This window comes from Hymenobacter duratus, assembly GCF_014698995.1.
GTDB classification, from domain to species: domain Bacteria; phylum Bacteroidota; class Bacteroidia; order Cytophagales; family Hymenobacteraceae; genus Hymenobacter; species Hymenobacter duratus.
Genome location: NZ_JACWZZ010000005.1, coordinates 1 through 104,596 on the forward strand (window position 1 = coordinate 1; position 104,596 = coordinate 104,596).

The window sequence follows — 104,596 nt, forward strand, 5'->3', positions numbered from 1 at the left end:
GGGCAACAACTATTTTGTCTGACCCGCCGTAGCAGGGCGCCGTAGCTGCGAACCGGACGCTGGCAGACAACCACTTACACCCTCCAGTTAGTTCACAAACACCTGGAAAATATTTCACAATCTGGTGCAGCTACTTCAGAATGGCTTTTTTGAGCACTGATACCTATACAAGTCGACCTCCTCTACTCTGCTAAGCGACAAGCAAAGCGTGTAGAGGAGGTCGAGTATGAGCGGGCTTTGACGGCTCCTATATGTATCGTGAGAGGTTAGGCTTCGACGGCCAAGCGCTGTTCTATGGGGGCGCCAGTGGTTTTGAGCGTTGGCACTACGGTCACTACTACGTACTTAGAGGTGGGAGTATTGCTGGTTTTGGCCACGCTAGATATCGGTACGAGCGGGTTGGCTTCGGGGAAGTAAGCGGAAACGTTGCCTTTCGGGATGTCATAGGGGACGGCTACGAACTTCTCGACGGTGCGGGTTTCGCCTTTGTAGTGGCTGGTAATGTCGATGAGGTCTTTGGCGCTAATGCCCCGCTCGGCCATATCCTGCGGATTCATGAACAGCACGCGCCGCTCGTTGAAGACGCCGCGGTACCGGTCGTTGTAGTCGTATATAGTAGTGTTGAACTGGTCGTGGCTGCGCACGGTCATCAGGATGAGCTGGTCGGGCTCCAGTTCGCGCTGGTAGTGCTGCAGCTCGGTGGTGGTAAAGTTGGCCTTGCCGTTGGGCGTGGTGAACTTCCGGTCGCGGGGGCCATTGGGCAGGTAGAAGCCGCCGGGACGGCGCAGCTTCTCGTTGAAATTCTCGAAGCCGGGAATCACGCGGCTGATATGGTCGCGGATGACGTCGTAGTTTTCGGTCATGGCTACCCAGTCGGCAATGTTGGTACGGCTGCCGAGGGTGGCAATGGCGACGCCGCTGATAATGGCCACTTCGCTCATCATCTGGCCTTCCAGCGGAATCAGTACGCCTTTGTTCTGGCTGACGACGCCCATGGAGTTTTCGCAGGAGGTCATCTGGTGGCCGGACTTCTGCATATCTACGTCGGCGTGGGTGAAGCAGGGCAGCAGCAGGCTAGTTTCCCCGGTAATAAGGTGGCCGCGGTTGAGCTTGGTGCCGACAAATACCGTCAGCTTCTGCTTGCGCATGCCCTCGGCAATGACTTCGGTGTCGGGGCCGGCGGCCAGCAGGTTGCCGCCCAAGCCGAAATACACTTTGGTTTTACCCTTGTACATGGCTTTGATGGCTTCTACGGTGTCGTAGCCATGCTCATAGGGGGCCTGGAAGTTGAATTCCTTGCCCAGCGCATCCTGAAACGCTTTGGTCGGCTGCTCCCAGATGCCCATGGTTCGGTCGCCCTGCACGTTGGAGTGGCCGCGCACGGGGCAGGTGCCCGCGCCAGGCTTGCCGATGGCACCCTTCATCAACTGCAGGTTCACGATTTCCTGGATGGTCTGCACGCCCTGGCGCTGCTGCGTGACGCCCATGGCCCAGCAGGTGATGATCTTCTTTTTAGTGGCCAGCATATTGGCGGCTTCCAGCAGCTGGGCGCGGCTGATACCATTCAACTCCTCAATGTCTTCCCAGGAAGTGTTGCGGATGTTCTGCTCGAACGACTCGAAGCCGGTAGTGTATTCGGCAATGAAGGCACGGTCGACTACCTGACCAGGGTTGAGGTCTTCGGCTTCGAACAGGTGCTTCATGATGCCGCGCAGCAGGGCCATGTCGCCGTCTACCCGTACCTGCAAGTACAGGTCGGTGATGGGTGTGCCGTCGCCCATCAGCGCGCCCAGCGCCTTGAGCGGGTTCATGAAATCCTGCGGGTTCTTGAAGTGGTTGAGGCCGGCCTCAATAAGCGGGTTGATGCTGATGATTTTGGCGCCGTTGCGCTTGGCCTTCTGCAGGGCTGACAGCATGCGCGGATGGTTGGTACCCGGGTTCTGCCCTATAATAAGGATGACTTCGGCCTCGTAGATGTCGTTGAGCGTGACGGAGCCTTTGCCCAGGCCGAGCGTGGGACTCAGGGCCGCGCCGCTGCTTTCGTGGCACATATTGGAGCAGTCGGGCAGGTTGTTGGTGCCGAACTGCTTGGCGAAGAGCTGGAACAGGAAGGCCGGCTCGTTGGGCACTTTGCCCGATGTATAGAACACTGCCTCGTTGGGCGAATCCAGCGCGTTCAGATGGTCGGCAATAACCTGAAACGCATCGGGCCAGGTGATGGGCGAGTAGTGGTTGTCGCCGGGGCGCTTCACCATCGGGTGCGTGAGGCGACCGGCATTGTTCTGGTCCCGGTCGGTCATCTTAGACAACTGAGCCAGGCTATGCCGTGCGAAAAACTCCGGGCCGGCGGCCTTATCGTCGGCGTCGGAAGCGGTGGCTTTGGCGCCGTTTTCGCAGAACTCGGCAACTGAGCGGTGGTCGTCGGGGTCGGGCCAGGCGCAGCTGGAGCAGTCGAACCCGTCCTTCTGGTTCATTTTGAGCAGGCCACGGGTGCCGCGGTTCAGGCCGCCTTCACTCCAGCTGAACTCCATGGACTTGATAACGGCCGTGACGCCGGCCGCTACTTTGGCGCGCTCTTCGAGCCGGATGCCGGTGAGGGCTTCGGGCGGCTGAGCCAGGATGGGATGGGTATACTTTGCGTTGGCCACGTCCGGAGGGGTTATGTTGCTCTCGTCACGCGCCGCCTGCGGGTCGGGACGATAATGGTCGGGAGCCGGCGCTTCGCCTTGGTCGGGCCGCTCCCCGCTTTTGGGTGCATTGCTGGCTTTTTGCTCGTGCTGCTTGCCTGCTTTGTTCGGATCGGCGACGGGAGACTCTTCCATGGTATGAGGGGGCTTCGGTGGGAGCAGAAAAGGCGGCTAGTGTTTGCAGCCCAAGTCCTTCTCTACCAATATATGTAGCACTTGGTTGCCGGCTACCGGATAACTGCCCCGCAGGCTGATGGTTTCGGTGGTCATCCACTCATCGGCCAACGCAGCCGGCACCAGTACCGTGATGTGCCCCGGAGTATAAGCCAGCTGCAGCTCCGGACCGGCAGCGGTAGTACGCTCCAATATATAGGTCAGCGTATCCTCCGGAACCGGCCCGAGCGGCACTGCAGTATGGAGTCGGCCGGCGTGGCCGAACTCCATTACCTCTTCCGGAGAAAGACGCAGGCGCAAAGTGTTGTCTTCGAGGCGGAGTTTCATGGAGTGAGAAGTGGGAAACGGCAGAAATAGCGAATCAAAGCCAGAGAGGAGCCTTAGCTTGTCGGCTCCGCCTCACCGGTGATGCGCCAGCTGTGGCTGTAGACGTTGAAGCGGTTCTGGCGCACGAAGCCGCAGAGCGTCATGCCGAAGTTATGAGCAGCTGATACGGCCAGGGAACTGGGAGCTCCCACTGCAGCCAGCACCGGAATACCGGCTACGGCTGCTTTCTGCACCAGCTCGAAGCTGGCGCGGCCACTTACCAGCAGCACCGCGCCATGCAGCGGCAGTTGCCCGGCCAGCAGCACCGCCCCGATTACTTTGTCCAGCGCATTGTGGCGGCCGACGTCTTCGCGCAGCAGCAGCAACTCGCCGGCCGGCGAAAACAGCGCGGCCGCATGCAGGCCGCCGGTTTGCTCGAACAATGCCTGAGCCGCGCGCTGCTGTGCGGGAAGCTGATGAATAACGGCCGTTGCTACATAAGGCCCCTGAGTAGGCAACACCGGGCAGCTGGCCGCGTGCACCGCCTCGATGCTAGTTTTGCCGCACACACCGCAGCTGCTGCTGGTATAGAAATGGCGCTCCAGCCGGGGCAAATCGGGTACGGACGCGGGACTGAGTTCGGCCCGCACTACGTTTTCGCGCTCCTCTTCCTTCGCCACATCGGGGCAGTAGAGGATGCCCTGCAGATCTTCGCGGCCGCGAATAATACCTTCAGTGAGCAGGAATCCGGCCGTCAGTTCAAAATCGTGACCAGGAGTACGCATCGTGACGGACAGTGTGCGGTGCTGACGCCGGCTTTCGGGGCCGTAGCCGACGCGAATTTCCAGCGGCTCTTCGGCGGCCAGCACGTCGGAGGCTTCCGTGGTTTCCGAGCCCTGCACTTTCTGCACGGTCACGTAGTCGTAGCTGGTGGGAGGCAGAAAAACGGGAGTTGCCACTGAGAATCCGGATAACCGATGAGGAGAAACCGCGCAGATGCAGCCGGCACGTAGTATCTTAACCTTACGGGGTAGTTGTAAGTTTAACCGAGTCACCGCCACAATAACCAGACGTTTATCCGGTCGTCTAATTTTTCCAGTTATGCTTACCACTGAAGAACGCCAACGGTACCGCCGCCACCTGCAGCTACCCGAGATAGGAGAAGCCGGCCAGCTACGCCTGAAAAATGCCCGCGTGCTGGTGGTGGGGGCTGGCGGCCTGGGCTGCCCGGTGCTGCAATACTTAGCCGCTGCCGGCGTAGGCACGCTGGGTATTGTGGATGCCGACAAGATAGACATGAGCAACCTGCAGCGCCAGATTCTGTACGGCCCGGCCGATGTGGGCCAGCCCAAAGCCGCTACGGCCGCCCGTGTCCTTCAACAGCTCAACCCACTGGTGCACACGGAGGTGCACAGCTGCCGGCTGATGCTGGGCAATGTGCGCGAGCTGGTGGCGCAGTACGACGTAGTAGTGGATGGCTCCGACAACTTCCCGACCCGCTACCTGCTCAACGATGCCTGCGTGAGCCTGAACCGGCCGCTGGTTTCGGGGGCCATCTACAAGTTTGAAGGGCAGGTATCGGTGTTCAACTACCAGGGCGGGCCCACGTACCGCTGCCTGTTTCCGCAGCCGCCCGCTGCCAGCGAAGCCCCAAATTGTGAAGATACCGGCGTACTGGGCGTGCTGCCAGGGCTGGTAGGCATGGCGCAGGCCACCGAAACGCTGAAGGTGGTGCTGGGAATCGGGGAGCTGCTGGTGGGGCGGCTCTGGATGCTGGATGCGCTGTCGTTTCAGACCCGGATTCTGAAGTTTCCGCGCAAGCCGGAGCAGGCCGTCATCAACCTGGATACCGCCAACCGTGCCGATTACGCCGACTTGTGCGGTGTCGGCATCAGTGCGGTATCGGCGGTGGAGCTGCACGAATTGCTGGAATCGGGCCACCCGCCGTTTCTGCTGGATGTGCGTGAGCCGGAGGAATTTGTCCTGACGCATCTACCGGGCGCTACGCTGCTGCCGCTGAGTAGCCTGGAAAAAGGAACGGCCTCTATTCCGCGGCACCATCCGGTGGTGGTGTACTGCCGGTCCGGGCGCCGCAGTGCGCAGGCCATCGAGCTGCTGCAGAATACGTATGGCTTCACCAATCTGCAGAACCTGACCGGCGGTATGCTGGCCTGGCAGGATACCGTGGAAAAAGCGGTTTAAGCCATATTACTCCTGGTTTTTAGGGTGCCGGCTTTAGGCTGCGCCGGAAGCCAAACAGAGCCACTTTTCCCTGCCCGAAACATCCTTTATGCCGCTTACTGCCACCCGTTCTGCCCGCCCACGCATCCGATTCGACAGAAATGAGCTGGCCGGGGCCTTTGGGGATTTAGGGACGGATCTGCCGCTGCTCATCGGTATCATTGCCGCCTCAGGCATGGATAGCGCCGGGGTGCTGATCATGTTTGGGCTGATGCAGGTGTTTTCGGGCCTCTGGTACGGTATGCCAATGCCGGTACAGCCGCTGAAGGCGTTTGCCGCGCTGGTTATTGCGCAGAAGATTCCGGGGCGCCTCATTTTCGGGGGCGGACTGGCTATTGGCGTCAGCATGCTGCTGCTGTCGGTCACAGGACTGATTGACGCGCTGGCCCGGCTCGTGCCCAAACCCGTGGTGCGCGGAATCCAGTTTGGGCTGGCCCTGCAACTGGCTACGCTGGCCCTGAAAGAGTACGTGCCCGCCGATGGCCTGCCGGGCTACGCGCTGGCCGCCGCCGGCTTTCTGGTGACGGTAGTGCTGCTGGGCAACCGTCGCTGGCCGGCGGCGCTGGTGGTACTGGCACTCGGGGTGGCATATGGCCTGGTTTTCAAGCTCGATCTGGCCACCGCCCAACGCGCTATTGGGCTGCACCTGCCGGCTTGGCACGTGCCCGCTACCACCGATATTTTGACGGGCGCCGTGCTATTGGCGCTGCCCCAGATTCCGTTGTCGCTCGGCAACTCGGTGCTGGCTACGCGGCAGGTGGTGCAGGATTACTTTCCGGAGCGGAGCCTTACAGTGCGGCAAATCAGCTTTACGTATGCCCTCATGAACCTCGTGAATCCACTTCTGGGTGGCTTCCCGGTGTGCCACGGCTCGGGCGGCATGGTGGGGCACTATACGTTTGGCGGCCGCACCGGCGGTTCCGTTTTGATTTACGGCGGACTATTCCTGGTGCTGGGACTGTTCTTCAGCCAGGGTTTCCAGCAAATCGTGCAGATTTTTCCGTTGCCAGTGCTGGGCGTATTGCTGCTGTTTGAGGCCCTTACACTGGCCACGCTGCTCCGCGACATCACCACGCACCGCTCCGATTTGCTGGTGGCACTGCTGGTAGGGCTACTCTGCGCCGGCCTGCCGTACGGCTACTTGGTGGGCTTGGTGGTCGGCACGACGGTATATTACGCTATGCGGCGCGGCTGGGTAGGGCTGGGAAAATAAGCCAACGGGCAAACCGGTCGTAGCATCCGCAGTTACCCGCCAATCGTGCTCATCGACTCAAAGCTGAGCTGATGCACGGGGCGGCGCTGCTCGGCCTCGAAGCCATTGGCGGCGCGGTAGCGGAAGGCGCTTTTCAGGGCCTCGGCCACTTCTTCATCCGTAGAGCCGCCGCGCAGCAACGCCCGCACATCCAATACGCCCTGGTCGTAGAGGCAGGTCTTGAGGCCGCCTTCGGCCGTGAGGCGGATTCGGTTGCAGGTGCCGCAGAACGTGCGCGAATACGCCGCAATGATACCGATGCGCCCCTGATGACCGGCAATGCTGTACTCGGAAGCCGTGGCGCCGGCGGGCGTAGCCACGGGCACAAACTCGCCTAAGTGCGCTTCCAGATGCTGCCGAATGCGGCAGTGGTCCCAGGGCAGCGTGGCGGCGTGGCTGCCGCCGTTGAAGGGCATTTCCTCAATGAAGCGTACTTCTACGGGCAGTTCCCGCGTCAGCTCGGCCAGCGGCACCAGGTCTTCGATGTTCTGCCCGTCCATCACCACCGCGTTGATTTTCACCTGAATCCCGGAGGCCAGCAACGCGTAGAACGTGTCCAGCACCCGCGGTAGCTCGTCGCGGCGCGTGATGCTGGCGAACCGGGCACGGTCCAGGGTATCGAGGCTGAGGTTGACGGCTTTCACGCCCAGGCGGGCCAGCTCGGGCACATACGGGGCCGTGAGCACGCCGTTGGTGGTCAGGCTCAGGTCGTCGAGGCCGGGAATAGCGGTGAGGCGGGCCATAAACGGCACCAAGTCGCGGCGCACGAATGGTTCGCCGCCCGTCAGGCGGACTTTGCGTACTCCCAGGCCCGTGAGCAGGCCAACCAGCCGCTCCATCTCCTCGTAGGTCAGGAGTTCCTGCTTGGGCATGTACTTGATGCCTTCTTCGGGCATACAGTAGAAGCAGCGCAGGTTGCACCGGTCCGTCACGGCCAGCCGCAGGTATTCCAGCGGACGGCCATGATTATCAAACAAAACAGACGGAGCGGCACCAGCCATAGCAGCAATAAAAAAGAGAGTAGCCCGGTAAGGGCCGGAATCTGTCAACCAAAACGTAACACGCGCGTTGTGGTTCGGGTTTGAAGTGCGTACTGTTACTATATTTTGCTCCCCGACCCTATGAACCTAAAAATAGCGCTTTTTGGCATTGCCAAGGAAATTGTGGGCCAACCAGAGCTAGCTCTGAACTTCCCCGAAGGCCAGCCCGTGCACCAGCTCCTAGAGCAGCTTCGCACCGACTACCCGGCCCTGCGCCAGCTCAGCAGCTTAGCCGTAGCCGTGAACAACGAGTACGCCGAAGACACACAGCTACTGCAGGAACGCGACGAAATAGCCCTGATTCCGCCGGTATCCGGCGGGTAGCGGGCGCACCTCAACGTTGCTGATGCTGCTTCGTTGGCGCGGTTCCGGTCGTTCAACGACGAAACGCGACTACGCGTCTCTACACCGTTCAGGTTTCCCTGAATGCCAGCACTCTGGGTTCCTCACAGGCCCTGAACGACTTTCCGTTTACCTGTCACTATTTTCTTCCTCACCGCATCACTCCCTTGATTCACATCGACCTGACCGACCAGCCCATTGACGTAGCCGCTGCCCTGCGTAGCGTGGAAGCCGACGGGGCAGGCGCTATCAATACCTTTATCGGCACGGTGCGCAACCAGAGCACCGGCCGCCCCGTGGTACGCCTCGAGTACGAAGCCTACGACAGCATGGCCCTGCACCAGCTGCGCAAAGTGACTGAGCAGGCGGCTGAGCGGTGGCCGATGGTGCAGAAAATAACCGTCGTGCACCGCAAAGGCACCCTGTATATCGGCGACGTGGCCGTAGTCGTGGCCGTATCCACGCCGCACCGCGCCGAGAGCTTCGCCGCCTGCCAGTACATCATTGACACGCTAAAACAGGTGGTGACTATCTGGAAAAAGGAGTTCTACCAGGACGGCGACGTGTGGGTGGCGGCGCACCCGTAGCGGCTACGAATCCAGCTCCTGCCGCACCTGCGCCGCTTCTTCGGGCGTATTGATGTTGCGCAATTCCTGCGGGGCCGGAGCGGCCAGCAGCTCTATATCGGAGTTGATGAGCGTTTTGCGCGGACAGCTATAACTCAGGCTCAAAAAGCGCAGCAGCTGCGGGTAGCTGGCCGGCTCCCAGATAGTGATAAGCGGCTCGGGCCATTCATTCTCCGGGCTTTGGAAAGCCGTAGCCATGCGAGCCGGCTGGCGGTGCTGCACCAGATGCGCCAGCGTAACTTCCGACAGCAGCGGCAGGTCACAGGCCACCACCAGCCAGGCCGCGTTAGGGTCGAGGCGAAAAGCCGAGAGGATGCCGCTGAGGGGGCCCAGGTCGGCGAAAGTGTCGGGCAGAGGGCGCAGGCCGGCGTATTCCAGCTCAGTTATCTGGTCGGGGCGGCAGGAAACGTGCACGTCCTGGCAGAAAGGGGCCAGCAGCTCGGCGGCGTATGCGCGCTGCTCCTGGCCGTGGTAGGCCAGCTTGCCCTTGTCCTGGCCCATGCGCTGGCTGCGGCCCCCGGCCAGCACCAGGCCCCGTAGCGGCGGCGCGGCCGCGTGCCATTCCTGCAGAATAAGGTCGGCAATGGCAGCCGTGTCGTGAAGGGACAACACGGGCACCTGCGCTTCCGCTAAATGCGCCCGCAGATACGCCGGCACCTCCGTTACGCCTTCGGGCAGCAGCAGGGCCCGCACGTCGGTGAGTCGGTCTAGCTTCTTCTCCACGGGTTTGGCGGGGTCAAGAATCACGAGCTGCTGGCGGGCCCGGAAATGGTTGCCATTCACGAGTACTAAGTTTTGGTGTTGCAGCAGCTCCTGTTGGCTGAACTTGTCCAACGGGCGCTTCACATCAAGACGCGTAAAGGTGATTTTGTCGGTCAGCTCGGCGGCGGCACCGGCCTGTAGAATAGCATCTTGGCCCCCGCTGCCACCTTGCGCCGCGTCGTCACCGGCGGCGTGGTCGGCATCCACGTAGGCCGCGCGCAACGTGGGTTGCAGCAGAGGCAGCAGTCGGGCCGCCAGCTCCTTGATTCTACCACAGGGCGCACCCAGAATAGCCAACTCGTACCGGCCGAATTCGCCAGCGTGCGGGCGGGCCAGTTGGGCGTGCTTGCTGCGAGGCGCGTCGTTGGGGGTTGGCTGGTTATCCGGCATGATGAAAATCCTGTTTGCCGCCGGTTTTACTCAGCAGGCGCGTTTCCTGAATCACGATGTCGTGCGACAACGCTTTGCACATATCATAAATGGTGAGGGCCGCCACTGAAGCACCGGTCAGAGCCTCCATTTCGACGCCGGTTTTGCCCGTGACGCTGGCCGTGCACTCAATCAGCACGGCATCAGGCCCATCTACTTCAATGCGCACCTGGCAGTCATCAAGGCCCAGCGGGTGGCACAGCGGAATCAGCTCGGAGGTGCGTTTGGCCCCCATAATGCCGGCCAGAATGGCGGTCTGGAAAACCGGTCCTTTGCGGGTGGGCAGGTCGCCCTGCTGCACCAACGCTATAATTTCGGGGCCGAGCACCACGCGGCTGCGGGCGCGGGCCACACGGCGGGTGGCAGTTTTGGAGCCCACATCGACCATAGCGGGCTGGCCGGCGGCGTTGAGGTGCGTGAGTTTAGGAGAATCGGACATAACTAGGAGACGAAAACGGAGGGACGCATCTTTGCGTCGTGTTGTTGCCGGCAGCACCTTACGGCGCACCAAAAGGCGGTATCAGCACAACCTGTAGCACCGCGCAGAGTTTCTTATACGGCAACGGTCGGCCGACAACGGTCGACGGCAAAGATGCGCCTCACTTCTGACTTCCGAGTATGATTTCTGCTGAACAGGCTACCCAGCTTATTGCCGCCACCATTCGGCCGCTTTCCATCGAACTGCTGTCGTTGCCGCTGGCCGCCGGGCGCGTGCTGCGCGAAGACCTGCGCGCCGACCGAGACTTTCCGCCCTTCAACCGGGTGGCTATGGATGGCATTGTGGTACAGTATGCGGCCATTGAGGCTGGTCAGACGGAGTTTCTGGTGGAGCGGACGCAGTTCGCCGGCCAGCCACCGGAGACCCTCCAAAATCCGCAGGCGGCCATCGAAATCATGACGGGCGCCTCGCTGCCTGATGGTGCCGACACTAGCATCCGCTACGAAGACCTAACTTTCCGGACCGAAGAAGCCACCGGCCAGCGCTACGCGCAGGTGCAGGTGCCGCCGCCCCGCGCAGGCCACAACATCCACCCGCGCGCCGCTGACCGCCGCCAAGGCGACCTGCTGCTGCCGGCCGGTACCGTGCTGGGTCCCACGGAACTAGCCGTGGCGGCCACTATTGGGGCGGCTACGGTGGCCGTTACGCGCCGCCCGCGGGTAGCAGTGGTCAGTACCGGCGACGAGCTGGTGCCCATCACGGCCACTCCCCTGCCCCATCAGATCCGGCGCTCCAACGGCCTGATGTTGCAAGCTGCCGCCAATACTGCTGGGGCCGTTACGGCGCTGTTCCATTTCAACGACGACGTAGCTGCACTACAGCAGGGCCTGCCGGCACTGCTACACGACTTTGACGCGGTGGTGCTGAGCGGCGGCGTATCCAAAGGCAAGGCTGATTTTTTGCCGGAGGTGCTGCGTGGGTTGGGGGTGGAGCAACGGTTTCATGAGGTGCAGCAGCGGCCAGGCAAGCCGTTTTGGTTTGGGCAGCACCCGAGCGGAGCGGTAGTGTTTGCGCTGCCCGGCAATCCGGTGTCGTCGTTCGTGAATTTTTACCGCTACGTGCACCCGTGGCTGCAGGCGGTGCAGCATCCTGCTGGCTTATCCAGTGTCCCCGTGCCCTCCGTGCTGGCCACCGACATCAGCTTCCGGCCGGTTCTCACGCATTTTCTGCTGGTGCGGCTGGAAGATGCGCCCGACGGCCGGCGCCTCGCGCACCCCGAGCGGGCCGGCGGCTCCGGCGACCAGGCCAGCCTGCTGACCAGCAATGCTTTTCTGGAGCTTCCTGCTGAGCAGGAGCATTTCCCGGCTGGCACCGTGCTCCCGGCGTGGCGGTTCCGGTGAAATAGTGATGAGTTGATTCCCGCACCTCTGAAAGCCTGGAAAGCAGCTACCGATTGTTTATCCCTCAAAATCCAGCCCGCAGTGGAAGCAGTGGCACTGCGGTTTCTCGGGGTCTAGGAGCCAGAGGCGCAAGCGGGTAAGCAGGGTGTGGGTGGGCTGTGGCGTCTGCTGGCAGACCACGTCGGTATGGTGGCAGCGGGGGCAGCGGGCAGCATCGGCGGTGGTTTCCTCTTCGGAGTGCGCCAGCGCATGCATGCTCGTGCGGCTGGCTTCTAATATTTCCTGTGCCTCTGTTAAGTCCTGCTCCCGCACGTGCAGCCGCACGCCGCCCGAAATAGGGCCATACGGGCGGTTTTCGTTGCTCAGGAAGCTGGGAATACCGGCCGCGTCCAGTTGGTTTTTGGCCAAGTGCGCTGAAATAACATTGGCGAAGGATGCCAGCAGCACAATCGGGGTATCAGGAGACTCGTCGTACATGGGCCGCTGGTTTTCAGATAAAACAAAAGAAGCACCCTTTCGGGTGCTTCTTTCATTAGCCGCAGCTTTTTTCTGCAGAGCGCCTTATTGAAACAAGGCCAAGGCTTTGATAAAGGTCTGGGAAACGCCCCACGCCAATGGAACGCCCACGAAGAGCCAGGCGAAAGCCACAGCTCCGGTAGAACTGGGCGTGGCATCAGAAGTAGGATAAGAGGTTTTCTGGTCCATGAGTTCAGGATATGTAGGATGATGGCAGCGGATTAGGCCGCTGCTTTTTTAGCAGCTTCCTTCTCGAAGTATTGCTCCGCCACAGGCCGCACCAGGAAGTTGGCTATCAACCCCACGACCAGCAGGCCCGCCATGGTGTAGAACACTGACTGATACGCGGCCGCCCCTACCAAGCCATTGGCCTTGGCATTGGTATGCAGGTAGTTCACGATGACAGGGCCCAGCACGCCGGCCGTACTCCAGGCCGTGAGCAGGCGGCCATGAATGGCACCTACCTGCAGCTTGCCGAACAAATCGGAGAGGTAGGCCGGAATGGTGGCGAAACCGCCGCCGTACATGCTCAGAATCACGCAGGTTACTACCACAAATAGCGTAAGCTGCGCCCCGGCTCCCAGTGTGGGCACCAGTGCGTAGAGCAGAATTCCCAGCCCGAAGTAGATGGCGTAGGTGGTTTTGCGGCCCATCTTATCCGAAGCCGACGACCAGAAGAAGCGCCCTAACAGATTGAACAGACTCAGCAGGCCCACAAACCCGGCCGCCGCCGCCGCCGTCACGCCCCGGCCCGCGCCCATCACTCCATCTGAGAAAGATTCCTGGATGAGTGGCGAGGCCGTTTCGAGCACGCCGATACCGGCCGTCACATTCATACACAGCACCACCCACAGCAGCCAGAATTGCGGCGTCTTAATGGCGTTGTCGGCCGTGACGTTGCCGGTCGTAATCAGGGCGTTGTGCTCGTTGGAAGGCACGTAGCCTTCGGGCTTCCAGTCATCGGCCGGCACCCGAATGGTCCAGACCCCGAACTGCATGAACAGCAGGTAAATCAGGCCCATGGCCAGGAACGTGGCGGCTACGCCCAGCGTGCCGGTACCGGCCGCCTTGAAGTGGTCCATGAGGGTTACGGCCAGCGGCGAGCCAATCATGGCGCCGCCGCCAAACCCCATGATGGCCATGCCTGTAGCCACGCCCCGGCGGTCCGGAAACCACTTGATGAGCGTGCTTACGGGCGAGATATAGCCAATGCCCAGCCCGATGCCGCCCACAAAGCCATAGCCGAAATACACCAGCCAGATACTGTGCAGATGTACCCCCAATGCCGCAATAAAGAAGCCGCCGCCAAAGCACAGCGACGACGCCAGCATGGCCTTGCGGGGCCCTACCCGCTCCAGCCACTTCCCGAAAATAGCCGCTGAAAGACCCAGCAGTACAATAGCAATGGAAAAGATAACTCCCAGCTGCCCGGGCGTCCAGTCAGCAGGTGCGGGGGCGTCGGGGTTGCCGCTGATGAGGGCACCGAGGGGCTTTTTGAATACGCTGAATGCATACGCCTGCCCAATGGCCAGGTGAATGGCCAGGGCGGCGGGGGGCACCAGCCAACGATTGTAGCCGGGCCCGGCTACGGTGCGGCTGCGGTCCAGTAAGGAGTCTTCTGCCATGTGCATGGTGGGTTTGGTTGGGAAAAAGAGCATCGGCATTCGCAGTATCTGCTTGGTAAGCAGAGCTGAGAATGAGGAAGATATCGGCTTTGTACGCCGATAATCCCCAAACACACAACTATTTTTTGCTAAAAAACTATAGCAACCCCTGTAGCAACATCATTTTGTCTGCTACTAAAGCCATTGCGACGTCCTCGGCCCTGCTTCACGCTCTATTCTGTAGCTGCCTGCTTACTCAGCCACCCGCGCAGCCCTTTCTTCCGTGCAGCCTTCAAAAAGTCGTCGATTCCGGCCGACATAGCCTTGGCCATCTGCTCCTGCCGGATAGGGTCAGTCAGCAGTTTCTCGTCTTCCGGATTTGATATAAAAGCTGTTTCCACCAGCGCGTTGGGATATTCAGTGGGTCCGTTGAGGCCAAAATTGAAATTACCGACCAAGCCCCATCCCGGTAAGCCGGTTTCCTGCATGCGCCCATACAGCGCCTCGGCCAGCGGCCGGAAAGCGGTGTAGCGGTAGAAGGCACTGGTACCACGCGCCGTAGTGCCACCGGTAGAGTTGACGTGGATACTGACCAACAGGGCCGGCCGGCGGCGGCGTAATAGGGCTACCCGTTCTGCTATTTCCAGGCTTGCGTCGGTTTCGCGGGTCATAAGTACGCGGGCTCCCCGGCGCTCCAATTCCTGCCGCAGCTGTTGGGCTATAGCCAGTGTAAGGTCTTTCTCACGAGCTCCGCTGGCGCCAATAGCTCCTACATTGGTGCCGCCGTGCCCGGCATCAATAGCCACCAGCAGCCCCTTCAGGCGTAGTTTGGCGGGTGGGCGCGCCACCTGCACAACAAGGGTATTCTGCTCGTAGCCAATGTGGTAGCCCCAGCTTTGGCGGTGGCGCAGAGGCAGTACCATCCTGAATACATCGGGTTGCGGCTGCTCGTAGTAGATGGCACCCAACTCACGCAGCCCGTCCCGCTGCGTTATCCAGTTGGTGTTAGACGTGGCGCCAAAAACATCTATCACTAGCCGCGTGGGGTTCTGAAGCACCTGCGAACGGTAAGGCAGCCGCTGGGTGAGCGGCACACGCACATAGTCGTAGAGGGAGTCGCCGCGCACGCTCCAGGAACCGGTGAGGGAAGCAGGCACAAAGCCGCCGGGCGGAAGCAGCCGGACGCCTGTTACCGGCGACCAGGCATAGTGCCCTTCCGCCAGCCGCACGCGGTACTGGTCTGCCACCCGGCCCGTCACATGTAGCAGCACCAACGAATCGAGGTAACCTATCTTGGCCCCACCCAGTCGGTCATCGCCGAGGCCGTAATTGAGGTGGGACAGCGCGCCTTTGGTCACGGCCAGCAGGGGCTGGTTTGGGTTGAGCAACCGCACCGGAAAAGCCGTTTGCAGCGAATCATGGCGGCCATCGGGCAGGCGCAGGTGCAGCCACAGCGGCTGGCCTTCGCTCAGCGTATCGGTGGGGCGCAACTGGTAGGTACCCTGGTACACTCCTCGCACCCCCTGGGCCTGTTCAGGACTCAGTTCCGTCAGGGGCTGGCCGTTCAGGAAAGAGGCCTGGCCGCCCGGCTCTCCCAACACGCGGACCTGCAGCGCATCGCCGGGACTTAGCCACAGCTCGCCAACTGGTATGGTTTCCGCTTTGCGAATAAGACGCTGCGCCTGTGCCGCCTGCCCTAGCAGCAGCAGGGCTGCCACGCAGGCTATCCAGTTGCTACTCTTTGCCGTGCTAGTTTTCTGCGCCATTACCGGAAAAAGAAAGCCCCGCACTGCGGCGGGGCTCATTACACATTCAGTTGAGGACATTTACTTCTCCTTCACGGCATCCCCAAGGTCTTTCATGTCGCGGCCGGTTTCAAGCGCTGTAAACTCGGTCTGCAGCGCCCGGATGTGCAGCTCGTCTCGGCCTCTGATATCAAGGCGAATGGTACGAAACCGCGCATTGAGGCGGCGGCTGAGCGCGGTGGCATAGTCCCAGTCGCGCTGGGTCCACTGCTTGCGGTTGGTGCGCACCTGCTGCATAAACTGCACGAATGCCGGCTCAATAGTGGTCGGCGTCAGCTGCTCGATATTGCCGTAGCTGCCCAGCAGCTGGCCGGCAAAGGCGCGGGCCGCTACCGTATCGAGCGGCTGGCGGCTGCGCTCCCGCGACACCGAATCGAATCGGGCGGCGCGGCGGCCAACAGTGCGGAGCTTATCGGCGGCCCGGTTGGCCAGCGTGTCGAGGTTGCGGGCTTCTTCGCGCACTGCTTCCTGCCGCTCGCGCGGAGTAGAGTCGCAGGCAGTGAGCAGAACGGCCGCCACACTCGTGGCTGTCAGGAGGCGGAAGGTTAGGAACGGGTTCATGGAGCCAATGTACGCAAGCAGGGCCGGTTGAGGTTAGGCTCGGCTCGGCACTATGCCCGGCTAGCGCGGCGTCTGCAGCCGAAACGTAAACGGCAGTTCATATACTACCGGCACGGCACGGCCATTCAGGCGGGCCGGAATCCACTGCGCCGGAATGGTACGGCTGAGGCGCAGCGCCTCTTCGTCGCAGCCACCCCCAATGCCCATCAGAACTTTGTGGGAGGTAGCACGGCCCAGCGTATCAATGGCAAAAGACACCAGCACGCGGCCCTGAATATTGCGGCTTTGGGCCAGCTGCGGATAGTTTAGGCGGGCCATGTAGGCTGCCAGCGCCGCCTCGCCGCCAATGAACAACGGGGGCTGTTGCACACGCGTCCGGGTCCATTGGCCGGGCGTCACTTCCGTTTCATACGGAATGTCCTCAATGGGCCGGTAAAAGAGGAGCTTATTGGCAGTATGGTCGTAGCGCTGCACCAGTACCTGGCGGCCGTCGCGGGTGAGGCTGAAATATTCCCAGACGCCTACCTTCTGGCCCTTCACCATTTCGCCGGATTCCAGGTCGTTTTTGCGGCGCTGCGCCTGAGTATCGGGACTTACCAACAGGAATGCGAGGGCACAGAGTGCCCCCAAAGCGTAAGCGTGTTTCATGCGTGGGTGGGAAGAGGTACGGCCAGCCTGGGGGGAGTAGGCTAACCGTTGTCAGATCAAAAAAATAGCATTTAAATCCAATATCTATTCTTCTGCATTTTCCATCCTCAACCGGGTGTTTTATGGCTCAATACACGTCAGACGATGCTTTAGAGAACCTAACAACCCAGTGAGGCGCTGAAAGGCAGCAGGTTAGATTCCGGAAATTTACAAACGTCCACACACAAATACAAACCGGGGCACTTAGCTTTCTGCCTCTCCTAGTCGGTTGCGCAGGTCATGCAGCTGGGCCTGAAGGCCGGGCCAGTAGCGGCAGATGCGTTGCAGCCGCAACAGCACGCGCAGGGCGCCGGCATCGTCGCCGAGCATGCGGATCATGGTGGCCCAGCCACTCAGCGCCCCGAAATGGCGGGGCTCCAGGCGCAGGGTCTGCTGAATGTCGCGGATGGAGGCCCGGTATTCTCCCCGCAGGTAATGGGCGGTAGCACGCTTGTTCCAGCCTTCCGCGTACGAGGGGCACTCTTCTATCAATACCGTGAAATCGGCAATGGCGTGGCTGTAGTCGCCGGCCGCCATGGCCCGCATACCGGCTTCCAGGTGCTTATCCAGCCGCCGATTTCCCGTAGACAGCCACAACTGCCAGATACCGTTCTGCAGGGCTTCTATCTCGGTAGGAGTAGTAGCCACGCGCAAACGCTCAAATAGCTCATCCAGCGTGTCCAAAAGCAAAATCCTGAGAGGTAAGACAGAGAATGAAAAGGAATACGCAGGCAGCAATGCCACGGCTGGTGCGCTTACCGTATTGGCTAAAATAAAGCCGCCGCCACCCGCCGGATGCTCTCCGACTTGCCCATGCTGTAGTAGTGCAGGCAGGGCACGCCGTGGGCCATCAGCTCGCGGCTCTGGTTGATGCACCACTCAATGCCGATTTCGCGGGCTGCCGTGTTGTCGGGGGCCAAGTGCACGGCATCGGCCAGTTCTTCCGGAATGTTGAGGTAGAAGGCCCGGGGCAGCATCGTGAGCTGGCTTTTGGTGGTGAGCGGCTTGAGGCCGGGGATGATGGGCACGGTGATACCGGCCTCGCGGCAACGCTTCTCGAAGGCAAAGAACTGCTCGTTGTCGAAAAACATCTGCGTCACGATGTAGTCGGCGCCGCGGTCCACCTTGTGCTTGAGGTAGCGCAAATCGGCCCCGTAGTTCGGCGACTCGAAGTGCTTCTCAGGATAACCGGCCGTACCGATGCAGAAGTCGGTAGCCCAGGTGTCGTCCTGCTTTTCATCCAAATAGGCACCCTTGTTCAAGTCTGACACCTGCCCGATCAGGTCGCAGGCGTAGGCGTGGCCGTCGGGGTCGGGCTTGAAGCTGCCTTCCGATTTAATAGGGTCGCCGCGCAGCGCCAGCACGTTGTCGATGCCCAGAAAGTGCAGGTCGATGAGGGCGTTTTCGGTTTCCTCCTTCGAGAAGCCACCACAGATCAGGTGGGGCACGGTGTCGACGTCGAAGCGGTTTTTGATGGCCGCGCAGATGCCCACGGTGCCGGGCCGCTTGCGCACGGTTTTCTTTTCCAGCAGGCCGTTGGGGTGCTGGCGGTACACGTACTCCTCGCGGTGGTAGGTCACGTCAATAAACGGCGGCTTGAACTCCATCAGGGGCTCGATGTTGGAGAACAGGTTCTTGATGTTCTCGCCCTTTTTGGGGGGCAGGACCTCGAAGGAAAACAGCGTTTTGCCGTTGGCGCGGGTCAGGTGTTCGGTTACTTTCATCAGAAGCGCCAACTGGCAGGTGGCGAGGTATTGGATGTAGCGCGAAGCTTTTGCTTCGCGTTTCGTTGATAAAAACAGATGCCGTGGCTGCGTTACAACACCATCAGCAACGGTACGCGAAGCAAATGCTTCGCGCTACTGGCTACCCTGCCGTTACGGGCACCGCCGCCGGCTCGTAGTTCAGGTTCGGCATCAGCCAGCGCTCCAGCTCCGGCAGCGGCATGTGTTTGCGCGCGGCTATGTCCGCCACCTGGTCCTGGCCGATGCGGCCGAGGCCGAAGTAGCGGCTGTCGGGGTGGGCGTAGTAGAGGCCGCTCACGGAGGAGGCGGGGTACATGGCCAGGTTTTCGGTGAGGCGGATGCCGGTGGCGGTTTCGGCGTCGAGTAGGTTGAACAGGGTGATTTTCTCGGTGTGGTCGGGGCAGCCGGGGTAGCCGGGCGCGGGGCGCACACCTTTATATTTCTCCTGAATCAGGTCCTCGTTCGACAGGTTTTCGGCCGGGTCGTAGCCCCAAAACTCTTCGCGCACACGCTGGTGCAGGCGCTCGGCAAAGGCCTCGGCGAGGCGGTCGGCCAAGGCCTTCATCAGGATGCTGCTGTAGTCATCGTGCTCGGCCTCGAACCGCTCCAGGTGCTTCTCGATGCCGATACCAGCCGTGACGGCAAAGCCGCCGATGTAGTCGGCCCGGCCGGTTTCCAGCGGGGCCACGAAGTCGGAGAAGGCCAGGTTGGGGACGCCCTCGGCCTTTTCGCTCTGCTGGCGCAGAGTGAAAAACTCGGTGGCAACTTCCTGGCGCGTGTCGTCGGTGAACACCTGCACGGTGTCGTGGCCGACGGTGTTGGCGGGCCAGAAGCCGATGACGGCGCGGGCCGTGAGCAGCTTTTCGTCGATGATCTGGCGCAGCATCTTCTGGGCGTCGTGGAAAAGCTGGGTGGCGGCCTCGCCCACGTTCGGGTCTTCCAGGATGCGCGGGTAGCGGCCCTTCAGTTCCCAGGTCTGGAAGAACGGCGTCCAGTCGATGTACTCGGCCAGCTCCGCCAGGTCGTAGTCTTCCAGCGTTCTGGTGCCGAGGAAAGTGGGCTTCACGATGGGCGTGGCGGCCCAGTCGGCCTTGAAGCCGTTTTCGCGGGCGGCCTCAATGGTCAGGTAGTTTTTCTCGCGCTGGCGGCCGGCGTAGTCCTCGCGCAGCTGGCGGTATTCCTCGCGCACGGTGCGGGCGTACTCCGCATCGGCCGAGCCGAGCAGGGCGGCGGCCACGCCCACCGAGCGGGAGGCGTCGTTGACGTGCACGATGGGGCCGCTGTAGTTGGGCGCGATTTTCACGGCGGCGTGCAGGCGCGAAGTGGTGGCACCGCCGATGAGCAGCGGGGTTTTCAGGCCGCGCTTTTCCATCTCCTGGGCCACGTACACCATCTCATCCAGGCTCGGCGTAATCAGGCCGCTGAGGCCGATAACGTCCACCTGCTGCTTCTGAGCTTCGTCGAGGATGCGCTCCAGCGGCACCATCACGCCCAAGTCCACGATGTCGAAGTTGTTGCAGGCCAGCACCACGCCCACGATGTTCTTGCCGATGTCGTGCACGTCGCCTTTCACCGTGGCCAGCAGAATTTTACCGGCCGTCTGCCGGTCGCCGCTCTGCTTGTCGGCCAGCAGGTAAGGCTCCAGGTAGGCCACCGCCTTCTTCATCACCCGGGCCGATTTCACCACCTGGGGCAGGAACATCTTGCCGGCCCCGAACAGGTCGCCCACCACGTTCATGCCGGCCATCAGCGGGCCTTCAATCACCTCCAGCGGGCGGCCTACCAGCTGCCGCACTTCCTCGGTATCCTGGTCGATGAACTCGGTAATGCCCTTCACCAGCGCGTGCTGCAAACGCTCCTTCACCGGGAGGCTGCGCCAGGCGTCGGCTACCACTTCCACCTTGTCCTTCTGCTTCACCGTGTCGGCGAAGTCCACGAGGCGCTCGGTGGCGTCGGGGCGGCGGTTGAGCAGCACGTCTTCCACCAATTCCAGCAAGTCCTGGGGCACCTCGTCGTACACGGCCAACTGGCTGGGGTTCACGATGCCCATGTCCAGGCCGGCGCGGATGGCGTGGTAGAGGAAGGCCGAGTGCATGGCCTCGCGCACCACGTCGTTGCCGCGGAACGAGAAGCTGATGTTCGAGACGCCGCCGCTGGTGAGGGCGCCGGGCAGGTTGGCCTTAATCCAGCGGACGGCCTCGATGAAGTCCAGCGCGTAGTTGCGGTGTTCCTCCATGCCGGTGCCCACCGTCAGGATGTTGGGGTCGAAGATGATGTCCTCGGCCGGGAAACCGACTTCGTTCACCAGAATGTCGTAGCTGCGGCGGCAGATTTCGATGCGCTTCTCGTAGTTGTCGGCCTGGCCGTTCTCGTCGAAGGCCATGACCACCACGGCCGCGCCGTACTGGCGCACGGTGCGGGCCCGCTGCCGGAACACGTCCTCGCCTTCCTTGAGCGAAATGGAGTTGACGATGCTTTTGCCCTGCACGCACTTGAGGCCGGCTTCCAGCACGCTCCACTTCGAGGAGTCAATCATGACGGGCACCCGCGAAATGTCGGGCTCCGAGGCAATCAGGTTCAGGAACGTGGTCATGGCCTGCTCCGAGTCGAGCATGCCTTCGTCCATGTTCACGTCAATCACCTGCGCGCCACCTTCCACCTGGTCGCGTGCCACTTGCAGGGCCTGCTCGTAGTTGCCGGTCCGGATGAGGCGGGCAAAGGCGCGGCTACCCGTCACATTGCACCGCTCGCCCACGTTCACGAACAGGCTGTCGGGGTACACGCCAAACGGCTCCAGACCGCTCAGACGGGTGGCTCTGGGCACTTCCGGTAAGAGGCGCGGCGCGTACTTTTCGGCCAGGCGGGCCAGCTCGCCGATGTGCTGGGGCGTAGTGCCGCAGCAGCCGCCCACCACCGTCACGAGGCCGTCGGCCAGGTAGCCTTCCACCACGCCCGCAAATTCCTGGGCCGACTCATCGTAGCCACCAAACGCGTTGGGCAAACCGGCGTTGGGGTAGGCCGAAATGTGCACGTCGGCAATGCGGCTCAGCTCCTTGATGTACACCTTGAGCTGGTCGGCGCCGAGGGCGCAGTTCAGGCCCACGCTCAGCAGCGGCAGGTGGCGGATGGAGTTCCAGAAGGCCTCCACGGTCTGCCCGCTCAGGGTGCGGCCCGAGGCGTCGGTAATCGTGCCCGAAATCATGACGGGCACCACTTTGCCGCCTTCATCAAAGAACTTCTGCACCGCGTACAAAGCGGCCTTGGCGTTGAGCGTGTCGAAGATGGTTTCGATGAGCAGCGCGTCGGAGCCGCCGTCCACGAGGCCGCGCACCTGCTCCAGGTAGGCGGTGGCCAGCTCGTCGAAGGTTACGGCCCGGAAGCCGGGGCGGTTCACGTCGGGCGAGAGGCTGGCGGTGCGGTTGGTGGGCCCCACGGCCCCGGCTACGAAGCGCGGCTTGTCGGGCGTGCGGGCCGTGAAGGCATCCGCCGACTCCCGCGCCAGCCGCGCCGACTCGTAGTTCAGCTCATACACAATGTGCTCCAGCGCGTAGTCGGCCTGGGCGATGGTGGTGCCGCTGAAGGTGTTGGTTTCCACCATGTCGGCCCCGGCGGCAAAGTACTCGTCGTGGATGCCCCGGATGATGTCGGGGCGGGTGAGGCTGAGCAGGTCGTTGTTGCCGCGCAGGGGCTTGGGGTGGTCGGCGAAGCGCGTGCCCCGGAAATCCTCCTCCGTGAGCGTGTGGCGCTGGATCATGGTGCCCATGGCGCCGTCGAGAATCAGCACGCGCTGACGCAGGATGTCGTGGAGGGGGGACGTAGTGGCGGGGGCAGGGAGGACGGTCGGCATATCGGCTCTTCTAAAGAAAATCAGCGGCAAAAAGGGCCTATCCAGAAAGAGCCGGGCGCGAAGGCCGGTTCCGTACTTATCTTCTTCCAATGCTCGCAAAAGCATCGGAAAGGGAGTTAGCACCTTGTTTTATTTCAGGTTGCTAAGACGTCGTCGGGCCCAATCCCTCGGTCTTTCTGGATAAGTAACACAGCGAAGATACAACCGGAATCTTCAAATTTCAATTCGGAGAAAAGAGGCCTAGCAAGCCAGGAGCCAGCCGGAAGAGCAAAGAAGTTTTGAGCTGAATTAATATAATTGCTAGCATATAGTATCGTTTCCTAGTTGGTCGTTTCTGTTTCCTATTAGTGATTGACTATGCTACTTCGTTTCTACACTGTTGTGCTGCCGGGGCTGCTCCTATGGGCCGAAAATAGCCTGGCGCAGAGAATGCCCGCCGGTGCTGGCCTGCAGGGTACGTATTACAACGGGATGAACTTTGAGCAGAAGGTGCTTACCCGCGCCGATGCGGCCATTGATTTCAACTGGAACAAGCAGCCGCCCGCCACCGGCGTGGGGGCCGAATATTTCTCGGTGCGCTGGGAAGGCTGGCTCCTGGTGCCTGAAACCGGCGAGTATGAGTTCGGTACCGTGATGGATGACGGGCTGCGTTTCTGGCTGGGCAGGAAGCGCCTCATTGATTCCTGGCGCGACCAGGACCACGTGCCGGCTTCCGTGCGCATCCGGCTGGAAGGTGGCCGCTACTATCCGCTGCGGGTCGAATATTTTCAGAACCGCTGGGAGTCGCGGGCGCTGCTACAGTGGCGCCGCACCGACCAGCCAACAGCCGAATTCCAGCCCGTCAGCCAGCAACAGCTTTTTGCCGCTCTTCCGGCCACGGCCAAACCGATTCCTGAACCCACTCGCCCGCCCACCAGACCCGCACCCGCGCCACCTGTTGCGGTGCAGCCGGCGCCCCGGCCCGTCGCCGCCGCGCGCCAAACACGCCAGTCGGTGGCGGCAGCGCAGCCCAAAGCAACGGCGGATGCGGCCCCACCCCGTGCCAACCCTACCACGGATACGGCTGCCACGCTACCTGACTTAGGTGCATTACGGGCTGGTTCCGCTGTTACGCTGCCTAACTTGTATTTCACGCAGAGTACAGCTGCACTGCTGCCCTCGTCGCGGCCGGTGCTGAATGAACTGGCCCGTACGTTGCGGGCTCAGCCTACACTGCGCCTCGAAATAGGAGGCCACACGGATAATGTGGGAGATGCTGCTCTCAACCTGCGCCTGTCCGAGCAGCGGGCCCGCGTGGTGCGGCAGTACCTGGTGCAGCAGGGCATCGACTCGGTGCGGCTAACGGCCCGTGGCTACGGCGGCACCCACCCCGTGGTGGACAACCGCGACCCGCAGCAAAGGCCTCGCAACCGCCGCGTGGAAGTGGTGGTGCAATAAACAGTACCAAGTCCTGTGTTCGGCCAGGTAGATTATAGGGAACTGCGGGACATTGTTTAGCAGCAAGCTGTACGTTGTACCTGCTGCTCGCACCTGCTCAAAAAATTGACAGAAAAAATAGGAAGTCGAAAACATATATGTAGCAACATCAGTTACAGTTTGCGAATCGGCACACAGCTGATTCCTGAAACCGTTTCTATACATGAGCCAGACTCGCCATCTTTTTACGCCCGTGCAAGTGGGCGCGCTTACCCTGCCCAACCGCTTCGCCATGGCTCCCATGACGCGCAGCCGCGCCACCAATGAGGCCACTGCCCCCACCGAATCTGTAGTGAAATACTACGTGCAGCGCGCTTCGGCAGGCCTTATCATCACGGAAGGCTCGCAGGTGTCCGCTCAGGGCGTGGGCTATATCAACACACCCGGTATCTACACCGCAGAGCAGGTAGCAGCCTGGAAGAAAGTAACGGATGCCGTGCATGCGGCAGGGGGCCGCATGTTCATTCAGCTTTGGCACGTGGGCCGCGTGTCGCACCCTTTTTTCCATAACGGCGAACTGCCCGTAGGCCCCTCGGCCATCAAGCCGGAAGGCGCCAAGGCTTTCACCGGCCAAGGCTTCGAGGATGTTCCCGCACCACGCGCACTGGAACTGAGCGAAATTCCAGGGGTGATAGACCAGTTCCGCCAGGCTGCCCGCAACGCCAAACTAGCCGGCTTCGATGGGGCTGAGATTCACGGAGCCAATGGCTACCTGCTCGACCAGTTTATTCAGGATGGCTCGAACCAGCGCACCGATGCGTACGGCGGCAGCCTGGAAAACCGCGCCCGCTTTACTCTGGAAGTGGTGCAGGCTGTAGTAGACGAACTGGGTGCCGACCGGGTGGGCATCCGCCTCTCGCCGCAAGGCAGCGCCAGTATCCAGGACTCCGACCCGGTGAAAACGTTTAGCTACCTCACCGAACAGCTCAACCAGTTCAACCTAGCCTACCTGCACGTTATCGAGGCCCTGCCCGGCCACCCGATGGCGCAACCGCAGGCGCCGACCGTAGCCGCGCACCTGCGCAAGATTTTCAACGGCACCTTTATCCTGAACGGTGGCTACACCCAGGAAACCGCGGAAGAAGCGTTGGAAAACAACGAGGCCGACGTAATTGCCTTCGGCGTGCCGTTTATTGCCAACCCCGACCTAGTGGAGCGCTTCTGCATCGGGGCCGCCCTCAACAACCCCGACCCCGCCACATTCTACGTGCCCGGCGATAAAGGCTACATCGACTACCCGTCGTTGCAGGAGCAAGGAATCCACACAAAAGAACCTGTTGATTATCAGAATAATTAAGCTCCGTTCTTCGGCTGCTCCGATAAAAACCCGTCCTGGCGTAAGCTGGGGCGGGTTTTTTCATGTATTGTGCGGCTCATCAGCAGATATTTCCCCAATAGTAGCAAGAAGTTGCTGGCCATAACTTCAGCATAGGAAGAGCACCAGAAATTTGCCGGATATGTTGAAAATTTCTGGCGCATGAGCAGCTGGATTCTGTATCTTACGCCTGCTCTGTCCTTCGCTCTCAGGTTCTTATCGGCCTATCTACTTGCTTCTATTGTACTCGCGCATCAGCTATTTTACCCTGCTTTTGGCACTGCTGCTGGCAGGAGCGCCAGCAGGCTGGGCGCAACAACTGCAGGTAACAGGCCGCATTACGGAGGCTGCTACTGGCAAGCCGGTTCCGTTTGCGTCCGTATTCGTGCCCGGCACTACAACCGGCGCTACCGCCGACGAAAACGGCCGCTACCAGCTCAGCACGGCGCCTGCCGATACGCTGGTGGCTTCAGCAATGGGTTTTGCTCCGCTCCGAAAAGCGCTAAAACGCCAGGCGGCCCGCCAAACCATTGATTTTGCGCTGGGCTCAGGAGCTGTATCGCTGGGGGAAGTGGTAGTACGCCCCCACGAAAACCCGGCCTACGTGATTATGCGCCGCGTGCAGCAGCACAAGGCCCGCAACAACAAGCAGCAGCTGGATGCCTTCGAGTTCGACTCCTACAACCGCACCGAAATCAGCCTCAACAACCTGCCTGACCAAGTAAGCCGGCGCAAAGTGCTGCGCCAGATGACTGCCGTAGCCGACAGCCTGGGGCTGGAGCGCGGAGCCGATGGCAAGCCGGTGGTTCCCATTTTCGCCTCTGAGATGCTTTCCCGCTACTATGTGCTGCGCCAGCCAGTGCGGCGGCGCGAGGAAATCCGGCATACCCAGATGCGCGGCATGGCCCCGCGTGAAGGCTCAGTGGTTTCGCAGGTTACAGGCTCGTCGTTTCAGGACTGGGACTTCTACCGCAACTGGCAGCAGATAATGGGCAAGGATTTCGTGTCGCCGATTGCTGACGGCTGGAAGTTCTCCTACGAGTATGAGCTGCAGGACTCGCTGTTCATCGGCCAGGACTACTGCTACCAGCTGGCCGTGGCACCGCGCCGGCCGCAGGATCTGGCCTTCACCGGCACCATCTGGATTACGGCCGACACCTATGCTCTGCGCCGCATCGATGTGCATGTGAGCCCGGAGGCCAACCTCAACTTCATTGATCAGATTCGGGTGTGGCAGGAGCTGACCCCAACGGCTGCCGGGCCATGGCTGCCATTGCGTACCCGCGTGGTGGTCGGCATCCGGCCTACCAAGCAGAGCACCGGCGTAGTGGCTCGCTTCGTCACCGTCAATTCGGCTTTTGAGGCGCAGAAGCCGCACCCGCTGGCCTTCTACGACCGGCCGCTGGAAACCGTGACCAACGCCCCGAAGCTGCCCGCCGACTTTTTTGAGAAGAACCGGCCCGATACCCTTTCAGTGCAGGAGCAACGCACGCTGATGGTATTGGACTCGGTGCGCAAACTGCCGGCGGTCCGCTCGCTGCTGGAAGTGGCCGATGTGGTGGTGAACGGCTACTACCGGGTGGGCAAATTCGATGTAGGACCGGTACTGGCCACGCTCGGCTACAACAACATTGAAGGGCTGCGGCCCCGCATTGGGTTCCGCACTACCCCTGAAATAAGCCGCGACTGGACACTACGCGCCTATTTGGCCTACGGCACCCGCGACGGCCGCTTCAAGTACGGCGCCCGGGCCACCCACGTCCTCGACCGCCGTACCTGGACTACCATCGGCTTCGAATACCGCCACGACCTGGACCAGGTAGCGTTGCTTGATAACGACTACGCCCTTGAAAATCCACTGTTTGAGGCCTCGGCTCGCCTCGGCAACATTGATCGGGGCCGTCCCGTCCTGCGCGACCTGTCTTCCCTGTCGCTGCAGTCGGATTTGTTCCGGGGCTTCACCCAGAAAGTAACCTTCCGCCACCAGCAGTTCCGCCCGCTCTACCGCTTCGCCTACTACACCGGCGACTCGCGGCTGGGAGCTCCCACCGAAGATCAGTTCGGCGTTTCGGAGATTGTATTGGAGTCGCGCTACGGGCCCGACGAAGTGCTGGTACAGAACGAAAATCAGAACCGCCGCACATCCATTGGACTGAAGCGGCTGCCTGTCACGACACTACGCTACACGCTGGGCCTCAACCGGTTTTTGGGCGGCGACTTCCGCTACCATAAGCTCAATCTACTCATCACGCAAAGCGTGCGGCTGGGCCAGTTGGGGCGGAGCACTTACACGCTCGATGCGGGCTACATCCCGAGCACCGTGCCGTATCCGGTGCTGAAAGCACACCTCGGCAACCAGTCGCCGTTCTACAATGCCGGTGCCTATAACCTGATGCGCTACTTTGAGTTCGTGAGTGACCGGTACGTGGCCCTGCGTCTCGACCATCATTTTGAAGGCTTCCTGCTCAACTCGGTACCTGCTATCAAGAAACTCAACTGGCGCTTGGTAGCTACCGGCAACATACTGTATGGGGCCGTAGCCCGCGCCAACGATGCCATTATTCCGCGCCTCGACCCCGAAAGTGGCGAGCCGCTGCCCCGGTTTCAGCCACTAGGGCGCCTACCTTATGCTGAAGTGGGCTATGGCGTGGAAAATATCTTTCGGGTAGCCCGCGTTGACTTGCTTCACCGCCTTACCTATCGTAACTCGCCCGGGGCTCGTAACTTTGGGGTGAAATTCAGCTTACAGTTCCGGCTGTGAGGCAAATAAGCCGCGCTGCTTTGCGGAAATCTGCTGCACAGATGGTTATCCATTACTGAATGCAACCCCGGAGCTGGTTTCAGGCTCCTTAATGAATCAAACTTCTCCGCTTTTTGTAAGAGAACTTATGGCATACGAAGTAGACAACCTGACCCTGGCCGAAGCCACCCGCCACGCTCCCTTTGTGGACTATGCCCGTTGCATCGACGCCAGCCAACGCCCTTATAACCACGTAGGTGACTGGCCCGAGGAAGGCGGCTTGTACCCGGTACGCGTGGTAGACTCCCGCACCGAAGGCATGGGCCTGATCCATGTGCTCGGCTTTCAGGGCGAGGCTCCCTTTTACAACGCCTTTGCCCCGCACCGCTTTGAGGTTATCCTGACGGTGTGGCTGAACTAGCCTGACACTTCCCTAAACAGAACGGGCCGGTCTACAGATGTAGGCCGGCCCGTTCTGTTTTATGCTTCAGATATCAGATACTAGAGAGCAAACTAGGCTAAAAAAGAACGACCCGGCTGCCGAATGGCAACCGGGTCGTCGGAGGTAGCGGGGACTGGACTCCCCAACAATAACATGAATTCCACTAATGTTAATCAAAAACTCAATCAGGGCTTATCTTAAGGTATTTTGGTTTGTTGTTTACATAGCTATTCACTAGATTTACTGTGTAACAACTGTGTAAATCAGTAGGACATGAAGCCCCAGCCCCGCAAACCTCAGACCCGTAACGCCGCCTCAACTAAACTCAGGCTGGTTAACATCAGCCAGAAATCTGGATTGGGTTCTATCGTGGTGCAATACAGCCACAGCGGCAAAGTCAAGTGGTTTACCACGGGCCAACGGGTCACAAGTGGACAATGGCAGGAAGCAAAGCAAGAGATTAAGGCCGGTGCCCTAGATGACAACACACGGCCCAAAGCAGAGCAAAACCAGACTGCTAAAGCCAACGCACATATCCGCACTGTGAAGGCTAACCTAGACGGAATTATAACCGCCTACATCCAAGCCCACGGCGAAAAGCCCAGCCTTGTCACCTTAGAGGCTCAATACAATCTGCTAAAAGCTCCTGAGGCCCCAGCTATCCCAGACCGTACAAACGTTTTGGAGGCACTAGAATCCTTCATTCAGAACAAAGACGTAAAGCCCAACAGCCTCAAAGCATACACGTCCCTGCGGCAGAACCTTCGACTCTATGCCCCGGCAGCCGCTTGGGAAGTGGAAACGCTTACCATTGCCGATTTTGAGGCTTTTCAAAAATGGTTAGTTGGGAGGGAGTTTCACAATACCACGGTAGAACGCCGAGTCATTGCTATGAAGAAATTTCTAGAATCACATACTGATAAACTTACCTTCCACCACCGGGATCTGAAGCCAATATATAAGGTAAAAGCTCCAAAGAACTTGATAGTTGTAACACTAGATACTGACGAATTGAAGGCGTTAGAAGCTCTCGACCTAAGCACCCAGCCTAGGCTAGAGCGAATTAAAACCTTGTTCTTGTTGCAGTGCTGGACTGGCTTGCGCTTCTCAGATGTTATCTATCTGAACTCAACTCATGTGCATAACGGCGTGGTGAATACTGACATCGACAAAACCGGGGATTTTTCGTCGGTACCGTTATTTCCGGCTTCAAAGCGGATACTGGATAGCATTGGACCGAATCCCATCACGGTAACCAACCAAGAGTACAACCGGGTCATCAAAGACGTTATCCGCATTCTTTCTGAGCAAGTTCCCAATCTTCAAAGGGAAATAACTCAATTTCACCAAGTTGGTAATGTAAGAGTAAAGGAAACAAAAGCGAAATGGCAATGGATAACGACCCATACGGCCCGCCGCACCTTTATTACTATGTGCATAGAAAAGGGTGTTGCACAGCACTTTGTAATGAAGTGGTCAAATCACTCAGATGCCCGCAGCTTCCGGAAGTATCAGAACGTAGTGCAAGGTGAAACGGCAGCAGCACAACAGTTGATAGAAGCCTTTGAAGCCAGTTAATACCACTGGCTATTTTGACTTTGCATCATAGATATTTCCTTCTTGTAAGGAGCTGTTACGTATAGATATGTAGTTTTTTATATGCTTTATAGACTCCGATAAAGGGCGTTATGAGGGAAAAAACAACGATAACAATAGAATGATTGATTATGCAAAGCTTTGGTGTACAGACTCATGCGGTGCAGGAGTCCAGTATCCCCCCCGCCCTATAGGAGGAGGAGGCCCCTCCCCTTTAAAAAGTAGGAGGTACGCGCACAGAATTTTTGGGAAGAAGTATTCTGTAAATCAGGATTATAATAAAATATAAAGGGTTAGACTTTAGAAGTTGAAATTCTAAGGCTACGTTGAGGGTGTAGCTTAATATCATCGCTACTTCTGCCTCACTTTTGAGGAACTACCCAATCCGCATTGAGACAGGGTGGCAAGAATAATACCCAAAGCCAATCCCTTATTTCTTATGTGGTAGGGGACGGCCTTTGGCACAAGGGAGAGAATGCAGCGAAGCGGAATGAAAAACCGCAGTAGTCACCGCTACTCTCCTGCCTATTAACCTTCACCATTATATGATTGAGTATGACATGCTCAAATTACAATTACCACTCCATTACGTTGACGTTAACACTAGTTCTAACGAATGGAAGGAAAGCGGATCTATGGGAGCCGTTTGCAAGCTTAGGGTTGGCAGCCTGAAAGAAAAGAAAGCCCGGCACTACCCGCACAATTCAATTTCTGCTGTACGTCCGGGAATCAACTACATAGAAGTTGATTACACTCAACGAGTGGTCACAATTCGCATAACCGGCAAAATACTCCCTAGCTCAAACAAACTTATCAACCGAGAAACCATCTGGGAAGCATTTGAAGCCGTGAATAATACCGGCCTTATACGAATTGACTTAGTAGAAGCGTACCGCGAAGCTCTTGTACTGGCCTCTGATGCGACGCAAGACCACCGCATGAAGTATGCCCCGGCTCACTATACCCGGTGCGTCAGTAGGTATAATACTGGCCGCCAATACATCGAAGCTCGCAGCTATGCTCCCAACTTCCAGCTACAGCGCACGGTGAAAACAGCCCGAAACGCCCGGACATTAACGGCTTATGACAAGCACAGAGAGGCTCCGCAAGCGGGTTATCATCCCAATACATTACGATTAGAATTGCGGCTCACTTCGTTTGAAATGATGCGCAAATACTTTGGGTTGGGTAAAGGGCATATTCTACTATCTGCAGCCCTAGAATCATCTGCTAATCCCATTGCACAGGTATTTGATGAAGTATTGAAAGGCATTCAGTTGCCCGTATTACATAGTATACAAGCCCCTGATGCTTCTCCACTCACACCCCGCGAGGCCGCATTTAGCTCTCAATTGACGTTTGACGACAAAGCACTATTTGCCCGCTTGAAAGAGTTGTCATTCAACCTTGCTCCACTACAGCACGAATTAACGGGTAATAAGAATGCAGCCCGTAAGCTCAAGCCATATCAAGAATTACTTACCTGCTGGCAAGCCTTTACCTCTGATTCAAGCCACGATATGGAACTGATCCGGGAATTGATGGAAAGAATTAGAAACCCCAATGCTCGTAACCTGCTGAGCGTTCGCTAAAAATATTGTCATCCCTGTCAAGGTATCAAGGTAAACTAAGTATCTTAGCTACAGGTCTTCTTGATAACAAGCATGCGCATTATACTATGTATTGCTACCTCACTACTATTAACTGTAGGGATGTATGATGTGAAAGGACAGGCTGCAGTACCTGTAAGTCCTTCACAAGGGCAAGTTGCCGAACTAAAACGAGAGAACATCAGACTCAAAGAAGATTTAGCTCAACTGAGAGAGGACGTTGATAGGCTAAAGCAGATTCACAGCGAGGACAACGCTAGAGCCAAGGAACAGCAAAAGGAAATCTCTGATGACGTTAAGGACATAAAGCCATTTGCTGAGTACTGGAAGCTTTTCCTTTTGTCGATAGTAGGAGTTGGTAGCCTGTGGGGCCTTTGGATTTACTTCAAAACTATTCCTGCAATAGCAAAGAAGGAGTTCGAGGCCCGTATGTCGTCTATTTTTCAAGACAAAGCTGATGACTTGTATGCTTTGATGAGTGGCTATGATTTAGATCAAGCAATAAAGAAAAAGTACAAGATTGTATTGTTGAGTCACATGGATGATGGTTATCACCGTACTCTGTTAACGGAAAATGGATTTGAAGTCGAATACCATCCTAGGATTGCATCACTGTCTGAAGCAAATACATTTGCCTCAATACAACCTGAAAACGTTGTAATAATTAACAACGAAGATGGACACTGGGACCCTGAGCAGGTACAGACGTTTATCAATGGGGTCCCTAACCATTGCTTTTATATCGGTAAGCACCACGTGCCAATACAAGGGGAAGCACTTCATCGCTTTGCTGCTGTCAATTTTCGGGCACAATTCATTGGGAACTTGATGAATGTGCTCAGGTACAGATCGTAACGAAAAATAAATCAAAGCCAATGCCACTACCTGCCTCTTACTTTAACGATTTCTTAAGAGAAATTCGTCTTACGAGTAGCCAACGTGACGACCTGATAACTGGGCATAAAACCCTCCGAAAGCGTCTGGAGCAAGACGCAGAACTAAGCAAAATAATCGTCAGCACCTTCTTGCAAGGGAGCTACCGTCGTGCTACAGCTCTACGACCACTTGGTGAGAAGCGGGCAGATGTTGACGTGATAGTTGTAACCAACCTAGATAGAAATACACACACACCAGCTGAGGTAATAGCCTTATTCGAGCCATTCTGCGAAAAGCATTATAAGGGCAAATACGAGGTACAAGGTAGGTCAATAGGAATAGAGCTTTCCTATGTTGACCTAGACATTGTAGTTACTTCTGCTCCGTCTCAGGTGGATCAAACTAAGCTGAGGGCTGCCAGCGTCGTTACGAATGAAAGCTTAGAAGATGCCATTGATTGGCGCTTAGTACCTCAGTGGGTGGAGTTTAGCCAGAGAACGGGAGCGGTTGCCCTGTTGACAGAACAGATACGGGCCCAAGCAGAATGGCAGCTAGAGCCATTGTGGATTCCAGATCAGGACGCTCAAAATTGGGCAGAAACGGATCCTTTAGAACAAATACGTTGGACAAGAGATAAGAATAAGGAGACCAACAAACACTTTGTTAATGTCGTCAAGGCTATCAAATGGTGGAGAACCCTCCGTTTGACGGATTTGAGATATCCCAAAGGTTATCCTATTGAGCACATGGTAGGCGACTGCTGCCCTGATGGGATTACCTCGGTTGGAGAAGGTGTCGCAAGGACGTTAGAGGGCATTGTTAGCGCATACAAACTCAACCGATTACTGAAAAGTACACCTTCGTTATCTGACCGTGGAGTTCCTGCGCACAACGTGTGGAAGCGAGTGTCCAATGATGATTTCGTGGCTTTTTATGACCGTGTGCAGGCCGCAGCAGTTATTGCCAAGGAGGCTCTAGACGCGAAAACCAACAAAGTGGAAGCCACTAAATGGCGGGAGCTATTTGGCAATAAGTTTCCCGATGCACCCGATGACGAAGGTGATGATCACGGCAGCGGCCCTGATAAAACAGGAGGCTTCACTGCGAGAAACAGTAGTTCTAATCCTGCCGGAACCAGATTTGCTTAGGATTGACCTCGAATGGAGCCTACAGCCGAGTTGCTTCTTGGTCGGAGACATATTGAAGGCGTTTCTGGCTACGAACTCGTAGATGATTTTGAATGGAGTAGCAAGAACCAGCGGTGGGTTTTGCAGTTCCAGCTTACTCTTCCTTTAAATGAGGAAGGAGTAAACGGGATTATACCCAATACAACACGTTGGTATTTGCTAGTTAGCTCGTCTTATCCGCAAGGCGAAATTGATATCTATCCTGCAAAGGAGGACGGAATAACCGTCACTTTTCAGCATCAAAACTATAATCACGCTGGTGGTAGCGCCCCTTGGCGTAAAGGGAATCTATGCGTGAACACGGGTCTGCGTAGCTTCTCTAGACGCGGGTATGATTCTGAGCCATATGATCCCGCCAAGCGTCTCAGATGGCATATTCAGCGTTGTAAGTTGTGGCTGGAATTAGCCAATATAGGGCAGTTAAGCGTCATAGGTGAACCGCTGGAATTGCCTCACTACCCAACTAAGACACTTAAGACAATTGCTTTCTCAGAGAATGCAAAGAGCTTCGCTAACTGGCAGCTTCTGCCTGACCGAGCGGGACTAGTGCGATTGAAGCAGTTGAACGCGAAGCTCGGTGTTTTTTATACTGAAAGCTTTCAAGGCAAAGCCAACAAGACAATTGTAGATATGACCTGGGGTACTTTCCTCACCGAATCTAATTTCAGTGAGACGTCAGGTATATGGATTATGCTGAAAGATATCGTAGTGCTAGAGCCTTGGCAAGCACCTGCCACATGGGAGGAATTAGCAAAAATTGCTGAAAATCAAAATATTGATATAATAAAATTAGCTAGAGAGACTTACTGTAAAGCTTGGAAATTTCAGCCTTCAATACTCCTCTTGGGATTTCCTATTCCGGAGAAGGTAGGCGAGGATCCAATACAGTTACACTGGCTGGCGGTTCAACTTGACAAGCCTCCAACTTTCAAGGGCTTTCGTCCAAAATCTGCTGAACTACCTAAAGCTTGCGCTAGCTACATCTTTCGTAAAACAAGTACAATAGAGTGGTTGACAACAGAGAATTGGGATCGTGCTCAGGTCAGTTCTAGAGGAAAGTTGCCCTCTTCGATAATTGGCCATAACATCTTAGTGATTGGTGCAGGCTCCCTAGGCTCTGCTTTAGTAGAGTTGTTAGCACGCGCTGGCTGCATCCACATAACAGTGCTTGACAATGATATCTTAGAAGTTGGGAACATGGCTAGGCATGTTTTGACTCTAGATGATCTGAAAAAGAGTAAATCAGAGTCTCTAGTTCGACGAGTAAATAAGATTTTCCCTTCAATCAACGCGGTAAGTAATACAAAGAGTATTCGCGAGGCTTTGCGGATCAATAATGATTTCCTATTGGGCTTTTCATTAATAATAGACGCAACTGCTAGCGACCAAGTGCTCTATGAGTTAGCAAGAGCTAATTTTTTAAATGGAAGCATATTCGCCTCTTTCTCATTGGGGCTGTATGCTCACCGCGTATTTTGCTATACAGCTCCTTTTCATAGTGATATAGATTCGGACTTCAACAACAATATGGATAAGTGGATGGAGAAGGAACAGGCTGCCTATCATGAGGCGGAAGAGTTGCCTCGCGATGGCCTAGGGTGCTGGCATCCATTGTTTCCGGCAAGGAGTGATGACGTCTGGATGCTAACTGCAGTTGCTCTTAAGACCCTAGAATCTTTTATCATCAATGAGGTAAAATCAACATCATTTTCTGTTTTTGAACAGAGTTATATTGATGGGGCTTTTGCTGGCATAATAAAAGCCAAGCTCTAGATATGACTCACTTCATATCTGCAAATAAGGACTTCAATTTGTTCCTTAGCAAGAAGTTGCTTGAAGAGGTGGTTAATTATTGCCGTATAGCTCATCGCAACGAAACAGGGGGCATTATCATAGGAAGCTATTCAGCTGACCTTAGTGGTGCAACAGTGAGTAAAATAATGGGGCCACCTGTAGATTCACGCAGTGGATTCAGTTGGTTTGAAAGAGGTACAGAAGGCGTAAAAAAAGCCATGGATGACCTTTGGCAGAAGCAACAGCAGTTCTACCTAGGTGAGTGGCACTACCATCCATACTCATCGCCCAATCCTAGCCGTAGGGACTTACTGCAGATGCGCGAAGTTGCTGAAGATCCGAATTTCGCCTGCCCTGAACCTATCATGCTGATAGCAGGGGGGAACCCTAAGAAGTCTATGCTTTTTAGAGCCTTTGTCTTTCCGGCAGGAAAGATGGTAGAATTGTTACCTACAGGCGAAGAACATGAGGGTTAGCTTGGCCCGCACACTGGGCGTCGAGCCTCACGAAGGGAATAAATTCTAGCGTAGGCGCTTCAAGTAATGCGCAACGTCAGTTTCCCGCACTCGCCACGAGGCCCGCACCCCTGACACTCCTTTGTTGGAGTTATCCGCCCCCAACCGCCCACGGGCAATTTCATCCCGTACAAACTTCTCAGAGCGTCTTAACCGCTTAGCTACCTCCCTGACGGTCAGAACTGTATCAGCATAAGAAGCAACAGGGGTAGCCGTGTGTTGTTTCAATGCTTCAAGTGCAGCCAAAGTCAAAAGCTCTTGTAGTTCTTGAGGAGTAAGTAAGGCAAGTTTCGTATTGATTTCCATTGATCTTATACCAGCGTCCGAACTGAATTGTTACAATTTGACGCCTCTTGGGTACACCGTTCTAATGGAAAGCTTGAGAAATTAATCGAATTATTCACCCTCAACGAGTGTAACTGTGTATTAGCTGTGTAAATGCGAAACAAAAAACCCGGAAGCTTCTCATTATGAGAGACTTCCGGGTTATCTAGGTAGCGGGGACTGGACTCGAACCAGTGACCTTTGGGTTATGAGCCCAACGAGCTACCAACTGCTCCACCCCGCACTGTTTGGTAATGCAAATGTAAGAGGATTTTTTGGGGAAACGCTATCCAAGGTTATAATAAGCCCCAACTTGTTGCTTGCAGCCTGATTGTCAGTCGGAAAAATTTACTCCCGCAGCTGTGCTAGAAGCGGCTGGTGATGCCAAAATGAATTTTACCGGCGCCCAACGCCAGCTTTTGCTGCTGGTCGCGGCCGAGGGCGTACACGAACTGAAACTGCCCGGCCCCGGTGCGGAAGCTCAGGCCCACTCCCAAGCCGGTAGGAGTATTCTTATTGGAAGCCGTTTCGATGTCGAGGCGCAGGTAGCCCTGGTCGGCGAAGGCGAAAACGTAGGCATCGGGCCCGGTGAACTGCCGGTATTCTAGCGTGCCGATGGCGTATTGGCTGGCGTAGAAATTCAGCTCATTGAAGCCGCGCAGCGTGGCCAGCCCGCCTACCCTGAACATGTCGTTCAGAAACAGGCGGCGGTTGAACAGTGCCTCTCCCCGCACCCGGACCAGCAGCACCCCGCCCCGCCCGATACGGTTGTAGCGTTCCAGCCGCGTGCTCACGCTTACCTGGGTAGTGCGCAGCGGCAGGCTGGAATAGAGTTCCTCTTTGAGCTGAGCGTTCTTGCTGATGATTTTGCTGCCCACGGCCGCCTGCCCGCCGGCCAGCACGCCGGTGCGCGGGAAATAGGGGTCGTCGAGGGTGGTCCAGGTGTAGTCGAGGCCGTAGGAGGTGAAGCGGGTGTCGATGTTGGGCGGCAGGGCCGTAGCGAGGCTATCGACGAACAGCAGGCGGGAGCTGCGCCACTCCGTGAAAAAGCCGATGCGCCCGGCCCGCGCCGTAGGGTACGTCACCTGCAGGCGCGGCCGCAGCGTCTGAAAGGCGTTGATGGGGTCGGTCTGGCGGTAGAGGTTGAAGGTGCCGCCCAGCTCCAGCGGCGTCCCGAAGAAGGTGGGGTGGCTGTACTGCGCGTCTAGCTGCTGGGAGTTGGCATCTACCTTGCGCCACTGCAGCCCCAAGCCCTTGCCCCCGCCCTTGATGTTGCGCAGCGCAATCGTGACGTCGCCGGTGAGCTGCACGCGCTTCTGGCCGAGTGTAGGCGTAGGATTGGGCAGCACACCCACAATGGCATCGAACTGGTTGGCAGTGCGGTCTTCGAGCAGCAGGTAGACCCGCGCCCGGCCTTTGGCGAAGCGCACTTCGGGCTCGGCTTTGAGCTGCAGATACGGCAACTGGCGCAGCCGGCGGGCGGCTTCGTCGATGCGCTGCTGGCTGAAGGGCTGGTTGGGAAAAATCTGCAGGTACTTGGTCAGGAACCGTTTCTTGGTTTTGGTATTGCCCACAATCTGCAGCGAGTCGAAGACAATGGCCGGACCACGCTCCAGCAACACGCGGCCCTCAATGTCGGCACCGCGCAGCTGCACCGAGTCGAGGCGGACGGTAGCGAAAGGGAAGCCCTGGTTTTCAGCCTCTGTGAGTACACGCTGCTGCAGCCGGCTCCACTCCTGCGGCTGAAACGGCTGCTCGCGGTAGAGCTTTTCGCGGTAGCCGGCCCGCGTCAGCAGCCCGTCGCCGAGGTTGCCGTTGCGCAGCCGCGCCCACCGAAACTGCTCCCCGATGTAGAGCCGCACCCGCACTGTGTCGCGCCGCCAACTGATATCGTCGGCGGAGGCCGTGAGGTAGGACTGGCTTTGCAGCGCCAGCACCAGCTCACGCATCTCCCGCAGGGCCGTCAGCGAATCGAGCACTACGGCCCGGGTGCGGTAGCGGCGCAGCACGGCGCGGTCGGCCGCTTCGGTATCGAATACCAGCACGCGGGGCCGCCGCACGGGCAAGGCCGCACGGACTGGCCGGGTTGGCCGGACTGAATCGGGGCGAGTGGCGCGCTGGGTGCTGTCGGGCCGCAGGGCGCGGGCCGTGTCTGAGGGCAGCGGTGCCTGTACGGGCGGCAGGTTCAGGTTGAGCGGCGTGGCCGGCGTGGTTTGCGCCCACGCGGCGCCCGGGCTGCCTGTCAGCAGCCAGCACCAACCCAGAAAAAGCAGTAAGCGGGCAGCCATGATGGCAAGTAAACGCGAAACGTGGGTTTTCGTGCGTTGTGGGTGGACGCTATAATTGGATTGGGGGTAAGTTGACTTTCGCGGCTACGTATCAACAGTGCTGTCCCATTTCTATATCTTTAGGCTATTCAGTAGCAGAAATTGAGTATTGGAGGACGGCCTATAGAATGGCATAACATAGACAACGATGGGGTATAAAAGTATTTGTCTAGAATGCAGATTAGCATGGAACAGACCTTTGGACCCTGGCTCTGCTAGGCTTTACCCATGTTCAAGGTGCGGTAAACCAATGACGCTTTTATCTCACAGATTCAGGCCTCCTAGAAAGACAGATGACCAAGGATGGAAAACAGTTACATACCTCATAAAGAGTGGATTCCCTTATGACCACGTTTATCAGAAAATAGAAACTCCTAACGGAGTACCGAATTATCATACCTATGCAGAATACCCTGATAATATCAGGGACGCTAAAGAATTTGTAGAGAAGTACAAAGACCAAGCACGAAAATGAGTAATTCAGCAACTGCCTCCTCCACACGTAGATTGGTATAGCGTACGCACTGTGTATCGACTTGGCTAGGACTCATCCGAGTCCGACTCATCCTATCTGTACGAAGAGAGAATTGTAGTCCTGCAATCAATTTCTTTTGACGCTGCCGTTGCACAAGCAGAGCAGGAAGCTGCGACTGAATCAGGAATTGCCTACCTGGGGTTTGTAAACGTGTTCAAGATTGTTGACGACAGCATTATCAACAACACAGAAGTATACTCCTTGGCAAGAGAGAGTAGACTGGGTTCAAACGATTATCTGGACCGGTTCTTCGATACAGATGCTGAGAGAACCAAGATGGATTAGCGTCTGGAAAAGCGGCAGCCTGCCCGCCCACGCTCCCTACCGTATCTTTGCCCTCCCGTAGCGCCACGCCCCATTTCCGCGCCGCCTCCTACCTGCCAATGCCTGGACTTTACCTCCATATTCCCTTCTGCAAGCAGGCCTGCCACTACTGCGACTTTCACTTCAGCACCAGCATGGCCCTGAAAAGCCGGCTCGTGGAGGCCATTACGCAGGAGCTAGCGCTGCGCGCCGACTACCTGGGCCCGCAGGCGACACTGGAAACCATCTATTTCGGCGGCGGCACCCCTTCCTTGCTGACTCAGGCCGAACTCGACCAGATTTTTGAGGCCATTCACCGGCACTTTCGGGTGGCGGCGGATGCAGAAGTCACGCTGGAAGCCAACCCCGACGACCTGACGCCGCAGAAGGTGCGCGAGCTGGCGGCCTCGCCCGTCAACCGGCTCAGCATCGGGCTGCAGAGCTTCCACGAGCCGCACCTGCGCCTGATGAACCGGGCACATTCGGCGCAGGAATCCACGGCGGCGGTGCGGCTGGCGCAGGACGCGGGCTTCGAGAATATTTCGGTGGATCTGATTTATGGCGTGCCCGCCGCCGACCACAGCATCTGGGAGCAGGATATGGCGGCGGCCTTTGCGCTGGGTGTCCCGCACCTTTCCTGCTACGCCCTCACCGTGGAGCCCGACACCGTGTTTGGCCGGCGCCAGCAGAAAGGCACGTTCCGGCCGCCGCCCGACGAGTTCGTGGCCCGGCAGTTTGAGCTGCTGCTCCTAGAAATGGCCCGCCACGGCTACCAGCAGTACGAAATCAGCAACTTCTGCCGGCCCGGCCGCGAGTCGCGGCACAACTCGGCGTACTGGCGCGGCGTGCCGTATCTGGGCCTCGGGCCGAGCGCGCACTCCTTCAACGGCAGCAGCCGGCAATACACCCTCGCCAACAACCCACAGTACGTGGCGGCCGTGCTGGAACGGGCCGAAGTGCCGGCCACCGTGGAGCACCTCACGCCCCTGGACCGCGCCAACGAGTATCTGATGACCAGCCTGCGTACCGCCCAGGGCACCGACCTGCGCCACCTGCGCGACGCCCTCGGCGTGGATCTGCTCACGCAGCAGGCCGCATATCTACGTGAGCTGCAGGCTACCGGCCTAGCCAGTCTGGGCCCGGATGATGTGTTGCGTCTCACCGACAAAGGCAAGCTGCTGGCCGACCACATCACGCTGACGCTGTTTCAGAGCTAAGCCGTGTGTACCCCAAAGCGGCGCTTCGGTAGGCTGCGCAGTTCGCACGATTGTCGTTCAACGACCGAAGCGACGCTTCGGGGTACAGGCGCAACTGTCGCAAAATTCTTACATTCTTACTGCGCTTGCTCTCTGCCAGTTTGAGCCAGCCCGGCGGCGTACGCAGCAAATTGGGCTGCTTGGTGCGACAGAATCTGAAAAATCCGCGTAATCTTCGGTTATGAGAAGACTGATTGATGCCCTGGCCGACGACACGGACTTTTTCATCGAGCAGGTGCAGATAACTGCCATTGTGTTCGACAACTCGGATGACGTGACCATCTGGGGCACCACGCACTTCGACCAGGAGCCGCACTTCTTCCACCTGGGGCTGCAGTTTCAGCAGCTCGATTTGCTGTTGCGCCTGGCCGCCGACCGGGCCGGCAAGCTGCAGGAAGATGTAGCCGAGGCGCTGGCCACCGTCACGGAGTGGCCCTGCCTGCTGGAATACACATCAGAAACGGAGCCGCCCGTGCCCCTGCCCAATGTGGCTCTGAAACTCTCCTGCACCTACCCCGCCGATGGGCCTTTTGAGGAAGGAGAGGAAGAGGACGAGGCGGAAGAAACCTTTGACATCAGCGTTGACCCAGAAATAGAGAACCCTGATTCCGAGGAATTTGAATCCGGAATGGCACATAATATCTTTTACCTGGAAGGCGTATTTCTGCGCGTGGAGCCTTAGCCCACCAACCTAACGGCCACCCGCGCCTTCTTTACTCCTACCCATACCCTATGTTTTATCTTATTCCCGGGCTGGGCGCTGATGAGCGGGTCTTCCGCAATATTCTGCCCCTGCTGCACGGCAACACCCACGTGTTGCACTGGCTTACGCCCGAACCCGTTGAATCCCTGCCGCACTATGTAGCGCGCATGGCCGAAGCCATTCCGGCGGAGCAGCCCTGCCTGCTGGTGGGCGTGTCGTTTGGCGGAGTGGTAGCGCTGGAAATCTGCCGGATCCGGCCATTGGCCCGCGCTGTACTTGTGAGCAGCGTGCCCGATGCCAGTTGCATGCCCCCGCTGCTGCGCCTGATTCGGGGGAGCGGTGTGTACAAGCTCTTTCCGCCGCAGTGGCTCAAGCTGTTTCCGCGGGCCGGGCAGTGGTATTTCGGAGTGAAGCAGAACGAGTACCCGCTGTTCCGGGAGATTCTGCGCGATATGGAGCCGCGCTACACGCGCTGGGCCATTCAGTGCCTCCTGCATTGGGACAGCACCAACGTGGGTCGGAGCATCCAGATCCTGGGTACCCACGACCGGGTATTTCCGCCCGGCCCCACACCCGTCGACTACCTCATTCCTGGCGGCGGCCACTTCATGATTATCAGCCACGCTCAGGAAATTGCCGACATCCTGAATCGGTTAAACGAAGGAGTGAGCAGTGATGAGGTGAATGGTGACAGGTAAAAAGAGCGTCATTCCGAGCGCAGCGAAGCCGAGGAATCCCGCGTGCTGAAGTTCTGATGGTAATTACCACACTAGCAAGATTCCTCGACTCCGCCGCGCTGCGCTCGGAATGACGTGCAGCCTTTTCCCTAATCACCATTTACCTGCCACCTCATCACCATTCACCCGTCACCCCATCACTAAAAGATGTTCGCTACCTACCCGCACCACGGCCGCACGTTTTCCTTCAACCCGGCCGCGCCGCTGGATATTTCCCTGCCGCTGGCGCCTGGCCCAAACCAAGTGAACTGCTTCTGGGCCGAGCCGGTGCAGTTTGATGTGATTCGGGTGGGCAGCTTTGTGGGCAGTGTGGCCGAGGGCGGCAGCACCAACTACAAGCGGGTGCACCTCACGCCCCACGGCAACGGCACGCACACCGAATGTTACGGCCACATTTCGCCCGACCCGCAGGCAACGCTCAACCGCTGCCTGCGCCGCTTCCTGTTTGTGGCCCGGCTGGTATCGGTGCAGCCCCGCCCGCAACCCAACGGCGACGAAGTAGTGCTGCTGGAAGACTTTCGGCGGGAGCTGGAAGGAGGCCCCGATGCCGCCGTGCGCCCCGAAGCTGTTATTCTGCGCACCCTGCCCAACCACAAAGCCAAGCGCACCCGCCAGTATTCCGGCACTAACCCGACTTACCTGGAACCCGCGCTGGCGCACTATCTGGCCGAGCACCACATCGAGCACCTGCTCCTCGATCTGCCCAGCGTCGACCGGGAAGAAGACGCCGGCCAACTGCTGGCCCACCACGCGTTCTGGCAGTACCCGCACGCTACCCGCAGCCACGCCACCATCACGGAGCTCATCTTCGTGCCCGATGAGGTGGAAGACGGGCTCTACCTGCTCAATCTGCAGGTCACGAGCCTGGAGCTGGACGCCAGCCCGAGCAAGCCCGTGCTCTACGCCCTAACCTAGCAGCCGCCGCAACACACAAAGGGACGGCCCGTAAGAGCCGTCCCTTTTGCTTGAGCAATGTGGCGCGAGTGTTACTCGGCAGCTGAGGCGTTAGCCGAAGTGTGCACGTCAGCCGGGTTCACCTCTGCGGGTACTACCGATACGAACGAACGGTCTTTGCGGCCCTTGCGGAACTGCACCGTGCCGTCGATCATAGCGAACAGCGTGTGGTCCTTGCCGATACCCACGTTCTGGCCGGGGTGGTGCTTGGTGCCGCGCTGACGCACGATGATGTTACCGGAAATGATGGACTGACCACCGAAAATTTTAACGCCGAGGCGCTTGGATTCTGATTCGCGGCCGTTGTTGGAGCTACCGACGCCTTTCTTGTGTGCCATGGTATTGTTAAGTTGAGAGTTATCAGTTGCCGGTTACCAGTTAGTTGAAGCCGAATCCTACACAGACTGGCAACTGGCAACACAAAACAGGCAACTCAATTACCCGATGCTGTCAATCATTACTTTGGTGAACTGCTGACGGTGACCGTTCAGCTTCTTGTAGCCCTTGCGGCGCTTCTTCTTGAACACCAGCACCTTGTCGCCCTTTACGTGCGCCAGGATGGTGCCGCTCACGGCCACGTCCAGTAGCGGAGCGCCAATGGTGATGGTACCGTCGTTATCGGTCAGGAGGGCTTTGCCCAGTTCCACTTTGTCGCCGACGTTGCCAGCCAAGCGGTGAGCGTATACAAATTTATTGGCTTCGACTTTCGTCTGCTTCCCAGCTATGTTGACAATTGCGTACATCGGCGTCTTCGCGGTTTCTGAAAAATGGAAGGCAAAAGTAGAAGGATCCTTTCACATATCCAAGCCCTAACTCACTAAACATCATTGCGCATGCCTCTGCAGCCTCTATACCGGGTTACTGAGGAACGCGCCAGCGGGTACGCGAATAGCTTTTTTGTGGAAAACATTGATTGTCCACAGATAAAATGTGGATAACTTTCCCGAAATGAGCGTTTCCTTGCTCAATACTGGCCGGTTTTGAAAAAGCGGCTCCTTGTCCGGCCAGGCAGACATATAGAAAAATTAACAGAGAAAAAATGGGTTTGGCCCGCCGACCAACCCGCAGGAGGGGGTTATATTTGGTGCTCCGCCCTCCGGCGGTGCCTGCCCAGCGCCACGAACAATCTGGTCCGTGACAGAGTTGTCAGCCGCCGGATTCCTTCTGCTGAAGGACCAGCCCGGCCGCATTATTCACCCGCTATTTTCCTGCTTATGGAACCCCTGCTCACTGAGAATCCCAACCGCTTCGTTCTGTTTCCCATTCAGCACAACGACGTGTGGCAGATGTACAAGAAGGCCGAGGCCTCGTTCTGGACCGCCGAGGAAATCGACCTTTCGCAGGACCAGAAAGATTGGGAATCCCTCAACGACGGGGAGCGGCATTTCATCAGCCACGTGCTAGCCTTCTTTGCGGCTTCCGATGGTATTGTGAACGAAAACCTGGCCGTGAACTTCATGCAGGAAGTGCAGATGGCCGAGGCCCGCTGCTTCTACGGCTTCCAGGTGATGATGGAAAACATCCACTCCGAAACCTACTCCCTGCTGATTGACACCTACATCAAAGACCCCAAGCAGAAGGACTACCTGTTCAACGCGCTGGAAACAGTGCCGGCCGTGGCCAAAAAGGGCGAGTGGGCCATCAAGTGGATCAACTCCGAAAACTTCACGGAGCGCCTGATTGCCTTTGCCGCCGTGGAAGGCATCTTCTTCTCGGGCTCATTCTGCAGCATTTTCTGGCTCAAGAAGCGCGGCCTGATGCCCGGCCTGACCTTCAGCAACGAGCTGATTTCGCGCGACGAAGGCCTGCACTGCGACTTCGCCTGCCTGCTCTACAAAGACCACCTGCAGAACAAGCTGCCCGAAAGCCGCGTGCACGAAATCATCAAGGACGCGGTGCAGATTGAACAGGAGTTCGTGACCGATGCGCTGCCCGTGAACCTCATCGGCATGAATGCCAAAACCATGAGCCAGTACATTGAGTTTGTGGCCGACCGCCTGCTGGTGAGCCTGGGCTACAGCCCGATCTACAACGCCACCAACCCCTTCGACTTCATGGAGATGATTTCGCTGCAGGGCAAAACCAACTTCTTCGAGAAGCGCGTGGCCGAGTACCAGAAAGCCGGCGTGATGAGCGAGCGAACCGAAAACGCCTTCTCGCTGGACGAGGACTTTTAATAGCTGCGGGCGCTCAGCCGCTCTGCTACCTGCCGTGTCATCCTGAGCAAAGCGAAGGACCTTTTCACCTAAGAACGACGGACAAAGCACCGTCTTGTTCTGCCCTGAGAAAGTCCTTCGCTTTGCTCAGGATGACACGTTCTTTATTGTCCCTTCTCCTCGCAGCCGCCACTCCCAGACAATACCACTTCCCCGCCAATCCGCCAACCTAAAATTCCGGCTACTATCCGGGCTATATAGCGGCCTCCGAATCACGAAAAAGCGGCTGAACTGCACTGTTTTACGCTTATGTGGAAAACTTCTGAAAAGAAGGTTTGTCCTACAGCCCGGATAGAAATATCTTCCGCTATCAATGCATGCTGCCCGCCGCTGAACGGGCACTTCTGGCGCCTCTTCTGAACTATTGCCGGGCTCCTGGCGGAGCCGGCAGCAACATACCCCAACACTCCCCACATCAACTGCTACGCTTATGTTGGTACTCAAACGCGACGGCCGCCGCGAATCCGTGAAGTTCGATAAGGTTACGGCCCGCATCGAGAAGCTTTGCTACGGTCTCAACCAGAACTTCATTTCCCCGATTGAGGTAGCCAAGAAGGTTATCGACGGCATATACGACGGCGTGACCACCGTGGAGCTGGACAACCTGGCCGCCGAAACCGCCGCCTCGCTCACCACCAAGCACCCCGACTACGCCATCCTGGCCGCGCGCATTGCGGTGAGCAACCTGCACAAGGTCACCAGCAAGTCGTTCAGCAGCACCATGAAGCGGCTGCACACCTACGAGGACCCCAAAACCGGCGAAAACGCTTCCCTGATTGCCCAGGACGTGTGGGAAATCGTGCACGCCCAAGCTGCTACCCTCGACTCGGCCATCATTTACGACCGGGACTACAACTACGACTACTTCGGCTTCAAGACGCTGGAGCGCAGCTACCTGCTCCGCCTCGACGGCAAGGTGGTGGAGCGGCCCCAGCACATGATCATGCGCGTGGCCGTGGGCATCCACAAAGAGGACATTGCCGCCGCCATCGAGACGTACAACCTCATGAGCGAGCGGTGGTTCACGCACGCCACGCCTACGCTGTTCAACGCCGGCACGCCCAAGCCCCAGCTCAGCTCCTGCTTTCTGCTCACGATGAAGGACGACTCCATCGAGGGCATCTATGACACGCTGAAGAACTGCGCCCTGATTTCGCAGAGCGCCGGCGGCATTGGCCTGGCCGTGCACAACGTGCGCGCCACCGGCTCCTACATCAAAGGCACCAACGGCACCTCCAACGGCCTCACGCCCATGCTGAAGGTGTTCAACGACACGGCCCGCTATGTGGACCAGGGCGGCGGCAAGCGCAAGGGCGCTTTCGCCATTTACCTGGAGCCCTGGCACGCCGACATCATCGACTTCCTGGACCTGAAAAAGAACCACGGCAAGGAGGAAATGCGCGCCCGCGACCTGTTCTATGCCCTCTGGACGCCCGACCTGTTCATGAAGCGCGTGGAAGCCAACGGCGACTGGACGCTGATGTGCCCCCACGAGTGCCCCGGCCTGGATACCACCTACGGCGAGGAGTTCGAGAAACTCTACCAGAAGTACGAGCGCGAAGGCCGTGGCCGCAAAACCATCAAGGCCCAGGAGCTGTGGTTTGCCATTTTGGAAAGCCAGACCGAGACCGGCACGCCTTACATGCTGTTCAAGGACGCCGCCAACAGCAAGAGCAACCAGAAAAACCTCGGTACCATCAAGAGCTCCAACCTCTGCACCGAGATTATGGAGTACACCGACGAGAACGAAATTGCCGTGTGCAACCTCGCCTCGCTGGCCCTCCCCCGCTACGTGCGCCCCGACGAAGCCGGCAACCTCATCTTCGACCACCAGAAGCTCTACGAGGTTACCTACCACGCCACGCTGAACCTGAACAAGGTTATCGACATCAATTACTACCCTGTAATTGAGGCCGAGCGCAGCAACCGCCGCCACCGCCCCATCGGGCTGGGCGTGCAGGGCCTGGCCGATACGTTCATTGCCCTGCGCATGCCGTTCGAGAGCGACGAAGCCAGCGGCCTGAACAAGGACATCTTCGAGACCATCTACTTCGCGGCCATGACGGCCTCCAAGGACCTGGCCATCCGCGACGGCCACTACGAAACCTTCCCCGGCTCGCCGCTGAGCGAGGGCAAATTCCAGTTCGACCTCTGGAACGTACAGCCCGACTCTGGCCGCTGGGATTGGGACACGCTGCGCGCCCAGGTGATGGAGCACGGCGTGCGTAACTCGCTGCTGGTAGCGCCCATGCCTACCGCCTCCACGGCTCAGATTCTGGGTAACAACGAGTCGTTTGAGCCTTACACCTCCAACATTTATGTGCGCCGCGTGCTGAGCGGCGAGTTCATGGTGGTGAACAAGCACCTGCTGAAAGACCTGGTGAAGCTGGGCCTGTGGAACGAGCAGATGAAGAACGCCATCATTGCCGCCAACGGCTCGGTGCAGGACATCCCCACCATCCCGCAGAACATCAAGGACCTGTACAAAACGGTGTGGGAGATTTCGCAGCGCCGCATCATTGATATGTCGGCCGACCGGGGCGCGTACATCTGCCAGAGCCAGAGCCTGAACCTGCACGTGCTGAACGTGAACTTCGGCAAGCTCACCAGCATGCACTTCCACTCGTGGAAGAAGGGCCTGAAAACCGGCATGTACTACCTGCGCACCAAAGCCGCCGCCGACGCCATCAAGTTCACGGTGCAGAAGCAAGCCGCCGAGACCCTGGAGCCGCTGAACGTATCGGCCCAGAACGCCTCCGACATGGCCTGCTCCCTGGATAACCCGGACGCCTGCGAGGCCTGCGGTTCGTAAGAGGAGACAAAAAATACTTAACTAGGACAAGCCGCAGCACTAATTGCTGCGGCTTTCTTTTGCACTAGAAATGAATCCAGTACAAGTCTCCATACCAACTGAAAAGCTAGTTCTGATACAGCAGCTTTATAATATCATAGAATCACGCGTTACTGGTGGCGCTGAACACCCAGACCACTATCGGGAGCTACGCAAGGCAGCTATAAAAGACGCTGTCATCGAGCCTATGCTTCCGGAATTTGTTAAAAGTTGCTTTGAACTCGAACATATCTGGTAGTTTATTAAAGCTAATGTCACTGGATATGCTCCCTGTAGGGAATACTTAAGAGAGGCCTTTGCACCTATTATTTACCGGCTTGAACGAGTAAATGGTGCACCTTTGGATGGTCTGGTAACCGAAGAAATTGAGAATTTTAACGAGTCCTATGTTACAGAAGCTTGGAATAAAGCACTGGAGAGGAGAGATTCTGACCCCGAGGGTGCCATAACGATTGCCCGCACATTATTAGAGGTGGTCTTCAAGCATATTTTGGGTAAACTTCAAATAGAATTCGATGACAGTGAAGACTTACCCAAGTTGTACAAGCAGGTAGCGACAGGTCTCAATCTATCACCAGACCAGCATACTGAGCAAATTTTCAAGCAGATTCTCACCGGTGCCAGAAGTACAATAGAAGGTATTGGAGCGCTGCGCAATAAGCATGGTGATGCTCATGGAAAGGCTATGGGCAAGTTTAAACCTGCTGCAAGACACGCAGAACTTGCAGTAAATATGTCTGGTGCTGTTGCTTTGTTCCTACTGAAAACTTACACCGAAAACTATCAGCAAGGGTGAGCAAATCTAATGCTTACCTGAGTGCTGCCCCCGGCAGCGGCTGGGTTGTTTTTAGAGTGTTTTTTCACTTTCTAAAATCTGCTTCTCGTGAAATACCTGATACTCGGCATTTGCTTCATTTCTATACTTGCAAGCAACGATAGTTTAGCTCTCATGCGCCCCCCCAAGGTTGTTCGAGTAAGCTTCCAGTATTTGGAAGCTTGTGAAGCAGGGCCGGAATGCAAACCGATTAGCATAAGCCGAAAAGTTGGTGAAAAAGTAGAATTAGCGTTACCCAACTTATCCCGGACATCCGTCAGCATATGGGACGAAGAGAACTACAAGAAGCTGATGAAACGTACTGGCACTTATAAGTCTATATACAGAACCGGAAGCAGCGAGGCAGGCAAAAGGCGCGAAATCGTTTTACCCCTGAGCAAATTGAAAGACGGTAATTATCGTGTTTGGATAGTAGGTGATTCGGTGGGAGGCATGCTTGAACTCCACTTAAAAAAGGAGTAGCTTCTTTAATTTCCCTCGCACTCGCTCAGCTGTGCCAAGTGAGCCCTACGCCTGAGGGGCTGTGCCCTGAATCCGGCCGCGCCACTAGCCCAGTTACAGCGGACGCACGCAGCATAGCTGCTGGAGCGTAGTGGGTCACTCGCATAGCCGAGCAACTGCAAGGATAGCCCCAGAAGCCCTCGGAGCACCGAAACAAATGTTTCCATCCTCTGAGGCCGCCTCATTGCCCGAAACCGAATGGTTTGGGTGGGTGAGGCGGCCTCAGGGCTTCCAACCGATTGGTTTTGGGCCGTGAGGCCGCCTCAGGGCTTCGAACAAAATGGTTTCAGGCAGTGAGGCGGCCTCACGACTCCGAAACCAGTGGATTTGCGGAGTGAGGCGACCTTCCGGCCTGAAAACACCTGATTTTGCGCGGGCAGGTATAGTGCAGCTTGTGCGGAATCAATACCTTATGGCCAGTATTCATTAACCCCCATTCTCTATGCTTACCCCCACTACCGAGGGCCCGAACGCGGCTCCCCAAACCCCCACCATCCAGCGCACCAGTCAGCTGCCGTCCTCCGATGTAGCGCTGTCGGCTCTGGCCACCACAGCAGCCGACGCCTAGACTACCTCGGCGCTGCCGCCGCTGCTGTGGCTCTCCAAAGCCGAGTTCACGGCCCTAGCCGCCGCCTACGCCCAGGGCCGCGACGCCGCCGATGCCGCCGGCGACCAGCGCACCCCGCAAAGCCAGCGTCTCCAGCAGCTGGATAAGCTGCTGGACAAACACCTCCGGTACGTGAAAGGCTACCTCGCCGAAGCCCACGACGAAGACGAGGGCCGCAGCTACTACCCCGAGTTCGGAATTACGCGCGAAAACAAAGTATACAGCCTGCCCAGAGCCCGCACCGAGCGGGTGAAGGCCCTGAATAAGCTGCTGCTGGCCCTCCCGGCCCACGACCTGGACAAGAAGAAGTACGGCACCGCCTTCTGGCAGCCGCTGGCCCAGGAGTACGCCCAGCTGGTGCAGGCCAGCACCGAGTCGGCCGGGCAGCGCAGCGCGAAAGTGAGCGGCAAAGACCAACACGAAGCCCAGGTCCGCAAAGCCCTGCGCGCCCTCATCCACCACCTCAAAGCCAACTACCCCGATACGTTCGAGGCCCAGCTCCGCGCCTTTGGCTTCCAGAAGGAAAGCTACTAGGGTATGCGGGCAACATAAGAACGTCATGCTGAGCCTGCCGAAGCATCTCGCGTGCTGACGTTACTTCACTAGCCCAGGGTTTAAACCCTGGGCTACGGAGCGGTTGCCGTTTGACGATTTATCAACGTCAGCCTGACGTTCTACCTTTCTCTGGCTTCCCTGGCGCGGGTTTAAGCAAAGCCGTAACCTCCACCCTGTCTAAAAGCAGAGGTTGTACCTCCACTGCCGCGCCAGCGGCAAACCGATACCGCGCCGCCTGGAGAAATCCGGGCGGCGTTGTCGTGTTGGCTTAGACAGGCTGTTTTCTTCGGGAAGCTCACAGTATCGAATACTATATTTTCTTAATATTAAAGCCGTATACACTCGCCCTTATACCTGGAAGAAATAGTGAAATGGATTCGTCGGTTGCTGCTGGTTGTTCTTGTGCTGGTCGTTGGGTTCGGGGCAGTCATGGTCCGGTCTGCCCTGCGCACAGAGCGGCCGGTAGGGTTCCAGCTGGCGCGGACCACTGACCCGGACGGCAAACCCTTGGCCGTGGGCATCTGGTATCCCACCCAGGCCCGCACCTGGCCGACGACGTGGCTGGGCCTGGGCCTGATGGAGGTAGCCGCCGATGCGCCCGTGGCGGGCCGCAGCCTGCCGCTCGTGGTGATTTCGCACGGCAACTCCGGCGGCCCCGGCAGCCACGCCGACTTGGCCCTGGCCCTGGCCAACGCGGGCTACATCGTGGCGGCCCCCATGCACAGCGGCGACAACTACGCCGACCAAAGCGCGGCCGGCACCGTGGGCTGGCTGGGCGGGCGCACCCGGCAGCTGCACGCCACCCTGGACTACCTGCTCACGAGCTGGCCGGGACACGCATACATCAACCCCGAGCGTATCGGGGCGTTCGGATTCTCTGCCGGCGGCCTGACCGTCCTGACCGCCGTGGGGGCCCAACCCGACCTCCGCCTGATTGCCAAACAGTGCACCGACTCGTCACCGGAGGCTATCTGTAAGCTGCTCCGCGCCGGCAACTCCCCCTTGCTGAACCCCGATGAAGCGGCGAAGGGCAACCGCTACCAACCCGACGCACGAATCAAGGCCGCTGTGGTGGCCGCCCCCGGCCTGGGCTTCACGATGGGCCCCGGCGCCCTCACGGCCGTGCGGGTGCCGGTGCAGCTGTGGAGCGGCGACCAGGACACCGTGGTATCCTATGCCACCAACATCAAACAGGTGCGGGATGCCCTCGGGGCCGGGGCTGAGTTCCATTCGGTGCCGGGGGCCGGGCATTTCTCGTTTCTCGCTCCCTGTGGTCCGCTGGCCCCGCCGCTGCTCTGCACCGACCAGGGGCAGTTTGATAGAGAAGCTTTCCACCGAAGTATGAATGCCAGCGTGATTGCCTTTTTCGAAAAAGCTATCCGCTAAGCATTGGCCGAAGGCCATACTCCCTAAGTATCTCCGACTCCTGACTGTTGCCCACCCTACACTGACGCGAGTGTAGCGCCGTGTAGTCCGCGCCTACTCATAACACGGAGGCCGTGCTTGTGCTGCCGCGCCAGCATCAGCCTGCAACCAACGCCGCCAGGAGGAATCCGGGCGGCGTCTTTCGTTTGGGCAGGGAAGGCACCGCCTCCCGGCGGAAAGCAGCCCGAAGTAGGCTCTGCTATATTCCGGGCACGGGCACAACGGATTACTGCGCGCCGGCCAGCAGCTGCTGGGGCTCCCGCACTTTCAGCTGGCGCACCGCTACGGTCTGGCCGGTGGGGCCGGGCTGCACCTGCAGCGTGTAGCGGTAGTGGGTGCTGGCCGCGTGCAGCAGCAGGGCATAGCGGCCGGCAGGCAGCGTCCGGAAGTTGAAGCGGTGACCGTAGGCGGGCGCGTCGTAGGCTTCATCGAACAGAACCTGCCCGCTGCCCAGGCTCACGACCTGCACCCGGCCGGGCTGCCGGGCCGCCTGATTGATGCGCACCCGGATGCTTTCGGCATCGGGGCTGGTAACGGACACCGGGGAGGCGTGCTGGGCCTGGGCCGGCGAGGCAGTGGCGGCCAGGGCCAGTAGCAGGCCGGCCAAAGCAACGGAACGGGTCAGCGGCCGGGGGGCAGCCGCGGAAACAGCGAGAGAGAAGCGGCGCATAGCAGGAAGAAATAAAGGGTGAGACCAGAAGTGGCCGGGGCAGGCACCTGTGCGCTATCGGACAGCGCCGCCCCGGTTCCGGGGTAGAAGAGCCAAGGGCCGTGCCATTTCTTCAAGCCGCTTTTCGTCAGGCAGTTACCATTGCCTCGACTGGTTTGCGCTGGCAAAAAAGTGTCCGGCGGCGGGCATGGGCGTCCGGTTTCGGGGGTGTGAGGGCCGGCCGGTGGGCAGCCTTGCAAAAAAGTGGACCGGTACCTCTAAAAAACCGGTGTTCCGGTGCAACAACGCCGTTTTTGCCCGCGTATCAGGGGCGCTTGTGTTCGTTTGTTTCACTTCAACCTTTCACAGCCATGGCTATTCAAAAGTATCAGGACTCCTTTTCTGATCTGCCGGCCTCGAGCTTCAGTTCCATGCTCGACCGGTTTTTCAGCGACTCGCTGGCTTCGCGGGGCCGCGTCAGCAGCTTTTCGCCGCACATCGACGCCTACGAAACCGACAAGAGCTATGAAGTAGAGGCCGCCCTGCCCGGCCTGAAGCGCGAAGACATCAAGGTGGATTTCCACCAGGGCCGCCTCACCATTTCCGGGGAGCGGACCTTCCGCAACGAGCAGAGCCAGCGCCGCTACCACGTGGTGGAAAGCTCCTACGGCTCGTTCAACCGTTCCCTGCAGCTCCCCGACACGGTGGATGCCAGCCGGATTGAGGCCAGCTTCGAGGACGGCGTGCTGCGCGTGAGCGTGCCCAAAGACGAGCAGAAAACCCGGCGCCACCAAATAGAGGTGCGCGGCGGCCAAAGCAGCTCCGGCCAGCCGCAGGGTCAGATGTCGGAGCGCCTCGGCGAGCAGGCCACCGATGTGAGCGTGCAGTCGGGCCAGAGTGGCGGCAGCGCCGCCCGAAGCAAAGGCACCACTGCCGCATCCGAAATGCAGAAGCGGCCAAAAAGCTCCGGGGTAGGAGCCTAACGGGCCTCACAGCCAAACAAAACGCCTTCCCGCCGAACAGGAAGGCGTTTTTCTTTTGGCTGTGAGGTGTGCTGTAGAGACAGTACTGCTTAAAGAGCTGCCGACCGGGGGTGCTGCAACAGCCACTCCACGGCCTCGGCATCCGTTTCAAAAGACCGGTACACCAAGGCCGACGCCGGCGCCTGCGTAGTGATGTAGGCCGTGGCCAGGCGCACCATCACATCGGCCGAAACCACCACGGCACCGTGGCGGTAGCCGGCCTCCACCGCGCGGGGCAGCCATTCCCGGGCTACCCACTCCTGCTCGTCCGGCGCAAACGGCACCATACGGCCTTGGTCGATGAGGATGCGGCTCCAGTTGTTGCGGCTGATTGCCTGCATCATGTGCATAAAAACGGCCCGCGTATCCTGGGGCTGGCGGGCGGCAGGCTTCCAGGTGACTCTCAGGAAACCGGCCGGGTCTTCCTGCAGCAGCGCGGCAGCATTTTCAAAATAGACGCGTAATGGCAGACCTGGCTTCATAGCTACAAAGCTAACATGCGTAGGTACATGATTTGTTCTACAGAACCTTCCCCCTCTGCTTTTGCCACCACAGAACCGCCGTGTGTGACAATTGAGGTGGCTTTTCTTATCCCTGTAAGGCGAGTTGCGTATGCTGCGGAACAGATACCCCTCTCTTCCTTTCACCTAGCTTTTCGTCCTATGTCTCGCTTTGCATTTTCGCTGCTCTTGCTGCTGATACTGGGCGGCAGCTGGCTTTCGCCGGCCGGTGCCCAGTCGGCCGATGGCCTGCCGGCCCGGCCCACTCCGTTTCGGTTTGTGAATGACGGCGGACAACTGCTGAGTGCGGCCGACGCCCAGAAGCTGGAAAACGGCCTGCGCCGCTACGCCGACAATACCGGCACCCAGCTGGTAGTCGTCACGGTGCCCACCCTGGGCGGCCGCGACATAGCCGATTATGGCCGGGCACTGGGCACGGCCTGGGGGGTGGGCCAGCGCGACCGGAACAACGGCATTGTGCTCCTGCTGGCCGCTCAGGAGCATCAGGTCACGATTCAGGCCGGTTCGGGCTTGCGCAGTCAGATCACGCCGGCCCTGACGGCCCGCGTGATTACGGAGCAGATGACGCCCAGCTTCAGGCAGGGCCGCTACTTTGCGGGCCTGCGCAACGGCCTGAACACGCTGATGCAAGCCGCCAACCCCGATTCGGCCCCGGTGCAACCCCAGGCAGACGCTGCAGTTGATGCAGCCGCAGCCGGCGCACTCCCCAGCTCCGAACCGACCATAGCCGACCAGCGCAGCGCTAGTGACGAGCCCGCCAGTGAGCCGTTCAACCCCAATTCTTCCTCTTCCGGGCTTGGCGATATGGCCCCTTCAACTGTGTTGGGCCTGGGCGGGGGTGCGCTGCTGATAGGAGCAGTAGTAGTCATTGGGGGGATATGGCTGCTGGTGCGCCTGTTTCGGCGGCGCTCCGCAGCAGCTGCCAGCCCACAGGCAGGGTCGGCTCCTACTTTCTACCCGCCTCAGAGTAACCAGCCTCCGGTTCAGCCCAATGGTCCGGCGGGCAACTACGGCCCAGGCTACAGTAACCGCCCGAGCCCCGACTTTCTGCCGAACCGCACCGGGGGTGGCAGTGGTATGGGAGGCGTGCTGCTGACGGGCGCGGCAGCGGCGGCCGGTGCCTACCTCGGCAACCGCATGGCGAATGGCCAGAACCAGCCAGACAGCACCCCATTGCATCCTGATACGCCTTCCCCCAACCTCGACTCTGGTGCCGCCGCCGGTGGAGCCGCCGGTGCGGGTGGCTTTCCGTTTCTCAACGATTCGGGCGCCGCACCCGAGCCCGCCCCAGACTACTTCTCTGATGCCCCCGACGCTTCGCCGGATTATTTCTCTTCCGACAACGATGGGTCCTCATCCTACGACGATACCTCTTCCGGCGACACTGGCGGTGGCGGGTTCGATGATGACAACAGTAACAGCGGCTCCTGGTAAGCTACCGGCTTCCTCATACCAAAGCGCCCCGGCCATAGATATGACCGGGGCGCTTTTGCGTGGGGCAGGAACGGTGCTACTGTGTTTTTTTGGGTGCTGCGGCCGGAGCAGCAGCCGGGGTAGCCAGCGGCGGGGCGGGCACCGGCTGACGTAACAGTCGGTCGTTGTCGGCCGTTGCCTGGCGGGCGGGCTCGCCTGTGAGGCCCGGCGCAATGTACTTACCCCCCTGCCCTGCCGATGTGCTGGTAGTGCCGGAGGCAGTGGACGGAGCCGGCATCGGGGTGTTGGGGGGCGGAACCTTCACGGCACCCAGCTTGCGCTGCGTGGGCGTTGAGGGGGCCCGGTTCTGGGCGGTAGCGGCGCTGCCAGCCAGCAGAGCGAATAGCAACGTGATTGTAAGGAGACGAAAGTTCATAGAAGTGAAGGCCAGGATACAGTGGATATACGGAGCACTCGTGGTTTGTGGCCAACTAGTGGCGTAGCCGCCCTCATCCTGGCACCTGTAGCGGGTGATGCGCGGCTACAGTCCTCAACGCAAACCGCCGCACTTTCCCGGCTGGGTAAGTGCGGCGGCTACTGGCATGGGCAAGTATGTTCGGGAGTTAGTTAGCCGATTTTGGCATGGTGCCGGTGGGCTTATCCACCCTGATTACCCCTTTGGGCTCCGTAACCTTCTGCCGGCGCTTGCGCATGGCCTTGCGCCGAGCTGCCCGCTTACGGAAGAAACCCAGCTTGCGCTTTTTGGTGCGGCTGTTGCCTTTGTAGCGCTTGTAGTTGGGCCGGGGAATAGCCTCGCTTTCCGTAGCACCTGCCAAAGCGGTGGTTTCTGTATTGGGAGTAGCAAGTGCTGTCTCCGGCTCCAGCAATGCCAGCAGCACGCACATGAGCAATAGTATTATTCTGGTCATAAGAAGGAGGGAAAAGGAGATAATGAAGGCACAAAGCGCCAGTCCATCTGCGCAAGTTACCTACGTTACACGTACTAAATACGCATAATATTATCCATTACCAGGCCAAAATTCCTATTTATATATAATATCCAATCCTTTTGAGGATTAGTGTATTTTTTAAATAATTCTAATAAAACTCACCTCTGCAAAAGCAGCTTGTTTGCCTATGCACTCACGGTGCTATGCCTGCCTCGACACCAGCCAGCGGACTGCTTCGCCTTCGTCTACAAACTGGTTGAGCGAACAATAGTCGCCGTGTGTGTAGGGCAGAGCCGGCAGGGAGTCGTCGTGCACATGCTCGGCCTGGTAAGGAGCAATCAGGAATGCCACGTACACGTGCGCGTTCAGATGGTGGCGCAACGTCGGGTAAAACTCTTCCGTCAGCCAATGCACATCCCGCAAATCCACCTGCACCCGGCGGCGCGCGTCAATCAGCCAGCGCGTACAGCTGGCGCAGGAAGCGGCGTACCGAAGCATCTCGTGGTAGCCGGCGCGTAGCTCGTGCGAAACGGTAGGGCGGGTCCAGCGGGCGGCTACAATCCCAAGATCCGGACGGTGGCTCAGGTCCAGAAAGTCAAGCTGAGTGGATGGCGTCATGCGCAAAACGACCAAATCGGTCAGGGTACGAATGCGCAAAGGTACGCGGGCCAGCAGACTTGTGTTCGACTACTCCTCCGGAGCTGAACAGTTGTTAGGACTTTGCCGGACCTGTTTTAGCCGGAAAATAACAGCCTCATGTAACCGCTTACACAAGCTAACAGGGCCAATCGAAACACGTTCGGCTGGCCCTGTTAGCTTGTGTACATAACAATGAGAATGGTTTACCGGGTTGTGACCACCACTACGCCGGTGCGGCCTTTTGCCCCATACTGCTTCTCGGCTTCAGCCCCTTTGTAAACGCGCATATCCTTGATGCGCGCCGGCGGAATTTTCTTGAGCTCCGCCTCTGTGGTTTCTTTCCCATCTACCAGGATGTAGGCGGTGGCCAGATCCATTTTCTGGGTGGGCGTCACTTCTTCCACCCGCTTGTTGAAGGCCTGGACGGCAGCCGCGTCTTGGTTTTTCCTGGAAGTAATGATAATGGCACTGGTGGGCGCTCCATCTCCTAGCAATTTTCGCACTGCCTCGCCCTTCAACACATGCATGTTGACAATGGCGCCCTTCTCGCTCTCCAGCTTTTTCGCGTCAGCAGCCGTAGCAGGCAGTCCATCAATATAGTAGGCCGCCTCCGGCAGTTCCATCTGGCTTGGTGCCGGAGCAGCAGTCTGAGCGGTGGCAGTACCAGCAGCGCCTAAGGCCAGCCCTAGCGCAAGCGGAGCCAGGAGCAAGCGGCGGCGCAGCGCGTAGGCCGCAGGAAGGAAGTTAGTTGTCATAACGGTCTTATATTAAAAGTGAGAAAACAGAAAGTGGGATATAGCGCGGCTCCGGCCGTAGGCTACTGAGTAAGTGCGTGGCCCTGCTCATCGAACAGCATGGACAGTGGCCGGCGGCCTTTGGCTATTTCGGCGCGGTAGCGCACCGGCTGGCCCTGGGTAGTTACTTTCCACACGCCGGTAAGCCGGTGGCCCGGATAGGTTTTCACGATGTACGCCAGCGCCTCTGCCGACAGGTAGCTCATGTCCACCGGTTGCTCATGAGGCAGGCGGGCGGCCAATGCCTCCGCTTCCGGCGAAGAGGCTCCTGCCAGCGTGGTAACCACTACAACGGGTTGGGTAGTACCGGCAAAAGCGCGCGCCGCGTCGGCTCCTTTCAGCACGGCTACGCCGGCTATGGTTTTGGTGTCCAGCCGCTGTATGTCGGCCAAAGGCACCTGTTTTCCGTCCAGATAGAACACAGCATTGGTGGGCAACCCTAGCGGGGCCGCCGGAGCGACTTTAGCCGCCGAAGTACTGACCGGCACAGCAGACGGCAGGGCCAGGAGTAGCGCAAACGCTACCGGCAGGGCCAGAAAATACCGCAGGGCTTGAAGGCGCTTAGACTTCGGCTGGTTCATCATAGCAATGCGGTGTTTAAGGGGCAGAAAGGAGAAGGAAGAGGCAAGCGGCGGCCCCGGCAACAAACTACTCACACGCAACAGGCTGTACTGGTAAGCTTTGCGAGGCAGCTGGTCCGATTCCAGCACCACGGCATCCGTCAGAAACTCGAGGTTGCGCTGCACCAGTTCCGGCAGCCGCAATGCCGCCGGATTAAACCAGCACAGGACTCTGAGAAGATGCGCCAGCAGTACGTCCAGGGTGTGGACCTGCCGGGCATGCACCTGCTCGTGCAACAGCACAGCGTGTAGGTCAGCGGCGGTGTGGGCCCCTGCTCCGATATAGATGTCGGGGCCAAAAGTGAAGGGACTGGCCACAACGGCCAGCTGCCGATACGCAATGCCGTGGGCGCTACCGGGAATGGAAGTGTTGCGCAGCCGCAACAGAGCCGCCAGCCGCAGCAACAGCTGCCCGGCCAGCACCGCTACTCCTAGGCTATAGAGCACTGGCACAGCCTGTAACAACCACTCCGGCGACGCTGCGGCCACCGTGGCTACCGGTGTAGCGGCCCCTTCGTACACCACCACGGCCCAAGGCTGAGCCAGAGCCGTAGCGTTCCAATAGCTCAGTTTCAGAAGCGGACACATAGCCGCGAAAATCATTGCACACAGTAGATACAACCTGTTCAGGAAATGAAAGGTGAGGCTACGCAACAGGCCGTAGTAAAGTCCCAATAGCACCAGCAGTGCTAGGTTGGCTTTCAGCATATACAGCAGCAGTGGAGTCATGGCCGGGACTTACGGTTTTCAATCATGTCGATGATGTCTTGCAGTTCCTCGGGGCTGATTTTCTGCTCCTGCGCAAAGAACGAAACCAGCTCTTTGTAGGAATTGCGGAAATAGTCGCCGACGAAATTGCCCAGGAACCGCCGCCGGTATTCCTCTGCCGTCACTACCGGAACAAAACGGTAGGTGTTGCCGAGCTTGCGGCTGCTTACATAGCCTTTGCGTTCCAGATTGCGGACAGTGGAGGCCAGCGTCGTGTAGGGAGGCCGGGGTTCAGGCAGCCGTTCCAGCACGTCTTTGATGAAGCCGCCGCCCAACTCCCAAAAGCCACGCATGGCTTCCTCCTCAGATTGCGTTAATCGTTCCATAATTCCTTTACGATTATTTCGTAATTCTACGAATGTTTCGTAATGACTGATATGCAATTCATTAGAATAATTTTCAGGTAAAATCAAAAAAGGCTCTGGCGTGACGCCAGAGCCTTTTTGGTACCCGACAATTTTTACTGGAATCTGTGCACAGGCAACGCAAAGGACGGCCTCTGCGAAGCATTCCCCCACACGTTGCTCTTTTCTTAGAACGAATCCTCAGTAAGTCTAGCCCAACGTTGCTAGCGGGGGCGGGCCCGCAGATACTGGTCGGGCCAGGTGATGGAAGCTCCCAGCTCGTGGGCCGCATGGAGCGGAAAGTACGGGTCGCGCAGCGCTTCACGCGCCAGTAATACCAGGTCGGCCTGGCCGGAGGAAATGATGGCCTCCGCCTGCTGCGCACTGGTGATAAGGCCCACGGCGCCGGTGGGCAGCCCGGTTTCGCGCCGCACCTGCTCGGCAAACTGCACCTGGTAGCCCGGCCCAACGGGAATGGGCGCTACGGCCACGTTGCCACCTGTAGAGCAGTCCAACAGATCCACGCCTTTGCCTTTCAGAATAGCCGCCAGCGCTACCGTATCCGCAGCGGTCCAGCCACCATCTACCCAGTCGGTGGCCGACACGCGCACCAGCAGCGGCAACTGCGCCGGCAGCACGGCGCGGGTGGCTTCTACTACTTCCAGCAGCAGCCGGATCCGGTTTTCGAAAGAGCCGCCGTACGCGTCGGTGCGGTGGTTGCTCAGCGGCGAAAAGAACTCGTGGAGCAGGTAGCCGTGGGCCGCGTGCAGTTCTATTACTTCGTAGCCGGCTTCCAGCGCCCGCAGCGTAGCCGCCCTAAAATCGGCCACTACCTGCCGGATTTCGTCCAGGCTCAACGCATGCGGCACAGGTTCCTCAGGAGTGAAGGGCGTGGCGCTGGGCGCTACGGTCGTCCAGCCGCCGGCTTCGGCGGGCACCACCTGGTTGCCCTTCCAGGGGCTGGAATGGCTGGCTTTGCGGCCGGCGTGAGCCAGCTGAATGCCGGCTACGGCACCCTGCGCCTTGATAAAATCGGTAATACGACGCAGGAATGGCACGTGTTCCGGCTTCCAGATACCCAGGTCGTCGGGGGTGATGCGGCCTTCCGGGGCTACAGCCGTAGCTTCCTGAAGGATGAGGCCGGCGCCCCCTACCGCCCGGCTACCCAGATGCACCAGATGCCAGTCGTTGGCGAAGCCATCCTGGGCACTGTACATGCACATCGGCGAAATGGCAATCCGGTTGCGAAGGGTAATGCCGCGCAGCGTAAGCGGCGAAAATAGCTGTGACATACAAAGAAGTTGTTCGATACAGAAGCGAATAACTCCTGTAGCGGGCCGGGGGTTTTCGGGGTGCCATTCTGGCCGGGTAGCAGGGCACCGGAATTGGCCGGCCTTGAAACCGCATTAGCAGCAGCGGAATAGTGGGCTTTATAAAACCGGCCCACAGACCAAACATGTAGCCGCGTTTTGGGTACTTGTCTGCAGGATATTTCCTCTTTCCTCAAGTTCCGCATTATGCGCACCATCAAGCAACAGCACCGCGCCATCAGCGCCCCCATCGACGACCTGGTAACCTACCGCGCCCTGCCTACCCGGGCAGTTGAGCACCTCGACCCGTTTCTGTTTCTGAACCACCATGGCCCGCAGGTATATCCGGCCCCCAACCGTGGCCTGCCTTTCGGCCCGCATCCGCACCGCGGCTTCGAAACCGTGACCTTTATTCTGGACGGCGACATTATGCACCAGGATTCAGGCGGGCACCAGAGCGTTATCGGGCCGGGTGGCATTCAATGGATGACTGCCGGCAGTGGCCTAATTCACTCTGAAATATCCTCCGACGAGTTCAAGCGCACGGGTGGGCCGCTGGAGATTTTGCAGCTCTGGGTGAACCTGCCAGCCAAAGACAAGATGACAGCGCCGCGCTATGTGGGCCTGCAGGAGTCCGAAATTCCAGCCATTTCGCTCGATGAGGGCCGCGTGACAGTGCATGCCGTATCGGGCGAATGGGCCGGCACGGCTGGGGCGGTGCAGCCCCTGGCCGATGTGCAACTGGCTACCATCAATTTTGAGGCGGGTGGCAAGCTGCAACTTCGTATTCCGGCCGAGCGGACGGTTTTCTTTTACACCATTCGGGGGAAGCTGCGCGTGAATGGGCAGGAAACTGAGGCGCGCCAGCTGCTAGAGTTCAACTATGATGGTGAGGAGCTGCAGGTAGAAGCCCTCACGGATGCCGTGCTGCTGCTGGGCCACGCCGCGCCGTTTCAGGAGCCTATTGTCGCCTACGGGCCGTTTGTGATGAACACGGAGGCAGAAATCCGGCAGGCGTATCAGGACTACCAGGCAGGAAAGTTTGGGGTCTGGAAGGACTAGTCCGACATCCGGGAATCGACCTGTCTGGTAGCTGCCGAAAAGTAGGCGAGCTACTATAAAGTAATTCGGACAGGTAGCCGTCTGCCCGGCTACGCTGCGGCCCGGCTACCACTGCGTACCCGTTCCCAAAAATTGTCCGCCCTCTTTTAAATGCGTACATTTGCAACCAAATCAGTTACACTTATTGCATGAACACCCGTTTCGCGGTTGCCACCCACATTCTCGCCTATCTGGCTCACGCTGAGGGTCAGCCGGTATCATCGGAGGTACTGGCCAGCAGTGCGGGCACGCATCCGGTGGTGGTGCGCCGCCTGATGGGTACGCTCCGCAGCGCCGGCCTTGTGCGCACCCAGCTGGGGGCCGGCGGCGGCGCCCTGCTGGCCCGGCCCGCCGCCGGCATTTCGCTGCTGGATGTGTTCAGGGCAATGCGGGAGCAGAAGCCCGACCTGTTTGCGGTGGGCAGCACCAACCCCAACTCGCACTGCGACCTAGGCCGTGTGATGCAGCATACCCTCGAAGACCTGCTGGGCAGCGCCGAAAAGGCCATGCACCAGGCGCTGGCGGCCGTGTCGCTGGAGCAGGTGATGCAGGATCTAGCCGCCCGCCTGCCCACCGACTGTGGCTGCTCCGGCACGGCGGCAGCATAAGCTTTTATTTGTTGCTAAATGTAACCAAGTCAGTTACCTACTCTTTCTCAGGCACTACCCTCGTGCACACCCAAACACTTGTCGCGCATCTGCTCAGGGTCCGGCTGCGCTGACTACCTCCTTGTATGAAAAAGCTCATTAGGACGACACTTGTCGTTCTGCTGGGAGCCACCGGAAGCATTGCCTTGTTGCGCAGTGCCCTGCCCGAGGCCACCCAGGATACTCTTCCCGCTACTATCACCGCTTACCTCGCGCCGCCTACTGAAGCCCCTCTACCTTCTGCCGTTTCCGGCACGGCCGTATCCGCCAACGTAGCGGGCCGGGTCTGGGAAGTGTACTTTTCAGCGGGCCAGCGCGTGCGCAAAGGCCAGGTGCTGGTGAAAGTGACAGAAAAGCTCCGCACCACCGAACAGCACCGGCTTCAGCTATTGCTGGCGCAGCAGCAGCAGGCCTATAACGCCCTGGCCGCTCAGCGTCCGGCGGCTTTAGCCAACACCCTGGCCACCGCGCAAGACCTGGTGTCCGAAACGCAGAAGAAGCTGGCAGAAACCCCGGCCCAGCTAAGCTTTCTGTTCGTGACGGCTCCTCAGGATGGCATTGTGGCAACCCGCACAGTTGCTCCCGGCGACTATCTGGCCCCCACAACTATTGTAGCCACACTGGCCGCCCCGCCGGCCGACGATACCACCCTGCTGCTTTCCAGTATCGACTAGGCTACTATTCACACCCGTTTTTCCCCTGACTCTATGGAACATCTGATTAAGTATCAGGTGGAACGGATGCTCCGCCGCAAACGCCGCAACTCCGACCTCCTCCTTCAACCCACCACCCGCCTTATACACGACATCGGGCTTGACTCCATCGACCTGATAGAGTTGACGATGAACCTGGAGTACCGGTTCCATATTGTGATTCCCGATGCCGAGCTGGAGCAACTGCGTACTGTGCAGGACGTGCTGGACTGCGTTGACACACACCTTGCTGCCAACCACACCTGATAATCGGCTGATACCAGGCCCTACTACCCGCTCCGTAGCAGGGCCTGTTGCTGTATCACCCGCCTAGATTATGGGTGGCTGCGGGGCTCGATTGCACTGCGCGCAGAAGCCGTATTTAAGTAGCATTTTTCTCGCTTACAGGCAGTTGCCTTTATTCCCTGTTCTGTTCTGCGAACCTGGGCCACAGGTTGCGGAGTAGTAATGCGGCTCAACCTTCCGTATCTTGCGCCTTCCATTGCCTGCCCTGCTTCCATGGTTGTTTTTTCAGGAGAAGTACACCACATACTGACGGAAGCCGGCTGGCACCCCGGCCGGGCCGTAGCCACGCAGGCCTACCAGCAGGCGGCCCACGCCGTGCAAATGCCCTGGCTGCCGACGGCAGCCGCTTTTCTCGGCGAGTTTGGAGGCCTGCACTGCTACTTTGCCCGGCAAGACCACAGCATTGCCTCAGTGCAGTTTGAGGTGCAGCAGGCGGCCACCGTACTTGATCTGCAGCGCCTGCGCAGCGACTATGTCCCGCGCGTGCCTGGGGGCGAACTCAGCATCATCGGCCAAGCCTATACCGATCCGCTTTGTTTGCTGGTGGCTTCTAATGGGGCTTTTTACGGTGCCTGCGAAGAAGGCCTGTACTACATTGGCGCTACGGTAGCCGAAGCACTGGAGGCCATTGTGATGGACCTACCGTTTCAGGAAGTCTGAGTAGTTCTTCTCAGCTGGCAGGAGCCAGGCTCTGTTGCAACTGCAGCCATTCTATGGCCAAGCGCTCATCAATGAACCGGTCTGAGATAAAGGGTTTATCCTTGAAGTAGCTCGCCGGCGGAAAGGCCGCATCGGCGGCGGCGTTGCGCAGGTGCACGGGCGGCAGCAGATAGGCCAGCGCCGTGGTGCCGCCCAACAGCCCCTGCAGGCGCGGCAGAAACTCCTGGGTCATCCACTGGGCTCCTTCCTCGTCGGTGTTGTTGCGGCGGCGGGTATCCAGCAGCCACTGGCGGCACCTGTGCTCCACCGCTGCCTGCAGCAGCAGCTCGTAGCCCTGCTGCATTTCAGCCAGTGTCACTACGCGCATCCACCGGCCCACCAGCACGTGTAAGTCAGCTCGATAAGACAGCAATAGAAATTCGGCGGCAGGTGCAGGCATGGAATAAGCAGAACGGGAAGTGCAAAGCTACGGGCCCGGCCTGCCATCTGCTACACGGCAGCCAGGTATTTCCGCCGCTCCCATAGCCAGCGAACCGTATATTTCGCCCATGATTCCGCTTATTACCCGTACGCCCCGTCTCACGCTGCTGGCTGCCAGCCGTGCGCTGCTCACTGCCGAGCTTCACAAGCCCCACTACTTTCCGGTACTGCTTGGAGCGGCCATGCCCGCCGACTGGCCCCCCGGCGAGTACGACGAAGAAGCCAGCCGCTATTTTCTGGCCCAGCTCACGGCCGGAGGGCGCACGGCGGCCGGCTGGTACGGCTGGTATGCTATTCTGCGCGCAACCGATGAGCAGCCAGCCACGCTGATTGGGGCCGGCGGCTTCTGGGGCCCGCCGGACGCGGCCGGCACCGCCGAAATCGGCTATTCTATTTCGGCTGACTGGCGCGGCAAAGGCTTGGCAACGGAGCTGGTAGCCGGCCTGATTCAGCAGGCTGACAGCACGGGCATGGTGCGCCGCCTGATAGCCCACATCCGCCCCGATAATGCCGCCTCACAGCAGGTACTGCTTCGCAACGGCTTCCAACTCACTGACCCCAATACGGAAGGCCGCATGCGGTTTGAGCGGGAAGTGACACCCGCAACCGAAACCCTCTAAAACGCTGCTACGGCCAGCCGCGGGGCCTTTTTGTCCGGCTTCTTTCCCTCACCATCTTATCCGTTCTGCCATGCTGCAAGGTCTGCGCACCGTTGTCTACCCCGTCGGAAATATTACCAAGGCCAAGTTGTGGTATAGCGAGGCGCTGCACCAGGAGCCCTATTTCGATGAGCCGTTTTATGTGGGCTTTAATGTAGGGGGCTATGAGCTGGGCCTAGTGCCGGACGCGCCGGTGGCCGGGCAGTGCGGCCCTATTACCTACTGGGGCGTGCCGGATGCGCATGCGGCCTACACCCACTTGTTGGCGCTGGGCGCGGCAGCCCACGAGGCCATCTACGACGTAGGGGGCGGTGTTCTGCTGGGCTCCGTGCAGGACCCGTTCGGCAACCTGCTGGGTGTCATTGAGAACCCGCATTTCCGTCTTCCGGCTGAATAATCTACCCTCATTGTCAGCAGCATACCTTTTGTCTATATATTACGGTATCGTTTCACTTTATCCCTTGCGTATGCAACACTTCTCCTCCCTGTTTTCTTTGCGCTACCTCGGGCTGGCAGCCATAACGGCTGTTACCTGCCTCTCCGCTTCGGTGGCGCAGGCGCAGAGCCCGGCCATTATCACGACCGGCACGGTGGCCACTCCGTCCTATCACCCAGGGCCCATCTACCGCTCATCGGCCTCCAGCGGCTACTACTACAGCCAGTATGCCTACCTCTTTGATGCGGCGGAGCTGACGGCAGCCGGTATTACCCCCGGTTCGGCCATCACGCAGGTAGAATGGGAAAAGACGAATGCCGCGGCCACTGTTCGCACGGGCGTGTTCCGCATTCTGATGAAGAACTCGACTCAGGCCACCTATACTACGGCTACTCCCTGGGCGACTCTGACCACCGGTGCCACGCAGGTGTACAACAATGCTACCCAAGCCCTGCCTGCTACTATAGGGTTCGTGGCATTCCCACTCACGGCACCCTTTGCTTATAACGGGCAGGCGCTGGAAATATTTACCGACTGGGACAACAGCGTAGGTACCGGCAATGCGGCCACTGATGCTTTCAACTGGGCGCAGTACACCGTCGTCGACCATATCCTGGGCTACTCCAACTTCGCGGCTATTACGGCACCGCTCTCTCCTACCTCAAACAGCATTGGTACGCTGGACAACCTGCGGCCCAAAATCCGCATTACGTACACCCGTACCAATGGTACCCGCGGGCAGCTTCTACTTTCGGGTGAGGCGTACCCTAACCCAACGGCCGGGCCAATCAAGCTGAAGCTCAACCCATCATTTGCCGGCAAAAAAGTAGAATTGACGGTGCTCGATGCGACCGGGCGTACGTTGCGCACGTTGCCCCTGCCCGCCAGCGGCTTGCTGGACCTGAGTGACCTGGCTGCCGGCACGTACATGGTGCGCGCATCGCACAATGAGCTAACCGAAGTTCATCGGGTACAGGTGGCACACTAGCCGCTATTGCCTCTCTTGTCAGGAAGCCCTGCTAGTTGTACTGGCAGGGCTTTTTTGGTCTGTCCAGGTTTCAAAGAGGCTGAGTGCTCTGAGGTAATACCTAAAGCAAGTACGCCTCTTTCGTCTCCCAAGAAGGTTTCTGCTGGCACGTAGTATACCTTCATCATACTACTACACCTGACATAGTGGCCGCACAGGAACCTGCAAAACCACTTAAATCAGCCATACTGGCAACAAACAGATATCTAAGACAGCTGTTCTAGGTTGGTACATGCTTTGCAATAGAGCTCATACCACTAAGAGAGGAACACACGCTATGAACCTGATAAGCCGAGAATTCATCCGTAACCTGGCCCCGCAGCTGGATCTGCTCAACACGCTGGGTGGGGGCATCGCGCAAGCCCAGCTGCGCGTGGACAAGCAGGAGCAGGGCGTAGTTATTCGAGTGGCTGCCCCGTCGGTCAGCCCGGAAAATATCCACGTGGTGCTCAAAAACAGCCGTCTGTCGGTGTTTGGCGAATTCCGTCATCAGCCCGAAGACCAGCTGGCTGCTCCCCTGTTCACCCGCGTCCTCGATTTGCCCGCCGACTTGGACCTGACGCGCATTGATGCGGTACACGAGCAGGGCGAGTTACGCGTACGCATTCCGTACGCCGACCCGACCAGCCAGCAGCGCGAAATCAAAATCAAGCAGCGCTAGTTTCAGCGCTTGCCTATAACGCCGGGGCCGACCGGCACTTGTTTCACCAGCCACTGCTTCCGCAGTGGCTTTTTTATTGCCTTATAGTCAAGACATTATCACAAACACCACAACAAAGCCTGCCAGCAGCGAGAGGTAAAACCACCCCATTATCTGGCCCCGGTAGCGGCGAGGCAGCTGGTTGCTGAGCGTCAGTACGGCCGCTACTACCAGCAGCAGATAGAGCAGCAGCACTATCACGGCTTTCGCCCAGTTCGGCACAATCGTGTTTTCCGGCTGATACTGGTCGGGCATGCCCAGTGGCGACGTCACCCAGCGCAACAGGTAGTACGTTCCGGTTTCGAAGGCCAGAAAGCCGACAGTTCCCGCGGCCATAGCCAGCGGGCTTGATTTTTCGGTGACGTCAGCCATATAGAGCAGCGAATGAAGGAAAAACGGAGCGGTAAGCGTGGGCTACTCTGTTGGTTTGCCCTGCACTTCGGCAGTGCGCGTCTGAATGTAGAGTTCCTCTACTTTGGTGCGCGCCCAGGCCGTGCGGCGCAGAAAGGCCAGCGCCGATTTCACGCTCGGATTCACGGCAAAGCAGTTCATGCGCAGGCGCTGGTCGAGGCCGGGCCAGCCATAGTGCCCGTGCAGGTATTCCACGATAGAGGCCAGTGTGACGCCGTGCAGTTCACGAATGAGGTGGCCGTTTTCGTCGCGGGCATCGGCAGGAGTTGAAGAGGCAGACATAGAAACAGCAGCGGATGAAGCAGGAGAAGCGGCAAGTTCGGGAAAAAGCGGCCACACTGTACCTTTTGCTGCCGCGGGCACTATTCCCAAACCGTCCGGCGTTACTTTTGCCATGACCACGCTGATGAAACGCCCTGCTCCCACTTCCCTCCACCGCTCCAGGTTGCGCCCGCTGCTACGCTGGGCACTGGTGTTGCTAGTAGTGGGGGGGCTGGCGCTCTATGGGAAATACCGGCGGCAGCTGAACCGCTACGCACGGCGGACCTGGGCCACGCTTATCAGCAGCCACCTCACCGGCCGCGAGAAAACGCCGCTGCTGGATGGCTACTCCGTACATGGCATTGATGTATCAGCGTATCAGGGACGTATCGATTGGTCGGAAGTGGCTACCCACAACGTGAAGTTTGCCTTCATCAAGGCCTCAGAAGGCGTGACGCTGCGTGACGCCCGGTTCCGCCACAACTGGGAAGCCGCCCGAAAGGCGGGCGTGTACCGGGGCGCGTACCACTACTTCCAGCCCAACTACGACGGCACCGAGCAGGCCAACCTGTTTACGCGCACCGTCCCGTTGCAGCCCGGCGACCTGCCGCCCGTGTTGGATGTAGAACATGCTGAATTTCATGATGTAGCGTATATGCGCCGCAACGTGGCTACCTGGCTGCGGCTGGTAGAGCGCCACTATGGAGTCCGGCCGATTCTGTACTCCAACTACAGCTTCTACAAGCGCCACCTGGCCGGCCATTTCGATAAATATCCGCTTTGGCTGGCTCACTACGAAGTAGCGCAGCCCAGCCTGCCCCGCGAAAAATGGATTATCTGGCAGCACTCCGATGAAGCGTATATTCCAGGTATCCGGGGCACTGTGGACTTCAATGTTTTTCAGGGCAATTTCGAGACGCTGCTGGCCATGCGTATCCCACCCAAGTCCAGCGGAGCGCCCAACTAGGCCGCCCCGGAAAGCTGGCTGGCAACGCCGCGGTATCTTGCCCTATATAAGTAAGTGCTGCTTTGCATGTTGTCCTGCTGATCATAAACCCATTGCGTATGAACATGAGTATTCCGCCCACTGAGCCGCCTTCCTCACCAGACTTCGCCTTACGCACCGTGTGGGCTCGTTGCCAGCGGGCGGCTACTGCCGTGGCGCTGTTGGTAGCCGGCCCGCTTCTTCTGGGGGCCTGCGCGGGTGGCAAAGGCTTTACACAGAGCGGAAATGCGTCTTACTACGCCGACAAGTTCGATGGCCGCAAAACCGCCAGCGGCACAATTTACCGGGCTGGCCAACGCACGGCGGCCCACAACACCCTCCCCTTCGGCACGGTCGTGAAGGTCACGAACCCGCGCAACCACCGCTCCGTCAAGGTGACCGTCACGGACCGGGGCCCGCACGCCAAAGGCCGCATCATCGACCTGTCCAAGAAAGCGGCCCGCAAAATCGGTATCATCGATGCCGGCGTAGCGCCGGTACAGCTGAAGGTGATAAAGAAAGGGTAGGAGCCCACAACACAACAACTAGTTGCTGCATGCGAATCAAGAAAAAAGTAAGCTGGACGCTGCCTGCCAAGCCGGGCCGGTTTGTATTGCTCGAAGCCTTCATCAAAGCCGCAGAAGCCCAGCACTGGTCGGAAGCCGAAGTTCAATTCGTTATCAACGAGGTAGTAGAAGCCGTCAGCGACGCTGAGGCCCTGGAAATTCTGCAGGATTACACGCAACGCTGAGCCCACCACCTGACAAACAAAAAGCGGGACGCTCTAAACCTCAGTGGTTCAGGGCGTCCCGCTTTTGCCGGTTGTGGTAGGCGAACTGCTTAACGACCTTTCTTCTTGCTTTTTTTGCCTTTGGGGTCTAGTTGCGCGGCCTTCATGAGGCTATCCTGCTGCGCCTTCATTACGGCCGTAGTCAGGCGGCCCGTCAACGACATGTAGTCGCCTTCCTTCATGATGGTGCTGGTGCCGTCAGTCATCGTCACCGTACCGTCGGGCTTGATCTTGGTACCGTTGATAAGGGCGGTTTCCTGCAGCACGGGGTTGGTAAGACCGTTCTGGGTCAGCACCACCTTGCCGTCTTTCATCACGGCGCCGTCCCGGGTAGCGGTGCCTTTGCTGACCATGCGCCCTTTGGGCTGCACAGGTTTGCGTGCGGGAAGCTTGGTTTGGGCCTGAGCAGCGAAGCAGCCGGCAGCCAGCAACAAAGTGAGAACAAACGTTGAAGTCCGTTTCATTCTAGAAGTAAAGTGAAGATTGTAAGTGGGAATGAAAACGTAATTTACAAAAGCTGGGCCAGTTATGTTCCGGCAACCTGCCTGTAGAAGCCTTCGTTTGAAAAATAGCCTTTGGAGCATACAGTAAGCATTCTTTTTTTGCCTTTTTCCGATATTGTTTCTCGCCTGAACTTCGACTTGGCCCAAAAACAAATCTGACAAGCTCCACACTACCACCCTCATTCACCTTTTTGCCCCGTGGATTACAAGGACTATTACAAAATACTGGGAGTGGACAAAACTGCTACCACCGACCAGATTAAAAAAGCCTACCGAAAGTTGGCCCGCCAGCATCATCCCGATGTCAATCCGAATGACCCGGAAGCGGAGCGCAGGTTCAAGGAAGTGAACGAGGCCAACGAGGTGCTGTCGGACCCTGACAAGCGGCAGAAGTACGACCAGATGGGCGCCGACTGGCAGCGTTATCAGCAGGGCGGTGCGGGTGGCCGGGGCGGCTTCGATTGGGGCCAGTACCAGCAGCAGGGCGGTGCCCGTGGGTTTGGCGGACCCGAATTTGGCGAAGGCGGCGACTTTTCTGATTTCTTCAGCTCCATTTTTGGCAATATGGGCGGCGCGGGAGGCCGCAGCTCCACCAGAGCCAGCGCCGGCCAGGACTACCAAGCCGAGCTGGAGCTGACGCTGGAAGACGCCTACCAGGGTGGCCCACGCACGCTCACGGTAAACGGCAAGAAGCTGCGCCTCACTATTCAGCCTGGCGTGGAAGACGGCCAGACCATCCGGCTGCGCGACCAGGGCGCGCCCGGCCGCAATGGCGGGCCCAGTGGCTCGCTTTTCATCACGCTACGCATACTGCCCGATGCACGCTACGTCCGCACCGGCCACGACCTGACCCAGGAGGTGAAAGTGCCGCTATATCGGGCGCTGCTTGGTGGTGAGCAGGTAGTAGAAACCCTGGCGGGAACCGTCAAAATCAACATCAAGCCCGAAACCCAGAACGGCACCCGCCTGCGCCTGCGTGGCAAAGGCTTCCCAGTATACAAGCAGGCCGGCGAGTTTGGCAACCTGTATCTGCACCTGACGGTGCAGCTTCCGCAGCACCTCACCGACCAGGAAAAAGAACTACTCCGCCAGCTCGCCGCACTGCGCCCCGACTGAGCCGCCGCCTGAGCCGCCGCCTGAAACCCAACCTATTTACCGGCAGCAATCAACCCAACTGCTATGGAAACGCACATAATCACCATCACATTCCACGACTGCGCCAGTCAGTATGAGCTAAGTGAAACCGATTTGCAGGGCTTTGTGGAACTGGGCCTGCTCGGCGCGGGCCCCACGCCAGGCACCATCCGCGACGAGCCCGCCCATCTGGCGCGTCTGGCCCGCCTGCACCACGAGCTGGGCCTGAGCCGGGAGGGAATTGATGTGGTGCTGGCTATGCGGCAGCGGCTGCTCAGTTTGCAGGCGGAACTGGTGTACCAGCGGGCTCGGGCCCGGCAACTGGAGTTTCTGCTGCAAAACACGGGCCCGCTGCTGGATGCCGACGACTTAGCAGGCATGCACTAGCAACCGCTTAAGCGGGGCCAGCTGCCTAAGCGGCTGCTTGCGGCTAGAGTAGCTCCACGGCTAGTGCTAGGGCCGTGCCGGCCATGGTAGCGGCCAGCTTAGGCAGATTCAGGCGGTGTTCCGGGCTGGTTTCGAAGAGAATGGTAGTAGACACATGTAGAAAGTTGCCGGCCACAAAGCCCAGCAGCGCCGCATACAGGCCGCCGGTAAGCAGCTGCTCCAGCACCACAAAGTTGCTCACCACAATGCCCACTGGCGCCGCCAACGCAAACAGCACCAGGAAAGGCAGCGCCCGGCGAAAAGTACCCAGCCGAAGTCTCAGGGCCGCCATCAGGGCAAAGGCCGCCGGAATGTGGTGCAGCGCCACGCCCGTCAGAATAGCGTAGAAATTGTCGCTCACGGTGCCCACTTCAGGCACCTTCACCAGAATGCTGCCCTCCAGAAACGAGTGGATGATGAGCGAAAACAGCAGCAGGAAGGGTACATGCCCGGCATGGGACGTGTGATGATGCACATGCCCGTGTTCTACCCCCTGCGAAAACACTTCCAGCACCAGCTGCCCGAAAAAGCCCGCCAGCACAAAGTAGCCGATGCGGTGCATGTCATCGGGCACGAGCAGCAGGGCCTCGGGCAGCAGGTGCGTGATAGTAAGCGTGAACAGGTATGCCCCGCTGAATGCCAGCAGGGGCTTCATCCAGACAGTACTTGCCGTTGGCACCAGCCGCGTAGACCAGCCGGCCCCAAGCACGGTAAGAAACAACAGCAGGACAGCAAACCACATAGCGGTTGATAAGGTGAAGGGTGATGGGGTGAAGGCGAACAGAGCGGTGAGTGAGCGTGGCCAGCAGTAGACTTTGCAGGAGTGTGCTGGCCACATGTCGTCTCGCTACTCTGTCACCTCTTCACTTTTTAAGAATGAATATCATCCGTGGGCTGGTTTCCTCATTGTAGGGGGTGAGGTGGTAGTCGCCGAACACGTCTACCAGCCGCAGACCAGCCAGCAGGAAATACTCCTCAAACCGCTCCCGACTCAGGGCCCGCACCCGCTCCTCGTAATGCAGCAACGTTCCATCGGGCGCCCGAAAGTCGATTTCCTTCACGATGAAGTCGTGGTAGAGGTGGCGGTGCAGGTGAAAGTCGATGCCTCCCACCTGCTTGTGCTCGTGTGCCACCAGTTCCCGCACGGTACGCTCCGTGTTTAGAAAATCGATGACCATTTTGCCGCCCGGCCGCAGAGCGGTGGCGGCATTGCGCAGGGCCACCACGTTTTCGCTCTCGTGCAGAAAATAGCCGAAGCTGGTAAACAGGTTGAAAATGAAGTCGAACGGACCACAGGGCAGCGGCTCCCGCATGTCGTGCACCCGAAAGTGCAGATGCTCCTGCGCAGCAGCCTGCGCCGCGGCAATGCTTTCCGCCGACAGATCGACGCCGGTTACGCTGTAGCCCTGCTCGCTCAGGTAAATAGAGTGCCGGCCTTTGCCGCAGGCCAGATCCAGCAGCTGCGCCATAGGCTTGGGGTGCAGATGCCGTAGCAGCGCATCGATAAAGGCCTGCGCCTCAGCCTGGTCCCGGTCGTGGTACAGCAGGTGATAATACGGAGAATCAAACCAAGTACTAAACCATTCCGGCTCAACGGCAGCAGGTGACATCATCGTGGAAGGCAAAGCGGGCCGGCAGAAAAGCCAGCCAAAAGAGCAAAATCAGGAAAACGAATATTTTGCAACAATGTTACAAAATAACTTCAACAACAGTTGTTCCACTTGCTCCGCGCTTGGTACGCTACCAAGCTGCGGGGCAAGTGGAACAGAAAGGGAATAGCCTACTGAACGGTGGTTTTGGCAGCCGGATTGGGCTCAAGTGCCATTTCGCACACCGGGCATTTGCCGGGTTTGTCGCTGGCGCTGCCTTCGCAGGCCATTGGGCAGATATAGGCAGCGGCTACTACAGGAGCCGAAGTGCTGTCAGCAGCAGCGGCCGTTGCGGCCGGAGTGCTAACTGTTGCCGTGTTGCTTTCACAGCCCGTCAGGCCAGCGGCCAGCAGCAAACCAGCTGCTATAGAGCGCAGAAAAGAAGTACGCATGCGCTACCGATTATTTCTTTTTGGCTTCGGGGTCAGCTACCGTAGCTTTTTCTTCTGCCGTCTCGTCGCTCTTGCTTTTCAGCGTTTCGTGCGCATTCGCCGATGTAGCGTGCTCAGCCGAGGGCTTTTCACGCTGGTCCAGAGTTGCATGCGAGCTGATAGGCTCTGCAATAGCACCGCCTTTGTGCTGGCTGGCAGCCGCTTCCGTGTGCTGGTCGAAGTTGTCGGAAGAGCGGGAGCCGGGCTCCACCATATCCAACGATACTTTCTTGTCGGGGCGCCAGTCGGAAGGCTCGCTGCTGCAGGCAGACAGGGAAAGGGCGGCTACGGTTAGGGCAGAAAGCAGGAGTTGCTTGGTCATGGGAAGAAGAGAATGATGTTGAGTATATATGAACGGGGGTCGCCGAGATGGTGCCTCCTTATTTAGTGTCCGCCGGCGCATCAAGAGCAGGCAGCAGGTTTTTGCGCCGCAACAACGATTCGAACAGCTTCTGGTCGTTGGGCGAATTGAAGATCTTAAACGGAATGTGCAGGAACATGGGCGTCTCGAAGGTGCGGGCTACCCAGGCACGCCACCCCGTAATTTCGGCAGGCACTTCCTGGGTGCGGAACCACAGCACATAACCGTCGGGCTCACGCTTTACTTTCCCAATCATGTCCCAGTTCACGCCCATACCACGGCCTTCTTTCTCGTTCTGCATCAGCCCAATCTGGCGCTGATCAATAACGTAGCTCATGCGCTCAAAGAGCGGCTTGGTCTGCTCTACCTGCGTCACGGCCGTAATCTGGGAAGAACGCAGCAGCACGAATAGCAGCGCCAGTACCAACCCAGCGGCTAGCCACCACCATGAGGGCCAGATGGCGGCCGGCAACACCCCTAGTACAAAGGGAATCAGGGCATACCACCATTCTTTACGCCACACGTGGGCCATGGCCACACGGGTGTACATATTGGTATCAAGCTGGTGCTTCTTGGTACGGATAGCCAGCGGCGAGCCAGCGGACTGTTGCTGCTGGCGGTAGCTGCCGCGTTGGTTGGGGAGTTGCATTTTCAGAAATAGTGAGTGCGTGAAAAGGCAAATGAGCAGCCTACTGTGGCCTCTGCAAATGAACATTCACTCAAGTGTTCATCTACCCATTCGCGCAGAATTTAAAACGCTTTCAGGCTCAAATCGAGGCTTTTGGTGGAATGAGTCAGGGCCCCAACCGAAATGAAATCGACGCCGGTAGCCGCTACTTCCGCAATGATATGCTCTGTGATACCGCCGCTGGCTTCAGTGGAAAAGCGCCCAGCTATCAGCTGCACCGCTTCCCGAAGCTGAGCCGGTGGCATGTTGTCGAGCATAATCCGGTCGATGCCGCCGGTATCCAAGGCTTGCTGCACCTCGGCCAGTGTGCGGGTCTCTATTTCGATGGGGAGCTTGCGGCCAGTGCGGGCCAGGTACGCCTGCGTGGCTTCAATAGCCTGCCGGATACCTCCCGCGTAATCCACGTGGTTGTCCTTGAGGATAATCATGTCGAAGAGGCCGTAGCGGTGGTTTACGCCGCCGCCAATCAGCACCGCCCATTTCTCACAGATCCGAAAATTAGGCGTGGTCTTGCGGGTATCGAGCAGGCGGGCCTTGGTGCCAGCCAGCAGGCTGTTGAGGTGAGCCGTATGCGTGGCAATGCCACTCATGCGCTGCATGCAGTTGAGTACCAGCCGCTCCGCCGTCAAAATGCTTTGGGCGCGGCCCTCCACCGTCAGCACCACGTCGCCGTGCTTGATACGGGCGCCGTCGGCCAGTAGCGGCTCCACCTGCAACTCCGGGTCTACTTCTTTAAAGATCAGCAGGGCCAGTTCCACGCCCGCCAGCACTCCTTCATCCTTCACCAGCAGCCGGGCACGGTTGCAGGCGTCGGCCGGAATTGAGGCCAGGGAGGAATGGTCGCCGTCGCCGACATCCTCGCGGAGGGCAGTGCGGATAAAATCAACTAGAGCTTCGGAAGTGAGGTAGGGGGTGTTTTGCACGGTGCAAAAATAGCAAAAACACCCCATTACCCGGCCATATAAAGCGGTGGGCCTTAATCTGTCCTACAAGCCTCCAGAGCCCGAAACGCAAACCGCCCCTGGCACTACGTAGTGCCAGGGGCGGATAAATAAAGACTGGTGCCGCTATTCCTTCGTAAAGTCGATGGCGTTAATCACGGGCCGGCCGCCTTCCGGCTTCATCTTCACGAACATACGGTACGCACCGCTTTTGCTCACGTACTTGCCTACAGCGTAGGGTTTGCCGTCGTTGCTGCCGCCGGAATGCACGAAATCGAAGCTGGCCGGGGCATTCTTAGCGAAAAAGTCTTTCATCACGGCTTCTGCCTGCGTGGCGCTATAGCCCTTCCGGTCACCATCGAAGCTGATTTCTACGGCGGGCCCGAAGCTTTGCGCCAGTTCCTGAGACGAGCCACTCCGGATAGCATTGCGGATGGGAGCAAACGTGTCGTTCTGCGCCTGCGTGACACCCACAAGCAGAGTCAGCCAGAACAGGGTCAGAGACGCGAAGAGTAAAGTAGGTTTCATCAGGTTCTTGAACATGTATAGCCCTATATACGAGAACTATGCCAAACTGGAACTACCCGATTACGACTAGCGGCAATAAAGCCCCCAGCGGCTTCGGAAGGCGGTTTTAGCGACTATTTGCAACTAGCCAAATAAGGATGGCACCTAATGCAGCGGTGAATTTGAATTTGAGCAACCAGTTCCTAAATAACGAAGATTTAACAGGCATAAGAAAGGCTCCCACTTTCACGGGAGCCTGTTTATTTCATTACATCAGTAGCGGTAGCTACTCTTTAGTGAAGTCCATGGTATCGATGCGCAGGGCACCATTCGTGTTTTTCATTTTGATAAACACCCGATAAGAGCCGGACTTGCCATTGTATTTGCCAATTGCATACGGAATACCGCCCTGGCTGGCTCCCTGATGCACTATTTCGAACGTAGAAGGCGCGGTTTTGGCGAAGAAGTCCTTCATCACAAACTCCGCCTGCGTGGAGCTATAGTTCTGCCGGTCGCCATCGAAACTGATGCCAACTGTGGCACCAAAATACTGAGACAATTCACGGGAAGAAGCGTTACGCAGAGCCCCGCGTACAGCTCCAAACGCCTCGCCCTGCGCCTGCACCATCACCGAGGACAGCAACAGCCACACGAGCAGAAAGGCTGGGAAGAAGATACGTTTCATCTTAGAGTAGAGAATTCACCATCCAGTGCGCGAAAATTATGCCAAGCTGCCGTTACGAAGGCTCCAGGCGTGAGGTTATTTTTGCCGTGGGAGCCAAGATAAGAAAATGTGGTCGGTCCGGTGCAGGCCGCCTATCTTTGTGCCTATGAACAAACAGGTATTGTTGGTGATTCTGGACGGCTGGGGACTGGCGCAGAACAAAGAGGTTTCGGCCATCGACAAGGCCCACACGCCCTTCGTTGATTCTTTGTTTGAGCGGTTTCCGCACAGCAAGCTGCAAGCTTCCGGCGAAGCAGTAGGCTTACCTGACGGGCAGATGGGCAACTCCGAGGTGGGCCACATGAACATTGGGGCCGGCCGCGTGGTGTACCAGGATCTGGTGCGCATCAACAAAGCCATTCGGGAGCGGAAGCTGGCGGCCATGCCCGCCCTGGAAAAAGCCTTCGAATACGCCCGCGCTAACAACAAGCCGGTACACCTAATGGGCCTGCTCTCCGATGGCGGTGTGCATTCCCACCTCGACCACCTGAAGGCGCTCTGCACGCTGGCTCATGACGCCGATGTGCACAATGTGTTCATTCACGCCTTCACCGACGGCCGCGACACCGACCCCAAAGGCGGCGTCAGCTACGTCAATGACCTAGAGCAGCATCTGCAGCGCGGGGCCAGCGGCAAAATTGCGTCTATTGTGGGGCGCTACTATGCCATGGACCGCGACAACCGCTGGGAGCGGGTGAAAGTGGCGTATGACCTGCTGGTGAATGGCAAAGGCACTGCTTCGCAAAACCTGATTCAGAGCATGCTCGACTCCTATAAGGAGGGCGTGACCGATGAATTTCTGAAGCCGATTGTGAAAGTAGCCGCCGACGGGCAGCCACTGGCCACCATTCAGGAGGGCGACGTGGTGCTGTGCTTCAACTTCCGCACCGACCGGGGCCGCGAAATCACGCAGGCCCTGACGCAACAGGATTTTCATGCCTTTGAGATGCACCGGCTGAACCTGCACTATCTCACCATGACCAACTACGACGCCACATTTACGGGCGTCACCCCGATTTTCGAGAAAGATAACCTCGAAAATACTTTGGGCGCGGTGCTGGAGGCCAATCATAAGAAGCAGATCCGGATTGCGGAAACGGAGAAGTACCCGCACGTAACGTTCTTCTTTTCGGGAGGCCGCGAGAAGGAGTTTGAAGGGGAAACCCGCATCATGCGCAACTCGCCCAAAGTAGCTACTTACGACCTGCAGCCGGAAATGAGTGCCTTTGAGCTGCGTGACGCGCTGGTGCCGGAACTGCAGGCTAAATCAGCGGATTTTGTGGTGCTGAATTTCGCTAACACCGACATGGTGGGCCACACAGGGGTGTTTGAAGCGGCCGTGAAGGCTGCAGAAGCGGTAGACCAGTGCGCCAAAGACGTAGTAGAAGCGGCACTAGCTGCCGACTATGCCTGCATCGTTATTGCCGACCACGGCAACGCCGAGTTTATGGTGAATGCCGATGGCTCACCCAACACGGCCCACACCACCAATCTGGTACCCTGCATTCTGGCCGACAACAACTACCACGGCACCCTCGCGGATGGCAAGCTCGGCGACATTGCGCCTACCGTGCTGGCGCTGATGGGCCTGCCGCAACCCGCCGACATGACGGGCCAGAGCCTGCTCCAACCTGACGCCACTCCCGGTGCCTAACCGCGGCTGGGCCATGGCGGCGCTACTGTTGCTTGCGGCCTGCGGGCCGGAAGAGGCCACCGTGCGCCCCAACCCAGCCAACCGCAAGCCCGACTACTTTGACGTGAAAGTCTTGCTGGATGGGCAGGTAGCACGCCTCAATCAGCAACAGCCAGTGGTGGAAAAACGCGTGCAGCTGCGCAACGGCAACACCGAAACCACCCGGGTCACGAAAACCGATTGGAGTAAGGAGTTGCAGGTTTTCTATCAGGCTGACATCAACAAGCCGGCCCTTCGGGGTGCGTACTCCAAATCTGTTTCAGCCTCGTACAATACCCCTGACGGTGTCAGCACTTACAAGCTGAAGCCAAGTACGGAAGCGCCCGTGGCGCTGCTGGTGATTGGTAATGCTGCCGCCACAGCCACCGCTAGCCCCACGCAGGAGCTAGCCGCTGTTATTCGGCAGGACAATCCATTATTCTATAGCCAGAAGCGCCTGCGCCTGAGCATAATTAATGACCAGCTGGCAGAATACAGTGTGCAGGGCGTGCAAAAGCTCGTGCTCTTCGACACAGTACGTTACTCAGTACGAGTGAAGGTAGTGCGCTAGCTGCAGCGCTTAGTCCCAGTAAGGCTGCACACGAGCTACGCTGGGCTGGCCAGCTGTAAAGGTCGCCGACACGTTGTTCGCGCGTTCTGTGTCCCGGATGCGAAGCTGGTTGCAAGGGCCACCGTTCTGCCTCGTCGACTCGGTGAGCGTAGCCCGCAGCCGCTGCCCGTAGCTCGGCCGGAAATTGGTGATAACCGCCTGGCGCAGCAGGTCCTTCTCAAATGTGCGGTAAAACTCAAACTGGTTGCCTTGGTGACGCAGCGTAAGGATGGTATCCATCTGGCCGGCCACGTGCAGGTTAGCAAAGGGCTTGCGGGAACTGACTTTGGCGCCGGCGCGCAGCAGTTCCTCCACCGTCGGCTCGGCCCCAAAAGGCTGCCCGGCCAATGTATCATTGGTGAGAGTGCAGACGGCTTTAGGAGCCGAAGGCTGCCTGCGTACAACCGGCTTTACCTGCTGCCGCTGCACTGGCTTTGGGTCTGAAGCGTCTACTGCTATACGGCTGGTGTCCTCCGTGCCACAGCCCAGCAGGCCCAGTACACTGTAGAGCAGCGCGGCGGGCAGGGCTTTGGAAGCAGATAAGAACAGAACAGAAAGCATGAAGGCAACAGCGAAACTTTTGCCTTCATACGTAAAAGCGCCAGCGGCGGCCCGTCTAACCCCCAACTATTCTGCGTAATGCCGGTGCGGGCCTACTCCGCTCCCATCAGAGTAGCCACTACCCACCGCCGCCCGCCCTGGTTGCGGTGCTCCCCCAGATAGATGCCCTGCCAGGTGCCCAGTGCCAGTTCTCCATTGGTTATCGGAATGCTTACGGCATGGCCCATCATGGCGGCCTTCAAGTGAGCAGGCATATCATCGGGGCCTTCCTGCGTGTGGCGGAAATACGGCGCGTTTTCAGGCACCGTATGGTTGAAATACGCCTCGAAATCTTGGCGCACCGTAGGGTCGGCGTTTTCGTTGATGGTAAGGCTGGCGGAGGTATGCTGAATGAAAAAGTGCGCCGTGCCCACCCGCAGCCGCTCCAGTTCAGGCAGTTCCGCCACCAGCAGATCGGTGATGAGGTGAAAGCCGCGGCGTACCGCCGGGAGGCGCAGCCTTTTCTGGATATACACCATCAGCTTAGGGATTTACCCGCTCGTAGGCTCCCAAGTCGGGCGCAGTTGTGCTACGGGTTTTGAACAGTAGGTCGCGCGGTATAGCGGAGTTGTATACTGCCTTGTTGCTGGCTGGCGACAAGGTATCAAGACGGTAATCGTACCGGTCGTTCACCGTTTCCGGAGTGCGTTTAAACCGGGGGCTTTCGTTCAGGATATTGCTCAGGGTCTGATTTCCTAGCCCTGGTTTGCCAGCGGCATCACTGGCCCCGGCGTAGTCGCGGGTGCGCAGCAGGCTGTTGCGAACGTTGATGCCGCTACGGTACTGGTCGCTGTTTTCGAAGCCCAGCTCCTCCGGAATGGAACCCCACACAATAGAGTTTCGAATGCTGATGCTGGCCGTAATCGGGCTGACCAGAGGCTCGTCGGAGGCCGGCTCCGTGGTGAAGAATAGAGAAGGGGTTTTGCGCTGAAATTGTGGCGTATAGTTGGCTACAGTGCAGTAGTTCAATGTATAAGCACCTCCCCCAATACCAAGAATAGCGTATTCGCCGCAGTTGGTAAACAAGCAGTTGGTCAGATTGAAGTCGCCGGAAAGCCCGATAATGCCGGCCCCGTTGCCGTTGCCATTGAAAGACAGATTTGCGCCGGAAATATTGCGGAAGATAGAGTTGCTAACCGTGACCAGCGGGTGCGGCAACTGGTTGCGGACGTTGGCAATGACCAACCCAAACGCAGCGTTCTTGATTTCCGTGAAGTTCACCACACTGTTGCGGCTGCTGGCATCAAATTGAATGCCACCCCATTGCCCGGGAATCTCGGCGTAGAAAGGTTCCAGCCGGTCGCTCTGGAAGCGCACGAATGTGGCCGTATCGTTAGGAGCCAACTCGGTGGTAGGCGTAGTGTTTTCGTTGATCAGCAGCGTACCACGCACAACCAGCGCTGCGCCGGCATGAGAGTAGATGCGGGTGCCCGGCTGAATGCGCAGCGTGACACCGGCATCCACCACCACTACGCCATAAATAACATGCGGCCGGTTTTTGGGCCACGTAGTGTTGCGGCTGATTCGCTCTTCCGGACCGTGGAAATACGCATTCTGGCCGTAGGCAACCAGCTTCACGTCCTGCTCGTTGCCGTTGGTTGTAAACAGGAGTTGCTCCGTTACCAGGAAGGGTCTGTTGGTCAGGTTGCTGGGCCCGAGCTTAGCCTTCACCAGAATAAGGAGGCTGTCATTGCCCCGAATTTCGAGGCCGGCTGCCGCCTGCCGTTCATCACCATTAATAATCAGGGAATAGGTGCCGGGGTTGGTATCAGACAGCCGGATCTGGTCCACCTTTACTGCGCGGTTGTTGCGGTTGTACACCCACAGGCGCTTGCTGACGGTACCAACCTGCGCAAAAACAGTATCGAAGATGACCGTATCACGTGAGAATTCCAGCTTGGCGCTGGCATCGGTGGTGAGCAGGTCTTCCTTCGGTTCGCAGCCAGGTAGCAGGCACAGCAGGGCCGAGCAGATGAGCAGCAACGGGAGTAAAAAACGCATACGCAGCAACTTATATAAACAAGTTCATCCTGAGCGGAGCAAAGGATTCTCGCACCAACTAAACGATTGTCAATACAACAACTCGTCTGGCGTGATAAGGTCCTTCGCTCCGCTCAGGATGACAGAACGAGTAGATCAGCAATAAATTACGAAACGCCTTCCTTCAGGCGCTCAGCACTTTCTGCGAGGCGCAGCTGCTCCACGAAGTCGTCGATGTTGCCGTCCATTACGCTGGCCAAGTTGTATACCGTGAAGCCGATGCGGTGGTCGGTGACGCGGCCCTGCGGGTAGTTATAAGTGCGGATTTTGTCGGACCGGTCGCCGCCACCAATCATGTTTTTGCGGGCAGCGCCTTCGGCTTCGTTCTTCTTGGCCAGCTCAATTTCGTAGAGGCGCGAGCGAAGTACCTGCAGCGCCTTATCGAAGTTCTTAAGCTGCGACTTCTGGTCCTGGCACTGGGCCACGAGGCCTGTAGGCAAGTGAGTGAGACGCACAGCCGAGTAGGTCGTGTTTACCGACTGCCCGCCCGGGCCCGACGACATGAACAGGTCCTTGCGGACATCGTTCATGTCAATCTGCACGTCCAACTCTTCCGCTTCCGGCATCACCACAATGGAGGCCACGGAAGTGTGAATGCGGCCCTGGGTTTCGGTGGCCGGCACGCGCTGCACGCGGTGCACACCCGACTCAAACTTGAGCTTGCCGTACACGTCCTCGCCTTTTAGGGCCAGAATAATTTCTTTGTAGCCCCCCGAAGTGCCTTCGGTGGCATCAATGAGGTCCATTTTCAGGTTGTGCTTCTCGGCGTAGCGCATGTACATACGCTGCAGGTCGCCGGCAAAGATGGCCGCCTCGTCGCCGCCCGCTCCGGCCCGGATTTCCATGATAACATCCTTGGAATCGTTCGGGTCTTTGGGAATGAGCAGCTCTTTGATAACGGTTTCCAGGCGCTCCTGCTCCGGATACAGGCTTTCCAGCTCATCCTTGGCCATCTGGCGGAAGTCTTCGTCCTTTTCAGTGGCAATGACTTCTTTGGCGCCGTCGATGTTGGCCAGCACGTTCTGGTAGGCCTTATACTCGGTCACAATTTTGCCGAGGTCCTTATACTCCTTGTTCAGCGTCTTGAAACGCTTCATGTCGCTCATGGCGTCAGGCTGTGTCAGCAGCTCGCTCACGTCGTTGAAGCGCTGTTGAATGGCCTCCAGTTTATCTAGCATCTTGCCTGCAGAGAATTGTATTTGCAACTACAAAGGTACTGAAAACAAACACGCGTGCCAGGGGTGCCGGTTCCGCATCACAGAGACGCTGCCGGAGGCCCGCGAAAAGCAATTACGTTGCCGCTTATCCGCTACATGTGGCTTCTGCAGGCCGCACGTGGCTTGCGTGGCAGTCAGCCGGGCATGCCGAAGTCTGGGTGAGCCAACCGAACGGCGGCGTGACTTGTTTATCTTGCTCCCTCCTTTCCATCGTCTTTCGCCATGCGCTACCTGTTTCGCGCCGCCGGAGCGGCCCTGTTGCTGCTCTCGGCCGGCTGCCGCCCCGACCAGATTGAGCACCTTAAAGAAAGCCAACGCATTGGTATAGAGGCAGAGAACTGGCAGGTGAAGCGCATTATGCCCGAAGACCTGCTCCGCGCAACCCGCTGGTCCGGCGACTCGCTCACGCGCCACGCCGACCGGGAACTGCTCCGCGTACTTACCGAGAAACTGGCTCAGGGCGGCATAGCAGCGGCCCTACCCTACTGCCGCCCCGAAACCTTTCCGGCCGTAGACTCGGTGGCGAAGATGCTGCAGGCCAACGCCCGCCGCGTGAGCAACAAACCGCGCAACCCGGCCCAGCTGGCCGCACTTACGGCCGCCGACCTGCAGCCCGATACGGCCCGCCAGATTGCGCGCCCCAACACCGAAACGTTTTTCTACCAGCGTCCTATCACGGTGAGCGACGCGCTGTGCCTACGCTGCCACGGCAAAGTAGGCCAGGACCTCAGCGCTGCCGACTACGTCCTCATCCGGAAGCAGTACCCGCAGGACCAGGCCACCGGCTACGTGCTGGGCCAGAGCATGGGCGTGTGGCGCCTGACGCTGAAGCGCCCCGGCGTGGCCGAGTTCTGGACCATGAAAACCCGCAAGCTGCCGCGGCACCGCACGGTTCGTTGAGTAGTTGGCTCAATCTATTGCCCGTCCCCAGTATGACGCTATTTATGAGGAACGGCCGGCCAGCTTTGCTGATGAGTGTCTTGCTGCTAACCGGTTCCGCCACGTGGGTTCAGCAAGGCCTGCCCGCAAAAGCGTCGCTTGACCAGTGCTACCGGGTGCTGGGCAAAGACAGCGTAGGCTTCTTCTATTCCGAAGACTACCTCCTGACCCCGCCGGGCTGCGCTACCATTCGCCGCCACACCCGCCTCGACAGCGCCGGTCGTTTCATGGGCTTCGTGCGCGACTACCGCATGACCAACAACCTGCTGCTGCTACAGGGCTCCTACCGCGAAGGCCGCAAGGAAGGCGTGTTCGAAACCTACCATGCTACCGGCGAGCTGGCCGCGCGCGGGCGCTACATGGCTGGGCGGCAAGTGGGCGACTGGGCCTATTGGTACCCGTCAGGAAAGCCACGCCAGATTCTGAGTTTCCGCAACGGCCAGGACCCACTGATTCAGCAGTTCTGGGAAGAGTCGGGCCAGCAACTCGTGAAGGATGGCAACGGCACGTGGTACCGCCGGGAACTGGGGCTGGAGCTGCGGGGCAAGGTGGTGCAGGGCATTCCGGACGGCCGCTGGCAGTTGCGCAGAGTATCCGACCAAAGCCTTGTAGCCAGAGAAACCTTTCTAAATGGGCACTTTCGCAGCGGCATACTCGTCGAGCAGATGGAGCCGTACCGGGACGAGTCGCGCCTGGACCTGGCCGACTGGGATACCTACAGCATGGCCGAAGCGTACAAGCTGGGCCCGCCCTGCCCGCCCGCTGAATAGCCGGGCTTGCGGCTGGTTTTCTAACCTTCGGGCGCGTTTTGGAGTTTGGGGCTGATATGACTCCTTCTGATTCCACTTCCGCGCCTATCGTTATTATCGGGGCTGGCATGGCCGGCCTCACCTGCGCCAACTACCTGCACCGCGCCGGCCGGGCCGTGGTGGTGCTGGAAGCCGCCGAAGCCGTAGGGGGCCGCGTCCGGACCGATGTGACGCCCGACGGCTTCCGCCTCGACCACGGCTTCCAGATCCTGCTCACCAAATACCCGGAAGTGCAGCGCCTGCTCGACTACGGCGCCCTGAATCTAAAAGCGTTTCAATCCGGAGCCGTTATCCGGCTGGCTTCGGGCCAGGAAACGACGCTGCGCAACCCACTGCGGCAGCCGGCCGCGGCCTTGTCGGCGGCCGTGTCGCCCATCGGGAGCCTTCCTGATAAGCTGCGCATTGCCAGCCTGGCCCAGCACGTAAGCCGCCGCCGCAGCGAAGAACTGCTGGCGCGCCCTTCCACCGATACGCTCACGTTTCTGCGCCGCTACGGCTGGAGCGAGCATATCATCGACAGCTTCTTCCGGCCGTTCTTCGGAGGCGTGTTTCTCGACCGGGGCCTGAGCACGGGTAGTAATTTCTTTGAATTCGTGTACCAGCAGTTTATAGAAGGCGAAGCCGCCGTGCCGGCGTTGGGCATGCAGCAGATTCCGGAGCAGCTGGCCCAGCGCCTGCCCGCCGGCACCGTGCGCCTCAACACGCCCGCCGAAGCCGTGGAAGGCACTACCGTCCGGCTGCGCGGCGGCGAAACGCTGGAAGCGGCAGCCATAGTGGTAGCCACCGATGGCAACACCACGGCCCGGCTGCTCCCGCATCTGCCGCAGCTACATGCCACGGCCTGGCGGCGCACCACCTGCACGTATTTCTCGGCGCCTTCCTCGCCCGGCCGCCAGGATAAGCTGCTGCGCCTGAACGCCATGCCGGGCCAGTTGGCCCACAATGTGAGCTTTCCTTCTGATGTATCGCCGGACTATGCTCCCGAAGGCCGCACGCTGGTATCAGTAAGCACCCACGGCGAGCATGGCCTACCCGAAACTACACTCACGGCCCTGCTTCGCGCGGAGCTGATGCTGTGGTTTGGGGAAGAAGTGGCCCGGTGGCAGCACCTGCGCACCTACGACCTACCACACGCGCTGCCCGTGTACCCCGGCGGCCAGCCGCCGCGCCAGGAGCTGCGCCTCACCAGCACCCTGTACCGCTGTGGCGACTACACGGCCTATCCTTCCCTGAATGCCGCCATGGCTACCGGCCGCGAAGTAGCCGAAATGCTGCTGGCCGGCTAACCGCTCTGCGGCATTCTGCAACAGGCTTCCGGCTACCGAAATGGCCGTTGCAGCCTTCTGCGGAAGCCTTTCCGGTGCCCGGAAACCGGCTGCGGCATTCTGCAATGCCCAATCGGGTAGCCGGAAGCCGGCTGCGGCATTCTGCAAGGCCTGTTTGGATGGCCGTCAGGGCAGACGCTACGCCAGATGCACCCAAGCCGGGCAGTGGTCGGAATGCACGACATCGGGCAGCAGGCCGGCAGCGGATACCTGTGGCACCAGTTCGGCCGCCACGAGCAGGTGGTCGAGGCGCCAGCCCACGTTGCGGGCCCGTGAGCCAGCCCGGTAGCTCCACCAGGAGTAGTGGCCGGGCGCGTCGCCGTGGTGGTGGCGGAAAGAGTCCGTGAAGCCGTCGGCCAGAAAATCCTGAAACCACTGCCGCTCTTCCGGGGTGTAGCCGGGGCTGTTCTGGTTGGCTTTGGGGTTGTGCAGGTCGATGGCCGTCTGGCAGCAGTTGAAGTCGCCGCCAATGACCAGCCGGCGGCCTTCGGCCCGCAACTGCCGCACATAGTCGCGGAAAAAGTGCAGCCATTCCACCTTAAACGCCTGCCGCTCGGCACCGCTGGTACCCGAGGGCATATATACGTTCAGTACCGACAGATCCTCGAAATCCAGGCGCAGCACGCGGCCTTCGGCATCGTACAGCTCAGTGCCGCAGCCTTCCACCACAGCCGTGGGCGGGTATTTCGAGAAGGTAGCCACGCCGCTGTAGCCCGGTTTTTGGGCCGGATGCAGATACGCCGTGTAGCCCAACTCCGTGAAGCCCGACACATCGAGCGGCTCGCGCCCGGCCTTGATTTCCTGCACGCATAGCACGTCGGGCTGCACTTCCCGCACCCACTCCAGCAGGCCTTTGCTGAGCGCCGACCGCAACCCGTTGACGTTGTAACTGATGATGTGCAATGCGTGAGTTATTGAATGAGTGGATGAGTGAATGTCTGTCATCCTGAGCGAAGCGAAGGCCCTTCTCACGACAGTTGGTCAAGCGTGAGAAGGGCCTTCGCTCCGCTCAGGATGCCAGAGGGCTGTAGCTACTCGTCGCCCATTTCGGCGAAATACTCCAGAATGTGCCATTTGAGCATCCGCTCCTGCTCTTTGAGGCTGGCAAACGGCACAGGCTTCACCAGCCGGAAATGCGGCCAACCTTCCTCATCCACCTGCTCCAGCTCGTAGTAGCCGGAGAGGCTGAACAGGCGGCAGGTGGCAATGTGCATCAGGTCCTGCTTCTGCTCCTTCGTGAAGGGCCCCGCCCCCTGCCCCAGTTCCTGCACGCCAATCAGCAGCAGCAGCGCGTTCAGGTCGGGCTTTTTGCCGAACCGCTCGCGCATCTGGTTCATAAACTCCCACCAGCGTTGCTCGAACTCGGTTTCGGTTTCGTCGGGGTGCATGGTGCTCATACCTCGTGCCGGTGTTCGGGCGCGGCTTCCACAGCTTCCGTTTTCAGAATCTCCCAATACTCCACGGCCCGGCGGAAGTGCGGTATCACAATGCTGCCGCCGATGAGGTTGGCAATGGCAAACACCTCATAGATTTCCGCGTCGGTGAGGCCTTCCTCGTGGCACTTGCCGAGGTGGTACTTGATGCAGTCGTCGCAGCGGAGCACCATGGAGCAGGCCAGGCCCAGCATTTCCTTGGTTTTCACGTCCACGGCGCCGGCCTGGTAGGTGTTGGTATCGAGGTTGAAGAACCGCTTGATAACCTTGTTATCGGCCGCCATGATCTTCTCGTTCATGCGCTGGCGGTACTCGTTGAATTCAGTGACTTGCGACATATCGGTGATGGAGTGATGAGGTGGGTGAGTGCGCTGTACCACGAAGCGGCGCTTCGTCACGAGCAGGGCCCGCAGCTACGCGGTGGCGCATTGCCATCTATGCGCTCCGCTCATGACGAAGCGTCGCTTCGTGGTACAGGCAAGAAATTGTAGCGCCGAATTACTACTTTCAATCCGGCCTGTGCTAACCGCGAAATTAAACAGAAGTTCGCCAGCGTTAACCGTGGGGCTTCATTCGGGTGCCTGTTATTCCTATTCTGCTATGCGTGCCGCCGCTGCCACCATCCTCTCCGATTTCTGGGGCCTGATTTTTCCGCGCACCTGCCTGGGCTGCCAGGAGCCGCTGGCCCGCGGCGAGGAACACCTCTGCACCGGCTGCCGCGCCCAGCTGCCCTACACCGACTACCACCTGCTGCCCGAGGCCGAAAACCCGCTGGCCCGCCGGTTCTGGGGCAAGCTGCCGGTACGCCATGCCCTGAGCTACCTGCGGTTTCTGCGGCGCGGCCGGGTGCAGCACCTGCTGCACCAGCTCAAATACCAGAACCAGCGCGACGTAGGCTTGGCCCTGGGCCGCTGGTACGGCCACGACCTAGCCCGCGCCGGCCTCACCTTCGACCTGATTGTGCCCGTGCCGCTGCACGCGCGCAAGCTGGCTCAGCGCGGCTACAACCAGTCCGACCCGTTTGCCGAGGGCCTGGCCGAAGCGCTGCACACGCCCTGGCACGCTACCGCGCTGCGCCGCACCAGCCACACCGATTCGCAGACCCGCAAAAACCGCCTTCAGCGCTGGCAGAACGTAGCCGAAGTATTTGAGGTGGCCGATCCGGAAGCCGTGCGGGGCAAACACGTGCTGGTGGTAGACGACGTACTGACCACCGGCGCCACCCTCGAAGCCTGCGCCGCCGTGCTGCTGGCCGCCGGAGCCACCGAAGCCAGCATTGCCACCATTGCCTGCGCGGATAGGTAATAGCCGAATTGCTTAGCAACAAAAAAAGCCGTCCTGTTTAGGACGGCTTTTTTTGTTGCTAGTAGCTTGTTGCTTCCTACTTGTTCGAGCCAGCGTTGATCATGGCGCAGCGGAAACCGATAGTAGCGGTAGCCGAATCTTCTGCCATGAAGCGGCGCGTGCCCGGCGACAACCAGTACGCTACGTCGCGCCACGAGCCACCTTTGTAGACACGTACGTGGTCATCGATGAGCGACTGGTAGCCTTTCTTGTCGTACTTCTCCGAGGGGTCGAGGAAGCCGTTGCGACGGAAGGGGTTCAAGTCTTCCACATCTTCAAACGACAACGGACGGTAGATATCCTGCACCCACTCGTTCACGTTGCCCGACATGTTGTACAGGCCGTAGTCGTTCGGCGGGTAAGCGTAGATGTACTCCGTAATCATGGCGCCGTCGTTCAGCGAGCCGGCAATACCGGCGTAGTCACCGCGGCCACGCTTGAAGTTGGCGAGGAACTGGCCCATTTTGCCACCGTAGGGGTTCCGCACCTGACGGCCATCCCATGGGTAAATGCGCTTATTCTCTTGGTTTTCGTTGCCGGTTTCTTGGGTGCCGATGAGCGCCTGCGCGGCGTATTCCCATTCAGCCTCCGTGGGCAGGCGGTAGTTCGGCAGAGTGTTACCGTTTTCGATGGCAATTTTGGCTTTGCCGTCGCCGTCGGTTCCTTCGGCGGCGTCGCCGCCTTTCTTCTTTTTCTTGAACAGGCCACCACCGCCTCCACCGCCATCAGCGTTGGAAGCCAGCGTTTCGTTTACCTTCGACGTACGCCACGTGCAGTAGTCGTTGGCCTGCAGCCAGCTTACACCCACTACCGGGAAGAAGCGGAAGCCGGGATAACGCAGGTAGTAGTCTACGTACGGGTCGTTGAACGACAGCTCGCGGGCCCATACCGTGGTGTCGGGCAAAGCCGACTGGTAGAATTCTTCCGACGAGTCTTTGCGGATATAGTGCAGATATTCAAGCCAGTGAATGTTCGCCACTTCGGCCTCGTCCATGTAGAACGAGGCGATAGTAACGGTGCGCTCCACGTTGTCGTGGGTCATCGTTACGTCTTCTTCCTGCGAGCCAAGCACCGTGCGGCCACCTTCGATGAAGATCAGGCCGGGACCTTCCGGAATGCCTTTGTAATCGGCCACCTTCATCCCCTCTTCGGTATTATAATCGATGCCCGTCGTCGAGCTGTACTTACCGGGTTTGGTAGCAGTGGGCGGACCGCTTTTGCAGGAAGCCAGGGCGCAGGCTCCTACGACCGCAAAACGCAGGTACTTGGAAAAATTCATGATTGAGTTGAAACTACCTGTTAGAAAAGGGGTTAGGCAAGGCAAGTTGCTGCAATAATACAACAATTCAAAAGGATGGACAAGGAGGCGCCGGGGAATTTCTGCGTTTCAGTCGGCGCCATGCCGCTTCCAGCGAATCAAACGCACGCAGGGTCAAAGATATTTCATGGGCTCCGCCTAAGTCGGCACTCAAGCTGCTCAGGCCCACATCATAAGCATAGCCGACCCGGAAACTCCCTACGCTGACACCGGCAATGGCCGTCAGAATTTGTTGAGGACGTGGAGCGCCGGGCAACGGAATGCCGCGGTACAGGGCACCCAGTGTGATGGGTGTCACGGTAGCGTACAATCCGGCCTCAGCGCGCTGCGAGCCGCCCTGGCGCACATAGTGCACGGTAGGCGTCACGCTGATTTCGCGGTAGACGCGCTTCTCTGTGCGCCGCACGAAGTAGTGCTTGTAGCCGGTGCTTAGCTCGTAGCGAAGCGGCAGGCTGCTTTGGGAGCGGAACCCCAGGCTGGGCTGGTTGAGGTGCTGCCCGGCCACCGACACCCAGAAGTTGTCACTATATAGGATAAGGCCGGTGCCCAGGCTCAGGTAGCTGACGGGGCTGAAGTCCAGCGGCTCGCGGGTGGTGGGTGCCGTGGAGCCGTCTTCCGAAATCTGGTCACCAAAAATCAGGTTGCCGTAGCTGATGCGCTGGTTGCCGTAGCTAGCGCGCAGCCCGCCGCTGAAAGCCAGGTTTTCGTTGATGCGGGAATGGTAGGCGTAGATGCCGCCCACCTCGAAGCGGGTGTAGCCGAGGCCGCCGGTCCGGTCGTGGTTCACCAGTAGCCCCACAGCGCTGTGCTGGTCTTTGAAGCGCAGATCGGCGGCAAGCTGGCTGGTCTGGAAGGTGCCGGCCAGGGTCGGGAACTGGTTGCGGTAGCTGAGCGTGATGCTGGCATCATCGAGCAAGCCCGCGAAAGCCGGATTCTGGTGCAGGCGGGTGGCGTAGGGCTGGGAGAAGTACAGATCCTGCGCGGCAGCCGGCAGAGCCAGCACAACAGCCACCGCCGTAAGGGGCTGGCGCAGGCGGCGCGGCACACGGCAGCAGCTGTTATTTATCCGTAGCAATAACCCCATCATCAAGCTGTTAAACGCCTTCCGGCCCCGAATCGTACGCGGCCAGTCTTCTTTGCGGAAACTAAATTGCCAATTTCCCTGCTCAATAACGGTATATCAGGCCCATAAATCGACCAACGGCCTGATTTTGCAGACTGGGCCTGCCGCACCGGCAAGCTGAGGCTGCTACTTTTGCAACGGACCCAGCTAGGTGCCTGCGGATAGCGGCAGCCTTGTTGCCCGGTTTCTGCCCGCCGGACCAAAGTGCAACTATAGCGGGTTGTATTACCTCTCTCGCATGGCGCGTTGCGCCTGGCTTTTGGTCAGTCCTGTAGCGTTTTAGCCGCGGCCTGCTCTTTGTTTTTCCTTCATCACTCTTTCAATTATGCGCAAATTCTGGATTGGCTTACTGATTTTTCTGGTGGTGCTGGTAGCGGCCGTGGCCCTCACGCCGCTGCTGTTCAAAGACAAAATCAAGCAGGCCCTCGATAAGCAGCTGGCCGAACGGGTGGACGCGAAGGTGGAATACAACCCGAGCAACGTCAGCCTGAGCTTATTCAGCACGTTCCCGGACCTGGCGCTGGGCATTGACGAGCTGCGTGTGATTGGCAAAGACTCTTTTGCGCGCGACACGCTGGCTTACCTGCCCTCTTTCCGAGTGGGTATGGACCTGATGAGCGTCATTAGCGGCGACCAAATCAAGATTAAGAGCATTCTGCTGGACCGGCCCGAAATCAGCGCGAAGGTGCTGAAAAGCGGCAAGGCCAACTGGGACGTGATGCTGTCGGACTCGGCCGCGGCCGCCCAGGGACAGGACACGACTTCGCTGAACCTAGCCATCAGCAAGTGGGAAGTGACCGACGGGCACCTGCGCTACGAGGACCGTACGATTCCCTTTAATATGGAGCTGCGCGGCCTGAATCACACCGGCTCCGGCGACTTTGCCAGCAACATCTTCGATATGGTGAGCCAGACCACGGCCGACCAGTTTTCGATGACCTACGACGGCACCGAATACGTGAGCAAGAAGAAGCTGACGGCCGACGTGACCATGGCCATGGACCTGGACAAGATGCTGTTCACGTTCAAGGACAACAAGGTGCAGCTGAACGATTTCCCGGCTTCGTTTCAGGGTTCCATTGGCCTACCGAATGCCACCGACATCACCTATGATCTGACCTTCAAGGCGCTGGAAACCGACTTCAAAACGATTCTGAGTCTGGTGCCGGGCGTGTACACCGAGCAGTTTAAGGACGTGCAGGCCAGCGGCAAGGTGGCATTTGACGGCTACTTTAAGGGTGTGCAGAACGAGGTGAAGATGCCCGGCTACGGCGTGAACCTGCAGATTAAGAACGGCATGTTCAAGTACCCGCAGTTGCCGCAGGCCGCTAAAAACATCAACGTAGATATGGTGGTGGACAACCCGTCGGGCTTCACCAACAACGTGAAAGTGAATGTGAAGCAGTTTCACCTGGACCTGGGCGCCAACCCAATTGACGGCAACGTGGCCATTGATGGGCTAGAGCCGATGAAGGTGGATGGCCGCGTGAAGGCCAATGTGGACCTGGCTGAGATGATGAAGGTGTATCCGGTGCAGGACCTGCTGCTGCGCGGCAAGCTGTTCGTGGATGGCACCGCCAAGGGTATCTACTCCAAAACCCAGATGCCGGTGGTACAGGCCAAACTAAACCTGACCAACGGCTACGTGAAGAGCAAGCAGTTTCCGGCCCCGATTGAGAACCTGACCGTGGCGGGCGTGGTCATGAACCCCACGGGCCAGCTGAACGATACGCGCTTGGACATCAGCAACTTCCGGATGCTGCTGGACGGCGAGCCGCTAGCCGGCCGCGTGAGCACGCAAGGCGTGGACAAGCTGCGCTTCGATGCCGACGTGAAGGGCACCGTGGACCTCACCAAAATCACGAAGATCTTCCCGCTGGACGGCATGACCGTGACGGGCCGCCTCAACGGCAACGTGGCTGCCAAGGGCAACATGGCCGATATTGAGGCCGGGCGCTACCAGACGGTGGTGGCCTCGGGCACGGTGCAGGCCCAGAACATCACCTACAAAAGCGCCGACCTGCCGCAGGGCATGCGCGTGACCCGCGCCACGGCTACCTTCAACAACGACAAGATCGTGCTGCAGAACATGGCCGGCTTCGTGGGCTCGTCGGACGTGGCGGCCTCGGGCACCATCAGCAACTACATGGGCTACCTGTTTGTGCCCGGCCAGCCGCTGCGCGGCAACCTGACGGTGAACTCCAGCCGCTTCAACGTGAACGAGTGGATGGTGGACGAGGTGACGGCAGCGCCGAGCAAGGGCGCCACGGCCGCCACCAAAGCCCCCGCCGCCGCTACCAAGGCCGACGGCGTGCTACAGATTCCGAAGGAGTTCGACCTGACGCTGAACACCACCATGGGCCAGGTGATTTACGACAACCTCAAGCTGGACAACGTGAAGGGCACCGTGGGCGTGCGCGACCAGACCGCCACGCTCAACGGCCTGACGTTTAATACGCTGGGCGGCACGTTTGCTACTACCGGCTCGTATAGCAGCAAAAACCTGGCGCACCCGAAGTTCAACTTTGGGCTGAATATCAAGAACCTGAACTTCCAGAACGCCTTTTCGGCCTTCAACTCCATCAAGACGCTGGTGCCGCTGGCCGACAATCTGGAAGGCGTGTTCTCCACCAATTTCAACGTGAGCGGTGAAATGGGCCCCGACATGATGCCCAACTACAGCACGCTCACCGGCAAGGGGCTGTTTGAAGTGGTGCGGGCGGCCGTGAGCGGCTCGCCGGTGATGGAGAAAATCAGCAGCCTCACGCAGTTTCAGGAGCTGAAGAGCTTCGCGGTGAACAACAAAGATGTGGCGGCCGAAATTATCAACGGCAACTTCATCGTGAAGCCATTTGACCTGAACGTGGGCCAGATTAAGATGACCGTGGGCGGCTCCAACAACATCAGCAGCGGCGGCCTGGAGTACGTAACAGCCCTGAACGTGCCCACCGGCAAGCTTGGCTCGCAACTCAGTGGCCAGCTCACGCGCCTCACCGGTGTGGCGGACATCAAAGGCACGGAGCGCGTGACGCTGGGCCTCACCATTGGCGGCACCGTGAGCAACCCGCAGGTGAAGCTGACGACGGGCAGCGTGAAAGCGCAAGCCAAAGACCTGGTAACCAACATCGTGCAGGCCAAGGTAGACGATGCCAAGCTGCAGCTGCAGGCCAAAGCCAAAGTAGCCCAGGACAGCCTGCAACGCGAGCTGCAACGCAAGCAATTGGAACTACAGGCCAAGGCCCAGCAGGAACTCGATAAGAAAAAGCTGGAGGCCCAGGCCAAGCTGAAAGAGCAAGCCACCAAAGGCCTCAACTCCCTGTTCGGCAAGCCCAAGACGCAGCCCGCCAAGCCAGTTGAGCCAACCGCAACCCCGACTCCTACACCCGAGCCAACAAAGCCTGACACCACCAAAACCGGTGGATAGCACAAAAAGAAGGGCAATAGAATTTTATTGCGCAACGTTCAGGCCATCTGCTGGCCCGCTTGTTGCCACAACGGAGCAGCTCGGCGGACGTATACCGCCGCACTGCTCCGTTTTTGCTTTCTCACGCTTCCTTTTCCACTCTTATGAAACCGACTCGCTTCCTCCCACTAGTTTTACTGGCTGCCCTGGCTTTCACCGGCTGCAGCAAAGACGATGACTCTGCTTCCGGCAACACCAAGCTGGAAGTGCGCCTCATGGATGGTCCCGGCGACTTCCAGCAGGTGGTACTGGATGTGCGTCAGATAGAAGTGCACCTCAAAGACGAAAACAACCCCGACGGCTGGCAGACGCTGCCCTTCCAGACGCAGTCCATCAATGTACTGGAGTATGTGAATGGCCGCTCAGCCCTGTTGGTAAGCACCGATTTTGAGCCCGGCGACCTGAAGGAAATTCGCCTGCTACTGGGCCCCGACTCGTACGTAATCGGGCGCGACGGGCAGCGCTACGATCTGAAAACGCCCAGCGGCCAGTCTTCCGGCGTGAAGCTGAAACTGGACAACGTGACCGTACGTGCCGACCAGACATTCCAACTCCTGCTGGACTTCGACGTGGCCAAATCCATTGTGGAGCGCGGCAACTGGAACCCTGGCAACGACAAGAAAGAGCGGTATCTGCTGAAACCCGTGATTCGGGTGCTGGCCCAGGAGTTGCGAGCCAGCCTACGCGGCACCGCTACACCGGCTGCTGCCCGGCCCCAGGTGCTGGCCATCCGCCAGTCCATCACGCCCGCCGACACGTTCAGCACCGCGGCCGATGCCACGTCGGGCGCATTCCTGTTTAGCGGTTTGCCCTCGGGCACCTACCGCGTCGAGCTGTTCCCGACGACTACCGCCCCTACCGGCCAGCCCGCCTACCGTGTCGTCACTCGTACCGGCGTTGCCATCGTAAATGACCAAGTAACAGATTTGGGCTCGATTTCACTGCAGTAATCCGAGTCGGTACAACACTAGAAAAGCCCCGCTTGCCGAATGTGCAAGCGGGGCTTTCCTTTTATAAAGAATAGCCCTGTGGGCTAGGCTCTACAGCTTTTGCAGCAGGGCCAGCAGTTCACCCTGAGTGGTCTGGGTTTTGTCGTGGGCGTACCAGCCGTGTACCTGCTCGGCGTATTCTTCGTGGGTGGCGCCGCGGGCTTTTAGGTCCAGCAGCAGCTTCTGGGCCGGAGCCGGGCGCGGCCCCCAGTGCAGTGCCTCTGTGAGCGTGTCGGCGTGTAGCACCACCAGTTTCGGGATGGAGCGGGCGCCGTCGGTCAAATACTGGTCCATCAGGTCCGGGTGCTCGTCGCGGAGCATATAGTGTGTTGTAATCTTCCCTTCCGACGCCTGCGCCACGGCTTCCAGCACCGGCACAATCTGCGAAGCATCACCGCACCAGCCTTCCGTGATGATGAGCCACACATATTGGCCCTGCATCCGGCTTAGAGTGGTTTGGATGGCGGGCAGCAACTGTACCGTTTTGTCGAGGCGCTTCATGCGCTGCACGTTCAGGCGGGTATACTCGGTCAGTTCCTCCGACTGCTGGGGACCGGTGGTTTTGCCGTCGGCCAACAACTCATCAATAAGCAGCCGATAGCTGACGTAAGAATAGGCCGTAGCGAGGCGCTCGGGCGTGAGAACAGGAACGGGCTGGGCGGTAGTGGACATGGGCGGAAGGGTTAGATCAGAATGCAGAAGCCTTTTCGGCAATACTCCGAAAAGGCTTCTATAACCGGCAAAGCGGCAATGTTCTTACAGGCTCACCGTTTCTTTTCCGGCTGCCGTCAGCTCACGACAGTAGGTGATGTAGTCGGTGTTGATGGGTTCGAGGCCGTTTTCGCGCAGGCGGGTAGCCACCTGGGCCCGGTGGTAGTTGGCGTGCACCGGCACGTGGGTGAAAATATCCGACACCTGGCTGGTGTAGCTTTCCCCGGCCGAGTTGGTATAGGAAATCAGGCGCAGCTGCTCGGCTTCGTCGGCGTTCTGCACGTATTGCCGGAACCGTTCCGACGTCTGCTCATGCCAGTGGTGCAGGCCCTGCAGGTCGTGCTCCTGCCACACTTTCACGGGGCTGGGCGTGGCCGTGAGACGGCCGAGCCAAATGGCCTGGGCATTGAGCACGTGGCTGAAAAGACGCAGGCAGACGGCCGGAATTTCCTGGCCGTTGGCCACAAGGCCGTCGAGGTGGCGCAGCAGGGTTTTGTTGGCCCACACGTTGTAGGCTCCCAGCTTTTCGTTGGTATTAATCATGGTACTTGGGCGTTAGAGCCGGCCACGGCAGGGCTGTTTGCCGCTTACTGCGCCGGGCTCCGGTTACTGTCTCGGGTCCTGCCAAACCAGCTTTTCCTCGGTTTTGTTTTTGTTGAAATCTGCGCAGTTGCCGTCGCCGCGGCCGGTAAAGCCGCCATCGGGGTGGCAGATGAGCTTGCCCTTCTGGTCGTAGAGGTTGGTAAACTGGTCGCAGCACGGCGACGTTTCGTAGTACACTACGGCATCCTTGTAGCGGTAGCGGAAGATCTGGATGGGCGGATTCTGCTTTTTCTCAGCTAAGTGCGCGTCTATTTTGGCCCGCAGCCAACCAGGGCGGGCCGTCGTGTCGAACTTAGCCACCGGGGCGTCGGGCACGGGCGTGGTCGTGTTCTTGGCGGCCGGAGCCGGCGTCGAGGTGATGCCCGTTGTGCCCGATGCGGGCGCATCAGTAGGGGTCGTGACATTAACTCCTTTCTGACAGGAAAACCCGAACAGCAGCAGACTTACCGCCGCAGCCGGCAAAAACGAGGAGGAGCGCATAAGCACGGGAAAAGAGGGCGCAAAAATAGGCAGGCCAACCCGAAAAGCCAGCCGCACACCCGAGCTTACGCCCTCATCTGCCCCAAGGTTCGGCCACTACGCGCCCAGCAAGGCCCATATCCGCGGCCCGAATACCAGCAGGCCCACTGCCAGCGCCGCCACGGCCCCCGCCAGCACAGCTCCGGCCGCTACGTCTTTGGCCCGGCCCGCCAGCGGGTGGTACTCCGGCGACACCAGGTTTACCACCGCCTCAATGGCCGTATTCACCAGCTCCAGACTCCAGACCAGCCCCACGGCCAGCGCCACCAGCGCCCACTCCCACCGCTCCAGCCCGAAGTACCAGCCCAGCCCCAGCACCGCCACCGTAGCCGCCGCATGAAACTGCAGGTGCACCTCGCTGCGCAGCGCCGCTGCTACGCCCCGGAAGGCGTGGCCGAAGCTGGCTGCCCGCTGGCGCAGCAACGCCGGAAAGCGGCGGGGTTCGGAGGCAGATTTAGCCACGGGCCGTATCGAAAGCGCCGAAGATAGTGTGGCGCAACTGCTGCCACTCCGGCCGGATGATGCTGAAAATGATACTGTCGCGCCGGATGCCGCCCTGCGTGGGACGGTGGCTGCGTAGCCGGCCTTCCTCGGTGGCGCCCATCTGCCGCATAGCGTTCTGCGACTTCTGGTTGCGGGCATCCGTTTCCAGCTCCACCCGCTCACAGCCCAGCTCGTCGAAGGCGTAGCGCAACAGCAGATGCTTGGCCGCCCGGTTGAGGCCCGTGCGCTGAAAATCAGTACCAATCCAGGTGTAGCCGATGCTCAGGCGTTGCTCCTCGGGCACCACGCTGTAGTAGCTGGTGCTGCCCGCCGCCCAGCCCGTTTGCTTATCGATGATGACGAACGGGTAGCGCCGCGCCTGTGCCCGGCCTTGCAGCGCAGCCGCCACATAGGCCTCCAGGCTGGCCCGGTTGTCGGCGCGGGTGAGGGTATACAGCCACAGATCCGGGTCGGCGGCAGCGGGCTCCAGCAAATCCACGTCGGTGGCCGCCAGCGGCCGCAGCAGCGCCCGGTCGTTTTCCAGAACTATGTCGCGGGTGAAGTCCATACGGGCGGGGCAAGTGGCGAAGTACACCGTAAAGATGCCGGATTTCCACCACCTGCGCCACCTGCCCCCGCTGCTTCGGCCTCTTCCGAAATGCCTCCCGGCAACTTCTAGGCCCTTCCCGGCCCACCCGAAGCAGCTTCCGGTCCACCCAAAGTGCCTCCCAGCCCACCCGAAGTGCTTCCCGGCCCACCCGAAGCGCCTCCCGGCCCACCTGAAGCAGTTTCCGGAGATGATTCCGGGATTTCGGGTAGGCAGGAAGCTGCTTCGGGCGCCGGGGCCGGGGCCAAAAACAAGCCGGCCACCCTTTGGCAGGGTGGCCGGCTGGCTTAGGGTGCGCTGGCTGGTGCGTTCGAGCGGGCAGCGGCAGCTTCCCCGGTTACCGGGTGGCCGTGCCGCATACCGTCCGGCGCTACCGCCTACTTCTTGATTTCGCCCACCATGTCCTCGGGCTTGAGCCACTCGTTGAACTGCTCCTCGGTGAGGTAGCCGAGCTGGAGGGCGGTTTCCTTCAGGGTCGAGCCGTTTTTGTGGGCCGTCTGGGCAATTTCGGCGGCTTTGTAGTAGCCAATGTGCGGGTTGAGGGCCGTTACCAGCATCAGCGACGAATCCACGTGCTTCTTGATGTTGGCTTCCAGAGGCTCGATGCCCACAGCGCACTTGTCGTTGAAGCTTACGCACACGTCGCCAATCAGGCGGGCTGAGTGCAGGAAGTTGTAGATCATGACGGGCTTGAACACGTTCAGCTCGAAGTGGCCGTTCATGCCGCCGATGTTGATGGCCACGTCGTTGCCCATTACCTGGGCGGCTACCATCGTCATGGCTTCGCACTGGGTGGGGTTCACCTTGCCGGGCATGATGCTGGAGCCGGGCTCGTTGTCGGGGATGTGCAGCTCGCCGATGCCGGCACGCGGACCCGAGGCCAGCAGGCGGATATCGTTGCCGATTTTCATCAGCGAAGCCGCTACAGTCTTCAACGCGCCGTGGGCTTCCACGATGGCGTCGTGGGCGGCCAGGGCCTCAAACTTGTTTTCGGCCGTGATGAAGGGCAGGCCGGTGAGGTCGGCAATGTGCTTGGCCACGTTCTCCGAGTAGCCGGCGGGCGTGTTGATGCCGGTGCCCACGGCAGTGCCGCCCAGGGCCAACTCGCTCAAATGGGCCAGCGTGTTCTTGATGGCGCGCAGGCCGTGGTCGAGCTGCGAAACGTAGCCTGAAAACTCCTGGCCCACCGTCAGTGGCGTAGCGTCCATGAGGTGCGTACGGCCGATTTTTACGATGTGCATGAACTGCTCGCTCTTGCTTTTGAGCGTGTCGCGCAGCTTCTCGATGCCGGGAATGGTGGTTTCCACCAGGATTTTGTAGGCCGCAATGTGCATGGCCGTCGGGAACGTGTCGTTGGAGCTTTGGCTCTTATTCACGTCGTCGTTGGGGGCTAGCACCTTCTTTTCGTCCGAAAGGCTGCCACCCTGCAGCACGTGGCCGCGGTAGGCTACCACTTCGTTCACGTTCATGTTGCTCTGCGTGCCCGAGCCGGTCTGCCATACCACCAGCGGGAACTCCTTATCGAGCTTGCCTTCCAGGATTTCGTCGCACACGCGGCCAATCAGCTCGGCTTTGTCGGCGTCGAGAATGCCGGCGTCGCGGTTGGTGAGGGCGGCGGCTTTCTTGAGGTAGGCGAAGGCGCGGATGATTTCCTTGGGCATCCGGTTAATGTCCTGGGCAATCTGGAAGTTGTCGATGCTGCGCTGGGTCTGGGCGCCGTAGTAGGCGTCGGCTGGCACCTGCACGGTGCCCATGGTGTCTTTCTCGGTGCGGAACTGCGTCATGCTTCTGTGGGGTGAGAAGGGAATGAAGTAACAGGGAAGGTAGCTACGGCCGGAGCCGCCGGGGCAAAAGTACGCAACCACACCCGGCGCCCTATCGAAACCCCAAAATTCTGCGGTTGCTGGGCATGGTCCCTTGCCAGCAGGCTGCGTATAGCCCAACAGGCAGTATATCCGCTGCCGTTATAGAAGTCACCCGCCATGAAAAAGACATTCGAAGACGAATCCGACGCCTTATCTGCCAAGCCCGACACCCCCATTACTGCCCAAGCCGCCAGCACTACCCGTCCGGACAGCACCACCGAAACGCCAGTAGCTACCGCCGGCAACGGTACGCCCGACTATAGCAAGGTTGAACTCAAAACCGAACCAGAGCTGCCCACGCCCGACAAAGCCGGTGGCAGCGCCACCGAGCCGGAAAGCGGCGGCGGCTACAGCGGCTAACTGCTTCGCATTCTGAAAAGTGCAGGAGGCGTTTGCCTTCAGGCTGCAACCGGCACCCTGAAGGCAAACGCCTCCTTGGTGTATCCGCTTACTGATGGTCGGCAATTCGGAACGGGATGCTGATCTGGACCGTGCGCGCCGTGCGGCGGCCATTGATGATAGCCGGATGCCAGGCGGGACCTTCCTGTAGTAGCCGAATGGCTTCGGCATCACACTCCTCCGTGAGACCTTTCACCACCTTGATATTCTGCAGCGTACCATCGACGTTCACCAAGAAGCTGAGTTTGACGCTGCCCTCTTTTTCGTCCTTCATTGCTTTTTCAGGGTACTCCAGGCTGTCCCGCAGATAGTCTCGGAAAGCACGTTGCCCACCGGCCGGCGTAGCTGCCAAGTCTATTGTTGCCGGGGCCTTTTCGCGGCGCACCAGTACAGGCGCTTCGGTTGGCTTCGGGGCAAGTGTCAGTTTTACTTCGTTGGAATCCTTGGCAAGTACTTGTTCCTTGAGCAGATACCCAGCAGCTTCAAAGGCCAGCGTGGTGGCAGCAGCAGGTATTGAGACGCTGAAAGAGCCATCGGCAGCAGTGCTTACCCCGGTGCTCACGCCATTGGCTCGTATCTGCACACCGCCCAGGCCTTCTCCACTCACGTAGTTTGTGACGCGGCCCCGAACCGTGCGGGTGCCGGCGCTGAGGACCGAAGCGTCTATAATGCGGTTTTTTGCCATATTATCAATAGCTGCGGGCGCGGCCGCAGCCTGCATACGGGCTGTAGCGGCTTTGCTTTTCGCCTTGGTCATAACCTGCGGCGCTGCTACAGTCTGTTTCGTTGCTTCATCGTCAGCCGTGCTGATGCTATTGGCAGCAGACGCTGCTTCTCCCGAAATACCCTGCCCGCCTTCCGCATTGGCTAGGGCAACAGGGGCGCTGGCCATAGCTATGCCACCGCTACCCGATTCAAGCGCTGTATCCGCTGGTATCCGCGTCGGTTTTGCTGAGCGGCGGGCTTTCACTGGGCTTGTGTTCAGCGCAACTGACGGAACTGAGGCGGCTGCTTCAGGCGTGACGACGGACTTGTCAGCTACCTCAACGTCAGGAGCCGGCGAAGTTGCGGCTGGTGGAACGGTGGCATATGTTTCGGGAGTAGCAGCTGGCTGGCGCAAGGCAACAGGTGGTGCCGCCGTTGGCCCATCGGAGGAGCGGCGTAGGCCCAGCCATACTCCAGTGCCTACCAGCAGCAGCAGTACCACGGCCGCTAGCTGCTGCCAGGGCCGCACGAACATCCCGGCCGGAACTACCACATCGGGCTCCAGCTCGGCTACGCGGGCACGAAGACGAGCCTGCAGTTCAGAAAGGGACTTATCTGTAGCCGCTTGGTTGGTCAGAGACAACCCTTCCAGCACATCGGCGCAACGCGGACAGGCTTGGGTGTGGCGCTCTACGCGGTACTGCTCAGTGGCAGGCAGCGTACCGGCCACATACTGCCGCAGCAGAGCCAGCGGCAGATGCTCCCCAGCCGAACCGGCGGGTAGCAGAGAGGACGGAGACTGATTATCGGGCCGCATCGGAGGAGAAAGGCGAAGTCGTAGGAGGAGATTCAAGGTGGCGGCGCAAGTTGCGCTTGCCGTTTTGCAGATGGCTTTTCACCGCATTCAGGTCGTAGCCGGTTTCCTGAGCAATGTCGCGGTAGCACTTCTTTTCCAGGAAAAATAGCTCCAGACATCGTCGTTGGCCATCTGGCAGGGTAGCCAACGCATGTTCCAGGGCCTGCAGGCGGGCTTCGTTGAATTCGGCTTCTTGGGGGTCATCATCATTCAGATGCTCCGCCACTGCCAATTCCATACTGGCCGCGTCCGGAAAATGCAGGACTAGCCCCCCACCCCGGTCGGGGCCGGGCCGTTGCCGGGCCCGCAGCAGCATCAGGCAATGGTTGCGGGCCGTGGCATGCACCCAGGCCGGAAAATTATCCACCTCATGGCGCCGGAGCTTATCTACTAGCTGTTCAAACAGCTGCATCACGGCATCCTGCGCATCGGCATCGTCGCGCAGGTAGCGCCGGCAGATGGCAAACACCTCCGGCATATGCCGCTCATACAGCACGCCCAGGTCCGCTACCGCGCCCTGCTCCCGGTAGCGTGCCAGCAAGGCAGCATCGGGCAGTGCAGTAGGGTCAGCAGGACGGCGACGGAAGAACATAGTGTGAGAAAGAGCCGGGCAACAGCCCGCAGGTTCAGCCAAGATACGGGCCAAACGCAGAACCCGCCTGCCCTTCACGTGGAAGAGTAGGCGGGCTCAATAATCAGGTCAGGTTTGTCGGGTACTACACTTCTACTGCCACTTTAGGCGCACCGGCCAGGATTTCGTCGTTGGCGAAATCGGCATACTTCTGGAAGTTGGTTACAAACTTCTGGGCCAGGTCGGCGGCCGTTTTGTCGTAAGCTTCCGGGTCGGACCAGGTGGCGCGTGGGTCCAGGATTTCGGTGGGCACGCCCGGCACCGAGGCTGGCACTTCCACGCCAAAGATGGGGTGCTTCTTGAATTCCACGTCGTTCAGCTCACCGTTGAGGGCGGCCGTAATCATGGCGCGGGTGTAGCCAAGCTTCATGCGCGAGCCGACGCCGTAGCTGCCGCCACTCCAGCCGGTGTTCACCAGCCACACGTTCACCTCGTTTTCATCCATCTTCTTGCCCAGCATCTCGGCGTACTTGGTGGGATGCAGCGGCAGGAACACGGCGCCGAAGCAGGCCGAGAACGTGGTCTGCGGCTCCGTAACGCCCATTTCCGTGCCGGCCACCTTGGCCGTGTAGCCGCTCATGAAGTGGTACATGGCGTGGCTCTTGTCGAGCTTGCTGATGGGAGGCAGCACCCCGAAGGCGTC

At 58.9% G+C, this 104,596-nt stretch carries 109 protein-coding genes, 1 tRNA gene and 1 riboswitch; of the genes, 51 read left to right on the top strand and 59 right to left on the bottom strand.

All coding sequences use genetic code 11. The features are described 5' to 3' along the window. Window positions 1-266: 266 nt before the first annotated feature. From IC231_RS18685 to fdhD, 3 genes are read right to left on the bottom strand one after another with little or no spacing between them, the layout of a single operon-like run. Window positions 267-2,822 (bottom strand): FdhF/YdeP family oxidoreductase, encoded by a 2,556-nt coding sequence (locus IC231_RS18685; RefSeq protein ID WP_190786010.1) that lies wholly within the window; start codon window positions 2,820-2,822, stop codon window positions 267-269. A gap of 36 nt (window positions 2,823-2,858) precedes the next feature. After that, window positions 2,859-3,188: a DUF7009 family protein gene (locus tag IC231_RS18690; RefSeq protein WP_190786011.1), complete on the bottom strand. Its 330-nt coding sequence runs from the start codon at window positions 3,186-3,188 to the stop codon at window positions 2,859-2,861. Window positions 3,189-3,241: 53 nt separating this feature from the next. After that, window positions 3,242-4,126 (bottom strand): formate dehydrogenase accessory sulfurtransferase FdhD, encoded by an 885-nt coding sequence (fdhD, locus tag IC231_RS18695; RefSeq protein WP_211539191.1) that lies wholly within the window; start codon window positions 4,124-4,126, stop codon window positions 3,242-3,244. Between the two features lie 142 nt (window positions 4,127-4,268). Between fdhD and moeB the strand changes: the two genes are divergently transcribed. Further along, window positions 4,269-5,369, top strand: a complete 1,101-nt coding sequence (gene moeB, locus IC231_RS18700; RefSeq protein WP_190786012.1) for a molybdopterin-synthase adenylyltransferase MoeB — start codon at window positions 4,269-4,271, stop codon at window positions 5,367-5,369. Between the two features lie 88 nt (window positions 5,370-5,457). Continuing rightward, window positions 5,458-6,621 carry a putative sulfate/molybdate transporter gene (locus IC231_RS18705; protein ID WP_190786013.1) on the top strand — a complete coding sequence of 388 codons (1,164 nt, stop codon included), beginning with the start codon at window positions 5,458-5,460 and terminating at the stop codon, window positions 6,619-6,621. 32 nt (window positions 6,622-6,653) lie between these two features. Here IC231_RS18705 and moaA read toward each other — a convergent pair whose 3' ends face one another. Further along, window positions 6,654-7,661, bottom strand: a complete 1,008-nt coding sequence (gene moaA / locus IC231_RS18710) for a GTP 3',8-cyclase MoaA (RefSeq protein ID WP_190786014.1) — start codon at window positions 7,659-7,661, stop codon at window positions 6,654-6,656. Between the two features lie 120 nt (window positions 7,662-7,781). Between moaA and moaD the strand changes: the two genes are divergently transcribed. Then, window positions 7,782-8,024, top strand: a complete 243-nt coding sequence (moaD, locus tag IC231_RS18715) for a molybdopterin converting factor subunit 1 (protein WP_185888362.1) — start codon at window positions 7,782-7,784, stop codon at window positions 8,022-8,024. 185 nt (window positions 8,025-8,209) lie between these two features. Beyond that, a complete protein-coding gene (locus IC231_RS18720; protein ID WP_190786015.1) occupies window positions 8,210-8,629 on the top strand; it encodes a molybdenum cofactor biosynthesis protein MoaE in 420 nt (139 codons plus the stop codon). Between the two features lie 3 nt (window positions 8,630-8,632). On the opposite strand, the gene IC231_RS18725 is transcribed toward IC231_RS18720, so the two are convergent. Further along, window positions 8,633-9,820, bottom strand: coding sequence for an NTP transferase domain-containing protein (locus IC231_RS18725; RefSeq protein WP_190786016.1), 1,188 nt, complete (start codon window positions 9,818-9,820; stop codon window positions 8,633-8,635). Continuing rightward, window positions 9,810-10,298, bottom strand: coding sequence for a cyclic pyranopterin monophosphate synthase MoaC (gene moaC / locus IC231_RS18730; protein ID WP_190786017.1), 489 nt, complete (start codon window positions 10,296-10,298; stop codon window positions 9,810-9,812). The genes IC231_RS18725 and moaC overlap by 11 nt, the downstream gene beginning before the upstream one ends. A 179-nt stretch (window positions 10,299-10,477) precedes the next feature. Here moaC and IC231_RS18735 point away from each other — a divergent pair, with 179 nt between their 5' ends. Beyond that, window positions 10,478-11,698 (top strand): molybdopterin molybdotransferase MoeA, encoded by a 1,221-nt coding sequence (locus IC231_RS18735; RefSeq protein ID WP_190786018.1) that lies wholly within the window; start codon window positions 10,478-10,480, stop codon window positions 11,696-11,698. 57 nt (window positions 11,699-11,755) lie between these two features. On the opposite strand, the gene IC231_RS18740 is transcribed toward IC231_RS18735, so the two are convergent. The 9 genes from IC231_RS18740 to metH form a co-directional block, all read right to left on the bottom strand. After that, window positions 11,756-12,175 carry a putative signal transducing protein gene (locus IC231_RS18740; RefSeq protein WP_190786019.1) on the bottom strand — a complete coding sequence of 140 codons (420 nt, stop codon included), beginning with the start codon at window positions 12,173-12,175 and terminating at the stop codon, window positions 11,756-11,758. Window positions 12,176-12,259: 84 nt separating this feature from the next. After that, on the bottom strand, window positions 12,260-12,403 hold the full coding sequence (locus tag IC231_RS18745; protein WP_190786020.1) for an MFS transporter small subunit: 144 nt from the start codon (window positions 12,401-12,403) through the stop codon (window positions 12,260-12,262). A gap of 32 nt (window positions 12,404-12,435) precedes the next feature. Further along, window positions 12,436-13,872 carry an OFA family MFS transporter gene (locus IC231_RS18750; protein ID WP_223831492.1) on the bottom strand — a complete coding sequence of 479 codons (1,437 nt, stop codon included), beginning with the start codon at window positions 13,870-13,872 and terminating at the stop codon, window positions 12,436-12,438. A gap of 179 nt (window positions 13,873-14,051) precedes the next feature. Next, a complete protein-coding gene (locus tag IC231_RS18755; protein ID WP_190786021.1) occupies window positions 14,052-15,584 on the bottom strand; it encodes an N-acetylmuramoyl-L-alanine amidase in 1,533 nt (510 codons plus the stop codon). Between the two features lie 60 nt (window positions 15,585-15,644). Continuing rightward, complete coding sequence (locus tag IC231_RS18760; RefSeq protein ID WP_190786022.1) at window positions 15,645-16,184, bottom strand: hypothetical protein; 540 nt, start codon at window positions 16,182-16,184, stop codon at window positions 15,645-15,647. A gap of 60 nt (window positions 16,185-16,244) precedes the next feature. After that, window positions 16,245-16,832, bottom strand: coding sequence for an energy transducer TonB (locus IC231_RS18765; RefSeq protein ID WP_190786023.1), 588 nt, complete (start codon window positions 16,830-16,832; stop codon window positions 16,245-16,247). 243 nt (window positions 16,833-17,075) lie between these two features. Continuing rightward, complete coding sequence (locus tag IC231_RS18770; protein ID WP_190786024.1) at window positions 17,076-17,561, bottom strand: tetratricopeptide repeat protein; 486 nt, start codon at window positions 17,559-17,561, stop codon at window positions 17,076-17,078. 77 nt (window positions 17,562-17,638) lie between these two features. Further along, window positions 17,639-18,595: a methylenetetrahydrofolate reductase [NAD(P)H] gene (metF, locus tag IC231_RS18775; protein ID WP_190786025.1), complete on the bottom strand. Its 957-nt coding sequence runs from the start codon at window positions 18,593-18,595 to the stop codon at window positions 17,639-17,641. 142 nt (window positions 18,596-18,737) lie between these two features. Then, window positions 18,738-22,463 carry a methionine synthase gene (gene metH / locus IC231_RS18780; RefSeq protein WP_190786026.1) on the bottom strand — a complete coding sequence of 1,242 codons (3,726 nt, stop codon included), beginning with the start codon at window positions 22,461-22,463 and terminating at the stop codon, window positions 18,738-18,740. A 73-nt stretch (window positions 22,464-22,536) separates the two neighbouring features. Next, window positions 22,537-22,650, bottom strand: a riboswitch (SAM riboswitch). Between the two features lie 170 nt (window positions 22,651-22,820). On the opposite strand from metH, the gene IC231_RS18785 reads away from it, so the two are divergent. From IC231_RS18785 to IC231_RS18830, 10 genes are all read left to right on the top strand, one after another. Further along, on the top strand, window positions 22,821-23,900 hold the full coding sequence (locus IC231_RS18785; protein ID WP_190786027.1) for a PA14 domain-containing protein: 1,080 nt from the start codon (window positions 22,821-22,823) through the stop codon (window positions 23,898-23,900). A gap of 202 nt (window positions 23,901-24,102) precedes the next feature. Further along, a complete protein-coding gene (locus IC231_RS18790) occupies window positions 24,103-25,236 on the top strand; it encodes an alkene reductase (protein ID WP_190786028.1) in 1,134 nt (377 codons plus the stop codon). Between the two features lie 250 nt (window positions 25,237-25,486). Then, window positions 25,487-28,015, top strand: coding sequence for a DUF5686 and carboxypeptidase-like regulatory domain-containing protein (locus IC231_RS18795; protein WP_190786029.1), 2,529 nt, complete (start codon window positions 25,487-25,489; stop codon window positions 28,013-28,015). Window positions 28,016-28,142: 127 nt separating this feature from the next. Next, a complete protein-coding gene (locus tag IC231_RS18800) occupies window positions 28,143-28,415 on the top strand; it encodes a hypothetical protein (protein ID WP_190786030.1) in 273 nt (90 codons plus the stop codon). Between the two features lie 294 nt (window positions 28,416-28,709). Then, window positions 28,710-30,014 (top strand): tyrosine-type recombinase/integrase, encoded by a 1,305-nt coding sequence (locus IC231_RS18805; RefSeq protein WP_190786031.1) that lies wholly within the window; start codon window positions 28,710-28,712, stop codon window positions 30,012-30,014. Between the two features lie 563 nt (window positions 30,015-30,577). Further along, window positions 30,578-31,624, top strand: a complete 1,047-nt coding sequence (locus IC231_RS18810) for a hypothetical protein (RefSeq protein ID WP_190786032.1) — start codon at window positions 30,578-30,580, stop codon at window positions 31,622-31,624. A gap of 72 nt (window positions 31,625-31,696) precedes the next feature. After that, on the top strand, window positions 31,697-32,497 hold the full coding sequence (locus IC231_RS18815; RefSeq protein ID WP_190786033.1) for a cell division protein ZapB: 801 nt from the start codon (window positions 31,697-31,699) through the stop codon (window positions 32,495-32,497). A gap of 20 nt (window positions 32,498-32,517) precedes the next feature. Further along, the gene (locus IC231_RS18820) at window positions 32,518-33,666 is read left to right on the top strand and encodes an SMODS domain-containing nucleotidyltransferase (protein WP_190786034.1); all 1,149 of its coding nucleotides are present in this window, start codon (window positions 32,518-32,520) and stop codon (window positions 33,664-33,666) included. Between the two features lie 12 nt (window positions 33,667-33,678). Continuing rightward, a complete protein-coding gene (locus IC231_RS18825; protein WP_190786035.1) occupies window positions 33,679-35,478 on the top strand; it encodes a ThiF family adenylyltransferase in 1,800 nt (599 codons plus the stop codon). Between the two features lie 2 nt (window positions 35,479-35,480). Beyond that, entirely contained in the window at window positions 35,481-35,975 is a 495-nt protein-coding gene (locus IC231_RS18830; protein ID WP_190786036.1) for a Mov34/MPN/PAD-1 family protein, read from the top strand. A gap of 45 nt (window positions 35,976-36,020) precedes the next feature. On the opposite strand, the gene IC231_RS20460 is transcribed toward IC231_RS18830, so the two are convergent. The 3 genes from IC231_RS20460 to IC231_RS18845 all read right to left on the bottom strand — a co-directional run bounded on the left by IC231_RS20460 (window position 36,021) and on the right by IC231_RS18845 (window position 38,626). After that, window positions 36,021-36,320: a helix-turn-helix domain-containing protein gene (locus tag IC231_RS20460; protein ID WP_190786037.1), complete on the bottom strand. Its 300-nt coding sequence runs from the start codon at window positions 36,318-36,320 to the stop codon at window positions 36,021-36,023. 189 nt (window positions 36,321-36,509) lie between these two features. After that, window positions 36,510-36,582, bottom strand: a tRNA-Met gene (locus tag IC231_RS18840). A gap of 121 nt (window positions 36,583-36,703) precedes the next feature. After that, complete coding sequence (locus tag IC231_RS18845) at window positions 36,704-38,626, bottom strand: BamA/TamA family outer membrane protein (RefSeq protein ID WP_190786038.1); 1,923 nt, start codon at window positions 38,624-38,626, stop codon at window positions 36,704-36,706. A gap of 957 nt (window positions 38,627-39,583) precedes the next feature. Between IC231_RS18845 and hemW the strand changes: the two genes are divergently transcribed. From hemW to IC231_RS18865, 4 genes are all read left to right on the top strand, one after another. Further along, on the top strand, window positions 39,584-40,720 hold the full coding sequence (gene hemW / locus IC231_RS18850) for a radical SAM family heme chaperone HemW (RefSeq protein ID WP_190786039.1): 1,137 nt from the start codon (window positions 39,584-39,586) through the stop codon (window positions 40,718-40,720). A gap of 220 nt (window positions 40,721-40,940) precedes the next feature. Beyond that, a complete protein-coding gene (locus tag IC231_RS18855; RefSeq protein WP_190786040.1) occupies window positions 40,941-41,441 on the top strand; it encodes a hypothetical protein in 501 nt (166 codons plus the stop codon). 50 nt (window positions 41,442-41,491) lie between these two features. After that, complete coding sequence (locus tag IC231_RS18860) at window positions 41,492-42,160, top strand: alpha/beta fold hydrolase (RefSeq protein WP_190786041.1); 669 nt, start codon at window positions 41,492-41,494, stop codon at window positions 42,158-42,160. A 186-nt stretch (window positions 42,161-42,346) separates the two neighbouring features. Next, complete coding sequence (locus IC231_RS18865; protein WP_190786042.1) at window positions 42,347-43,114, top strand: cyclase family protein; 768 nt, start codon at window positions 42,347-42,349, stop codon at window positions 43,112-43,114. Between the two features lie 71 nt (window positions 43,115-43,185). On the opposite strand, the gene rpmA is transcribed toward IC231_RS18865, so the two are convergent. Beyond that, window positions 43,186-43,491 carry a 50S ribosomal protein L27 gene (rpmA, locus tag IC231_RS18870; RefSeq protein ID WP_190786043.1) on the bottom strand — a complete coding sequence of 102 codons (306 nt, stop codon included), beginning with the start codon at window positions 43,489-43,491 and terminating at the stop codon, window positions 43,186-43,188. Window positions 43,492-43,590: 99 nt separating this feature from the next. Further along, window positions 43,591-43,896 carry a 50S ribosomal protein L21 gene (rplU, locus tag IC231_RS18875; RefSeq protein WP_190786044.1) on the bottom strand — a complete coding sequence of 102 codons (306 nt, stop codon included), beginning with the start codon at window positions 43,894-43,896 and terminating at the stop codon, window positions 43,591-43,593. Between the two features lie 471 nt (window positions 43,897-44,367). On the opposite strand from rplU, the gene IC231_RS18880 reads away from it, so the two are divergent. The 7 genes from IC231_RS18880 (at window position 44,368) to IC231_RS18905 (ending at window position 52,104) form a co-directional block, all read left to right on the top strand. Continuing rightward, the gene (locus IC231_RS18880) at window positions 44,368-45,330 is read left to right on the top strand and encodes a ribonucleoside-diphosphate reductase small subunit (protein WP_190786045.1); all 963 of its coding nucleotides are present in this window, start codon (window positions 44,368-44,370) and stop codon (window positions 45,328-45,330) included. A gap of 469 nt (window positions 45,331-45,799) precedes the next feature. After that, the gene (locus IC231_RS18885; protein WP_190786046.1) at window positions 45,800-48,181 is read left to right on the top strand and encodes a ribonucleoside-diphosphate reductase subunit alpha; all 2,382 of its coding nucleotides are present in this window, start codon (window positions 45,800-45,802) and stop codon (window positions 48,179-48,181) included. A gap of 379 nt (window positions 48,182-48,560) precedes the next feature. Next, window positions 48,561-49,016, top strand: coding sequence for an abortive infection family protein (locus IC231_RS18890; protein ID WP_190786047.1), 456 nt, complete (start codon window positions 48,561-48,563; stop codon window positions 49,014-49,016). Between the two features lie 87 nt (window positions 49,017-49,103). Continuing rightward, complete coding sequence (locus IC231_RS18895) at window positions 49,104-49,517, top strand: hypothetical protein (RefSeq protein ID WP_190786048.1); 414 nt, start codon at window positions 49,104-49,106, stop codon at window positions 49,515-49,517. A 481-nt stretch (window positions 49,518-49,998) separates the two neighbouring features. Further along, the gene (locus IC231_RS20265; protein WP_262892780.1) at window positions 49,999-50,124 is read left to right on the top strand and encodes a hypothetical protein; all 126 of its coding nucleotides are present in this window, start codon (window positions 49,999-50,001) and stop codon (window positions 50,122-50,124) included. Between the two features lie 171 nt (window positions 50,125-50,295). Beyond that, window positions 50,296-50,697, top strand: a complete 402-nt coding sequence (locus IC231_RS18900; protein ID WP_190786049.1) for a hypothetical protein — start codon at window positions 50,296-50,298, stop codon at window positions 50,695-50,697. 387 nt (window positions 50,698-51,084) lie between these two features. After that, window positions 51,085-52,104 carry an alpha/beta hydrolase family protein gene (locus tag IC231_RS18905; RefSeq protein ID WP_190786050.1) on the top strand — a complete coding sequence of 340 codons (1,020 nt, stop codon included), beginning with the start codon at window positions 51,085-51,087 and terminating at the stop codon, window positions 52,102-52,104. A gap of 265 nt (window positions 52,105-52,369) precedes the next feature. Here IC231_RS18905 and IC231_RS18910 read toward each other — a convergent pair whose 3' ends face one another. Next, on the bottom strand, window positions 52,370-52,813 hold the full coding sequence (locus tag IC231_RS18910; RefSeq protein ID WP_190786051.1) for a hypothetical protein: 444 nt from the start codon (window positions 52,811-52,813) through the stop codon (window positions 52,370-52,372). Between the two features lie 350 nt (window positions 52,814-53,163). Here IC231_RS18910 and IC231_RS18915 point away from each other — a divergent pair, with 350 nt between their 5' ends. After that, window positions 53,164-53,775: an Hsp20/alpha crystallin family protein gene (locus tag IC231_RS18915; RefSeq protein WP_190786052.1), complete on the top strand. Its 612-nt coding sequence runs from the start codon at window positions 53,164-53,166 to the stop codon at window positions 53,773-53,775. 89 nt (window positions 53,776-53,864) lie between these two features. Here the strand turns inward: IC231_RS18915 and IC231_RS18920 are convergent, their stop codons facing one another. Beyond that, window positions 53,865-54,296: a hypothetical protein gene (locus IC231_RS18920; protein ID WP_190786053.1), complete on the bottom strand. Its 432-nt coding sequence runs from the start codon at window positions 54,294-54,296 to the stop codon at window positions 53,865-53,867. 180 nt (window positions 54,297-54,476) lie between these two features. On the opposite strand from IC231_RS18920, the gene IC231_RS18925 reads away from it, so the two are divergent. Continuing rightward, window positions 54,477-55,769, top strand: coding sequence for a TPM domain-containing protein (locus tag IC231_RS18925; protein WP_190786054.1), 1,293 nt, complete (start codon window positions 54,477-54,479; stop codon window positions 55,767-55,769). A 76-nt stretch (window positions 55,770-55,845) separates the two neighbouring features. On the opposite strand, the gene IC231_RS18930 is transcribed toward IC231_RS18925, so the two are convergent. The 7 genes from IC231_RS18930 to IC231_RS18960 form a co-directional block, all read right to left on the bottom strand. Beyond that, window positions 55,846-56,184, bottom strand: coding sequence for a hypothetical protein (locus IC231_RS18930; protein WP_190786055.1), 339 nt, complete (start codon window positions 56,182-56,184; stop codon window positions 55,846-55,848). A gap of 187 nt (window positions 56,185-56,371) precedes the next feature. Then, entirely contained in the window at window positions 56,372-56,677 is a 306-nt protein-coding gene (locus IC231_RS18935; protein WP_190786056.1) for a hypothetical protein, read from the bottom strand. A gap of 222 nt (window positions 56,678-56,899) precedes the next feature. Next, window positions 56,900-57,355 carry a hypothetical protein gene (locus IC231_RS18940; RefSeq protein WP_190786057.1) on the bottom strand — a complete coding sequence of 152 codons (456 nt, stop codon included), beginning with the start codon at window positions 57,353-57,355 and terminating at the stop codon, window positions 56,900-56,902. 185 nt (window positions 57,356-57,540) lie between these two features. Further along, complete coding sequence (locus IC231_RS18945; RefSeq protein WP_190786058.1) at window positions 57,541-58,092, bottom strand: hypothetical protein; 552 nt, start codon at window positions 58,090-58,092, stop codon at window positions 57,541-57,543. A 62-nt stretch (window positions 58,093-58,154) separates the two neighbouring features. Continuing rightward, window positions 58,155-59,480, bottom strand: coding sequence for a M56 family metallopeptidase (locus IC231_RS18950; protein WP_190786059.1), 1,326 nt, complete (start codon window positions 59,478-59,480; stop codon window positions 58,155-58,157). After that, the gene (locus IC231_RS18955) at window positions 59,477-59,845 is read right to left on the bottom strand and encodes a BlaI/MecI/CopY family transcriptional regulator (protein ID WP_190786060.1); all 369 of its coding nucleotides are present in this window, start codon (window positions 59,843-59,845) and stop codon (window positions 59,477-59,479) included. The genes IC231_RS18950 and IC231_RS18955 overlap by 4 nt, the downstream gene beginning before the upstream one ends. Window positions 59,846-60,087: 242 nt before the next feature. Beyond that, a complete protein-coding gene (locus IC231_RS18960) occupies window positions 60,088-61,155 on the bottom strand; it encodes an NADH:flavin oxidoreductase/NADH oxidase (protein ID WP_190786061.1) in 1,068 nt (355 codons plus the stop codon). A 225-nt stretch (window positions 61,156-61,380) separates the two neighbouring features. On the opposite strand from IC231_RS18960, the gene IC231_RS18965 reads away from it, so the two are divergent. The 5 genes from IC231_RS18965 (at window position 61,381) to IC231_RS18985 (ending at window position 64,579) form a co-directional block, all read left to right on the top strand. Further along, window positions 61,381-62,235, top strand: a complete 855-nt coding sequence (locus tag IC231_RS18965; protein ID WP_190786062.1) for a pirin family protein — start codon at window positions 61,381-61,383, stop codon at window positions 62,233-62,235. A gap of 188 nt (window positions 62,236-62,423) precedes the next feature. Further along, a complete protein-coding gene (locus tag IC231_RS18970) occupies window positions 62,424-62,882 on the top strand; it encodes an Rrf2 family transcriptional regulator (protein ID WP_190786063.1) in 459 nt (152 codons plus the stop codon). Window positions 62,883-63,007: 125 nt separating this feature from the next. After that, window positions 63,008-63,595 (top strand): efflux RND transporter periplasmic adaptor subunit, encoded by a 588-nt coding sequence (locus IC231_RS18975; protein WP_190786064.1) that lies wholly within the window; start codon window positions 63,008-63,010, stop codon window positions 63,593-63,595. Window positions 63,596-63,628: 33 nt separating this feature from the next. Beyond that, window positions 63,629-63,880 (top strand): acyl carrier protein, encoded by a 252-nt coding sequence (locus IC231_RS18980; RefSeq protein WP_190786065.1) that lies wholly within the window; start codon window positions 63,629-63,631, stop codon window positions 63,878-63,880. A gap of 252 nt (window positions 63,881-64,132) precedes the next feature. Then, window positions 64,133-64,579 carry an SUKH-3 domain-containing protein gene (locus IC231_RS18985; RefSeq protein ID WP_190786066.1) on the top strand — a complete coding sequence of 149 codons (447 nt, stop codon included), beginning with the start codon at window positions 64,133-64,135 and terminating at the stop codon, window positions 64,577-64,579. A 10-nt stretch (window positions 64,580-64,589) separates the two neighbouring features. Here IC231_RS18985 and IC231_RS18990 read toward each other — a convergent pair whose 3' ends face one another. Further along, the gene (locus IC231_RS18990; RefSeq protein WP_190786067.1) at window positions 64,590-65,018 is read right to left on the bottom strand and encodes a hypothetical protein; all 429 of its coding nucleotides are present in this window, start codon (window positions 65,016-65,018) and stop codon (window positions 64,590-64,592) included. A gap of 109 nt (window positions 65,019-65,127) precedes the next feature. Here IC231_RS18990 and IC231_RS18995 point away from each other — a divergent pair, with 109 nt between their 5' ends. From IC231_RS18995 to IC231_RS19010, 4 genes are all read left to right on the top strand, one after another. Beyond that, window positions 65,128-65,679, top strand: coding sequence for a GNAT family N-acetyltransferase (locus IC231_RS18995; RefSeq protein WP_190786068.1), 552 nt, complete (start codon window positions 65,128-65,130; stop codon window positions 65,677-65,679). Between the two features lie 70 nt (window positions 65,680-65,749). Further along, window positions 65,750-66,115, top strand: a complete 366-nt coding sequence (locus IC231_RS19000) for a VOC family protein (protein ID WP_190786069.1) — start codon at window positions 65,750-65,752, stop codon at window positions 66,113-66,115. Between the two features lie 70 nt (window positions 66,116-66,185). Continuing rightward, complete coding sequence (locus IC231_RS19005; protein WP_190786070.1) at window positions 66,186-67,142, top strand: T9SS type A sorting domain-containing protein; 957 nt, start codon at window positions 66,186-66,188, stop codon at window positions 67,140-67,142. A gap of 316 nt (window positions 67,143-67,458) precedes the next feature. Next, a complete protein-coding gene (locus IC231_RS19010) occupies window positions 67,459-67,842 on the top strand; it encodes an Hsp20/alpha crystallin family protein (protein WP_185888316.1) in 384 nt (127 codons plus the stop codon). A gap of 87 nt (window positions 67,843-67,929) precedes the next feature. Here IC231_RS19010 and IC231_RS19015 read toward each other — a convergent pair whose 3' ends face one another. Further along, the gene (locus tag IC231_RS19015; RefSeq protein ID WP_211539192.1) at window positions 67,930-68,253 is read right to left on the bottom strand and encodes a hypothetical protein; all 324 of its coding nucleotides are present in this window, start codon (window positions 68,251-68,253) and stop codon (window positions 67,930-67,932) included. A 42-nt stretch (window positions 68,254-68,295) separates the two neighbouring features. Then, window positions 68,296-68,574 (bottom strand): VF530 family protein, encoded by a 279-nt coding sequence (locus IC231_RS19020; protein ID WP_190786071.1) that lies wholly within the window; start codon window positions 68,572-68,574, stop codon window positions 68,296-68,298. 124 nt (window positions 68,575-68,698) lie between these two features. On the opposite strand from IC231_RS19020, the gene IC231_RS19025 reads away from it, so the two are divergent. The 3 genes from IC231_RS19025 (at window position 68,699) to IC231_RS19035 (ending at window position 70,289) form a co-directional block, all read left to right on the top strand. Further along, a complete protein-coding gene (locus tag IC231_RS19025; RefSeq protein WP_190786072.1) occupies window positions 68,699-69,520 on the top strand; it encodes a glycoside hydrolase family 25 protein in 822 nt (273 codons plus the stop codon). Between the two features lie 104 nt (window positions 69,521-69,624). Next, window positions 69,625-70,065 carry a septal ring lytic transglycosylase RlpA family protein gene (locus tag IC231_RS19030; protein WP_190786073.1) on the top strand — a complete coding sequence of 147 codons (441 nt, stop codon included), beginning with the start codon at window positions 69,625-69,627 and terminating at the stop codon, window positions 70,063-70,065. 29 nt (window positions 70,066-70,094) lie between these two features. Beyond that, window positions 70,095-70,289 (top strand): hypothetical protein, encoded by a 195-nt coding sequence (locus IC231_RS19035; protein WP_190786074.1) that lies wholly within the window; start codon window positions 70,095-70,097, stop codon window positions 70,287-70,289. Window positions 70,290-70,378: 89 nt separating this feature from the next. Here IC231_RS19035 and IC231_RS19040 read toward each other — a convergent pair whose 3' ends face one another. Next, complete coding sequence (locus IC231_RS19040; protein ID WP_190786075.1) at window positions 70,379-70,792, bottom strand: DUF6799 domain-containing protein; 414 nt, start codon at window positions 70,790-70,792, stop codon at window positions 70,379-70,381. A gap of 237 nt (window positions 70,793-71,029) precedes the next feature. Here IC231_RS19040 and IC231_RS19045 point away from each other — a divergent pair, with 237 nt between their 5' ends. Beyond that, a complete protein-coding gene (locus IC231_RS19045) occupies window positions 71,030-71,947 on the top strand; it encodes a DnaJ C-terminal domain-containing protein (protein WP_190786076.1) in 918 nt (305 codons plus the stop codon). 63 nt (window positions 71,948-72,010) lie between these two features. Then, window positions 72,011-72,352, top strand: coding sequence for a MerR family transcriptional regulator (locus IC231_RS19050; protein ID WP_190786077.1), 342 nt, complete (start codon window positions 72,011-72,013; stop codon window positions 72,350-72,352). A 43-nt stretch (window positions 72,353-72,395) separates the two neighbouring features. Here IC231_RS19050 and IC231_RS19055 read toward each other — a convergent pair whose 3' ends face one another. The 8 genes from IC231_RS19055 to IC231_RS19090 form a co-directional block, all read right to left on the bottom strand. Then, window positions 72,396-73,133 carry a ZIP family metal transporter gene (locus IC231_RS19055; protein ID WP_190786078.1) on the bottom strand — a complete coding sequence of 246 codons (738 nt, stop codon included), beginning with the start codon at window positions 73,131-73,133 and terminating at the stop codon, window positions 72,396-72,398. A 121-nt stretch (window positions 73,134-73,254) separates the two neighbouring features. Beyond that, window positions 73,255-74,004 carry a class I SAM-dependent methyltransferase gene (locus IC231_RS19060; RefSeq protein ID WP_211539194.1) on the bottom strand — a complete coding sequence of 250 codons (750 nt, stop codon included), beginning with the start codon at window positions 74,002-74,004 and terminating at the stop codon, window positions 73,255-73,257. 167 nt (window positions 74,005-74,171) lie between these two features. Further along, window positions 74,172-74,432 carry a heavy metal-binding domain-containing protein gene (locus IC231_RS19065; protein ID WP_190786079.1) on the bottom strand — a complete coding sequence of 87 codons (261 nt, stop codon included), beginning with the start codon at window positions 74,430-74,432 and terminating at the stop codon, window positions 74,172-74,174. A gap of 10 nt (window positions 74,433-74,442) precedes the next feature. Further along, window positions 74,443-74,793 carry a hypothetical protein gene (locus IC231_RS19070; RefSeq protein ID WP_190786080.1) on the bottom strand — a complete coding sequence of 117 codons (351 nt, stop codon included), beginning with the start codon at window positions 74,791-74,793 and terminating at the stop codon, window positions 74,443-74,445. 58 nt (window positions 74,794-74,851) lie between these two features. Next, entirely contained in the window at window positions 74,852-75,481 is a 630-nt protein-coding gene (locus IC231_RS19075; RefSeq protein ID WP_185888304.1) for a hypothetical protein, read from the bottom strand. A gap of 101 nt (window positions 75,482-75,582) precedes the next feature. Next, window positions 75,583-76,470, bottom strand: coding sequence for a carboxylating nicotinate-nucleotide diphosphorylase (gene nadC, locus IC231_RS19080; protein ID WP_190786081.1), 888 nt, complete (start codon window positions 76,468-76,470; stop codon window positions 75,583-75,585). A 117-nt stretch (window positions 76,471-76,587) separates the two neighbouring features. Then, complete coding sequence (locus IC231_RS19085) at window positions 76,588-76,989, bottom strand: DUF4783 domain-containing protein (RefSeq protein ID WP_190786082.1); 402 nt, start codon at window positions 76,987-76,989, stop codon at window positions 76,588-76,590. Window positions 76,990-77,254: 265 nt separating this feature from the next. Next, window positions 77,255-77,653 carry a DUF4783 domain-containing protein gene (locus tag IC231_RS19090; protein WP_190786083.1) on the bottom strand — a complete coding sequence of 133 codons (399 nt, stop codon included), beginning with the start codon at window positions 77,651-77,653 and terminating at the stop codon, window positions 77,255-77,257. A gap of 145 nt (window positions 77,654-77,798) precedes the next feature. On the opposite strand from IC231_RS19090, the gene gpmI reads away from it, so the two are divergent. Together gpmI and IC231_RS19100 are read left to right on the top strand one after the other, a co-directional pair. Then, entirely contained in the window at window positions 77,799-79,346 is a 1,548-nt protein-coding gene (gene gpmI / locus IC231_RS19095) for a 2,3-bisphosphoglycerate-independent phosphoglycerate mutase (protein WP_190786084.1), read from the top strand. Beyond that, window positions 79,339-79,935 carry a hypothetical protein gene (locus IC231_RS19100; protein WP_190786085.1) on the top strand — a complete coding sequence of 199 codons (597 nt, stop codon included), beginning with the start codon at window positions 79,339-79,341 and terminating at the stop codon, window positions 79,933-79,935. Before gpmI ends, IC231_RS19100 begins: the two co-directional genes overlap by 8 nt. 9 nt (window positions 79,936-79,944) lie before the next feature. Here IC231_RS19100 and IC231_RS19105 read toward each other — a convergent pair whose 3' ends face one another. The 4 genes from IC231_RS19105 to prfA all read right to left on the bottom strand — a co-directional run bounded on the left by IC231_RS19105 (window position 79,945) and on the right by prfA (window position 83,792). Then, entirely contained in the window at window positions 79,945-80,535 is a 591-nt protein-coding gene (locus IC231_RS19105) for a hypothetical protein (RefSeq protein WP_190786086.1), read from the bottom strand. A gap of 92 nt (window positions 80,536-80,627) precedes the next feature. Beyond that, window positions 80,628-81,053: a secondary thiamine-phosphate synthase enzyme YjbQ gene (locus IC231_RS19110; protein ID WP_190786087.1), complete on the bottom strand. Its 426-nt coding sequence runs from the start codon at window positions 81,051-81,053 to the stop codon at window positions 80,628-80,630. Window positions 81,054-81,057: 4 nt separating this feature from the next. Then, the gene (locus tag IC231_RS19115) at window positions 81,058-82,575 is read right to left on the bottom strand and encodes a hypothetical protein (protein ID WP_190786088.1); all 1,518 of its coding nucleotides are present in this window, start codon (window positions 82,573-82,575) and stop codon (window positions 81,058-81,060) included. Window positions 82,576-82,721: 146 nt separating this feature from the next. Then, window positions 82,722-83,792: a peptide chain release factor 1 gene (gene prfA / locus IC231_RS19120; RefSeq protein ID WP_185888295.1), complete on the bottom strand. Its 1,071-nt coding sequence runs from the start codon at window positions 83,790-83,792 to the stop codon at window positions 82,722-82,724. Between the two features lie 261 nt (window positions 83,793-84,053). On the opposite strand from prfA, the gene IC231_RS19125 reads away from it, so the two are divergent. The 3 genes from IC231_RS19125 to IC231_RS19135 all read left to right on the top strand — a co-directional run bounded on the left by IC231_RS19125 (window position 84,054) and on the right by IC231_RS19135 (window position 86,865). Further along, a complete protein-coding gene (locus IC231_RS19125) occupies window positions 84,054-84,731 on the top strand; it encodes a c-type heme family protein (RefSeq protein ID WP_190786089.1) in 678 nt (225 codons plus the stop codon). A gap of 71 nt (window positions 84,732-84,802) precedes the next feature. Next, window positions 84,803-85,540 carry a toxin-antitoxin system YwqK family antitoxin gene (locus IC231_RS19130; protein ID WP_190786090.1) on the top strand — a complete coding sequence of 246 codons (738 nt, stop codon included), beginning with the start codon at window positions 84,803-84,805 and terminating at the stop codon, window positions 85,538-85,540. 56 nt (window positions 85,541-85,596) lie between these two features. After that, window positions 85,597-86,865 (top strand): protoporphyrinogen/coproporphyrinogen oxidase, encoded by a 1,269-nt coding sequence (locus tag IC231_RS19135; protein ID WP_190786091.1) that lies wholly within the window; start codon window positions 85,597-85,599, stop codon window positions 86,863-86,865. Window positions 86,866-87,042: 177 nt separating this feature from the next. On the opposite strand, the gene IC231_RS19140 is transcribed toward IC231_RS19135, so the two are convergent. From IC231_RS19140 to IC231_RS19150, 3 genes are all read right to left on the bottom strand, one after another. Beyond that, window positions 87,043-87,807, bottom strand: a complete 765-nt coding sequence (locus tag IC231_RS19140; protein WP_190786092.1) for an exodeoxyribonuclease III — start codon at window positions 87,805-87,807, stop codon at window positions 87,043-87,045. Window positions 87,808-87,935: 128 nt separating this feature from the next. Beyond that, window positions 87,936-88,301 carry a hypothetical protein gene (locus IC231_RS19145; protein WP_211539195.1) on the bottom strand — a complete coding sequence of 122 codons (366 nt, stop codon included), beginning with the start codon at window positions 88,299-88,301 and terminating at the stop codon, window positions 87,936-87,938. Next, entirely contained in the window at window positions 88,298-88,675 is a 378-nt protein-coding gene (locus tag IC231_RS19150; RefSeq protein WP_073287018.1) for a carboxymuconolactone decarboxylase family protein, read from the bottom strand. Before IC231_RS19150 ends, IC231_RS19145 begins: the two co-directional genes overlap by 4 nt. A 262-nt stretch (window positions 88,676-88,937) precedes the next feature. Between IC231_RS19150 and IC231_RS19155 the strand changes: the two genes are divergently transcribed. Continuing rightward, window positions 88,938-89,642, top strand: a complete 705-nt coding sequence (locus IC231_RS19155) for a ComF family protein (protein ID WP_190786093.1) — start codon at window positions 88,938-88,940, stop codon at window positions 89,640-89,642. A 76-nt stretch (window positions 89,643-89,718) separates the two neighbouring features. On the opposite strand, the gene gldJ is transcribed toward IC231_RS19155, so the two are convergent. Together gldJ and IC231_RS19165 are read right to left on the bottom strand one after the other, a co-directional pair. Further along, window positions 89,719-90,960, bottom strand: a complete 1,242-nt coding sequence (gene gldJ, locus IC231_RS19160) for a gliding motility lipoprotein GldJ (protein WP_190786094.1) — start codon at window positions 90,958-90,960, stop codon at window positions 89,719-89,721. 67 nt (window positions 90,961-91,027) lie between these two features. Further along, window positions 91,028-92,044 carry a PorP/SprF family type IX secretion system membrane protein gene (locus IC231_RS19165; protein WP_190786095.1) on the bottom strand — a complete coding sequence of 339 codons (1,017 nt, stop codon included), beginning with the start codon at window positions 92,042-92,044 and terminating at the stop codon, window positions 91,028-91,030. Between the two features lie 403 nt (window positions 92,045-92,447). Here IC231_RS19165 and IC231_RS19170 point away from each other — a divergent pair, with 403 nt between their 5' ends. Together IC231_RS19170 and IC231_RS19175 are read left to right on the top strand one after the other, a co-directional pair. Next, window positions 92,448-95,546, top strand: coding sequence for an AsmA family protein (locus IC231_RS19170; protein ID WP_190786096.1), 3,099 nt, complete (start codon window positions 92,448-92,450; stop codon window positions 95,544-95,546). 143 nt (window positions 95,547-95,689) lie between these two features. Then, the gene (locus tag IC231_RS19175) at window positions 95,690-96,535 is read left to right on the top strand and encodes a DUF4382 domain-containing protein (protein ID WP_190786097.1); all 846 of its coding nucleotides are present in this window, start codon (window positions 95,690-95,692) and stop codon (window positions 96,533-96,535) included. Between the two features lie 90 nt (window positions 96,536-96,625). On the opposite strand, the gene IC231_RS19180 is transcribed toward IC231_RS19175, so the two are convergent. From IC231_RS19180 to fumC, 6 genes are all read right to left on the bottom strand, one after another. Continuing rightward, window positions 96,626-97,246, bottom strand: coding sequence for a thioredoxin family protein (locus IC231_RS19180; protein WP_190786098.1), 621 nt, complete (start codon window positions 97,244-97,246; stop codon window positions 96,626-96,628). An 84-nt stretch (window positions 97,247-97,330) separates the two neighbouring features. Then, window positions 97,331-97,828: a DinB family protein gene (locus IC231_RS19185; RefSeq protein ID WP_190786099.1), complete on the bottom strand. Its 498-nt coding sequence runs from the start codon at window positions 97,826-97,828 to the stop codon at window positions 97,331-97,333. Window positions 97,829-97,891: 63 nt separating this feature from the next. After that, window positions 97,892-98,368, bottom strand: a complete 477-nt coding sequence (locus tag IC231_RS20120) for a DUF6970 domain-containing protein (protein ID WP_211539196.1) — start codon at window positions 98,366-98,368, stop codon at window positions 97,892-97,894. A gap of 96 nt (window positions 98,369-98,464) precedes the next feature. Next, on the bottom strand, window positions 98,465-98,869 hold the full coding sequence (locus IC231_RS19195; RefSeq protein ID WP_211539197.1) for a diacylglycerol kinase family protein: 405 nt from the start codon (window positions 98,867-98,869) through the stop codon (window positions 98,465-98,467). Beyond that, window positions 98,862-99,458 (bottom strand): GNAT family N-acetyltransferase, encoded by a 597-nt coding sequence (locus IC231_RS19200; RefSeq protein WP_190786100.1) that lies wholly within the window; start codon window positions 99,456-99,458, stop codon window positions 98,862-98,864. Before IC231_RS19200 ends, IC231_RS19195 begins: the two co-directional genes overlap by 8 nt. 416 nt (window positions 99,459-99,874) lie before the next feature. Continuing rightward, window positions 99,875-101,281 carry a class II fumarate hydratase gene (fumC, locus tag IC231_RS19205; protein ID WP_190786101.1) on the bottom strand — a complete coding sequence of 469 codons (1,407 nt, stop codon included), beginning with the start codon at window positions 101,279-101,281 and terminating at the stop codon, window positions 99,875-99,877. 198 nt (window positions 101,282-101,479) lie between these two features. On the opposite strand from fumC, the gene IC231_RS19210 reads away from it, so the two are divergent. Continuing rightward, window positions 101,480-101,722 (top strand): hypothetical protein, encoded by a 243-nt coding sequence (locus tag IC231_RS19210; RefSeq protein WP_190786102.1) that lies wholly within the window; start codon window positions 101,480-101,482, stop codon window positions 101,720-101,722. 88 nt (window positions 101,723-101,810) lie between these two features. Here IC231_RS19210 and IC231_RS19215 read toward each other — a convergent pair whose 3' ends face one another. The 3 genes from IC231_RS19215 to IC231_RS19225 form a co-directional block, all read right to left on the bottom strand. Beyond that, the gene (locus IC231_RS19215; protein ID WP_190786103.1) at window positions 101,811-103,283 is read right to left on the bottom strand and encodes a TonB family protein; all 1,473 of its coding nucleotides are present in this window, start codon (window positions 103,281-103,283) and stop codon (window positions 101,811-101,813) included. Next, a complete protein-coding gene (locus IC231_RS19220) occupies window positions 103,270-103,914 on the bottom strand; it encodes an RNA polymerase sigma factor (RefSeq protein ID WP_190786104.1) in 645 nt (214 codons plus the stop codon). Before IC231_RS19220 ends, IC231_RS19215 begins: the two co-directional genes overlap by 14 nt. Before the next feature lie 124 nt (window positions 103,915-104,038). After that, window positions 104,039-104,596: phosphoenolpyruvate carboxykinase (ATP) (locus IC231_RS19225; protein ID WP_190786105.1), on the bottom strand; the 558-nt coding region annotated here is incomplete at its 5' end.

What these genes read in the sequence shown, in the direction of transcription:
- IC231_RS19050 (WP_190786077.1), top strand. Translation starts at nt 72,011, where the DNA reads ATGGAAACGCACATAATCACCATCACATTCCACGACTGCGCCAGTCAG.
- IC231_RS18910 (WP_190786051.1), bottom strand. Translation starts at nt 52,813, where the DNA reads ATGCGCCGCTTCTCTCTCGCTGTTTCCGCGGCTGCCCCCCGGCCGCTG.
- IC231_RS19135 (WP_190786091.1), top strand. Translation starts at nt 85,597, where the DNA reads ATGACTCCTTCTGATTCCACTTCCGCGCCTATCGTTATTATCGGGGCT.
- IC231_RS18765 (WP_190786023.1), bottom strand. Translation starts at nt 16,832, where the DNA reads ATGAAACACGCTTACGCTTTGGGGGCACTCTGTGCCCTCGCATTCCTG.
- IC231_RS18935 (WP_190786056.1), bottom strand. Translation starts at nt 56,677, where the DNA reads ATGACCAGAATAATACTATTGCTCATGTGCGTGCTGCTGGCATTGCTG.
- IC231_RS19040 (WP_190786075.1), bottom strand. Translation starts at nt 70,792, where the DNA reads ATGAAACGGACTTCAACGTTTGTTCTCACTTTGTTGCTGGCTGCCGGC.
- IC231_RS19015 (WP_211539192.1), bottom strand. Translation starts at nt 68,253, where the DNA reads ATGGCTGACGTCACCGAAAAATCAAGCCCGCTGGCTATGGCCGCGGGA.
- IC231_RS19220 (WP_190786104.1), bottom strand. Translation starts at nt 103,914, where the DNA reads ATGTTCTTCCGTCGCCGTCCTGCTGACCCTACTGCACTGCCCGATGCT.
- IC231_RS18915 (WP_190786052.1), top strand. Translation starts at nt 53,164, where the DNA reads ATGGCTATTCAAAAGTATCAGGACTCCTTTTCTGATCTGCCGGCCTCG.
- fumC (WP_190786101.1), bottom strand. Translation starts at nt 101,281, where the DNA reads ATGACGCAGTTCCGCACCGAGAAAGACACCATGGGCACCGTGCAGGTG.
- IC231_RS18735 (WP_190786018.1), top strand. Translation starts at nt 10,478, where the DNA reads ATGATTTCTGCTGAACAGGCTACCCAGCTTATTGCCGCCACCATTCGG.
- IC231_RS19215 (WP_190786103.1), bottom strand. Translation starts at nt 103,283, where the DNA reads ATGCGGCCCGATAATCAGTCTCCGTCCTCTCTGCTACCCGCCGGTTCG.
- IC231_RS18805 (WP_190786031.1), top strand. Translation starts at nt 28,710, where the DNA reads ATGAAGCCCCAGCCCCGCAAACCTCAGACCCGTAACGCCGCCTCAACT.
- IC231_RS18790 (WP_190786028.1), top strand. Translation starts at nt 24,103, where the DNA reads ATGAGCCAGACTCGCCATCTTTTTACGCCCGTGCAAGTGGGCGCGCTT.
- IC231_RS19005 (WP_190786070.1), top strand. Translation starts at nt 66,186, where the DNA reads ATGCAACACTTCTCCTCCCTGTTTTCTTTGCGCTACCTCGGGCTGGCA.
- IC231_RS18965 (WP_190786062.1), top strand. Translation starts at nt 61,381, where the DNA reads ATGCGCACCATCAAGCAACAGCACCGCGCCATCAGCGCCCCCATCGAC.
- IC231_RS18740 (WP_190786019.1), bottom strand. Translation starts at nt 12,175, where the DNA reads ATGTACGACGAGTCTCCTGATACCCCGATTGTGCTGCTGGCATCCTTC.
- IC231_RS19030 (WP_190786073.1), top strand. Translation starts at nt 69,625, where the DNA reads ATGAGTATTCCGCCCACTGAGCCGCCTTCCTCACCAGACTTCGCCTTA.
- IC231_RS19125 (WP_190786089.1), top strand. Translation starts at nt 84,054, where the DNA reads ATGCGCTACCTGTTTCGCGCCGCCGGAGCGGCCCTGTTGCTGCTCTCG.
- IC231_RS18750 (WP_223831492.1), bottom strand. Translation starts at nt 13,872, where the DNA reads ATGCTCTTTTTCCCAACCAAACCCACCATGCACATGGCAGAAGACTCC.
- IC231_RS18970 (WP_190786063.1), top strand. Translation starts at nt 62,424, where the DNA reads ATGAACACCCGTTTCGCGGTTGCCACCCACATTCTCGCCTATCTGGCT.
- IC231_RS19115 (WP_190786088.1), bottom strand. Translation starts at nt 82,575, where the DNA reads ATGCGTTTTTTACTCCCGTTGCTGCTCATCTGCTCGGCCCTGCTGTGC.
- IC231_RS19150 (WP_073287018.1), bottom strand. Translation starts at nt 88,675, where the DNA reads ATGTCGCAAGTCACTGAATTCAACGAGTACCGCCAGCGCATGAACGAG.
- rplU (WP_190786044.1), bottom strand. Translation starts at nt 43,896, where the DNA reads ATGTACGCAATTGTCAACATAGCTGGGAAGCAGACGAAAGTCGAAGCC.
- IC231_RS19060 (WP_211539194.1), bottom strand. Translation starts at nt 74,004, where the DNA reads ATGATGTCACCTGCTGCCGTTGAGCCGGAATGGTTTAGTACTTGGTTT.
- metF (WP_190786025.1), bottom strand. Translation starts at nt 18,595, where the DNA reads ATGAAAGTAACCGAACACCTGACCCGCGCCAACGGCAAAACGCTGTTT.
- moeB (WP_190786012.1), top strand. Translation starts at nt 4,269, where the DNA reads ATGCTTACCACTGAAGAACGCCAACGGTACCGCCGCCACCTGCAGCTA.
- IC231_RS18755 (WP_190786021.1), bottom strand. Translation starts at nt 15,584, where the DNA reads ATGGCGCAGAAAACTAGCACGGCAAAGAGTAGCAACTGGATAGCCTGC.
- IC231_RS20120 (WP_211539196.1), bottom strand. Translation starts at nt 98,368, where the DNA reads ATGCGCTCCTCCTCGTTTTTGCCGGCTGCGGCGGTAAGTCTGCTGCTG.
- moaA (WP_190786014.1), bottom strand. Translation starts at nt 7,661, where the DNA reads ATGGCTGGTGCCGCTCCGTCTGTTTTGTTTGATAATCATGGCCGTCCG.
- IC231_RS18690 (WP_190786011.1), bottom strand. Translation starts at nt 3,188, where the DNA reads ATGAAACTCCGCCTCGAAGACAACACTTTGCGCCTGCGTCTTTCTCCG.
- rpmA (WP_190786043.1), bottom strand. Translation starts at nt 43,491, where the DNA reads ATGGCACACAAGAAAGGCGTCGGTAGCTCCAACAACGGCCGCGAATCA.
- IC231_RS19035 (WP_190786074.1), top strand. Translation starts at nt 70,095, where the DNA reads ATGCGAATCAAGAAAAAAGTAAGCTGGACGCTGCCTGCCAAGCCGGGC.
- IC231_RS19105 (WP_190786086.1), bottom strand. Translation starts at nt 80,535, where the DNA reads ATGCTTTCTGTTCTGTTCTTATCTGCTTCCAAAGCCCTGCCCGCCGCG.
- metH (WP_190786026.1), bottom strand. Translation starts at nt 22,463, where the DNA reads ATGCCGACCGTCCTCCCTGCCCCCGCCACTACGTCCCCCCTCCACGAC.
- IC231_RS18860 (WP_190786041.1), top strand. Translation starts at nt 41,492, where the DNA reads ATGTTTTATCTTATTCCCGGGCTGGGCGCTGATGAGCGGGTCTTCCGC.
- IC231_RS19085 (WP_190786082.1), bottom strand. Translation starts at nt 76,989, where the DNA reads ATGAAACCTACTTTACTCTTCGCGTCTCTGACCCTGTTCTGGCTGACT.
- hemW (WP_190786039.1), top strand. Translation starts at nt 39,584, where the DNA reads ATGCCTGGACTTTACCTCCATATTCCCTTCTGCAAGCAGGCCTGCCAC.
- IC231_RS18960 (WP_190786061.1), bottom strand. Translation starts at nt 61,155, where the DNA reads ATGTCACAGCTATTTTCGCCGCTTACGCTGCGCGGCATTACCCTTCGC.
- IC231_RS18955 (WP_190786060.1), bottom strand. Translation starts at nt 59,845, where the DNA reads ATGGAACGATTAACGCAATCTGAGGAGGAAGCCATGCGTGGCTTTTGG.
- IC231_RS18865 (WP_190786042.1), top strand. Translation starts at nt 42,347, where the DNA reads ATGTTCGCTACCTACCCGCACCACGGCCGCACGTTTTCCTTCAACCCG.
- IC231_RS19075 (WP_185888304.1), bottom strand. Translation starts at nt 75,481, where the DNA reads ATGCAACTCCCCAACCAACGCGGCAGCTACCGCCAGCAGCAACAGTCC.
- IC231_RS18785 (WP_190786027.1), top strand. Translation starts at nt 22,821, where the DNA reads ATGCTACTTCGTTTCTACACTGTTGTGCTGCCGGGGCTGCTCCTATGG.
- IC231_RS19170 (WP_190786096.1), top strand. Translation starts at nt 92,448, where the DNA reads ATGCGCAAATTCTGGATTGGCTTACTGATTTTTCTGGTGGTGCTGGTA.
- IC231_RS19110 (WP_190786087.1), bottom strand. Translation starts at nt 81,053, where the DNA reads ATGGTGTATATCCAGAAAAGGCTGCGCCTCCCGGCGGTACGCCGCGGC.
- IC231_RS19070 (WP_190786080.1), bottom strand. Translation starts at nt 74,793, where the DNA reads ATGACCAAGCAACTCCTGCTTTCTGCCCTAACCGTAGCCGCCCTTTCC.
- IC231_RS18980 (WP_190786065.1), top strand. Translation starts at nt 63,629, where the DNA reads ATGGAACATCTGATTAAGTATCAGGTGGAACGGATGCTCCGCCGCAAA.
- IC231_RS19025 (WP_190786072.1), top strand. Translation starts at nt 68,699, where the DNA reads ATGAAACGCCCTGCTCCCACTTCCCTCCACCGCTCCAGGTTGCGCCCG.
- IC231_RS18825 (WP_190786035.1), top strand. Translation starts at nt 33,679, where the DNA reads ATGGAGCCTACAGCCGAGTTGCTTCTTGGTCGGAGACATATTGAAGGC.
- IC231_RS18920 (WP_190786053.1), bottom strand. Translation starts at nt 54,296, where the DNA reads ATGAAGCCAGGTCTGCCATTACGCGTCTATTTTGAAAATGCTGCCGCG.
- IC231_RS18800 (WP_190786030.1), top strand. Translation starts at nt 28,143, where the DNA reads ATGGCATACGAAGTAGACAACCTGACCCTGGCCGAAGCCACCCGCCAC.
- prfA (WP_185888295.1), bottom strand. Translation starts at nt 83,792, where the DNA reads ATGCTAGATAAACTGGAGGCCATTCAACAGCGCTTCAACGACGTGAGC.
- IC231_RS18930 (WP_190786055.1), bottom strand. Translation starts at nt 56,184, where the DNA reads ATGAACTTTCGTCTCCTTACAATCACGTTGCTATTCGCTCTGCTGGCT.
- IC231_RS18855 (WP_190786040.1), top strand. Translation starts at nt 40,941, where the DNA reads ATGAGAAGACTGATTGATGCCCTGGCCGACGACACGGACTTTTTCATC.
- IC231_RS19020 (WP_190786071.1), bottom strand. Translation starts at nt 68,574, where the DNA reads ATGTCTGCCTCTTCAACTCCTGCCGATGCCCGCGACGAAAACGGCCAC.
- IC231_RS18685 (WP_190786010.1), bottom strand. Translation starts at nt 2,822, where the DNA reads ATGGAAGAGTCTCCCGTCGCCGATCCGAACAAAGCAGGCAAGCAGCAC.
- IC231_RS18845 (WP_190786038.1), bottom strand. Translation starts at nt 38,626, where the DNA reads ATGGCTGCCCGCTTACTGCTTTTTCTGGGTTGGTGCTGGCTGCTGACA.
- IC231_RS18820 (WP_190786034.1), top strand. Translation starts at nt 32,518, where the DNA reads ATGCCACTACCTGCCTCTTACTTTAACGATTTCTTAAGAGAAATTCGT.
- IC231_RS19090 (WP_190786083.1), bottom strand. Translation starts at nt 77,653, where the DNA reads ATGAAACGTATCTTCTTCCCAGCCTTTCTGCTCGTGTGGCTGTTGCTG.
- IC231_RS19200 (WP_190786100.1), bottom strand. Translation starts at nt 99,458, where the DNA reads ATGGACTTCACCCGCGACATAGTTCTGGAAAACGACCGGGCGCTGCTG.
- IC231_RS18815 (WP_190786033.1), top strand. Translation starts at nt 31,697, where the DNA reads ATGCGCATTATACTATGTATTGCTACCTCACTACTATTAACTGTAGGG.
- IC231_RS18705 (WP_190786013.1), top strand. Translation starts at nt 5,458, where the DNA reads ATGCCGCTTACTGCCACCCGTTCTGCCCGCCCACGCATCCGATTCGAC.
- IC231_RS18985 (WP_190786066.1), top strand. Translation starts at nt 64,133, where the DNA reads ATGGTTGTTTTTTCAGGAGAAGTACACCACATACTGACGGAAGCCGGC.
- IC231_RS18950 (WP_190786059.1), bottom strand. Translation starts at nt 59,480, where the DNA reads ATGACTCCACTGCTGCTGTATATGCTGAAAGCCAACCTAGCACTGCTG.
- IC231_RS18745 (WP_190786020.1), bottom strand. Translation starts at nt 12,403, where the DNA reads ATGGACCAGAAAACCTCTTATCCTACTTCTGATGCCACGCCCAGTTCT.
- IC231_RS20265 (WP_262892780.1), top strand. Translation starts at nt 49,999, where the DNA reads ATGCTTACCCCCACTACCGAGGGCCCGAACGCGGCTCCCCAAACCCCC.
- IC231_RS19055 (WP_190786078.1), bottom strand. Translation starts at nt 73,133, where the DNA reads ATGTGGTTTGCTGTCCTGCTGTTGTTTCTTACCGTGCTTGGGGCCGGC.
- gpmI (WP_190786084.1), top strand. Translation starts at nt 77,799, where the DNA reads ATGAACAAACAGGTATTGTTGGTGATTCTGGACGGCTGGGGACTGGCG.
- IC231_RS18945 (WP_190786058.1), bottom strand. Translation starts at nt 58,092, where the DNA reads ATGACAACTAACTTCCTTCCTGCGGCCTACGCGCTGCGCCGCCGCTTG.
- IC231_RS18725 (WP_190786016.1), bottom strand. Translation starts at nt 9,820, where the DNA reads ATGCCGGATAACCAGCCAACCCCCAACGACGCGCCTCGCAGCAAGCAC.
- IC231_RS18995 (WP_190786068.1), top strand. Translation starts at nt 65,128, where the DNA reads ATGATTCCGCTTATTACCCGTACGCCCCGTCTCACGCTGCTGGCTGCC.
- IC231_RS18885 (WP_190786046.1), top strand. Translation starts at nt 45,800, where the DNA reads ATGTTGGTACTCAAACGCGACGGCCGCCGCGAATCCGTGAAGTTCGAT.
- IC231_RS19010 (WP_185888316.1), top strand. Translation starts at nt 67,459, where the DNA reads ATGAACCTGATAAGCCGAGAATTCATCCGTAACCTGGCCCCGCAGCTG.
- IC231_RS18990 (WP_190786067.1), bottom strand. Translation starts at nt 65,018, where the DNA reads ATGCCTGCACCTGCCGCCGAATTTCTATTGCTGTCTTATCGAGCTGAC.
- IC231_RS18760 (WP_190786022.1), bottom strand. Translation starts at nt 16,184, where the DNA reads ATGAACCCGTTCCTAACCTTCCGCCTCCTGACAGCCACGAGTGTGGCG.
- IC231_RS20460 (WP_190786037.1), bottom strand. Translation starts at nt 36,320, where the DNA reads ATGGAAATCAATACGAAACTTGCCTTACTTACTCCTCAAGAACTACAA.
- IC231_RS18830 (WP_190786036.1), top strand. Translation starts at nt 35,481, where the DNA reads ATGACTCACTTCATATCTGCAAATAAGGACTTCAATTTGTTCCTTAGC.
- IC231_RS19180 (WP_190786098.1), bottom strand. Translation starts at nt 97,246, where the DNA reads ATGTCCACTACCGCCCAGCCCGTTCCTGTTCTCACGCCCGAGCGCCTC.
- IC231_RS19000 (WP_190786069.1), top strand. Translation starts at nt 65,750, where the DNA reads ATGCTGCAAGGTCTGCGCACCGTTGTCTACCCCGTCGGAAATATTACC.
- IC231_RS18880 (WP_190786045.1), top strand. Translation starts at nt 44,368, where the DNA reads ATGGAACCCCTGCTCACTGAGAATCCCAACCGCTTCGTTCTGTTTCCC.
- moaC (WP_190786017.1), bottom strand. Translation starts at nt 10,298, where the DNA reads ATGTCCGATTCTCCTAAACTCACGCACCTCAACGCCGCCGGCCAGCCC.
- IC231_RS19065 (WP_190786079.1), bottom strand. Translation starts at nt 74,432, where the DNA reads ATGCGTACTTCTTTTCTGCGCTCTATAGCAGCTGGTTTGCTGCTGGCC.
- IC231_RS18810 (WP_190786032.1), top strand. Translation starts at nt 30,578, where the DNA reads ATGATTGAGTATGACATGCTCAAATTACAATTACCACTCCATTACGTT.
- IC231_RS18925 (WP_190786054.1), top strand. Translation starts at nt 54,477, where the DNA reads ATGTCTCGCTTTGCATTTTCGCTGCTCTTGCTGCTGATACTGGGCGGC.
- IC231_RS19185 (WP_190786099.1), bottom strand. Translation starts at nt 97,828, where the DNA reads ATGATTAATACCAACGAAAAGCTGGGAGCCTACAACGTGTGGGCCAAC.
- IC231_RS19130 (WP_190786090.1), top strand. Translation starts at nt 84,803, where the DNA reads ATGAGTGTCTTGCTGCTAACCGGTTCCGCCACGTGGGTTCAGCAAGGC.
- IC231_RS19155 (WP_190786093.1), top strand. Translation starts at nt 88,938, where the DNA reads ATGCGTGCCGCCGCTGCCACCATCCTCTCCGATTTCTGGGGCCTGATT.
- IC231_RS19145 (WP_211539195.1), bottom strand. Translation starts at nt 88,301, where the DNA reads ATGAGCACCATGCACCCCGACGAAACCGAAACCGAGTTCGAGCAACGC.
- gldJ (WP_190786094.1), bottom strand. Translation starts at nt 90,960, where the DNA reads ATGAATTTTTCCAAGTACCTGCGTTTTGCGGTCGTAGGAGCCTGCGCC.
- IC231_RS19210 (WP_190786102.1), top strand. Translation starts at nt 101,480, where the DNA reads ATGAAAAAGACATTCGAAGACGAATCCGACGCCTTATCTGCCAAGCCC.
- IC231_RS19175 (WP_190786097.1), top strand. Translation starts at nt 95,690, where the DNA reads ATGAAACCGACTCGCTTCCTCCCACTAGTTTTACTGGCTGCCCTGGCT.
- nadC (WP_190786081.1), bottom strand. Translation starts at nt 76,470, where the DNA reads ATGGGGTGTTTTTGCTATTTTTGCACCGTGCAAAACACCCCCTACCTC.
- moaD (WP_185888362.1), top strand. Translation starts at nt 7,782, where the DNA reads ATGAACCTAAAAATAGCGCTTTTTGGCATTGCCAAGGAAATTGTGGGC.
- IC231_RS18975 (WP_190786064.1), top strand. Translation starts at nt 63,008, where the DNA reads ATGAAAAAGCTCATTAGGACGACACTTGTCGTTCTGCTGGGAGCCACC.